Genomic DNA, 100,537 nt, shown 5'->3' on the forward strand with positions numbered 1-100,537 from the left:
CCTCTAAGGCCCAGCTTTCCTGACTGGTTCCGATTGTCTTTGATGTATCACTGGCCTGGTCCGCGTTCGCTCGCCACTACTAACGGAGTCTCTGTTGATGTCCTTTCCTCCAGGTACTTAGATGTTTCAGTTCCCTGGGTTTGCTTGAAACCTCCTATGTATTCAGAAGTCTCATACCTTCTTTTGATAACCGGAAATCCAAAACCTCTTCGATCGAAATCTAAAGGCTTAGGCATCTCACATTTCTGTTCGAACCCCACACCACAGTCTTTCGACTGAGGTCTTGGAGTTCCGGCTATCGAAGGTGGGTTTCCCCATTCGGAAATCCATGGATCAAAGCTTCTTCGCAGCTCCCCACGGCTTATCGCAGCGTAGCACGTCCTTCATCGCCTCTCAGCGCCAAGGCATCCACCGAACACCCTTAAGGCACTTGATTGCTCTCATTATCAATGTCCACACACTCGGCAGAATGTTGTCTGCAGAACTACCTTGCGGCACGCGCCCTCGATGAACGCTATCTGCAGCCGGACAATGATTAGAAAGACCAGCTTGCTTCGTAAGATCGTTCCGATAGCGAGGCGGTCAAGCTTCGCTAAAAGGATCATTTACAACTCGCTTGTCTTTCAGACGCAGCCTTGTGAGCTACTCCTGGAAGACGCACCAGCGCCGAAATGATCCGGAGATAATGAAGTATCGCGCAACAATTACTTGTTGCCCGATCCAACTCGGATCGATCTCCTCTTTACGATGTCAGAAATCACGCAGCTTACTGTCCATCCGGACTAGTAAGTGCGAAGTGATGTTTCGCGGACGACAATATGGGTAGTCGGTGATCAAACCATCTGGTGGAGCCAGACGGGATCGAACCGACGACCTCATGCTTGCAAAGCACGCGCTCTCCCAGCTGAGCTATGGCCCCGTAACCAGAAGACGAATGCTCACTCGATGAGTGTGGTGGGCCTGGGAAGACTTGAACTTCCGACCTCACGCTTATCAAGCGCGCGCTCTAACCAACTGAGCTACAAGCCCCTAACGCATATCCAGTCAAGGACCAGGGATTCTGCAAGGTTGCAGCCCCAGCGCGTGTTCGTCCGCGAAGAAAGAGAAACGAAGACGGCGAAATCCCGCCAATGCAGCTCAACGATCCTGACGACCGTTGGCCACTGATGTTTCTAAAACGGTTCGATAGAAGCAAGCTTCTGAAGAACCATCCTTAGAAAGGAGGTGATCCAGCCGCAGGTTCCCCTACGGCTACCTTGTTACGACTTCACCCCAGTCGCTGACCCTACCGTGGCCGGCTGCCTCCCTTGCGGGTTAGCGCACCGTCTTCAGGTAAAACCAACTCCCATGGTGTGACGGGCGGTGTGTACAAGGCCCGGGAACGTATTCACCGTGGCGTGCTGATCCACGATTACTAGCGATTCCAACTTCATGGGCTCGAGTTGCAGAGCCCAATCCGAACTGAGACGGCTTTTTGAGATTTGCGAAGGGTTGCCCCTTAGCGTCCCATTGTCACCGCCATTGTAGCACGTGTGTAGCCCAGCCCGTAAGGGCCATGAGGACTTGACGTCATCCCCACCTTCCTCGCGGCTTATCACCGGCAGTCTCCTTAGAGTGCTCAACTAAATGGTAGCAACTAAGGACGGGGGTTGCGCTCGTTGCGGGACTTAACCCAACATCTCACGACACGAGCTGACGACAGCCATGCAGCACCTGTGTTCCAGGCTCCGAAGAGAAGGTCACATCTCTGCGACCGGTCCTGGACATGTCAAGGGCTGGTAAGGTTCTGCGCGTTGCGTCGAATTAAACCACATGCTCCACCGCTTGTGCGGGCCCCCGTCAATTCCTTTGAGTTTTAATCTTGCGACCGTACTCCCCAGGCGGAATGCTTAAAGCGTTAGCTGCGCCACTAGTGAGTAAACCCACTAACGGCTGGCATTCATCGTTTACGGCGTGGACTACCAGGGTATCTAATCCTGTTTGCTCCCCACGCTTTCGTGCCTCAGCGTCAGTATCGGGCCAGTGAGCCGCCTTCGCCACTGGTGTTCTTGCGAATATCTACGAATTTCACCTCTACACTCGCAGTTCCACTCACCTCTCCCGAACTCAAGATCCTCAGTATCAAAGGCAGTTCTGGAGTTGAGCTCCAGGATTTCACCCCTGACTTAAAGACCCGCCTACGCACCCTTTACGCCCAGTGATTCCGAGCAACGCTAGCCCCCTTCGTATTACCGCGGCTGCTGGCACGAAGTTAGCCGGGGCTTATTCTTGCGGTACCGTCATTATCTTCCCGCACAAAAGAGCTTTACAACCCTAGGGCCTTCATCACTCACGCGGCATGGCTGGATCAGGCTTGCGCCCATTGTCCAATATTCCCCACTGCTGCCTCCCGTAGGAGTTTGGGCCGTGTCTCAGTCCCAATGTGGCTGATCATCCTCTCAGACCAGCTACTGATCGTCGCCTTGGTGAGCCATTACCTCACCAACTAGCTAATCAGACGCGGGCCAATCTTTCGGCGATAAATCTTTCCCCGTAAGGGCTTATCCGGTATTAGCACAAGTTTCCCTGTGTTGTTCCGAACCAAAAGGTATGTTCCCACGCGTTACTCACCCGTCTGCCGCTGACGTATTGCTACGCCCGCTCGACTTGCATGTGTTAAGCCTGCCGCCAGCGTTCGCTCTGAGCCAGGATCAAACTCTCAAGTTGGACTTGAACTTTGAACCGGCTGATCACAACGTTTTGACGAGGTCCCACCATTTTTCATCAACCGAAGTCGATGAGCTGCCCGCGATTCACATCGCTGGCAACGATGGTGTAACCTTAAAACGTGTACCGCCGAAGTCTTTCGTCCCCTCTCAGAACTCAAAAGCCGAAGCTCTTCAGTATCCGAGAGGCGCAAGGACTCCGCCGTCCACGTTTCTCTTTCTTCATCTTCACTTGTCAAACAGCCCGGGACCAGGAGGCCCCAACCTTCCAGAGAGGAAGGGTTCCGACACCCTTACCGACGATGGATGAACTCCAATCGACTTACGTCGACTGTTGTGTCACTCAACAAGGTGAGGAGCATCAGTGGCGCGTTCGCTCGCCTTGGTCAGTGACCCGGCGGCGCCGCGCTCAGTGGTCGGGTTATAGGCCCCACCCATCGGGGTTGTCAACGACCATTGTCAGAAAATCGTCGCACGGTGGATTGTTCGAAAAATCCACGCGTTTACAGCGGGTTAGAAAGTCGCCGAGCGGCTGGATCGGGCCAGTGCGGAGAAAAAACCCAAAAAAAGTTTGGGCCCGAGGGGGCTCCGGAGGCGGCATGGAGGCGCCTTGAACGCGGCCTGGACCTGACTTGGAGCGCCCGCCCCTGGAAGGCCCCTGGCGCCCGGCCGTTTCCGGAAACTTTTCCATATTAGGCGCCGTACTTGAGCCACAATCCCCCGGCGTTCTGGTACAGACAAAGCTTGAATCGCAGGGATGCCAGTGGGGCTGCCGGCGGTTCGTGTGGGGTCAGAGGAAGGCGATCATCCGATGAAGCGGCCTTCTTCAGACATTCGAGACACATCGAGAGATCTTTTTTCCGCTTAGCTGTTCGTAATTTCGGCCGGTCCGTCATCTGGGCCTTCTGACCGCGGACGCCTATGCGGCTTGCCTTTTCCGGAGACGCCCCAGAGAGGGCGGCGTAAGGAGGGGCTCGAAACAGGGCTGCTCAGAACGGGGCTGCTCGAAATCGGGCTCTCGGGTCGTTGATTGGGGGACTTGGGTTGAACCACAGGACGTCACGCGGCGCTTACGGGCGTGAGACCGGGATCATCGATCTCGGCCACGAGCCGCCGCTGTCCGTCGATGGTTCCGAAGCCGCGGTCATCGATCGCCGCCGCGTCTCGGTGCAATGGTTCAGCGGGACAATTCTGACCGGACTTTGCGGCGCAGCCCTGATCGGCGGCGCCGTTTTCGCTTCACTCGACGGCGAGATGACCTTCGCCAAGGTACCGGAGCGCGTCGAAGGCGCGCTGCGCGGCGCATTCGGCGCAGCCGACCGCGCCGCCACGCTGCACAAGAGCGACCGCCTACCGCCGCCGAACGAATCCACGGCCTCGCGCAACATCGTGCGCGTCTCGACTGTCGCCCGCGTCGGCAACCGCGACGTGATGCGGGTGCGTCCCTTCATCCGGATCGCCGGCAATCTGTCGATGACGACGAGCGACCTGTCGGCGAAGATCCCGCCGTTCAACGCCCAGCGCCTTCTCACCGATGTCGGCTCCGATCCGAAGACGGCATCCGAGGATCCGAACAATCCGGAAGCCGTCGAACCCGACGCCGAGGTCTCCTTCGTCACCAAGGACCTCTCCCAGGTGCTGCCGAAAGCCAAGATTACCGCAGTGGTGGCGCTCGACGACATCTTGATGCGGGTCCGCGATGCCGCCAACTGGCGCGGCAATGGCGGGGTGCGCTACGCCGCGCTCTCCAATGCTGCGGCCGACGTCTCCGGCGCGACCGGCCCGTCCGAGATCAGAAGCGCCTACGCCACCGAAGTGTCGCCGTCCGATCCCTATGCCGGCTTCGAGACGCGCGTGGTGCCGGAAAACGTCACGCTGCTGCCGAAGACCAAGGAACAGATCACCGGCGGCAATCCCAACGGCGAACGCGTCCACGTGGTCAAGAAGGGCGACAGCGTCGCCGGCGTGCTGCGCGATCTCGGCGCCACGGCCGAGGAGATCAAGGCAATCACCGCGACGCTCGGTCCGCGCGGCCGCGACGGGGGCCTGAAGGAAGGCGAGAAGCTGCGCATCCTGATGGCGCCCGCAAGCCCCGGCGCCCGTCTGCAGCCCTACCGCGTCGTCATCGCCAACGAGACCATGGTCGAGGCGATCGCGGCGCTGTCCGATCTCGGCAAATATGTCGCGGTCGACGTCTCCAGCATGAATACCGTCGCGGACGCGGCGGCGAACGCCAACAGCGACGACGATGACGACGATGACGGCACGGGCGTGCGGCTCTACCAGAGCATCTACGAGACCGCGATGCGCAACAAAGTGCCGATGCCTGTCATCGACGACATGATCAAGATCTATTCCTACGACGTCGATTTCCAGCGCAAGGTGGCGCCGGGCGATTCATTCGACGTGTTCTACGCCGGCGAAGACGAAGGCGTGACCGCGAGCGAAAAGAACGACGTGCTGTTCGCTTCGCTTACGCTCGGCGGCGAGACCAAGAAATACTACCGCTACCAGAGCCCCGACGACGGCGTCGTCGACTACTATGACGAGACCGGCAAGAGCGCGAAGAAGTTCCTGGTGCGCAAGCCCGTCAACAACGCCATCATGCGCTCCGGCTTCGGCGGCCGCCGTCACCCCATCCTCGGCTACGTGAAGATGCATACCGGCGTCGACTGGGCCACCTCCTACGGCACGCCGATCTTCGCCTCCGGCAACGGCGTGATCGAGAAGGCCGGCCCCGAGGGCGGCTACGGCAAATACATCCGCATCAAGCATAACAACGGCTACGAGACCGCCTATGGCCACATGTCGGCCTTCGCCAAGGGCATGGAGCCCGGCAAGAAGGTGCGGCAGGGCCAGGTGATCGGCTTCGTCGGTTCGACCGGCGCGTCGACCGGCCCGCACGTCCACTACGAAATCCTGGTCAACGGCCGCTTCGTCGATCCGCTGCGTGTGAAACTGCCGCGCGGCCGCTCGCTGGAAGGCCCGATGCTGGCCGGTTTCGAGAAGGAGCGCGACCGGCTCGACGGCATGATGAGCGGCCGCGCCGGCGCCATCGCCCGGATGTCGGACGCAACCGGCGGACCGTTGCAGGTCACCAATCGGTAAAGCCCGCGAACCGGCCGAGATCGGCCGGTCATCTTCAAACACGATCCGGATTTGACGTCGACGCGCGAGGCTCGCTTGGCGGCATCACAACGTCAAGTTTCGTTTGCCAAAGCGGCGTGAGGAGCGAATACTTTCCAAAAAACGGGAGGTCTCGCCATGAAGAACAGGCTCGCCTGCGCAGCCTTCGTCGCTGCGATTGTCTCCGTCACCAGCGTTTCGGCCGAAAACTGGGAGGTTACCCGGCTCGTACCGGGCTCGGCGTTCCACGGCGTGCACGGGCTTGCGATCGACAAGGCGGGCCATCTGTTTGCCGGCAGCGTCGCGGGCGCGGCGCTCTACGAGGTCGACATCGCCGGCGGTACCGCCAAGGTTGCAATCCCCGCCCCGGTCGGAATGGCCGACGACATCGCGTTCGCGCCTGACGGCACCATGGCCTGGACCGGCTTCCTGGCCGGCGATCTTTATTCGCGCAAGGGCGACGGCCCGATCAAGAAACTCGCTTCCGGCCTTCCCGGCATCAATTCGCTCGCCTTCCGCAAGGACGGCAGGCTGTACGCCACCACCGTCTTCCTCGGCGACACGCTCTACGAGATCGACGTCGAGGGCATCAAACCGCCGCGCCAGATTATGGAGAAGATGGGCGGCCTCAACGGCTTCGAGTTCGGTCCCGACGACAAGCTCTACGGTCCGCTCTGGTTCAAGGGACAGGTCGCAAAGGTCGACGTCGACAAGGCCGAGCTGACCGTCGTCGCCGATGGCTTCAAGGTCCCGGCCGCGGTGAACTTCGATTCCAAGGGTAATCTCTGGGTGGTCGACACCGCGCTCGGCCAGCTCGTTCGGGTCGATCCCAAATCGGGCGCCAAGACCATGGTCGCGCAATTGAAGCCGTCGCTGGACAATCTCGCGATCGACGACAAGGACCGAATCTATGTCTCCAACATGGCCGACAACGGCATCCAGGAGGTCGATCCGGCGACCGGCCAGGCGCGGCAGGTCATCATCGGCAAGCTCGCCTTGCCCGGCGGCATCGGCGTCACGTCGGAGAACGGCAAGGATACGATCCACGTCGCCGACGTGTTCGCCTATCGCACGGTGGACAGTGCGACCGGCGAGGTCACCGAGAAGGCCCGCATGCACGCCGCCGGCGTCACGCTCGAATATCCGATGAGCGCAACGGCGAAAGGCAACGACGTGGTCCTGTCGAGCTGGTTCACCGGCACGGTGCAGGTGATCGACGGCAAGACCGGGACCACCCGCGACATGCTGCACGGCTTCAAGGCGCCGCACGACGCGCTCGTGCTCGCGGACGGCAGCATCCTGGTGGCCGAGCTCGGCACCAAATCGCTGGTCCGCGTCAGCGGCGAGCACGGCAAGGACCGCACCCCGCTGATCGGCGGCCTCGAGGGCCCGGTCGGGCTCGTCGCCGGATCGCGTGGCGAGGTCTATGTCAGCGAGGCTTTTTCCGGCGTCGTCTCCATGATCGAGAGCAACGGCGAGAAGACCGCGGTCGCCAAGGACCTGAAAATGCCCGAGGGAATCGCACGCGCCAGCGACGGCAAGCTGATCGTCGCGGAGGTCGGCGCGAAGCGCTTGATCGAGATCGCGCCGGAGACCGGCAAGGTGACCGAGATCGCCGCCAATCTTCCAATCGGCCTGACCGGCGCGCCCGGAGGACTGCCAACCCACATCCCGACGGGCGTCGGCATCGGGGAATCTGGCACGATCTATTTCTCTTCTGACATCGAGAACGCGATCTACAAGGTCACGAAGAAATAAGTCGCCGCAGTAAGTTCGCCAACAACCCGCAAAACAAATCGCCCCGGAGAGATTGACCTCTCCGGGGCGGCTTGTTGTTCCAGGCTTCGAATGCCGGCGCTCAGTTCAGCTTCCGCTTCGACACCGGCGCCTCGAACTGGGCGATCTCCGCGGTCTGCGGCACCTTGCCGTTGAAGGTCAGCACGTTGCCTTCGGACGAGATCGCAACGCTGTCGCCGTCCTTGACGTCGCCGGCCAGGATCATCTCGGCGAGCGGATCCTGGACGTGACGCTGGATTACGCGCTTGAGCGGCCGCGCGCCGTAAGCGGGATCCCAGCCCTTGGCGGCGAGCCAGTCGCGGCCCGCAGCGTCGAGCGTCAGCACGATCTTGCGATCGGCCAAAAGCTTCTGCAGCCGCGCGAACTGGATTTCGACGATCCGGCCCATCTCGCTCCTCTGCAAGCGATGGAACAGGATGATCTCATCGACGCGGTTCAAGAACTCTGGCCTGAAATGCGCCCGCACCATGCCCATCACCTGCTCGCGCACGGCCGAGGTATCCTCGCCCTCCGGCTGGTTCACCAGAAACTCCGAACCGAGGTTCGAGGTCATGATGATCAGCGTGTTGCGGAAGTCGACGGTTCGGCCCTGGCCGTCGGTGAGGCGGCCGTCGTCGAGCACCTGCAACAGGACGTTGAAGACGTCGGGATGCGCCTTCTCGATCTCGTCGAACAGCACGACCTGGTAGGGCCGGCGCCGCACCGCTTCGGTCAGCGCACCGCCCTCGTCATAGCCGACATAGCCCGGAGGCGCGCCGATCAGCCGCGAGACCGAGTGCTTCTCCATGTATTCGGACATGTCGAGGCGGACCATCGCGGTCTCGTCGTTGAACAGATACTCGGCGAGTGCCTTCGTCAGTTCGGTCTTGCCGACGCCGGTGGGCCCCAGGAACATGAACGAGCCGGTCGGCCGGTTCGGGTCCTGCAGCCCCGCGCGCGAACGGCGCACGGCGGTCGCAACCGCACGCACGGCCTCGGCCTGGCCGACGACGCGCTTGCCGAGCGAGTCCTCCATCCTCAGCAGCTTGTCCTTCTCACCTTCGAGCATCTTGTCGACGGGCACGCCGGTCCAGCGCGAGACCACCTGCGCAATGTGGTTGGCGGTGACCGCCTCCTCCATCATCTCGCCGGACTTCTCCGTTGTATTTTCCTTGGCCTCGATGTCAGCGAGCTTCTTCTCAAGCTCGGGGATCCGGCCATAGGCCAGCTCGCCGGCCTTCTGGAATTCACCGCGCCGTTGCGCGTTGGCGAGTTCGACCCGTAAGCCGTCAAGCTCGGCCTTCAGCTTCTGGGCGTCGGAGAGCTTGTTCTTCTCCGCGCTCCAGCGTGCGGTGAGCGCCGCAGACTTCTCCTCAAGATCGGCCAGCTCCTTCTCCAGCGTCTGCAGGCGGCTCTTCGAACCGGCATCGCTTTCTTTCTTCAATGCTTCCTGTTCGATCTTCAGCCGGATGATTTCCCGATCCATCGAATCCAGCTCTTCCGGCTTGGAATCGACCTGCATCTTGAGCCGCGCGGCCGCCTCGTCCATGAGGTCGATGGCCTTGTCCGGCAGGAAACGGTCGGTGATGTAGCGGTTGGACAGCGTCGTGGCGGCGACCAGCGCGGAATCGGTGATCCGCACGCCATGGTGCTGCTCGTACTTGTCCTTCAGCCCGCGCAGGATCGAGATCGTGTCCTCGACCGAGGGCTCGCTGACGAAGATCGGCTGGAAACGCCGCGCCAGCGCCGCGTCCTTTTCGACGTGCTTCTGGTACTCGTCGAGCGTAGTGGCGCCGATGCAGTGCAGCTCGCCGCGGGCGAGAGCAGGCTTGAGCAAATTGGACGCGTCCATCGCGCCATCGCTCTTGCCGGCGCCGATCAGCGTGTGCATCTCGTCGATGAACAGGACGAATTGCCCCTCGCTCCCGGTCACCTCCTGGAGCACGGCCTTCAGCCGCTCCTCGAACTCGCCGCGATATTTTGCACCGGCGATCAGCGCACCGAGGTCGAGCGACAGCAGCTTCTTGTCCTTCAGGCTCTCCGGCACGTCGCCGTTGACGATGCGCAACGCCAAGCCCTCGGCGATGGCGGTCTTGCCGACGCCGGGTTCGCCGATCAGGACGGGATTGTTCTTGGTCCGGCGCGACAGCACCTGGATCGTGCGGCGGATCTCCTCGTCGCGGCCGATGACCGGATCGAGCTTGCCGTCGCGCGCCGCCTGAGTGAGGTCGCGGGCATATTTCTTCAGCGCGTCATACGCGTTCTCGGCCGTGGCGGAGTCCGCGGTCCGGCCCTTGCGCAGCGCTTCGATCGCCGCGTTGAGGTTTTGCGGGGTGACGCCGCCCTTGGCCAGGATCGTGCCCGCCTCACTGGTTTTTTCCAGCGCGAGCCCGAGCAGCAGCCGCTCGACCGTGACAAAGCTGTCGCCGGCCTTCTCGCCGGCCTTTTCGGCGGCGTCGAAGGTGCGCGCGAGCTCGGGCGCCAGGTAGATCTGGCCGGCACCGCCGCCAGAGACCTTCGGCACCTTGTTCAGGGCGTCCTCGGTCGCCTTCAGGATTGCACGGGAATTGCCGCCGGCGCGGTCGATCAGACCGGCAGCGAGGCCTTCTGTGTCGTCCAGCAGCACTTTCAGGACGTGCAGGGTCGAAAACTGCTGGTGCCCTTCGCGCACCGCAAGCGACTGCGCGGACTGGACGAAGCCCCTGGAGCGTTCGGTATATTTTTCGATGTTCATATCGTGGTCTTTCCCTCGGCCTGCCCCTGGAGCCCTCTAAGGCACTCCAAACGGCATCTTCATTGGGTTTGCGATGACCGCATTGACGTTTCTCAACCGGCAACGGTCGTTATCAGCCGGCGCTGGCGCCGGCCTGACCCAGATGTGGGAAGCGAGGCCTCGGACCGGAAGAGGCGAGTTCACAATTTCGTGCGCGGATCCGCCCGCTTGGCGCCGGTGGGCCGAATCCCCTAAGTAGCGGCATGACACCTAGCGCAATGACAGCCAGCCAGACCGCCGAGATCACCGGCCTCTACCGCTATCCGATCAAGGGCCTGACGCCGGAGCCCCTGCCCCGCGTCTCCCTGCGGACCGGCCAGACCCTGCCCGCGGACCGCCGCTACGCCATCGAGAACGGCCCCAGCGGTTTCGATCCGGAAGAGCCCCAGTGGAGGCCGAAGATCCAGTTCCTGATGCTGGCGCGGAATGAGCGGCTGGCTTCGCTCGACAGCCGGTTCGAGGACGCAACCAACCGCCTGACCATCCGCAAGGACGGCCAGATCGTCGCCAGCGGCGATCTCGAGACCGCCGCCGGGCGCGCCGCCATCGAGGACTATTTCAGGGAAAATTTTCAACCGGAGCTGAAGGGCCCGCCCAAGGTCCTGTCCGGCCGCGACCACAGCTTTTCCGATGTCGCCCGCAAGGTCGTGTCCATCATCAATGTCGACAGCGTCCGCGCACTCGAGACCATGCTCGGCGGCGCCGCCGTCCACCCGCTACGCTTCCGCGCCAATCTCTACGTGAAGGGCTGGCCGGCCTGGTCCGAGCTCGAGCTCGTCGGCCAGACGCTGGCGATCGGACAGGCCCGGCTGCAAGTGGTCAAGCGCATCAAGCGCTGCCCGGCCACCAATGTCGATCCTGAGACCGCCAGGCGCGATCTCGAAGTCCCGGCCACGCTTTCGAGCAATCTCGGCCACATGGACTGCGGCATCTATGCCGAGGTGATCGCCGACGGCGACATCGGCGTGGGCGACGCGGTTGCGTTGGAAGAGCCGAAGCTGGTGTGAACGAGCGCCGGCTCTACCCATCCCGTCATTGCGAGCGCAGCGAAGCAATCCGGGAATCCGCCCGCGGAGACAGTCTGGATTGCTTCGTCGCTTCTCGCAATGACGACCGTCAATTCGGCATCACGTAGGCATAGATCCGGCCGCGCGAGACCGGTGCTTCGCGAACCCGGTTGCCGTTATTGCCGGAAATCATGATCGGATTGCCCTGCGCGTCGACGCCGGTGATGATGCCGACATGACCGCCCCGGCCGCCGCGCGACATGACCGCGATGGCGCCGACCTGAGGACCGGAGACACGCGTGCCGTAATGCGCGAACGAGTTCGCCATGTCGGAGCCGGTGCCATGGTGGCCGGTTTTCTCAAGCACCATGTTCATGAAGCGCGCGCACCACAGGCTGCCGCGGCCGGTCGGATTGCCGCCGACATAGCGGCGTGCCTCGGACACGAGGCCCGACCCGCCGCCGAAGCCGCTGCTCGTCGCGCTATTGGCCACGCCGCCGTCATTCGCGTTCATGGCCATCCCACCGCCACGCCTCATGGTTCGACGGCTGGCGCGCGTGGTCATCTCACCGCTGGTAACCATTCCAGCGTTGCCGCTCATGGCCATTCCACCGATGCCGCCGCTATTGGCGTTCGGGTCATAGCTGGCGAAGGTGTTGCCGAAGCCGCTCGCCTGCAATTGCGCCGCGCCACGCTCGAAGCGCGAGCCGCGTGCATGCCGGTAATGATGATGTCTGCTGGCGTGATGCGCGTAAGCGTGCCGCTCTGCGCTATGACGATGAGGTCGTGCTGACGCCGGAGAAGTGAAGGCGGCGACCGCCGCGAAGAAAACAGCCAGCGCGACGACACAGCGCGACAGGCGAGACGCAAACAACTCGAACATTCTTCATCCTTCGTTGACACCCCACTTCCCAATCGGCCCGTGCGGTGGCCGACATCCGCGGGCTGTATCAGTATCCTGATGTGGCGAGAACAAGACGCGGCCGCGAAGAATTTGGACGATGATTAATAGGTGTTAGGATCGTATGCGCTGACCGCAGGACGCCATTCCACAGCCGCAGCCACCTCTGGGAGAAAACCGGATGCCTCACGCCCTCACGAAAGACAATTGCCGCCTCTATTTTGAACAAGCAGGCGCGGGCACGCCGATACTTTTTCTGCACGAGTTCGCGGCCGACTACACCAATTGGGAGCCGCAGATGCGCTACTTCTCGCGCGGCCATCGCTGCATCACCTATTCCGCGCGCGGCTACACGCCATCGGACGTGCCTGATGGCGAGGTCTACGGCTACACGCATTTCTATACCGATGCGCTCGCGGTACTCGATCATCTGAAGATCGATCGCGCGCACTTCGTCGGCCTCTCGATGGGCGCCTATTCGTCGCTCCAGATTGGGCTCAACGCGCCCCAACGTGCGTTGTCGATGACGCTCGCCGGCGTCGGCTCAGGCTCGGAGATCGAGAACCTCGACGCCTGGCGCCAGCAGTGCCGCGCCAACGCGGAGCAATTCGAGATGCTCGGCTCCGCAGAAGTCGCAAGAGTCACGCGCGAGGCGCCGAGCCGGATTCCCTTCCTGGTGAAGGACCCGCGCGGCCACGCCGATTTCTACGCAGCCCTGGCGCGGCATGACGCCAGGGGATCGGCGCGGACGATGCGCGGTTTCCAGGCCGGCCGGCCCTCGATCTTTACGATGACGGACGCGATCAGAGCGGCCACGACGCCGGCACTCGTCATCTGCGGCGACGAGGACGATCCGTGCGTGGGCGCAAGCCTGTTTCTGAAGAAGCACCTGCCTGCGGCAGGGCTCGCCATGTTTCCGAAGTCCGGCCACGTGCTCAATCTCGAAGAGCCGGCCCTGTTCAACGAAACGGTGGAACGGTTCGTCACGCTGGTGGAAGCGGGAAGATGGCCGGTGCGCGATGCGCGGTCGCTGGCGGCGCATTAGCGCGACGACGTCACCACACGCTCCGTCGCGTAGCCCGGATGGAGCGCAAGCGTAATCCGGGGCCTTCGCATCCGCGGATAGAATCCAGGATTGCGCTACGCTTCATCCAGGCTACAGGAATCCTACTTCCTGCCGCCCCGCGTCAGCAGAAACACGCCCTGCTCGCCGAACAGATTCCACACCCACCAGGGCATCCGCAGCCGCAGCGGGCGGCCGTAGAGGTCGAGCGCCTCGGCACGTTCCATCTTGACGTCGATCGCGTCGCAGAGCTCGACGAAATCCTTGATGGTGCAGAAATGGATGTTGGCGGTGTCATACCAGCTTGCCGGTAGATTCTCCGTGCGCGGCATGTGGCCTCCGATCAGGAGCTGGAGCCGCATCTTCCAGAATCCGAAATTCGGGAACGACACGATGGCGCGGCGGCCGATGCGTAGCAAATTCTCCAGCACCACTTTCGGCTGCCGCGTCGCCTGCAAGGTCTGCGACAGGATCACGTAGTCAAAGGCGTCATCCGGATAATTCACGAGATCTGTGTCGGCATCGCCCTGCACCACCGCAAGACCCTTGGCGACGCAACGGTTGACACCCTCGCGCGACAGCTCGATGCCGCGGCCGTCGATGCCGCGGGTTTCCAGCAGTTGGAGCAGGTCGCCCTCGCCACAGCCGACGTCGAGCACCTTCGAACCCGGCTTGACCATCTCGGCCACCAGCACATGGTCGGCGCGAAAATCACCGGGCTGCCCGGTCGCAAGGCCGCCCAGCGGCAACGCTTCCTGTACAGACATGACTAGCCGTCCTTAAGCATTATTGGCGGTGAGCCCGCGCGCCTTGCCAGCCGATTGCAGGAGGGCACGGGCGATGTCGAAGAATTCGGGCACGTCGAGCAGGAATGCGTCGTGACCGCGATCGGTCTCGATCTCGGCGAACGACACCCGCGCGCTCGATGCATTCAGCGCGTGCACCAGCGCGCGCGATTCCGAGGTCGGGAACAGCCAGTCGCTGGTGAAGGAGACCACGCAGAACCGGGTCTGGATTCCCGCGAACGCCTTCGCCAGCACGCCGCCATGGTCGCCGGCGATGTCGAAATAGTCCATCGCGCGGGTCAGATAGAGATAGGAGTTGGCGTCGAAGCGCTCGACAAAGGACGAGCCCTGGTAGCGCAGGTACGACTCGACCTGGAAGTCGGCGTCGAACGAGAAGGTCGGCAGCTCGCGGTCCTGCATGCGCCGACCGAATTTGCGATGCAGCGCGGCGTCGGAGAGATAGGTGATGTGCCCGGCCATGCGGGCTACGGCGAGGCCGCGATGCGGATGGGTGCCGTGATCAACGTAGCGTCCGCCATGCCATTCCGGATCGGCCATCACCGCCTGCCGGCCGAGTTCGTGGAAGGCGATATTCTGCGCCGAATGGCGCGTGCTGCATGCGGTCGGCAGCGCAGAGAAGACGCGATGCGGATAGGCCGCGGTCCATTGCAGCACCTGCATGCCGCCCATCGAGCCTCCGACGACGCAGAGCAGCGTATCGATGCCGAGGCGGTCGAGCAGCATGGCCTGGGCTCGCACCATGTCGGGGATGGTGATGATCGGAAAATCCAGGCCCCACACTTTGCCGGTCGCCGGATTGGTCGACGCGGGGCCGGTCGAGCCCATGCAGCCGCCGATCACGTTCGAGCAGATGATGAAATACTTGTTGGTGTCGAGCGGGCGGCCGGGCCCCACCATGATTTCCCACCAGCCCGGCTTGCCGGTCAGCGGGTGCACATTGGCGACGTGCTGATCGAGCGTCAGCGCATGGCAGATCAGGATGGCGTTGGAGCGCTCGGCGTTGAGCTCGCCATAGGTCTGGTATGCGATCTGGAACGGGGTGAGATCGACGCCGCAATCAAGCGGCAGCGGCTGGTCGGCACCGAAGCGCGCGACCTGGGAGCTCGGATGATCGACCTCGTGCGAGCGCTCATCGGCGCTGATCGCGGGACTGGGAATTGACTTGATGCCCATCTCTGACCACTGACTCGTTTGCGATCGGGGTCCGACCGCGACTGACATCAGGCCATGAAAAACCCGGCCTGAACGATAGGTTCGGCCGGGATCGAAAGGGTCCCCGGCCTGTTTAGCGAGTTTTTTAACGTGGCTGCAAGCCGGCCGGCTCAAATGACCACGGAACAGGTAAAAACTACCGTCTTGGACGGTTTTCGTCAAGTCGCGGCCCGGATCAGCCAAATTCGCCTGTCGCGCCACGGGCGAAAAGGGCCCGATTTCCCTTTGCATTTCTCTTTGCTTTCGCCGCCCCGACTGCCTAATCAGGATATCCATCACGGCGGTGACGGCTCGACTGATCCGCATTGGAACGCCTCGCAACAGCACCTGTCAGACATGTCCCAACGTCCGCCCGCGCCACCATCACTCCAGGAATTGCGCAAGGAGATCGACGCGATCGACGAGGGCATGCATCGCCTGCTGATGCAGCGCGGCGACATCATCGACCGTCTGATCCAGGTGAAGCAGACCCAGGAGGTCGGCTCGGCGTTTCGGCCTGCGCGCGAGGCCTCCATGATGCGTGACCTCGTCCAGCGCCATCGCGGTATCCTGCCGCTCGATACGGTCGAGAGCATCTGGCGCGTGATCATCGCGACGTTCACTTACGTTCAGGCGCCGTTCTCCGTGCATGCCGACATTTCGGCAAGCGAGCCCGCGATGCGCGATTCCGTACGCTTCCATTTCGGATTCACCGTGCCTTACGTCGCGCATTTCAGCGCGCAGGCGGCGGTCGAGGCGGTCGCGAAATCCAAGGGCGACCTTGCGCTGGTCTCGGCGACCTCGAGCCGCACGCCATGGTGGCTTTCGCTGGAAGAAGCCGGTGCGCCAAAGATCATCGCGCGGCTGCCCTTCGTCGAGCGCGCCGACCATCCGGCGGCGTTGCCCGTGTTCGCGGTCTCGCGTGTCGCGGACAGTGCGCTGGTGACGGAGGTCGAGACCTTCAGCGTGCGCGTATCAGGGTGGAACGCCGAGGTCGCGCGCGCCCTGTCACCGCTCGCCGAGATCGTGGCGGTGCCCGATACCGCCTTCGACGGCGCCGCGCTGCTGGTCTCGGTCACCGCGACGAGCAGCCTCGACAAAATCAAAGCTGCCCTGATCGAAGCGGGGGCCTCGGTGCGCTCCACGGCCCTCGTCGGCAGCCACGCAACGCGCTATACGGTGCCCCCGACCGGGTCGAAATCGTAAGTCGCGAACCGCTTAAGCCACTCCGGAGTTGAAGATGTCCCGCCCCGTGCCGAATCCCGGCATTCTCGATATTGCGCCCTACACGCCCGGCAAGACCCCGGTGGCAGAGCCCGGCCGCAAGGTGTTCAAGCTCTCGGCCAACGAGACCCCGTTCGGGCCCTCACCGAAGGCGATCGAGGCGTTCAAGCAGGTGGCGGATCATCTGGAAGACTATCCGGAAGGAACCTCGCGCGTGCTGCGCGAAGCGATCGGGCGCACCTTCGGGCTTGATCCCAACCGCATCATCTGCGGCGCCGGCTCGGACGAGATCCTCAACCTGCTCGCCCACACCTATCTCAGCCACGGCGACGAGGCGATCTCGACCACGCACGGCTTTCTGGTCTACCCGATCGCGACCATGGCGGTCGGCGCGAAGAACGTGGTTGCCGCCGAAAAGGACCTGACCGCGGATGTCGACACGATCCTGAAGGCCGTAACGCCGCGCACGAAACTGGTCTGGCTCGCCAACCCCAACAACCCGACCGGCACCTATCTGCCGTTCGACGAGGTCAAGCGCCTGCGCGCCGGCCTGCCCTCGCACGTGCTGCTGGTGCTGGACGCGGCCTATTGCGACTACGTCTCCCGCAACGACTATGAGATGGGAATCGAGCTGGTGGCGACCACCGAGAACACGGTGGTGACGCACACGTTCTCCAAGATCCATGGTCTCGCGGCGCTGCGCATCGGCTGGATGTTCGGCCCCGAGCACATCATCGACGCGGTCAACCGCATCCGGGGTCCCTTCAACGTATCGACGCCGGCGATGTACGCCGCCGTTGCCGCGATCGAGGACGCCGCGCATCAGGCCATGTCGAAGCAATTCACCGAGACCTGGCGCAACTGGCTCGCCGACGAGATCGGCAAGCTCGGATTGAAAGTGACGCCGAGCGTCGCCAATTTCGTGCTGATCCACTTCCCGACCGACAAGGGCAAGACCTCTGACGACGCCGATGCCTTCCTCACCAAGCGGGGCCTCGTGCTGCGCGGCCTGAAGAACTACGGCCTGCCGCATTCGCTGCGCATGACCATCGGCACCGAGGAGGCCAACCGCCTCGTCGTCGAGGGCCTGCGCGACTTCATGGCCGGACGATGAGCGCGACCCCGCACTTCCAGCGCGTCGCGCTGATCGGCTTCGGCCTGATTGGCGGCTCGATCGCGCGCGCTGCGAAGCTCCAGGGCCTGGCTTCCGAGATCGTCACCACCGCACGCTCGGAGAAGACGCGCGCACGCGTGATGGAGCTCGGCATCGTCGATCGGGTCGTCGCAACCAATGCGGAAGCCGTGCAGGACGCCGATCTCGTCATCCTCTGCATTCCCGTCGGCGCCTGCGGGCCGGTGGCGCAGGAAATCGCCCCCCATCTCAAGCGAGGGGCGATCATCTCAGACGTCGGCTCGGTCAAAGGCGCCATCGTCAGGGATATGGCGCCGCATCTGCCGAAGGGCATCCATTTCGTGCCGGCGCATCCCGTCGCAGGCACCGAGCACTCGGGTCCGGACTCCGGCTTCGCCGAGCTCTTCATCAACCGTTGGTGCATCCTCACCCCGCCGGAGGGCGTTGATGCGGCTGCCACCGATCGCCTGCGCGCGTTCTGGGCGGCGATGGGTGCCAAGGTCGAAATCATGACGCCGGATCATCATGATCTCGTGCTCGCGATCACCAGCCATCTTCCGCATCTGATCGCCTACACCATCGTCGGCACCGCCGACGAACTGGCGCAGGTGACGGAGTCCGAGGTCATCAAGTTTTCCGCCGGCGGCTTTCGCGACTTCACGCGCATCGCGGCGTCCGATCCGACGATGTGGCGCGACGTCTTCCTCGCCAACAAGGAAGCCGTGCTGGAGATGCTCGGCACTTTCACCGAGGATCTGGCAAAGCTCACCCGCGCGATCCGACGCGGCGACGGCGAGGCGCTGTTCGACCACTTCACCCGCACCCGCGCCATCCGCCGCGGCATCGTCGAAATCGGCCAGGACTCGGCCGCGCCCGACTTCGGCCGGCCGCATGCGGCGCTGAAAAAGCCGTAGCACTGAAGTAGCCCGGATGGAGCGCAAGCGTAATCCGGGACCTCCGTCGCTTGAGGCAAGATTCCCGGATTGCGCTTCGCTCCATCCAGGCTACGAGCCCGCATGGCTCCGTGACTAGAACGGATAATAGCGGATCTGCGTCATGACGACGTTGTCGTCCGTCTTCGGCGCACCACCGACGCCATGACCGGGCCCAGCTCGCGACGGGCAAGTGGTGGATGGCGGCTATTTGCCCTTGCTCGCGCGCATCACCGTTGGGCGCGGTGATTTCGGCGAGGGGACGAATGCCATCGTCTCCCGCGTCGTGGGATTCGAGATGTTGCGATCACCATTCGGATACATCGAGGCGTATGCGGCCGGCTCCTGCGACTGCCATTGCCATTGCGCGAACGCGGGCGTCGCAAGCGCGGTCGAGATGGCGATGGCGGCAACGAACAGCCTGGACTTGGTCATGGTATCTCTCCTGCCTGGGCGACCGCCTCAACATGCGGCCGACATGGGGAGAGAGCGGAGTTTGCGGCTCCGTATTCCCGGCGCGCAATCACGATCCGGCGAAGCGGCCGTGAGTTCAGCTCGTAACCCGCATGGAGGAAGTTACGACAGCTGAGGGCGATGAAGGCAGAGAGGTGACTCTGAATTCATCTTACTGCTTCGCGCTGCGACCAAACTTTCCCGGCTTGAACAGATCGAGGTCGATGGCCTGTCCCATCGCCAGATATCCGGTGCGGTTGGGATGAAGCTTGTCGCCGGCGCCGCCAGTCGTGCTTTCGGGAACGAACTCCGGCTTGAGGCCACCCGAGGCCGGGTCGAGCGTCGCGCGATCAAAATCTATCACACCGTCGAATGTCCCCGAGCTCCGGATGAATGTGTTGAGCGCCTTGCGCTTGTCATCCTGCTCGGGAAAACCATGTGCCGCGCTGGTGCTGCCCAGTGCTGAAACGACGGTGGCGCCAATGATCCGGGCTTGCGGCCATTTTGCGCGTAGCCTCGCGACGCCGTCCTTCATCGCGGCGATGACCTGGTCGGCGGTAAAATTGCCGTTCTTGCTGAAATCGTTGATGCCTTCCAGCCAGATCAGGCTCGATATGCCGGACAGCGACTGCACGTCGCGATCGAGCCGCTGGCCCGAAGCGGGGCCGCCCGCGTAGGGTTTGTCGGGACCATATTCGGCGGGGCCTGCGATTTGGTTGCCACCGATGCCGCCATTCACGACGGCGACCTTGTTGCCGTAGACCGCCTTCAGGCGACGCGACAGCACGTTGGGCCAGCGATCGTCGCCATTCATGGTTGAGGCGGTCCCGTCGGTAATCGAATCGCCAAACGCCATGATGGCGAAGGCATCGGCAGGCGCAGTCATCTCGATCGCATCTAGAAAGAACCACGACGCAGTCGCATAGGGGAAGGAAGCCTCGTCTTCGAGGGCGCCCTTCGCGCCGGCGCCGGGCGCACTGACATAGGAGGTGGTCAGCGCTTTGGCGTGCCAGGTCATCGGACCGCTCTGGCCGGCGACATGAAAACTGACCGCAAGCCGGCGGCCGGCGAGCTCATCAGGCCGCTTTGCAAACGGCGGCGCGATCGCATCACTCCAGACCGAATTCCCCGGCGACACCGTAACGGAAGCCGTGCCGGCGAACGTGACCGGAGTGTTGGAGCCGCGAATCAACGCGGCACTGCCCGACTGCAGGCCGACGTAAACGCCGTCAAACGTGACGGGTTTGGTGCCGAAGGCGTTGCTGAGCCGGATGCGGACCTGACGGCCCCAGATATCCGGTCGCACGATCAGGCGAAAGGTCTGGTCCCGCGCACCGGCCGCAGGCTCGGGAAACGCGAATTTCTGTTCGGGCTGGGCAGACGGATTGCCGACGGGGTATGGGCCCTGAACCGCGCCCGTCCAGGACACCACCCAATGTTCGTTATCCCTGGCGGTTGCGGTCTGAAGCGAGGCGACGAGCAGCGATCCTGCCACGAGACAATTCAACGCGTGCATTGTTTCCCCCGAACCCCAGATAATTTGGGCGCGACCTTAGAGCCGTCAGTTGGCCTTCAATAGGGCGGCAGAACGCTACCTGTCCAGACGCCGCTGACGCATTCCTCGCCCGACGCCGGAGACGATCTCGCAGGTTGGATCACTGGCGCTAACAAGAAGCTTTTCGGAAGCCATCTGTTCACAGCTCCGAACGCGTCAGGCGGACCAAGCCGTCCGCCCGGCAAATTTATGAATTCACGACCTAATACAACGGTGGGATCTGGCCGACCTTGACCGGGCCGAGCAGCACAGCGCCGTCGACGAACTTCAGCGGGAAGCTGCGAGCCTTCTTGCCTTCCAGCGTGCTCTCGGCGCCGATCGAATTGATGCCGGCGGCAACGCCGGCATTGGCGTTCTGCTTGATGACCTTGCCAAGGCCGGGAACGGCCCGGTCGAGCGCACCGAACAGATTGTTGAGGTCCTGCGACTTCACGCCGGGCGCGACGCGATCGAGGGTGGCCTGCGGCACCCCCTCCTCCAGCATCTTCTCGATGCCGAGCGCGGGGATCACGCGCTCGAGGCCCGTCACCGTCATCTGCAATTCGCCGTCGAGACGGCCGTTGGCCGAGAGCCCGAGCGTGCCGGCCGCAACCGCGATCATCTCGCCCTGCTGGATCCGGGACTGCACGATCTCGATATGGCCGCCGGCGGCCTGGATCTCGCGGAAGCGCTGCGGCCACGGCTTTGGCGTGAGGTCGGACAGTCCGGTGATCTTCGCCCGCGTGTCGGCCTCGAACGGCTCGGCGAGCAGCGGATGTACGCCCTGGATGCTGCCCTGCACGATCTGGAGCACGGTCTCGATCACGGGATGATCGGACGGCGATCCATCCGCGAGGCGTCCGTGCAGTTCGACCTGTTTCGCGCGTGCGAGCGGCACCTGCACGCTACCGTCGACACGATTGACGGTCGGCTCATCGAACACGATGGAGGCGCGCTCCGGCACGGCGGGCAGGCCGAACACACTGCTGCGACCCTTGCTCCAGTTCACGACGAAGGTGCTTTGCGTGACGCCGTCAGTGAGCGTCGCGGGTGCAGTGAATTCGGCGATGACACGCTTGGGGTCGTAGACTTGGGCGACAACCAGGATGTTGTCGAGCTTCGCCGTGAACGGCGTCTTGCTCGCGTTCTGCGACACCAGGGCGACGCTGGCGCCGGAACACTGGACCTCGAAACGGAAGGGGAAGCCCGCGATCGAGCGCTTGGCGCAATCGTAGACGCGGCCGGATTTGGCCTCCTGAGCGCGCCAGGCGTCGGCGGCGATTTCGGCCTGCGACGCCGCATAGAACCAGAAGCAGCTCCACGCCACCGCGAGGATCAGGAGGATGACAGGGGCAATGAAAAGGCCCCAACGGGAGCGCCGGCCTGCGGCAACGGTCATATCGGACATGCGGCGACCCTTTGACCCCTGATTTTGTCAAATGTAAGCGAGGTTGGCTTGCTCCGAAAGGCGGAGAATTCGCTTCGCTTGCGGGCGCGGTTCTGGTAGCCGTGCCCGAAATGTCGGAAATCACCCTCCCCTCCGTCACCACAGCCAAAGGCGACCTCTGGGTGTTCGGCTACGGCTCGCTGATGTGGCGGCCGGGCTTCGAATTCGAGGAGCGCGTCCCGGCGCGGCTGGTCGGCGAGCATCGTGCGCTCTGTGTCTATTCCTTCGTCCACCGTGGCACGCCGGAGAAGCCGGGTCTGGTGCTCGGCCTCGACCGCGGCGGCGCCTGCCGCGGCATCGCCTTCCGCGTCGCCGAAAAGAACCGCGCCGACGTCGTGGCCTATTTGCGCGCGCGCGAGCAGGTGACGTCGGTCTATCGCGAAGTCATGCGCTCGCTGTGGCTGGAGAACGAGGCGCGGCAGCGCGTCTCCGCGCTCGCCTATGTCGTCGACCGCGGCCATGTGCAATATGCCGGCCGGCTGTCGCTCATCGACCAGCATCGCCACGTGCTCCAGGGCCACGGCCAGTCCGGCGCCAACCGCGACTACGTGACCGCGACGGTGAAGGCGATCGAGGCTGAAGGCTTTCGCGATGCGCAGCTGCATCAGCTTGCCATGATGCTGCATGGGGATGCGCATTCTCCGCACGCGCCGGCTCCGATGCACGATCGGGAAAACCGCTAGCTCTCCGACGGCGCACAGCTCGGCGCCGAGCCGATCAGCTGCTCCTGCTCCTTGCGGCCCGCTTCGACGAGGCGGCCGGTCGCGTCTTCGATCACCGTCTGCACACGGGAGAGAAACTCGTCCTTGGGCAAGCCTGGTGGCAGCGGATCGAGGAATTCCACCACCAGCGTGCCGGGATAGCGCATAAAGGTGCGGCGCGGCCAGAACAGGCCGGAATTGAGCGCGATCGGCAGGCACTGTGCACCGCAGGACGAATAGATCTGCGCGAAGCCGCTTTTGTAGTCCGGTGGCGCGCCCGGAGCGCGGCGCGTGCCTTCGGGAAAGATCACGAGCTGCCCACCGCTGCGCACCGCCTCACGCGCCCGCCGCGTCATGTCCAGCAGCGCCTTGACGCCGGCATTGCGGTCAATCGCGATCATCCCGGTCTTGACCAGGAACTGGCCGAACACCGGGATCTGCATGAGCTGACGCTTGAGGATGAAAATCGGACGGTCGAAAAAACCCGGCAAGACGAACGTCTCCCAGAACGACTGGTGCTTCGCCACGACGACCAATGGTCCCGTCGGGATCTTTTCGAGGCCGCGGAATTCCACCTTGATGTTGCAGACCGTCCGCATCAGAAACAGCGTCGCCTTCGCCCACCATTGCGCGACCGTGAGCATGGCGCGCGGCGGCAATGCGAAGGTCGGCAGCGCCACGATCGCGAGGCACACCAGCACGGTATAGAACAGCACGTTGAACACGAGCGATCGCAGGAAAATCAAGAACATCGAGGATCCGATCAATTGCCGATCAGTTGCCGATCAATTGGCCTGTGCGGTGGCGGGCCGCTTCGACTGCAGCCCGGAAGGCTGCTCCGACATCTCGGGCGAAAGGTCAATCCCGAAATCCTCCAGCCGCACCCTGACCTCGGCCGCGATGTACTTGACATATTCCGACAGCAGCAGCCGCAAGGTGGACGCCGAGGTCCACCACGGCTCCTCGCGCCATTTGTCGCCGACCACCACGAACGGGATCAGTGTCGTCTCCGGCATCGCATGCGAGAATTCCACCAGCGCGCGCGGCATGTGATAGTTCGAGGTGACCACGATCAGCGACTTGAAGCCGCGCCCCGCGGCCCAGCGCCGCGCTTCCGCGGCATTGCCGCGGGTCGAGACCGCCGTGCGGTCGAGATCGACGCAGCAACGCATGAAGGACTGGTTCTCCGGCAGCGTCCGGGAGATGTCGCTCGCGGTCGAGGTCGGATGCACGCCGGAGATCAGGAGCCTCTTGCCGTAGCCGGCAGCGAGCAGCTCCATCGCATCCGACACCCGCGAGGAGCCGCCGGTCAGAACCACGATGCCGTCCGCCTTGCGGTCCGGCGCGATCTCGGCGCCGCGCAATTGCGACAGAAACGCGATGAAGCCCGCCGCCGCGCCGACGAAGGCGAGCGCAATCGTCGACATCACGGCCGCGCGCAGCCAGCCGCGCGGCAGTTTCGGCGATCGATCGTCGGTCGGCGCGCTCATGCGATGTCGGTGATCCCTTCCCAGAGGTGATTTTAGGACGTTTTGAGGCGAAGTGGAGTCCGGTTTGTCGGCCTCAATCGACATCATTCAGCGTCGCGAACAGCGTCTGGCGCGAGGCGACCGCGGTGATGGCGCCAATCAGCACGGCCTGCACCGCGAGCACGATGTAGCCGGACGGCCGCAGCGAGAAGGTGCCGAGCAGCGCGGCGAACTGATCGCCGACGGGAGTGCCGGAAAACCAGCCTGCAATCGACTCCGAGAAGCCGAATACCAGCATGGCGGCGCCGCCGCCGATCACGCCGCCCTCCAGTCCCAGCCTGAGGAAATGCCGCAGGAAGCGGTTGGCGATGTAGCGGTCGCCGGCGCCGACGAAATGCAGCACCTCGACGATCGGACGGTTCGCCGCCATGGCGCCGCGGGTCGCGAACGACACCGAGATGATGGTGGCGACGATGACGAGCGCGAGGATGCCGAGACCGGCGAGCACCGTGGCGTTGGTCATCGAGCGCATGCGCTCGATCCAGGCGCGGTGATCGTCGACGCTGGCGCTTGGTGCCACCTGGGTCACGCGGGCACGCAGAGCGCCGAGATCGAGCGCCGTGCCGGGCTGCACGCGCGCGATGATCATGCGCGGCACCGGCAGATCGTCCATCGACAGGCCGGTGCCGAGCCAGGGCTCGAGCAGCTTGCCGCTTTCGTCTTTCGTGAACGGCTTGACCTCGACGATGCCGGCTTGCGCGCGCATGGCCTCGGTCACCGCCGCGGTGTCGCGTTCGAGATCGCGGCCAGTCTGCGGGCGGACCTGGATGGTGATTTCGCTCGCGACATCCGACTGCCATTCGGCGGCGGAGGCGCTCACCAGCAGCACCGTGCCGGTCGTCATCGACGCCAGGAAGCTCATGATTGCGACGACGGCGACCAGCGCGCGGCCGTGGATCGAGGCGCGCGGCACGATCGGCGACATGTTGCGCGCCCGGGCCGGAAGCGGCGGCCCCTCCTGCCCGAGATCGACCAGCACGCCGCGCTCGTCGGGCCTACTCATAGACGTGCAGCCGTCCCTGGTGCAGCACGAAGCGTCGCGCCTCGTACTGGTCCATCAGGGCGATATCGTGGGTGGCGATGATGACGGCGGTGCCTGACTTGTTGAGCTCGATGAACAGCCGCAGCAGGCGACGACCGAGCGTCGGATCGACGCTGCCGGTCGGCTCGTCGGCCAGCAGCAGCTGCGGCCGCGAGATCACGGCGCGCGCGATCGCCGCGCGCTGCTTTTCGCCGCCGGACAGGATCGGCGGCAGCGCGTCCATGCGCTCGCCGAGCCCGACCCATTTCAGGAGATCGATGACCTCCTTGCGGTAGCTCGATTCGCTGCGGCCCATGACGCGGAACGGCAGCGCGACGTTTTCATAGGTGGTCATGTGGTCGAGCAGGCGGAAATCCTGGAGCACGATGCCGATGCGCTTGCGCAAGCCTGCGATCTCGTCCTTGCCGAGCTGCGAGATGTCGTGACCGAACAGATTGACGAGGCCCCGCGTCGGGCGATGCGACAGGAACAACAGGCGCAGCAACGAGGTCTTGCCGGCGCCGGACGGGCCGGTGAGAAACTGGAATGAATGCGCCGGGATCTGGAAGTTGAGGTCGCGCAGAACCTCAGGCCCCAAGCCGTAACGCAATCCGACATTTTCGAACCGAACCAAGCTCAGCTCCGTTCGAGAGAGGCCGCGGGCCGCACGGCTGTGCTCCGCCACACGCGATCAGCGGGTTTTGCGGCCGTTATGGTTTCCGGTTCGTTAACGGTCGTCCTGTAGCATAATTGGTAGCATCTTTCCCGCTCGGTTCTCCGCGACCGTGTCACCGTCAAGACTTGTCCGTGCATCAAGGCTCGTCCATGCATATCGTCTGCCCTCATTGTACGACATCCTACGCCATCAAGCCCGCGAGCCTTGGGGCGAACGGCCGGACCGTGCGCTGTTCCCGTTGCAAGGAAACCTGGGTCGCCCATGCCGAGGATGCCATCGAGGAGGCATCTGTCCCGGCCATGGCCGCGGCCAACCGGGCCGACGACCAGTCCGATCTCGCCGAGCAGTGGAACTCCTACGCGCAGGACGACAGCGCCACTGACGCGCCTGTCGTTGACAGCCCCTCGATCGCCAGCGACTGGCCGGACCAGGAAACCAGCGACACCGAGGACGAATGGTCGGCGGCCGCCCGGTCCGCCGAGGAGGAAGTCGTCGGCGATCAGCACCAATCCTGGTTCCGCGGCCTGTTCGGACGCCGCCGCGGCGCGCGGGTGCGCCGTCCGGTCGCCACGGCGGCCCCGCGAAAATCCCATTTCGGCCTGCCAACTGCCTGCGCCGCGATGGGCGCGCTGGTGCTGGCGCTGGTGATCTGGCGCGGCGACATGGTGCGGTTGCTGCCGCAGACGGCCGCCTTCTACAGGATCGTCGGCCTCGAAGTGAACCTGCGCGCACTGGCGTTCAAGGACGTCAAGCTCTCCAGCGAGACCGTGGACGGTAAGCAGGTGCTGGTGATCGAAGGCGTGATCGTGGGCCAAGGCAAGAAGCCGCTCGACATTCCCCGGTTGCGCTTCGCGGTGCGCGACGCGCAAGGCGCGGAAATCTACGCCTGGAACGCCGTTCTGGAACAGACTGTGCTACAGCCCGGCGAGCGCGCCTTTTTCCGCTCGCGCCTGGCCTCGCCGCCGCCGGAGGGCCGCAATATCGACGTTCGCTTCTTCAACCGGCGCGACATTGCCGGTGGCAGCGTATAAGCGATTTCGCAGGTCTCGCAGGCAAAATTTGTGGCGAGATTGATCCCAAGGTTGCTCTCATGTCCAAAATCTTGATCGCCGACGACGAGGATTCGATGCGCCAGCTCGTGGCGCGCGCCATCGCCATGGACGGGCACGAAATCGTCACCGCGCAGGACGGCGCCGAGGCGCTGGAGATCCTCACTCGCGCGGACGGCCAGTTCGACCTGCTGCTCACCGACATCCAGATGCCGGTGATGGACGGCATCGCGCTGGCGCTGTCCGTCGCACGCGATTTCCCCGATCTGACCATTCTGCTGATGACCGGCTTTGCCGACCAGCGCGAGCGCGCCTCGAACCTCAATGCACTGGTGCATGACGTCGTGACGAAGCCGTTCTCGGTCGCCGACATCCGCACGGCGGTGGCGGATGCGCTTGCGGCGAAGAAGGGGTAGCGAGTCGGGTTCGTAGTTTGTAGCCCGCATGAGCGCAGCGACATGCGGGACCGGCGGCCCCGGATATCGCTTCGCTCATCCGGGCTACGAGAGCTGCGTCAGCCTCAAAAATCCTTCAGCAGCCGCTCAATGTAGTCGAGTTCGATCTGCGGGCGCGAGCTGTCCCCCAAGCGGCGGCGGAGCTCCTCGAGGATGCGGCGTACGCGCTGGGCGTCGATCTCGCCGGGGATCTTGACCGTGTAGTCGTCGCTCAGATCGCGGCCGTGAAGCGGGCGGCCGAGCGGATCGGTCTGATTGCCGCCGCTCTGCTGGCGGCCGGGCCGGTTGCCGGGACCATCGCCCTGCCCGTCGCCATCGCCCTGCTGCATCGCCTCGGCCATCTTCTGCGCGCCCTTGCGCAAGGCCTCGAGCGCTTTCCCTTGGGCGTCCACGGCACCGTCCGAATTGCCTTCGCCGAGCTGCGAGCCGGCATCGCCCATGGCCCCGTCGGCGGCGTCCAGACTGCCGTCGTCATCGCCCTGGTCGCCGTCCTGATCGCCATCCTGGCCCGGCTGTCCCTGCTCGCCCTGCTGACCCTTTTGCCCCTTCTGGCCCTGGCTCTTCTGGCCTTTTTGCCCCTTCTGCGTGAGGCCGCGCTTGGCGAGTTCATCCTGCAGCTTCTTCAGGCGGTCGCGCAGCGACTGCTGATCCTGCTGGAGATCCGACATCGACTGGTCGCCCTGCTGCTTGCCGCGCGAGCGCTCACGCCGGGAATCCTGCCCCTGCTTGAAAGTCTTGTCGCGCAATTGCTGCTGCTTGCGGATCATGTCGCTGAGCTCGTTGAGCGCCTGCTCCATGTCGCTGTCGCCGGATTGCCCGGGCTGCGCCATCTGGAGGTTTTCCATGATCTGCGCGAGCTGCTCGAGCATGCGCTGGGCCGCTTCTTTGTTGCCTTCGCGCGCTGCCTTCTCGATTTGCTTCAGCAATTCGTCGAGGTCGCGCTGCGTGATGACGGAACGATCGCGGTTGGAGGATTGGCTCTTTTCCGTCGCGCGCTTGTAGTCCTCGAGCTTCTGAATCGCATCGGATTGATTGTTCAGGCTCTTGCCGGATTCCTTCTGCCTGAGGCTATCGCCAGAATCCTGCATCGCCTTTTCAGCGCCATCGAGCAGGGCATCGACATCCTGATCCTGCTGGGCAGCCACGGGCGAGACGCCTCCCAACAGGAAGGCGAGGCAGGCGATCGAGATCGCCTTCAATACTGGCACGCGTGCTAGCTTCCGCATTTACGGTCTCGCGTCGACTGGTTGGCACCGTCGTTGCCCGGCTTCGCCCGGTTGTTGGCCGACTTGCGATAGGCCTGAAGCTGCTCGCGCAACGCGTCCTGCTGCTTCGCCAGCTCTTCGAGCTGCTCGGGCGTGGCGTTCTGGGTCTTTTGTTTCAGCTCGACGGACTTGTCGAGGATGAGCTGAACCTCTGCCGGGAAAGGCTGCCGGGGCCCAAGCGGATTCTGCTCGGCGCGCCGGGCGAGATCGCGCACCTTGCCGGCCATCGCCTCGCGAAGCTTTTGCGTCAGCGCCTTGATCTCGTCCTCGCTGGCGCCGCGTTCCAGCGCCCGCTTGAGCGCATCCTGGGCCGAGCGCAGCGCGGCGTTGACGCTGCCGGCGACACCGTCGTCCTCGATGGTGACCGCGAACGCCCACATGCTTCCCACCACATCGCGCAGCGCGTCGTCGGTGCGGGCGGCTTCCAGCTGCAGCGCCAGGCTGCGCAGGCCGAGATAGCAGCCCGCATCCGGCGTGAACAATTCGGGTGCGATCATCAGCGCGTCCAGCGCGGCGTAGACATCCGAATTCTTGTTGGCGTCGAGCGCGAGGATGCGGCGCTGTTCGACCAGCGCGCGCGCGAGCGAATTGGTGAACAGCCGCTCGGGCAGGCGCATGTTGAACGGCTCGCTCCTGGCCTCGTTGCCGGCCTCGTCCTTTGCGCTGAGGGTCAGCGTGACGTCGGCGCCGGCATAGGGATCCTCGCTCAGGTCTTTCACCGTCTGGCCGACACCGTTGCGGGTGCGCGCATTCGGCAGCACGAGCGGGAATTGCGGAGGCTGGAATAGCGGCCGCGCGGCGGCCTTGGTGTCGGCCTCCTTGCGGCCATCTTTGGCATCGGCGGGACGCAGGCCGATTTGCGCGTCGGCGCCGGTGACGCCGTAATCGTCCTCGACCTTGTAGGTGAGCTGGAGTCCGCCACGGGCCTGGCGCTCGGGATCCTTGGCCAGCGCGATCGTCGGCGGGCGGTCCGGTGTTGCCGCAAACGCCCATTGCGGCTGGCCGGATGGCGCGCGGACATGCGCGGTGCCGTCGCCGCTGATGGAAAAATGCTTCTCGTTGGTGCCTTTGGGCGCGGCTTCGGTAGGCTCGACTTCCTTGAGGCCGCCGGAGACGACAACATCCAGGCTGCCGCCGGAGGAGCGAACGATCAGGGTCGAGCCTGCGGGAACGGCAAGCGGCCCGCTGGCCGGTAGCGCCGCGGCCTCCTTGTTCGCGGCCGACAGGATGACCGGCGGCTTGCCGGTGTAGAGCGGTGGCGTGACCCAGGCATCCACACGAACATTCGTCGGGGCCATCACGCCGTTCCAGTGGAAGGCAGCCACGAGCCGCATCGCACGCTCGTCGCCGGCGGCGAAGAAGGTCGCAACCAGCATCACCATGACCAGCGCGCGCAGCGCCCAGGGGTCATGCAGAGCGAGCCGGGGCTTCGGCAGACCGGCGCGGATGCGCTTGATCGAAGCCAGCGTGCGCTCGCGCTGCGCCCGCCACAATGCCTGCGCAACCGGGTCCTGCGAGCTCAGCGTGTCCGTCAGCGTGGTGGCCGGCCGATGACGGATGCCAGAGCCGCGGTCGAGCCGAGCCAGAGCCTCCTCGCGGCTCGGCCAGCGGAAACGACTCAATGGGAACAGGACGGCAATCGCAACGCCGGCGAAAACGACAAGACCGATGGCGCGGGCAATGGACGGCAGGGCCAGCCAGAGGCCGGCCCAGGACACCACCAGGAACAGACCGACGACGGTGAGAAGCCGCGCAAAATTTGGCCAGGCACGCTCCCACGCGATGGCATAAGTGGCCCGCTGCAGGGCTTGCGCCAGCTTCAGCCGCGACAGAGCGTCGCCATCGCGGATCGGGTCTGACGGGTCGGGGGTGACGCCGTTCAATCAACTCTCCAGGTTGCCCGGTAGAGAAGCGTACCACAACGGCAGCACTGAGGCATCCGTTCCTGTACGGGAGACACCCCTTTTCCCGCATAACACGAGGACGTGACTGGCAGGCCGCAACCCCGTAATTTCCGCGCCGCCAGCCAAGAAAAACGCAAGAGAAGCAAAGGAAACGCCATGGACAAGAAGATGCACGACAAGGGCCTGGAGGTCCGCAAAGCGGTGCTCGGCGAGGCCTATGTCAACAACGCCCTGAAGAGCGTCGACGATTTCAACCGCCCGTTCCAGGAGATGCTCAACGAATATTGCTGGGGCACGGTGTGGGGCCGCGAGGAGCTGCCGCGCAAGACCCGCAGCATGCTCAACATCGCGATGATCGCGATCCTCAATCGTCAGCACGAATTCCGCGCGCATCTGAAGGGCGCACTCACCAACGACGTCAGCCGCGACGAGATCCGCGAGATCCTGATGCAGGTCGCAATCTATGGTGGCATGCCGGCCGCGGTCGACAGCTTTCGGATCGCGCGCGAGGTGTTCGCGGAGATCGACGCAAAGGCGTGAGGGGGGGCCGGTGTGAGGGACGGGGCCGCGACGTCCCTCCTCCACGTCGTCCTGGCGAAAGCCAGGACCCATAGCCACCGGCAGGCGTGGTTACGGGGGACTGGGAGTTGCCACTTCGCGCCACAACCTCTCCCTGGGGTAAATGGGTCCTGGCTTTCGCCAGGACGACACCGAGGATGGATGCGCGCCGATCAACAACAACGAATATTCAACACAAGGAAACACCATGGACATCGGATTCATCGGCCTCGGAAACATGGGTTTCCCGATGGCGCGGCGGCTGATCGAGGCCGGCAACCGGCTCGTCGTGTTCGACACGCGCCAGGAGGTCGTCGACAAGCTGGTGGCGCGCGGCGCCACTGCGGCGACATCGCCAAAGGACGTCGCCGACCAGGTCGAGACGGTCATGGCGAGTCTGCCCTCGCTGCAGGCTTCGCTCGCGGTTGCGACGGGGCCGAACGGCGTGATCGAGGGGAGCCGCGTCAAACGCTTCATCGATCTCTCCACCGTCGGTTCGGCGATGGCGGTGAAGATTCACGGCCTGCTCGCCGAGCATGACATCGTGCAGATCGACTGCCCGGTCTCCGGCGGCGTCGGCGGCGCCGAGAAGGGCACGCTCGCGGTGATGGTCTCGGGGCCGAAGACCGAGTTCGAGCTGCTCAAGCCCGCGCTCGACATCATCGGAAAGGTGTTCTTCATCGGCGAGAAGCCCGGCGCGGCGCAGACCATGAAGCTCGCCAACAACTTCTTGTCCGCCACCGCGATCGTGGCGACCTCGGAAGCAGTGGTGATGGGCGTCAAGGCAGGGCTCGATCCTGCCGTGATGATCGACGTCATCAATGCGGGCTCGGGCATGAATACCGCGAGCCGCGACAAGTTTCCGCGCTCGGTGCTGCCGCGCAGCTTCGACTTCGGCTTCGCCACGGGACTGATGGTGAAGGACGTGCGGCTGGCGCTGGAGGAGATGAAGCAGCTCGGCCTGTCGATGGAAGTCGCGGATGCGGTCGGCCGGTTGTGGGAGACGGTCATCAGCGCGGAAGGCGCCGAGTCCGATTTCACCGCGGCGATCAAGCCGATCGAGAAGAAAGCGGGCGTTGTGGTTGGCGGCAGGCCACCCAGCTAGCGCCAACACGAGAACGCAGCGCCGATGACCGGCGCTGCGCTGTCCTCCTTGGATCGATCTGCTACGAGCGGCGTCTGCCAAGTTCCAGAAGGTCGATCGGCTGTTCCCGTTGAAGGGAGGCCGAGCCCCCGCTGCATTTGATATACTTCTCGTCGCACCTGCGCATGCACCGTCTCTCGCTCGAGCATTTCGCAGAGGTATTGTTGCAGCTGACCCACGTAATGTCGCACCGCGTGACCCGGGCCGACGCAACGCCGGAAAGTCCGAGCAGGAAGGCCACGCCGCAAGCTACGAAAAGCATGCGAAGCAGGCCGACGCCGGCGAGTGAACCGTTCATTCCAATCTCCTGTGTTGGCCGGGCACGTCTGCGCCTGCCGCCGAGTGTTTGACGAAGACGCAGTTCAAGCCTTGGCGAGATAGGGGATCGTGCCTGCCAAGTCCGTATCGTCGATCAACTGGAAGCGGCTCTCGCTGCCGCCCCTGCGCGCTGCCGCGAAGCGGCCGTAGGCGGGATCAGCGACGAAGGACTCCGCTGCCTTTGCGGTTGGAAAGGACATGATCGCGATCAGCGAGGTGTCGAGAGGGGCACCTTCAAGGGTTTTCACATTGCCGCTGCGGGAAAGATACTTGCCGCCATGCTTGTGCACCAGCTCGTGGACGGACGCTGCGTAGTCCGGCACCCACTTTCCGTCGGTCACTTTGATGTCCGCGATCAGATACGCTGTCATGTCGTGTCTCCTGGCTCGAGTTCAGCTCCGCGTTGATACAGGCGGGCATCACTTCGGTGCCAGAACACGGCCGGGGCTCGCCAGTACGGGAACTGTAGCGGGGCGATACAAATACTGAATTGCGCTGCCCTGGATCAGCTCGCCAGCTTGCGTTCCTTGGCGAACGGGCTGAGGCCCAGCCAGCTTTGCATGGCCGCGGCAAGCTGCCGGTCGCCCGTGAGGAGCATCCGCCGGCTTGCGACGGCCGCGCGCACGGTATCGAGTCCCATCCAGATCGCCGTCATCGTGCGCAGATCCACCGACACGTAAAGATCGACGTCGAAACCGGGATCAATCGAGCAGAGGTCGACGCTGTCGTCGGGATCGACGATCAGCCACCACGATCGCTGCGTCGAAGGCAATTCCGGATACGCGAACTGCAGAACACTGCGGCGGGTCGGCATCGGCGTCGTGTTCAAATTCCGCCGCATGTCCCACATCAACAGCTGGACATCGAGATGCTGAAGCGACAGATGCGACTCGATGCGGCGCTGGCCCCAGATGCCGAACGCCTCGACGATGGGGCCGAGTTCGCGTCCGGCGGCGGTCAGCTGATACTCGATCACGCCGCGCTCGGAAGCCGACGGCTGGCGGATGACGATGCCTGCGGCTTCGAGTTCCTTCAGGCGATGGGAAAGCAGCGCAGGCGACATGCGGGGAACGCCGCGGCGCAACTCGTTGAACCGGGTCGAGCCGGCGACGAGTTCACGTAGCAGTACGACGGTCCAGCGCGTGCATAATATCTCGGCCGCCATCGCGACCGGACAGAACTGCCTGTAGCTGCCGATGGTCATGCGGGCCTCCGTGACAAGCGAAGGTGCAACCTTAGGGCCGCGGCGCGCGGCTTCCTAGTTCAGTTTCTGTATCAGCAGCGATTCATTCCCTGAACTGGCCGCGGACCGTGGTGAGCGTCTATTCGACCTGCATTGGCAAGCCGGCCGCCGCGATCACGGCCCGCCGGACACAGGAGATTACCATGAAGAAATACGATTCAGCGGCTTCCAGATTGCTCGTTTCGGTTCGCAGCGCCGCGATTTGTGCCCTCGGCCTGGGCGTCAGCGTCATGCCGGCGTCTGCAGCCAATCTGACGAGGAGCATCGAGGTCAGCAGTGCTGCGGCCGAGGTGTGGTCCGTCATCGGCCCGTTCTGCGCGATCAAGGATTGGCTGCCGCCGGTGGGGCAGTGCATTGCAGACGGCAAGTCGCCGCCAACCCGGACGCTCGTCACCAGGGACGGCAAGGCCTCGTTCGTGGAGACGCAGACTGCGCGGAACGACAGAGACTACAGCTATTCCTACGCGTTCCTGTCGAGCCCACTGCCGGTGAGCCAGTACAAGTCGACCATCAAGGTCACGGCAAAGGGTGAAGGCGCGTCGGTGGTGACATGGACCGGAATCTACACGCCCGACCCCGGGCGGGAGAAGGAAGCGGTCGATGCCCTCGGCGGCGTCTATGATTCCGGTCTCGCCGCGATCAGGGACCGGTTCAAGAAGTAGGAGTCAATGCAGCGATGGGCGCAGCGGTAGCTGCGCTCATCGTGGACGGTCACAGCCTCACAACCAGGGCGCCGGCTCATCCATCGCGATCAGCTGCTCGACCTCGATGCGCGGTCGCACGACGGCGTACTGGTCGCCCTTCACCAGCACTTCGGGCACCAGCGGCCTCGTATTGTAGGTGCCGGCCTGCACTGCGCCATAGGCACCTGCGGTCATGATGGCGATGAGGTCACCGGGCTTTGGCATCGGCAGCGTGCGGTCGAGCGCGAGGTAATCGCCGGTCTCGCAGACCGGGCCGACGACGTCGGCCGTGATCGTGGCCGCGCCCTTCGCCGGCTGTCTCACCGGCAGAATATCGTGATGGGCCTCGTACAGCGTCGGCCGGATCAGATCGTTCATGGCGGCATCGATGATGACGAAATTCTTGCCGTCGCCGTGCTTCACGTAGATCACCTTGGCGACCAGGATGCCGGCATTGCCGACGATCATGCGGCCCGGCTCGAACATCAGCGTGCAGCCGAGATTGTGGCTGACGCGCTTGACCATGGCGGCATAAGCGTCGGGCGCCGGCGGCGCTTCGCGGTCCATGTAATAGGGAATGCCGAGGCCGCCACCGAAATCCACATGCGAGATGTTGTGGCCGTCCGCACGCAGCGTCTGCACGAATTCGGAGAGGATGCGGAACGCGATCTCCATCTTGGAGAGGTCGGTGATCTGGCTGCCGATATGCACGTCGGTGCCTGTGACCTCGATGCCCGGCAGCTTCGCGGCGCGGGCATAGACCTCGCGGGCATGCGCGATCGGGATGCCGAACTTGTTCTCGGACTTGCCAGTCGAGATCTTTGCGTGAGTGCCGGCATCGACGTCAGGATTGACGCGGATCGAGATCCGCGCGGTCTTGCCCGTCTCCGTCGCAAGGCGCGACAGCAGCTCGAGCTCCGGCTCGGATTCGACGTTGAGGCAGAGGATGTCGGCGGCCAGCGCGGCGCGCAGCTCGTCTTCCGTCTTGCCGACGCCGGAGAACAGGATCCTGTTTGCCGGAATGCCGGCGGCCAGCGCGCGCTTCAATTCGCCGCCGGAGACCACGTCCGCGCCGGCCCCGAGCCTGGCCAGCGTCCGCAACACCGACTGGTTTGAGTTCGCCTTCATGGCGTAGCAGACCAGCACCTTCTCGCCGGCGAAAGCGTCGGTGAAAACGCGATAGTGCCGCTCGAGCGTGGCGGTCGAATAGCAATAGAACGGCGTGCCGACGGCTGCGGCCAGCTCGGACAGGTTCACCGCCTCGGCGTGCAGCACGCCGTTGCGATAGTCAAAATGGTTCATGGCGTTGGCTCAGTTGCCCCAGCCTATCGGCTGGGTCTTTCGTCCAGGAGCGGGTCGAGGATAAACGGTTTCTTCCTGCCCTTGGTCGCCGCCGGTGCGGCGTCCGCGCCATAGGTGGGATTGAACACGCTCGGCGTCCTCTGGGCTTCGGTCTCGGTATCGGTCGGCGGCGCGATGTTGGCCGTTGACGCGCTGGAGGCGGTCGGCGGCAGATCCAGCGGGCCCTTGCGGCCACAGCCGGCAAGCGCGAGCGCCGTCAGGCTCAAGACAATGATGGCCCACCCCGAGCCGGCCGGGCGAAACTTTGACGTCACGACGAAATCCCCACTACGCGCGGCGCACCATACAGAGATTGGCGCGCTCTGGCGAGACCCGGATGACCATGAAACATAAGCGAAATTTTGCCCTCAGCCCAATTTTCGCTCTTTTTCCAGCCGCCTCAGCCAGGCCTTGGCCTGCGACGCCACGTTCTTCGGCGCGGTGCCGCCGAAGCTGGTCCGGCTCTTCACCGACGATTCGACCGAGAGCACGCCAAGCACGTCTTTCGTGATCTTCGCTTCGATTGCCTGCATCTCCCTCAGCGGCAGCTCGTGCAGCGCCACGCCACCCTCGGCGGCTTTCGCGACGATACGGCCGGTGACGTGATGGGCCTCGCGGAACGGCATCTTCAGCGTCCGCACCAGCCAGTCGGCAAGATCGGTCGCGGTGGCGTAGCCCTCGCCTGCGGCCGTCTTCATCTTCGCTTCATCAGGCACGAGATCCCGGACCATGCCGCTCATGGCGCGGATCGCGAGCGACAGCGCGGCGAAGCCTTCCATGGCGCCCTGCTTGTCCTCCTGCATGTCCTTTTGATAGGCGAGCGGCAGGCCCTTCATCACGATCAGCAGCCCATTGAGCGCGCCGATCACGCGGCCGGTCTTGGCGCGCACCAGTTCGGCGGCGTCAGGATTGCGCTTCTGCGGCATGATCGAGGATCCCGTGGTGAACTTGTCGCTCAGGCGGATCATGCCGACTAGCGGCGAGGTCCAGATCACGATCTCCTCGGCGAAGCGCGACATGTGCACGGCGCAGATCGAGGCCGCCGACAGCGTCTCCAGCACGAAGTCGCGATCGGAAACCGCATCGAGCGAGTTGGCCATCGGACGATCGAAACCGAGCGCCTTCGCCGTAGCGTGACGGTCGATCGGGAACGAGGTACCGGCGAGCGCCGCAGCTCCGAGCGGGGACTCGTTCAGCCGCTTGCGCGCGTCCTGGAACCGGCCGCGATCGCGCGCGGCCATCTCGACATAGGCGAGCAGATGGTGGCCGAAGGTCACCGGCTGCGCGGTCTGTAGATGCGTGAAGCCCGGCATGACCGTTCCGGCATGCTCCAGCGCGCGCTCGACCAGCGCCTGCTGGAACGCGGCGAGCGCGGCGTCGGTCTCATCGAGGACATCGCGGACATAGAGACGGAAATCGGTCGCGACCTGGTCGTTGCGCGAGCGCGCGGTGTGCAGGCGGCCGGCGGCAGGGCCGATCAGCTCGGACAGGCGGCTCTCGACATTCATGTGAATGTCCTCGAGCGCGCGCTTGAATTCGAAGCCGCCCTTGCCGATCTCTGACAAAATCGTGTCTAGACCCTTGCCGATATTTTTCGCATCAGAGGCCGTGATGATGCCCTGTGCGGCCAGCATCGCGGCGTGGGCCTTGGACGCGGCAATGTCCTGGGCAAAGAGGTGACGATCGACGTCGATGGAGACGTTGATCTCTTCCATGATCTCGTCGGGACGTTCCGAGAACCGGCCGCCCCACATCTTGTTGCTCATGATCCCCTGCTCACGCCTTGCCTGTCGCCGCCGCATGTTTGCTGACGGCTGCCAGCCGTATTAAGAGGCCTCTGATAGCCATATCTGCGACCGGATGACAAACGATATGCTCGACCCCAACGACAGGCTCGACCAAAGGAAAGCGCGGTCGGCCACGCGCCGCATCCCCGTCGTCATCGCCACCGTGGTGGTCGGGGGCCTGGCTGGCTTTGCAGCGCTGTACGGGCTGGGCCTGGGCCGGGCCCCATCCGGCGATCCCGCCTGCCGGGCGGCGGTGAACACCGCACAGAAGATCGCGCCGCTCGCCCATGGCGAGGTGGCGGCGCTGACCATGGCGACCGCACCGCTGAAGCTGCCGGACCTGGCCTTCGAGGACGCCGACGGCAAGCCGAAGAAGCTGTCGGATTTCCGCGGCAAGACGCTACTGGTGAACCTCTGGGCCACCTGGTGCGTGCCCTGCCGCAAGGAAATGCCGGCGCTCGACGAGCTCCAGGGCAAGCTTTCGGGCCCGAATTTCGAGGTGGTGGCGATCAATATCGACACCCGCGACCCCGAAAAGCCCAAGGCGTTCCTGAAAGAGGCCAATCTTATCCGGCTCGGCTATTTCAACGATCAGAAAGCCAAGGTTTTTCAGGATCTTAAAGTGATAGGCCGGGCTTTAGGCATGCCCACCTCGGTGCTGGTCGATCCCCAAGGCTGTGAGATCGCGACGATCGCGGGGCCGGCGGAATGGGCGAGCGAGGATGCGCTCAAGCTGATCCGTGCTGCGACGGGCAAAGCCGCCGCGTCGTTCTAGGCGATGATGTTTAGGCCGTGACGTTGAGGTTGCCGCCGACGCCGGCGCCGACATTGGCAAGCGAGGGCTGTCCGGCGCCGAGCAGCGTCAGGACGGTGGATTTCTCCGCATCCGCGTTCTGCTTCATCAGCGTCGCCGAGATATTCGACTGCAGCGCCCCTTGCTGAGCGGCCAGCATGCTGCTGACCATCGCCATCATGTCCATTACGCAAACCCTCGTACCGCGCGTAACCTAGACGCGACCGGTTAACGAGACCTGAATTGTCAGGAAGCGCCGTGGGGTGGGCTTTGTCCGTGTCCCGGACGCGGCGCGGCACGAAGTGACGCACCGCAGAGCCGGGACCCATGCTTCAGCATGCACGAGGCCTCTGGGCCCCGGCTCTGCAGCGCTTCGCGCTGCGTCCGGGGCACCGGACAGCTTTATCTCGTCGGAACCGGCTTGGCGCCGCGGTAGTCGTAGAAACCGCGCTGGGTCTTGCGACCGAGCCAGCCCGCCTCGACGTATTTCACCAGTAGCGGGCACGGGCGGTACTTGGAGTCGGCGAGGCCCTCATGCAGCACCTGCATGATCGACAGGCAGGTATCGAGGCCGATGAAATCGGCGAGCTCCAGCGGGCCCATCGGATGGTGCGCCCCGAGCTTCATCGCCGCGTCGATCGCCTCGACGTTGCCCACGCCTTCGTACAGCGTGTAAATCGCCTCGTTGATCATCGGCAGCAGGATGCGGTTGACGATGAAGGCCGGGAAATCCTCGGAGACCGCGACCTGCTTGCCGAGCTTGCCGACGAATTCCTTTGACGCCTCGAAGGTCTGGTCGTCGGTGGCGATGCCGCGGATCAGCTCCACCAGCTCCATCAGCGGCACCGGATTCATGAAGTGAATGCCGATGAAGCGTTCGGGCCGGTCGGTGGCGGCGGCGAGCCGGGTGATCGAGATCGAGGAGGTATCGGAGGCAACGATCGCCTCCGGCTTCAACACGGCGCAGAGATCGTGGAAAATCTTGCGCTTGACCTCTTCCTTCTCGACCGCGGTCTCGATCACGAGATCGCAGTCCGCGAGATCGTCCAACTTTTCGCCGGCCACGATACGCGCCATCGCCTTGGCTTTGTCGTCCTCGCTGACGGCCTTCTTGGAGACCTGCCGCGTCAGGTTGCCGTTGATCGTGGCCATGCCTGACTTGAGGCGGTCGGTCGAAATGTCGTTGAGCACCACGTCGAAGCCGGCCAGCGCAGCGACATGCGCGATGCCATTGCCCATCTGCCCCGCGCCGATCACGCCGACCTTCTTGATTACTGCCGCCATAATGTCATCCACCGGAACGGCGCGCTATCAACCGCGCCTGCCTATCCCCCGAGCCGGGAGGTCTGATTTAATCAGAACCCGGCCTCGAAACCTAGATTGGATCGCCTCGAAGGCGTGTCCCGCGCCAAAGAAAACGCCTCAAAAAGCAACACCAGCCGGAGTTTATAGCTCCAGCCGGTGTTTTAGCGCGTTTTACTTGCCGAGCTTGCCGAGTTCGGCAGTCAGCTCCGGAACCGCCTGGTAGAGGTCTGCGACCAAGCCGTAATCAGCGACCTGGAAGATCGGCGCGTCTTCGTCCTTGTTGATCGCGACGATTACCTTGGAGTCCTTCATGCCGGCCAGATGCTGGATCGCGCCGGAAATGCCGACCGCGACATAGAGCTCGGGGGCCACGACCTTGCCGGTTTGACCGACCTGCCAGTCGTTCGGCGCATAGCCCGCATCCACCGCCGCGCGCGAAGCGCCGACGCCGGCGCCGAGCTTGTCGGCGAGCGGCTCGATGTACTTTGCGAAATTCTCGCGGCTCTGCATGGCGCGGCCACCGGAGACGATGATCTTGGCCGAGGTCAGCTCGGGACGATCGCTCTTGGCGACTTCCTCGCCGACAAAGGACGACAGGCCCGGATCGGCCGCCGCCGCGACGCTCTCGACCGACGCGCTGCCGCCTTCACCTGCCGCGGCGAAGGTGGAGGTGCGCACGGTGATGACCTTCTTGGCGTCCTTCGACTTCACCGTCTGGATGGCGTTGCCGGCGTAGATCGGACGCTCATAGGTGTCGGGGGCGACCACCTTGGTGATCTCCGAGACCTGCATGACGTCGAGCAGGGCCGCGACGCGCGGCATCACGTTCTTGAAGCGCGAGGTCGCGGGCGCGACGATGGCGTCATAGGACGGCGCCAGCGAAACGATCAGCGCGGCCAGTGGCTCGGCCAGATCGTGCGCGTAAAGCGCGCCGTCGGCGAGCAGCACCTTCTTCACACCGGCAAGCTTGGCAGCGGCGTCCGCTGCGGCCTTGGCGTTCTCGCCGGCCACCAGAACCTCGATGTCGGCGCCGAGCGCGGCCGCTGCGGTCAGGGCCTTGTTGGTCGCATCCTTGAGCGACGCATTGTCGTGTTCGGCAATCAGAAGCGTCGTCATCAGAGCACCCCGGCTTCGTTCTTGAGTTTAGACACCAGCTCGGCGACGTCCTTGACCTTGACGCCCGCCTTGCGGCCCGCCGGCTCGGTCGTGTTGAGAACCTCTAGGCGGGGGGTGGGGTCGACGCCGTAATCGGCCACGGTCTTGTCCGCAATCGGCTTCTTTTTGGCCTTCATGATGTTCGGCAGCGAGGCGTAGCGCGGCTCGTTGAGACGGAGATCGGTGGTGACGATCGCCGGTCCCTTCAGCTTCACGGTCTGCAAGCCGCCGTCGACTTCGCGGGTGACCTTGAAGTCGCTGCCTTCAACCTCGAGCTTCGAGGCGAAGGTCGCCTGCGACCAGCCGAGCAGCGCGGCCAGCATCTGGCCGGTCTGATTGCTGTCGTCGTCGATCGCCTGCTTGCCGAGAATGATCAGGCCCGGCTGCTCTTCGTCCGCGATCTTCTTCAGGATCTTGGCGACGGCGAGCGGCTCGACCGCGCCCTCGGCCTTCACCAGGATGCCGCGATCGGCGCCCATGGCGAGACCGGTGCGGATCGTTTCCGACGCCTGCGCCGGTCCGATGGAGACCACCACGACTTCGGTCGCCTTGCCGGCTTCCTTCAGGCGCAGCGCTTCCTCGACCGCGATTTCGTCGAACGGGTTCATCGACATTTTGACGTTGGCGAGTTCAACGCCCGATCCATCGCTCTTGACGCGGACCTTGACGTTGTAATCGACCACCCGCTTTACCGGCACCAAGACCTTCATCGATCCTCTTTCACTCAATCTGGGAGGGGATTTATCAACTGGCGCGGAACCTAAAGGCCTGATCCGGCCCGGTCAACGCGCGAAGGGGTCTAATTTTGGCGCCCAGAAATGCGCCGCCTGATGGGTCAGCGATTCTGGCCCGGAACCCAAAGCACGTCGCCGGCGCCGTCGTCGTTACTGGCGCGGCTGGCCACGAACAGGAAGTCTGACAGGCGGTTCATATACTGGATGCCAGCGGCACCAACAGGCTCTTCCGGCCGGGCCGCCAGTTCCACCATCACGCGTTCCGCCCTGCGGCAAATCGTACGGGCGACATGGAGGTAGGCTGCGGCTGGCGTCCCGCCCGGCAGCACGAAGGAGGTCAGGGGTGCCAGCTTGTCGTTGAGCGCGTCGACGTCGCGCTCGAGCCGCTCGACCTGGCTCGCCACCACCCGCAGCCGCTCCGCCTTGCCCTCACGTTCGGGCACCGCGAGGTCCGCGCCGAGGTCGAACAGATCGTTCTGGATGCGGCCAAGCATCGCGTCGAGCTCGGGCGCATCCCTGGTGTGAAGCCGGACCACGCCGATCGCAGCATTGGTCTCGTCGACCGTGCCATAGGCCTCGATGCGCAGATCGTATTTCGGCCGGCGCTCGCCCGAGCCGAGCGCTGTCGTGCCGTCGTCACCGGTTTTCGTATAGATGCGGTTGAGCACGACCATGTTAACGCCCCATCGCCCACACGGCGACCATCGCGATGACGATCGCCACGAACTGAAGCAGCACGCGCCAGCGCATCAGCTTCTGCGAGGTGTTGGGCGAGCCGCCGCGCATCATGTTGATGAGACCGAGCAGCAGCACCAACGCCACGGCGCCGGCCGCGATCGGCAGGATGAAAGTACTCAGGAGAGATGCCATTCGAGGGTAGATAACACCCTGCGCGCCGGTCCGCCATGGCGTTCCCGATCTGGCTTTTAAGCCAATAATATCAGAAGCTAGCTGGATGAATCCGGATTTGCGCGAACTGCCCATCCTCTTCGCCTCTCCCGACTTGCGGGAAGAGGCCGGAATACGCTCCCCGCGCGCGGGAAGCGGCAGCGGCAACAGCAGTGCAGGTGGCGCGTGAAGGCAGTCCGCACCGTCTACCTTGTCGTAATGGACGCGTTCTACACGTTCCTTGCCGATGACGGCTGGGCGATCGCGAGCCATATCGCGCTGTCGACGCTGATGGCGCTATTCCCGTTCCTGATCGTCCTGACATCGCTCGCCGGCTTCTTCGGCTCCAAGGAACTCGCCGATCAGGCTGCGAGCCTCATGCTCCAGGTCTGGCCCAAGCAGGTCGCGGATTCGATCTCGGGGGAAGTCCACGACGTGCTGACCACGACCCGCACCGGCCTATTCACCATCGGTGCGGTGCTGTCGGTCTACTTCGCCTCCAACGGTGTCGAGGCGCTGCGGGTCGCGCTCAACCGCGCCTATGCGGTCGTGGAGATGCGCCCCTGGTACTGGCTACGGCTGGAATCGATCGCCTACACGCTTATTGCGGCCTTCACCGCGCTCGCCATGGCATTCCTGATCGTGCTCGGGCCGCTGCTGATCGAGGCCGCGCGTGCGCACATTCCGCTATTCGTTGAATCCAACGAGAGGATCCTCACCTGGCTGCGCTACGGCATCACCGTCGCCGCGTTGGTGGTGGCGCTGATGATCCTGCATACCTGGCTGCCGGCGGGACGGCGCCGGTTCCTCCAGATCCTGCCCGGCATCGTCTTCACCATCGTGGCGTCGCTGATCTCGGGCATCGTGTTCGGCCAGTACCTCGCGCGCTTCGCCAACAATTACGTGACGATGTATGCGGGGCTCGCCTCGGTGATCATCGCGCTGGTGTTCCTGTATTTCATCGCCGCGATCTTCGTTTTCGGCGGCGAGCTCAATGCCGCGATCATCAAGTCGCGGCTTCCTCACGGCGTGTCGCTGCAAGCAGCGCAGTCGCTAGCGCCCGCGGAGACACAGGCTTGACCAGAAATGCGTCGGCGCCGGCCTCGCGTGAAGCGACTTCGTCTTCGCCGCGACCGGACACCCCGATGATGGGGATCTGAGCCAGCGGCGTCGCCATGGTGCGGATCCGCCTGATCGCCTCGACGCCATTGATGCCCGGCAGCACCATATCCATTAGCACCGCGTCGAAGGCGCCCTGCGCGAGCCGGTTCACCGCGTCCTCGCCGCGCCCGATGAATTCGGCATGATGACCGAGCTCGGTCAGGATGGTGTTGAGCACGACGCGGCCGAACGGATTGTCCTCGACGCTGAGCAAGCGCAACGCCGGGACCGCATCCATCTCGGCTTCGCCCTTCGACTTGCGGGACTTGCCCGATCCCGTGGCACACACCGACACCGTCAACGTGAAGGTGGCGCCGCCGCCGGGCCGAGGGGCAACCGTGATGTCGCCGCCCATCGCGCGCGCCAGTTGCTTCACCGACGACAGGCCCAGGCCGGCGCCGCCGAAGCGCGAGGCAATGGTGACGTTGGCTTGGGTAAACGGCCGGAACAACCGCTTGATCTCGGCCATGGTGAGGCCAATGCCGCTGTCGGACACCGCGAAGGCGACACCGACGCTGCCTTTGCCCTTGGCTTTGCCTTTGCTCTTGGTCTTGCCCTTGGCGGAACGCCAAGGCGCGACCGTGAGCGCCACGCCGCCGTGCTCGGTGAATTTCACGGCGTTGTCGATCAGGTTCTCGAGTGCGGCGCGCAGGCGCACGGGATCACCGACCACCAGCCCGGGCAGATTCTCTGAGATATCGACCTCGGCTTGGAGACCCTTGGCTGCGGCGCGACCGGCCAGCGAATCGCCGGCGTTGCGGGCAAGGGTCCGCAGGTCGAACAAATCCTGCCGCAGCGTGCTTCCACCTCCGACGCCCTTGCCGGTCCCCTTGCCGGTTCTGGCGGCATCGACGAACAGGGTGGCAAGGTTCGCCAGATGCTCGGCACCGGCCTTGATCGTGTCGGCCCAGCGTCTTTCCCGCTCACCGAGATCCGAAGTCGCGAGCAGATCGCTGATCGCGAGAATGCCGGTCAGGGGGGTGCGGACCTCATGGGCAAAGGCGGCAAGCGCAGCCTGGACGACGTCCGGCTCGACCCGCTTGGTGCTGCGCTTGCGCAACCGGGCGGTCGGCCCGGAGCGCTTCCGAGCCACTCGCTTGGACGTCCCCGTAGTGCGCGCTGCGCGCGTTTTCGCCGCCATAACTCCCCTTCGAAGTATCCCCTTCGAACCCGGGCCGTCAGGTGAGCATGGCACGGCGGAACACCCGGAGTCACGGCGGCGTTTGGCTAACCCCCAGAGAAACTTAACCTAATCCCACCAGCTGGCGGATACCGGCCGGCGTGGCGCCGGCAGCACGCAATTCACGTAGGCCGGTCGAGCTGGTTGATTTCGACAGCTTCCGGCCGGCCTCGTCACGAAGTAGCCCATGGTGGCGGTAGACGGGTTCCGGCAGGCCGAGCAGAACCTGGAGCAGACGGTGGACCGAAGTGGCGTGGAACAGGTCCTGGCCCCGCACGATCTCGCTGATGTCCTGGAGCGCATCGTCGACAACGACGGACAGATGATAACTGGTCGGCGTCTCCTTGCGGGCCAGAATGACGTCGCCCCAGGCTTCTGGCCGCGCCGGGACGACGCCACGCTCACCATCGGGCCCCTCGCCCAGTTCGTTCCAGCTCAGGCCGGCGGCGCGGCGGCAGGCCGCCGCCATGTCGAGCCGAAGCGCATAAGGCGCGCCGGTGTCGATGAGGCGGTCGCGCTCGTCGGCGGACAGCGATCTGGCGGCGCCGCGATAGAGCGGCGCGCCGTCGGGATCGCGAGGCCACGGCCCATCCGCTTCACGCGCCGTAACCTGCCTTGCGATCTCGGCGCGGCTTTCGAAGGCGGGATAGACCAGGCTGAGCGCCGAGAGCCTGTCCAGTGCCGCCCGATACGCGTCGAGATGCTCCGACTGCCGCCGCACCGGCATCTCCCAGGCGATGCCGAGCCAGGCGAGGTCTTCGTCAATCGCTGTCTCATATTCCGGCCGGCAACGCGTCGCGTCGATGTCCTCGATCCGCAGCAAGAGCCGCCCACTGGTCTCGCGCGCGCGGTCGGAATTCAACAGCGCTGAATAGGCGTGGCCAAGGTGCAGGTAGCCGTTCGGACTGGGGGCAAATCGGAAAACGGGTGGCGACATATGCACAAATCTCGTCATGACCGGACTTACCCGATCATCCATCTTCCAACACTCTGTTACGATAGGAGATGGATGCGCGGGTCAAGTCCGCGCAGGACGAGTTGAGCAAGCAATGACCATCCACCTCGAGACCCAGTCCGACCTCGAAGAAGCCGTCCACGCGCTGGTCAAGCGCGATCCGCGCCTGAAGCCCGTGCTGGCGACTGCCGGCATGCCGACGTTGCGGCGGCGCGAGCCGGGCTTTGCGGGGATAGCGCACATTGTCTGCGGGCAACAGCTCTCGACCGCGAGCGCCGCGGCGATCTGGGGACGGCTGTCGGCTGCCTTCGATCCGTTCGACCATGACGCGGTGCGACGCGCGCGCACCGACCGATTGGGGCGGCTCGGCCTGTCCGCCGCCAAGATCAAGACGCTGAAACATCTCGCGCGCGAGATCACCGCACAGCGGCTGAACCTCGACGTGCTCGCCGAAGAAGACGCCGATGCCGCGCATCACACGCTGATCGCACTGCCCGGCATCGGCCCCTGGACCGCGGACGTCTATCTGCTGTTCTGCCTCGGCCATGGCGACGCCTGGCCGGCCGGTGACCTCGCCGTGCAGGAAGGCATTCGCATCGGGCTCGGCTTGCAGGCGCGGCCAACGGAGAAGCAGATGGCGCCGCTCGCCGAACCCTGGCGCCCCCTGCGCGGTGCGGCGGCGCATCTATGGTGGAGCTATTATCGCGCGGTGAAAAAACGCGAGGGCGTCATCGCGGGATCAGCTTAGCCCCGCAACCCAACGCGATCGGTCCGGGCGCAATCGGCGACGAAGTCGACCACGGCCCGCACCGCCGGCAGATCGACGAGGTCGGGATGGGCGAGCAGCCAAAGGTCCGCCACGCTGGCGAGCTTCTGCGGCGCGACGCGCACGAGATCGGGATAGCTTGCGGCGACAAAACACGACAGGGCGGAGATTCCGAGTCCGGCGCGGACCGCCGCCAGCATGTCGCCCTGCGACGAGCAGCGCATAACCACCCTGGCCTGACGCGTGACGACGTCGCTCCAGCGCGCAAGCTGGACGTTAGAGGTCTGATCGGCGAAACCGATGACGCTGTGCCCCTTCCACTCGCCGCGCCGTTCCGGCAAGGACCGCCCGCCGGCGTAGTCGCGTGAGGCGTAAAATCCCGTGCCGAGACGGCCGATCTTGCGGCCGACCAGATTTTCCTCGCCGCTGTCAAAGGGCCGCAGCACCACGTCCGCCTCGCGCCGGCGTACGCTGGCCGGAAACGGATGGGTGATGATCTCGAGCTGGACGTGATCATGCGCGCGCAGGAAAGCAGGCAGGCGCGGCATCAGCCAATGCGAGGCCAGCGTCGCGCCGATCGACAGCTTGACGGTACCACGCGCCTTGTGCCCTCCGGCCGAGACGGCCGTCTCCGCCCGCAGCGCGGCCGCCGCCATCGCCTCGGCGTGCTCGCGCAGTGTCCGTCCATCCGCGGTCAGTGCCAGACCGTCGGCGGCGCGTGCCACCAGCCTGGTGCCGAGCTGGGCTTCCAGCGCCGCGATCTTGCGGCTTACGGTGGGATGGCTGCTGTGCAGCCGGCGTGCCGCGCCGGTGAAGCTGCCGGTCTCGGCGACCGCGACGAAGGTCTTGCAAAGGTCCCAGTCCATGCGCGGCCTCTGTTCAAATCTGAATAGTCATGCGTTCAATATTGAACGATCGGAGGCCGCACTCCAACCCTATAATGGCGTCAAATGAACATGGGCGGCAACTCGCCCGCGACGATCAACAGGGAAACGCCTCGTGATCCGCCTGCCGGCGGGCTGCGTTTCCGGGAGGACATCATGGCGCTGCCGGCTCTCTTGAAGGATTCGCTCGAGCTGCCCGTGGTCGGCTCGCCGCTCTTCCTCGTCTCCGGCCCCGAGCTGGTGATCGCCCAGTGCAAGGCCGGTGTTGTCGGCTCGTTTCCGGCGCTCAATGCCCGTCCGGTGGAAAAGCTCGACGAGTGGCTGAGCCGCATCGAGGACGAACTCGGCGAATACAAATCGCGCAATCCCGGCAAGAAGGTCGCACCCTACGCCGTCAACCAGATCTGCCACGCCTCCAACGACCGGCTGATGAAGGACATGGAGACCTGTGTGAAGCACAGGGCGCCCATCATCATCACCTCGCTGCGGCCGCCCGCCGAACTCGTCGAGGCCGCACATTCCTACGGCGGCCTCGTGTTCCACGACGTCATCAACGTCAAGCACGCGCGCAAGGCCGCCGAGCAGGGCGTCGACGGCCTGATTCTGGTCTGCGCAGGCGCTGGAGGACATGCAGGAACGCTCTCGCCTTTCGCGCTGGTACGTGAGGTCAAGCAATGGTTCGACGGCGCGATCCTGCTGTCGGGCGCAATCAGCGACGGCTTCGCAATCGCCTCCGCGCTGACGCTGGGCGCCGACCTCGCCTATATCGGTACGCGCTTCATCGCGACGAAGGAAGCCAACGCTGACGAAGCCTACAAGTCCGCCCTGACACAGCACGCCGCGCACGACATCGTCTACACCAACCTCTTCACCGGCGTGCACGGCAACTATCTCGGCCCTTCGATTGCCGCGGCCGGGCTCGATCCGGACAATCTGCCGGCCGCCGACAAGACGAAGATGAATTTCGGCTCCGGCGGCAACATGAAGTCCAAGGCGTGGCGCGACATCTGGGGCTCGGGCCAGGGTATCGGCCAGATCGCCGACGCGCCGCCGGTCGCCGAGCTCGTCGACCGGATGAAACGGGAATTCGACCAGGCCCGACAGGATTTCCTGATGCGCGCCAGCGCCTAAAGGCTCGGACCGACAACAAAACGGGAGGACACCATGAAGCTGACAGCCGCACTGATCGGCATGTCGTTGCTGACGCTCGCTGGCGGTAGCGCCCATGCCGAAGGCAGCGACGAGATTCGCATCGGGCAGACCCTGCCCTATAGCGGTCCGGCCTCCGGCTTCGGCGCGATCGGACGGACGCAGGAAGCCTTCTTCGAGAAGGTCAATGCCGAAGGCGGCATCAACGGCCGCAAGGTCAAGTTCATCACGCTGGACGACGCCTATTCGCCGCCCAAGACCGTCGAGCAGACCCGCAAGCTGGTGGAGCAAGAGGAGGTGCTGATGATGTTCGGCTCGCTCGGCACCGCCACCAACAGCGCCGTGCAGCGCTATCTTAACGCCAAGAAGGTGCCGCAGCTGTTCGTGCTCTCGGGCGCCACCAAATGGGCGGATCCACAGAAGAACCCGTGGACGATGCCGGGCATGGCGGCCTACGAATCCGAAGGCGTGGTCTATGCCAAGTACATTTTGCAGACCAAGCCGGATGCCAAGATCGCGATCCTCTCGCAGAACGACGATTTCGGCCGCGACTATGTCGCGGGGTTCAAGCGCGCGCTCGGGACCAAGGCCGCAAACATGATCGTGGCGGAAGCAAGCTATGAGACCAGCGCGCCGACGATCAGTTCGCAGCTCTCGACCTTGAAGGCATCAGGCGCCAACGTGCTGTTCGGCGTCGTGGTCGGCAAGTTCACCTCGCAGATGGTCAAGGGCGTGGCCGAGATCGGCTGGAAGCCGGAGCTGTTCTTCGTGCCGACCTCGGCGTCGTCGATCTCTTTCCTGGAACCGGCAGGGCTCGACAACGCGGTCGGCCTGATCTCGTCGAGCAACCAGAAGGACACGATGGACCCGCAATGGGCCGACGATGCCGGCGTGAAGGAATATTTCGCCTTCATGAAGCGCTACATGCCGACCGCGGACCTCTCCAACTCCAACTACGCCGCGGGCTATCACTATGCCACGCTGCTGATGACGGTGCTGAAGGCGTGCAAGGATGATATCAGCCGCGACAACATCATGCGCCAGGCGGCCTCGCTGAAGGATGTGAAGCTACCGCTGCTGCTGCCGGGAATGACTGTTACGACCGGCCCCGACGACTATCTGCCGTTCCAGCAGCTTCAGCTCCGGCGCTTCAACGGCAAGAGCTGGGTCGGCTTCGGCGAGGTGCTGGATGATCGCTAGACGAGCGGGATGAGGAGACGCCATGATCATCAGCGGCGAACGCCAGATCAGCTATGACGACATCCGGGCCCGGATCAGGCGGGCGATGAGCGGCTTCCGCGCTCTGGGGCTTGCCGAGGCCGCGCCGGTCGCGATGATGCTGCGCAACGATTTCGCCCTGTTCGAGGTGGTTGCGGCCTCGGCCGCGCTGGGAAGTCCGGTGGTGCCGATCAACTGGCATTTGAAGGCCGAGGAGGTCCGTTACATCCTGGCCGACAGCGGGGCGAAGATCCTGGTCTGCCATGCCGATTTGCTGCCGCAGATCCGCGACGGCATACCGGCGGATGTCCTTCTCCTGGTCGTCGCGACCCCGCCCGAACTCGCAGCGACCTTCTCGATCCCTCGGGAGCTGACCGAGATCCCGGTGGGACTGACCGATTGGGACCGCTGGCGCGACGACCATCCGCAAGCGCAGGAGCCGCCGCGGCGGGCCGCAGCGATGATCTACACATCGGGCACCACGGGCATGCCGAAGGGCGTGCGGCGCATGCCGATGCAGCCCGAACAGGCGGCCGCCTCGGAACGTGTGGGCGGGATCGCCTACGGCATCAAGCCGCGGGACAACCAAATCGTGCTGATCAACGGGCCGATGTATCACTCGGCGCCGCATTCCTACGGCATGCTGGCGTTCCGCAGCGCTTGCACCATCGTCCTCCAGGCGCGGTTCGATGCCGAGGAGCTGCTGGCGCTGATCGAGCGCCACCGCGTCACGCACATTCACATGGTACCGACCATGTTCGTCCGGCTGCTGCGGTTGCCCGACGCGGTCAGGCAGCGTTACGACCTGTCGTCGCTGCGCTTCGTCGTGCACGGCGCCGCGCCCTGCCCGCCGGACGTCAAGCGCGCCATGATCGACTGGTGGGGACCGGTCATCAACGAGTATTTCGGCTCCACGGAGACCGGGATCCCGGTGTGGCACTCGGCCGAGGAAGCACTGAAGAAGCCCGGCACGGTCGGTCGCGCCATCGAAGGCGGCATCGTCAGGATCTTCCGCGACGACGGCAGCCCGTGCGGTGCCAACGAAGTCGGCGAAATCTACATGCGCCAGACGGCGGTGCCCGATTTCGACTATCACGGCAGGTCGCAGGCAAGGGCCGAGGCCGGCCGTGACGGCCTGGTCAGCGTCGGCGACGTCGGTTACCTCGACGCGGACGGCTATCTGTTCCTGTGCGATCGCAAGCGCGACATGGTGATCTCCGGCGGCGTCAACATCTATCCCGCCGAGATCGAGAACGCGCTGATCGGAATGCCCGGCGTGCGCGACTGTGCCGTGTTCGGCATCCCCGATGAAGAATTCGGCGAACGACTGTGCGCCTTTGTCGAGCCTGAGGCGGATGCCGAGCTCTCGGCCGACGCCGTCCGATCGTTCCTGCGCGGGCGGCTTGCCAACTTCAAGGTGCCGAAGAACGTCGAGTTCCGCGACGCGCTGCCGCGCGAGGCAACGGGAAAGATTTTCAAGCGCAAGCTGCGGGAGCCCTATTGGGCGACGTGAGCCGGGAGCTCACTTTCAGCTCACGACAAGAGCCAGTCTTCTCGGGCGAAGTGCAGACTGCATAAACGGGAAAGAGCGGCAATCGTTCCTGGATTCTTGAGAATTCGAGAACGTTGAAGCCACGCGCTTCGATTTCCGAGCTGCCGCAACCAATTCGAATCTCGTCTGTTGTCGACCGGCACAATCACTGCCGGAGGATAAACTATGTCACGTCTCATTTCGCTCGCTGCGGCTGTCCTGCTGCTCGGATCAATGCCCGTAAGCGCACAGTCGCAAAAGGCACAAAGCGGCCCGGGTAACAACGCCGTCAACAGCTCTGATCACAACAACTCCAACGCACCGGTTGCAGGCCGCAACAGCTTCACCGAGGGACAGGCGAAGTCGAAGATCGAGGGCGCGGGCTATTCCAATGTTTCTGGCCTGCAAAAGGACGACAACGGCGTCTGGCGCGGCAAGGCCGACAAGGCTGGGACCAAGGCGGACGTGAGCGTCGATTTCCAGGGCAACGTGAACCCCGCCAAGTAAGGAGGATAAAACATGACCACCACCATTTCTCGACTTTATGACACCTATTCGGATGCGGAACGTGCGGTCAGGCGTCTAGAGGCCGCGGGCGTGCCGCACTCCGACATCAGCATCGTCGCGAACAACTCCGATAATTGGTACGGCTCGTCCACCGGCAAGGTCGACCGCGACCGCGACGGCGTCGACGATCGCGCCGAAGGTGCCGGCACGGGCGCCGGCATCGGCGCAGGCCTCGGAAGCGCGGCGGGCCTGCTTGCAGGACTTGGCTTGTTGGCTATTCCGGGACTCGGCCCGGTGGTTGCTGCCGGATGGCTGGCTTCGACCGCAGTTGGTGCCGCAGCCGGCGCCGCGACAGGCGGCATCGTCGGCGCGCTGACCGAAGCCGGCGTCTCCAAGGACGATGCGTCGCGCTACGCGGAGGGCGTCCGGCGCGGCGGAACGCTGGTATCGGCGCGGGTACCCGACCAGGACCGTACGCGTCTCGATGCCCTTCTGCACGAGAAGGCCGTGAACCTGCAGGAACGCAGCACCGCCTGGCAAAAGTCCGGCTGGAACGGCTTCGATGCCGCAAGCCCGCCGTTGTCGCCCGACGATGTCGGCCGTGAGCGTGAGTTGTACGGCGCCGGCACGCGGGTGAGATAGGGATGTTCCGCTCGCCCCACGCGAGCGGCTGTGAATCCTAAGCGCGAGGAGGCTCCACCAAGGTGGAGCCTTTTTCGTGTGCCCCTCCTCGAACACCACGAGGGCGCCGCAGGTCTCTCTCAACGGGCGCATTCCGCTGAAGCAGGGGCACATGTTCTTACTGCTCGGGTAATCGGCTATTGGCCGTCTGCGAAACAGTATAGCCTTCGACCCTAGAGGAAACGCCGCGAAGACGGCACGAGGTCGCGCATGCTGGACAGGACGAAGGATATTGCGGCATCCGCGCAAGCCTGGCTCGACGAATTTGAGCGCACGCTTGACGCACCCCATGACGCTGGACTGGATCGTCTGCTCCTCGCCGACAGCTATTGGCGCGACGCGCTGGCACTCAGCTGGAACCTGCAAACCATCGCCGGCGGCGACTCGATCAAGCGGGAGCTGACAACGCTCGCGGCAAAGGTCGCGCCGGGCAGCTTCAAGATCGCGCCGAACCGGGCGCCACCGCGCTGGGTGACGCGTGCCGGGACCAACACGATCGAAGCGATCTTCAATTTCGAAACCGCACTGGGGCGCGGCAGCGGCATCGTCCGGCTCGTGCCCGACGCCGCCGACGGCGACCGCCTGAAAGCGTGGACGCTCCTCACCGCGCTCGACGAGCTCAAGGGCTTCGAGGAGCAGCTCGGCACCTCGCGGCCGCGCGGCCAGGCCTATTCGCGCGACTTCCGTGGACCGAACTGGCTCGACCTGCGCAACGCCGCGCGCGACTACGCCGGTCGCGATCCCGCCGTGCTGGTGGTCGGCGGCGGCCAGGCCGGGCTCGCGATTGCGGCGCGGCTGAAGCAGTTGAACATCGACACCCTGATCGTCGATCGCGAGGCCCGGATCGGGGACAATTGGCGCAAGCGCTATCACGCGCTGACCCTGCACAACCAGGTGCAGGTCAATCATTTGCCCTACATGCCGTTTCCGCCGAGCTGGCCGACCTATATCCCCAAGGACAAGCTCGCCAACTGGTTCGAAGCTTACGTCGACGCGATGGAGCTGAACTTCTGGACCGGCACCGAATTCGAAGGCGGCGCCTACGACGATGCCAAGGGCAATTGGACCGTCACGTTGCGACGCGCCGACGGCAGCAAACGGACCGTGCACCCGCGCCATGTGGTGATGGCAACCGGCGTCAGCGGCATCGCCAATGTGCCTGCTATTCCGACCCTCGATAACTTCAAGGGCACGCTGCTGCATTCGAGCCGCTACGAGGACGGCGAGACCTGGGCAGGCAAACGCGCCATCGTCATCGGCACCGGCAACAGCGGCCACGACATCGCGCAGGATCTTCACTCCAGCGGCGCCGAAGTGACGCTGGTGCAGCGTTCACCCACGCTCGTCACCAATATCGAGCCGTCGGCCCAACTCGCTTATGCCACCTACAACGAGGGCACGCTCGAGGACAATGATCTGATCGCCACCTCGATGCCGACGCCGCTGGCGAAGAAGACCCATGTGATGCTGACGGAGCAGTCGAAGCAGCTTGATAAGGAGCTGCTTGACGGCCTCTCCAGCGTCGGCTTCAAGCTCGATTTCGGCGAGGCCGGCACCGGTTGGCAGTTCAAATACCTCACCCGCGGCGGCGGCTATTATTTCAACGTCGGCTGCTCCAACCTCATCGTGGAGGGCGCGATCAAGCTCAGGCAGTTTTCTGAGATCGAGGGCTTCGTCGCCGAGGGCGTCCGGATGAAGGGCACGACCGTTCCAGCTGACCTGATCGTGCTTTCGACCGGTTACAAGACGCAGGAATATCTGGTGCGGAAACTGTTCGGCGAGGCCGTCGCCGACCGGGTCGGCCCGATCTGGGGCTTTGGCGACGGCCTCGAACTGCGCAACATGTATGTGCGCACTGGGCAGCCCGGCCTCTGGTTCATCGCCGGCAGCCTCGCGCAATGCCGGATCAACTCCAAATATCTCGCGCTCCAGATCAAGGCGATCGAGGAAGGGATTCTGGGGCGGACATGAACACAGCCGTCATTCCGGGGTGCGCGCAGCGTGAACCCGGGATCCATTCCTCCTCGAAAATGCCGTACGATGGATTCCGGGTTCACGCTTCGCGTGCCCCGGAATGACAACAAGAGAGGACATTCAATGCCAGCCATTCTCGGCACCGGCGAGCACCGCTACCGCGTCGTTGAGAACTTCGCAAAGCTGCCGGACGGATGGCAGCTCACCGACGTCGCCTCGGTCGCGGTCGACAGCAAGGACCGCGTCTACGTCTTCAACCGCGGGGCCCATCCGATGGTCGTGCTGGACCGCGAGGGCAATTTCTTGCGCAGTTGGGGCGAAGGCCTGTTCTCGCGCGCCCACGGCTTGCACATCGATGCCGACGACAACCTCTATTGCACCGATGACGGCGACCACACCGTGCGCAAGTGCACCACCGACGGCAAGGTGCTGCTGACGATCGGCATTCCCGAGAAACCGTCGCCGTTCATGAGCGGCGATCCCTTCCACCGCTGCACCCACACCGCGCTGTCGCCAAAGGGCGAAATCTACGTCTCCGACGGCTATGGCAATGCGCGCGTGCACAAATTCACACCCGATGGCAAGCTGATGACAAGCTGGGGCGAGCCCGGCACCGATCCCGGCCAGTTCAACATCGTGCACAACATCGCCACCGATGCCGACGGCTTTGTCTATGTCGCCGACCGCGAGAACCATCGCGTTCAGGTGTTCGACGGCAACGGCAAGTACGAGACACAGTGGAACAATCTGCACCGCCCTTGTGCGCTATGCTGCTGCGGCGGCGGCAAGAGCCCGACCTTCGTCATCGGGGAACTCGGCCCCGGCCTCGCGGTCAACCGCAAGGTGCCCAATCTCGGCCCGCGGTTGTCGATTGTGGATGCAAAAGGCAACCGCATCGCGCGGCTTGGCGGCGAGGAAGGCCCGGGCGTTGCGAACGGCAAGTTCCTGGCACCGCACGGCATCGCGCTGGATTCCAGGGGTGACATCTATGTCGGAGAGGTCGGAGTCACCGACTGGAAGACCAGCTTTCCGGACGAGGAGATGCCGGCCGCGGTGCGCGCGACGCGATGTTTGCAGAAGCTGGAGCGGGTGCGGGACTAGCTGCCTCGGCACATCCACGTCGCGCTGTCAGGACGACGCTGCCTCCGCGGCCTCGGACCTGGAAATCATGGCGTTTTGCGCGGTTTGCCACCCCCCGGCCGCATTGCTTGCGCCGGAATAAGTCGCTCAACGGGCTTCACAATCCCGTCACGCTGCATGTAGTATGTCAGTTACGTGCTGCTTCGCAGCGTACATTGGAGGCCAGGAGCGTTACTTGAACGCACATGTCTCGCAAGGCCATTGGCCGGTGTTGGTGCTGAATGCGGACTTCCGGCCGCTGAGTTACTACCCACTGTCTTTGTGGTCGTGGCAGGACGCGATCAAGGCGGTATTCCTCGACCGCGTCAACATCGTCGCGCATTACGATCAGGCGGTCCATAGTCCCACGCTGCAAATGCAGCTGCCGAGCGTCGTCTCGCTCAAATCCTTCGTCAAGCCGACCACGCACCCTGCGTTCACCCGATTCAACGTCTTCCTGCGCGATCGTTTCGCCTGCCAATATTGCGGTTCGCCCGAAGACCTCACCTTCGACCACATCATCCCGCGCAGCAAAGGCGGCCAGACCACCTGGGAGAACGTGGTCGCGGCGTGCTCGCCCTGCAATCTGCGCAAGGGCAATCTCACGCCGGTGCAGGCCAAGATGTTTCCACGCCAGCACGCGTTCGCGCCGACCGTGCACCAGCTCCACCGCAACGGCCGCCTGTTCCCACCGAACTATCTGCACGACAGCTGGCTGGACTACCTCTACTGGGATACGGAGCTGGATCCGTAAGGGAGCGCCGAACTGCGGCACCAATCTCGGCTCCGCGCGTCAGGCTGCGGTCCGCGGAGTTGAGCCTCTACACCCGCTGCAAGGCAAGCGTCTCCCGAGCCTGAGTGCAAGCGCTGCTCATTCTCGGGAGCCAAGCGGCTTGTCATGGATGATTGCGGCGGAGACCACGCTGATCACGAGAACGATCAGCATGCCTGTCGATGCAGACGGAGCGTCTCGAACCAGGTGAGCTGGCAGATCTCAAAGGACGGAACTTGAAGCGCCGGCGCCCGTTCAAAGCCGAGGCCAGACGTTTCCACAGGCGCCGATTGTCGGCGACACGCCACACTGCCACAGCACAAGAGGGGAGACTTGCGATGCCCACAGCCGAGCACGATCACGTCTACAAGATCCTGGAACTGGTCGGATCGTCCGAGACCTCGATCGAGGACGCGATCAAGAACGCGGTCAGCCGTGCCGCCAAGACCGTTCGCGAGATGAAATGGTTCGAGGTGGTGCAAACGCGCGGCCATATCGAGAACGGTGCCGTGCGCCACTACCAGGTTACGCTGCGCGTCGGCTTCACGCTGGATGAATGAGGCAGAAAGGCCAGGCGAAACCGACGCCCGAGGCCAGCCTGGTTAGCTCGACAATAGCCCGTCAATTCTCGAGGACTGTTCCGACCGGAAGCGCACAATCCGCGCGGATGTTGCAACAGGCCGTTAATGCCAAAGTGGGAGGTTTGCGCCGGAATGGGGCAAGCCTGATGGCCACGGGCCGCGAACTCGGAAAGACGCGCCTTCCGCTCTGGGCGGCGGGTTTCGTCGTACTGACCTGCTTCGCCATCCTCGGCTTGAGCGGCTGGCGCGAATGGGAAACCCGCAACGCCGAACTCAGGAACGCCGAGATCGACGTCGCCAATCTGGCGCATTCGCTGATCCAGCACGCGGACGACACGTTCGAACTCGTTGATACGATCCTCGTAGGCCTGGTCCATCGGCTCGAAATCGACGGGACGGGTCCGGACACGATTACCAAGCTTCAGGCCTATCTGCCGACACGGAAATCATCGGATCGCATCCGCGGGATCTTCGTTTATGACGCGACCGGGCAGTGGCTGGCCACGACCGAGCACCTCGACTTCTCCAAGCTCAACAACAGCGACCGCGAATATTTCCAGCGCCATCGCGACTCGCCGGAGACAGGCACGCTGATCGGACCGCCCGTCAAGAGCCGATCCGGTGGACAATGGATCATCACCGCATCTCGCCGGATCAACGATGCCGACGGCGGCTTTGCCGGCGTTGCCCTGCTCACGATCGACGTCGGCTATTTCGTCAAGTTCTACGAACGGTTCGACATCGGTCCAAACGGCTCGACATCGCTGCTCAACAATGGCGGCATTTTGCTGGCACGCAGCCGCGATGATGTTGCCGCCTTCGTCGGGCGTGACCTGTCCAACACGCCGTTGTTCAAGGATTGGGAAAGCCGTCCCGCCGCGGCGGTCTACTATTTCAAATCACCGCTCGATGGCGTGCAGCGGCTGAGCTATTACCAGCGCACGACGGACTGCAGCACGCTGGTCGTCGCCGCCGATCGCGCGCTCTACGCCGCCAAGGACAACGGCCGTGACCGGCTGGTGATGTCGGGGCAGGTCGTTCCCTGGCCCGCCAGGAGCGCGTGACGGATCGACCGTTGCCTCGGATTGTCGCCTGCGCTCCAGCGCGGTATGGCTTGGATCACGGCCGGATGTTCGGCCAATCCGAGAGTGCTGCTGTGGCTGGTAGAATAAAACTCGTCCTCTTCGACATGGACAATGTCCTCTGCGACTACGACAGGGCAAAGCGTGTCGCATCGCTGGCGAAGGTTGCGGGGACCACGAGCGAATCCGTCCACAAGGCGATCTGGGACAGCGGCTTCGAGCTGCTCGGCGATTCCGGCACTCTCGATGCCGCGGAGTATTTGCAGGGTTTCGGTGACCGCATCGGCTATCCGCTGTCATTGGACGAGTGGATCGAGGCGCGACGCCGTTCAATGCAGGCCGACCGTGCGATGCTGGAGATTGCCGGCAGCTTGCGTCAAACCGTCGACATTGCCGTCCTGACCAACAACACCACGCTGGTCGCCGACCATATCGCTGCGCTGCTGCCGGAATTGCCGCCACTGTTCGGCTCGCGAATCTACGCCTCGGCCCGGTTCAAGACGGCGAAGCCGGACCCGCGCTGCTTCCGGCTTTGTCTGTCGGAGCTCGACGTCAAACCCGAGAGCGTCCTGTTCGTCGACGATCTCATGGCCAATGTCGCCGGCGCGCGAGAGACGGGTCTGTTCGCGCATCACCATACCTCGGTTGAGGCCTTCAGGCGGGCCCTTTCGGAGCACGGCCTGCTTCACGCATGAATGCGCGCTCCGCATTTGTCGGCGTCAGGCGAGATGGCACGCCACAAAGTGCCCGCCCGCTCCTTCCTTCAGCTCCGGTGCGCTTTCCGCGCAACGCGGCTGGGCGATAGGACAACGGGTGTGGAAGTGGCAGCCCGACGGCGGCTTCATCGGGCTCGGAACGTCGCCCTTGAGGCGGATGCGCTCGCGCTTGAGCTTGGGATCGGGCACCGGCACCGCTGATAACAGCGCCCTCGTGTAGGGATGCTGCGGATTGCGGTAGAGGTCGCTGGCCTTGGCGAGCTCGACGATACGGCCAAGATACATCACCGCGACGCGGTCGGAGATGTGCTCGACCACCGACAAATCATGCGCGACAAAGAGATAGGTGAGGTTCAGCTCAGCCTGGAGATCTTCCAGCAAATTGATGACCTGCGCCTGGATCGAGACGTCGAGCGCGGACACCGGTTCGTCGCAGACGATCAGCTTCGGCTCGACCGCGAGCGCGCGCGCGATCACGATGCGCTGGCGCTGGCCGCCGGAAAACTCATGCGGATAGCGGCGCATGTGCTCGGCCTTGAGACCGACCTTCACCAGCAAGCTCGCGACGCGATCCTCGCGCTCCTTGGCCGATGAACCGAGCTTATGGATGACAAGCGCCTCGCCGAGGATGGCGCCGACCGTCATGCGCGGATTGAGGGAGGCGAACGGGTCCTGGAACACGAGCTGCATGTTCCGCCGCATCGCGCGCAAATCGGTGCCGCCGAGCTGGCCGACGTCCTGGCCGTCGAACACGACCTCGCCATCGGTCGGCTCGATCAGGCGCAGCACGCAGCGTCCGGTCGTCGACTTGCCGCAGCCGGATTCGCCGACGAGGCCGAGCGTCTCGCCGCGATTGACCGAGAACGAGACCCCGTCGACCGCGTAAACGCTGCCGACCTGGCGCGACAACAGCCCGCCATGCACGGGGAAATATTTCTTCAGGCCGCTGACGCGGAGCAAGGGCTCGGTCATGCTGCGCCTCCCAACTGCGTATCTCCCAGATGACAGGCCATGCGGTGGCCGGGCGCGATCTCGCGCAGCAGCGGCTCCCTCTCGGTGCAGACGCTCATGGCGTGGCGGCAGCGCGGAGCGAAGCGGCAGCCGACCGGCGGATTGATCAGGATCGGCACCGAGCCGCCGATCGCCTCCAGCCGTAGCTTGTGCTCGCTGGCGAGATCGATGCGCGGGATCGAGCGGATCAATCCCTGGGTATAGGGATGGCCGGGATTGCCGAAGAGGTCGTCGACAGGCGCCTCCTCCACGACCTTGCCGGCATACATCACGACGACGCGTTGCGCGGTCTCGGCGACGACGCCCATGGCATGGGTGATCAACATCACCGCCATGCCGAAGCGTTCCTTCATGTCCTGGAGCAGGTCGAGGATCTGCGCCTGAATGGTGACGTCGAGAGCCGTGGTGGGCTCGTCGGCGATGATCAGCTTCGGCTTGCACGCAAGCGCCATCGCGATCATCACGCGCTGGCGCATGCCGCCGGAGAACTGATGCGGATAGTTGTGAACGCGGCCTTCGGCGTTGGGAATCTGCACCAGCTTGAGCATCTCGATAGTGCGCTCGAGCGCCTGCTTCCTGGTGACGTTCTCATGGCGGCGCAGGCTTTCGGCGATCTGCTCGCCGATCGTCAGCACCGGATTGAGCGAGGTCATCGGCTCCTGGAAAATGAAGCCGATCTCCTTGGCGCGGATCTCGTCGAGCTGACTGCTCGTCAGCGGCACGAGATCGCGGCCCTCGAAGATGATCTCGCCCGCCGCGATGCGGCCCGGCGGCATCGCGATCAGCTTCAGGATCGACATCGCGGTGACGGTCTTGCCGCAGCCGGATTCGCCAACGACGCAGAGCGTCTCGCCGCGGTTGATAGAGATATCGACACCGTCGACGGCCTGGAGGATGCCGTCGTCGGTGGAGAAGTGGGTTTTCAGTCCCTTGATCTCGAGCAGCGGCGCCATCAGATCACCCGCCGCGCATCGAGCGCGTCGCGCAGGCCATCGCCGATGAAGTTGATGGCGACCACAGCGATGAAGATTGCGCCGCCCGGGAACAGCGCCCAATGCGGGCCTATGTCGAGAAAGTCCTTGGCATCATAGAGCAGCCGGCCCCAGGTTGGCGTATCCGGAGGGAAGCCGAGGCCGAGGAAGGACAGCGTCGATTCCGCGATGATGGCGGCGGCCACGTCGATGGTGCCGGCGATGATCACCGGACCGAGCGCATTGGGCAGGATATGGCGCACCACCTGCCGCACCGGGCTTGCCCCGAGCGCGCGCGCGGCTTCAACGAATTCCTTTTCGCGGATCGACAGGAACTGGGCGCGAACGAGGCGGGCGACCGGCATCCACCGCAAGCCACCGATCACGAGCACGATCAGGATGAAAATGCCGCCCTCGGGGCCGAAAGCGGCCTTCAGCCCGTCGCGGAAGAGATAGATCAGCAGCAGCAGCAGGGGCAATTGCGGCAGCGACAGGAATAGATCGGTGAGCCACATCAGCCCATGGCCGAGCGCGCCGCGCGACATGCCGGCGAGCGCGCCGATCAGCACGCCGACGAAGACCGAGACCAGCATCGCGGCGAGACCGACCGCGAGCGAGATGCGCCCACCATAGATCATCCGGGCGAGGATATCCTGCCCAAGATCGTCGGTGCCGAAGGGATGGGCCAGCGACGGCCCCTGCATGCCCGCCACGATATCGATGTCGTCGATCTTGACCCGCCAGACGAAGGGGCCGACCACCACCGCCAGGATCAGAACGAGGAGCAGGAACGCGCTGACCACGGCAAGCTTGTGCCGGCTATAGCGCCGCCACGTCTCGCGCCAGGGCGAGTAGACGCGCCGCTCAGCGGAGGGAGATGCGAGGGTCAAGCCAGCCATAAAGAACGTCCGCGATGAGATTGAACAGCACGACCAGGCACGCAAAGACGAAGGTGACGGCCATCACCACCGGCGTGTCGTTGGAAAGGATGGAGGAGATCAGCAGCGAGCCGATGCCGGGGATGCGAAAAATCTGCTCGGTGACGATGGCGCCGCCGAACACCGCCGGGATTTGCAACGCAATCAGCGTGACGACCGGAATCATCGCGTTGCGCATCACGTGCTTGATGATCACCCGCCGCTGGCCGATGCCCTTGGCGCGCGCGGTGGTGACGTAGTCGAGCCGGATGACGTCGAGCATCGCCGAGCGCACGAAACGCGTCATCGACGCAGCCTGGAACAGGCCGAGCACCGCCACCGGCATGATCGCCTGACGGATCATCTCCAGCACCCAGTGAATACCAGTGCCTTTGATGTCGGTCGTGTAGACGAAAGGCAGCCAGTCCAGCGTGACCGAGAAGATCAGGATGAACAGGATGCCGGTGAAGAAGGTCGGCAGCGAGAAGCCGACAAAGGCGAGCGTGTTGGCGACTTGGTCGAACAGCGAATAAGGTTTCGTCGCGGCATAGACCCCGACCGGGATCGCGATCAGGAGCGCCAGAATCTGCGCCGAGCCGATCACGTAGAGCGTCGTTGGCAGTCGCTGGAGAATGAGCGTGTCGACGTTCATTCGGCTGACGAAGGAGAAACCCCAGTCGCCGTGCAGCATGGCGTTGAGCCAGTGCAGGTAACGAAGGTAGATCGGATCGTCGAGGCCGAACTTCGCCCGAAGCGCGAGAGCGACTTCGGGCGGGACGTTCGGATTGGTCGCCAGCTCCGAGAAGGGATCGCCCGGGGCGAGTGCGAGCACGACGAACAGCACGAGCGAAATTCCGAGCAGGCTCGGAATCGCGATCAGGAGGCGACGCAGGACATACTGGCTCATGAAGAAGGACCGCTCTAGGCGTGCGTGATCATTCTTCGCGGTACCAGTCGAACAAATTGTCGGTCTCGTTGGCCCAGCCGGAAACCACCGGGCGCAGATTGTTGGCGGCCGCCTCGACCTTCAGGCGGTGCTGCACCGGGATGAAAACGATGTCCTGGTACATGAGGTCATTGGCCTTGATGTAGAGCGCCGCGCGCTTGACTGGATCCATCTCGCCGTCGGCGGCCAGGATGGTCGCGTCGTACTCCTTGTTGACCCAGCGCGGGAAGTTGGTGCCCTGCCACTTGTTCTCCTTGGTGGCGACGAGGTTCGAAAGGTAGCGACGCATGTGCTGCGACGGATCGGGCTGGCTCAGCGGGATCTGGAACATCTCCATGTCCGCGTAGAACTTGGAATAGGTGTCGGGATTGCCGACGTCGGAGGAGAAGAACACGGAGGCGACGACCGATTTCAGCTCGACGTCGATGCCCGCCTTCTGGCACGCCTGCTTGACGATCGCCTGCGTCTTCTGGCGCGGCCCGTTGATCGCGGTCTGGTAGAGGAGCTTCAGCTTCTTGCCGTCTTTCTCGCGGATGCCGTCGGCGCCCGGCTTCCAGCCGGCGTCGTCCAGGATCTTCGAGGCTTTCTCGACGCTGAACTCCCACGATGTGTTCTTGGACACGAACTTTTCGGGCCCGTTGAGGAAGTTGGCGGTGGTGCGCCCGGCGCGGCCGTAGATCGCCTTCTTGACCGACTCGCGATCGATCAGCAGCGAGAGCGCCTTGCGCACCGCCGGATCGGAAAACAGCGGGTGCTTGGTCTTTATCGAGGAGCGCTCGCCATCGACCTCCGTGTTGGGATCCGTGAAGTTCAGCGCGATGAATTCGGTGTCGCCGCCGACGGCGTAGACGGTCTTTCCCTTGCCGCCCTTCTCCAGGCGCAGCAGCACGTCGTCCTCGACCTGAATGTTCCAGCCGAAATCATATTCGCCGGTCTGGATCACCGCGCGCGCGGCAGAGACGGCGTCGCCGCCGCCCTTCATCTCGATCGAATCGAAATAGGGGCGGTTGGCCATGTGATAATCGGGATTGATCACGCCGCGGACGAGATCGCCCGGCTTGAACTCGACGAACTTGTAGGGGCCGGTGCCGACCGGCGAGAGGTTGGTCGGCGCCTCCCGCGATTTGGACCCCATATAGTCCTTGAACAGATGTTTCGGGATGATGGTATTGGGAGCCCCGACAAAAGCGTCGGCCCAAAACGGCGTCGGCTTGTTGAAGAGGATGCGGACCGTGAGGTCGTCTACCTTCTGGACCGTGATGTCGCGGAGCGTCGCGATCGTCAGTGCGGAGGTCGCCGGATCCTTGGCATATTCCCAGTTGAACACGACGTCGTCGGCTGTGAACGGCGTGCCGTCATGCCATTTGACGCCGGGCTTGAGCTTCCAGGTCACCGACTTGCCGTCGGCGGCGAGGCCGCCGTTCTGGATCGAGGGAATTTCGGCGGCCAGAACCAGCTTCATGTTGCCGTCGGGATCCCAACAGGCGAGCGGCTCGTAGAACAGACGCGCGCCGTCCTGATCCTTGGTGCCTGTGGCGAAATGCGGATTGAGCAGGGTCGGCCCCTGCCACCACAGCAGCTTGAGCGCACCACCGCCGCCGCGCTTGGTCGGCTTGTAGGTCGAGACGCCCTCAGCCATCGCGACGCCGCCAAGCGCGAGGATCTGGTTGGCCAAAGGTGCGGTGAGACCCACGGCAGCCAGGCGCTGAATGAAACCGCGGCGATCCATCCGCCCGTCCTTCACGTCACCGATCATCGAACGCAGTTGTTTATCCAGCATGGTTGTCCCCCGTCTGGTTCCCGTATGGATGCAGGCGGTCGCGCGAGACGACCACCGGGCTTGGCTGGCGGTAGATGGCACACCGAATGGGGTGCGCGTCAACTGCGACCGTGTGTATGCAAACGGTCTTCTGACTGTCTGTTGGGCAAAACCATATTCCGCAGCCCATCCGTTCGGCAATCCAGCATCAAAACACGCTGAATTCCGCGCTGCACTGCAGAAAATTTGATCGCCGCATCAGACGAAGTATCGAGGCGAAATTCTACGCCACGGACATGTCGAGCGGCGGCGCGACGTGGTCCGGCAGCGGACAGACGTAAGGCGTCTTGGCCGTCCGCTTCTCAAGGTCAGCCTTGGCGGCCTCGATCAGCTCCGGGTCCGTCAGCGCCTTGATGCCGATGCCGGCCATCGCCTTCGCGGCCTGCACCATGGCCTTGTGCGCATGCGCGCTCTTGCCCTGCGCGACCACCTGCCAGGTGTGGAAGGGGGTGCCGATTGCAACCGTGGGTGCGTGGACCTGCACGGTCGGCACCACCCAGCTCACGTCGCCGACGTCGGTCGAGCCGACCAGCGGATTGCGCTTGGCATCGAGCGGCACCAGGAAGTCAGCCAGCGGCCGGTCGGTCGGCTCCATGCCGATCGCGTAATAGACCGCCTCGATGTCCTTGTCGCTCAGCGTCGCGCGGATCTCCGTCGCAAAGCCCTTGTCCGCGTCGTCGAAATGCGGTGGTCCGAGCTCTTCCATGACCCGGTGCAGCGCCTGCTCCAGCGGCGTGTTCGGCAGGATATTGGAGACCGCGGAGATGATCTTCATCTCGACCTTGGTCTCGGTCATCAGCGCCGCGCCCTCCGCGATCTTGCTCACGCGTCCGACCAGCTCGTTCATGCCGGGCAGATCACGGGCACGGATCGAATAGCGCACGCGCGCATGCGCCTGCACCACGTTCGGGGCGATGCCGCCGGTGTCGAGCAGCGCGTAGTGCACGCGCGCGTCGCTCGGCATGTGCTCGCGCATATAGTTCACGCCGACATTCATCAGCTCCACGGCGTCGAGCGCGGAGCGGCCGAGATGCGGCGAGGCTGCCGCATGCGAGGTGCGGCCGGTGAAGATGAAATCGGCGCGGGTGTTGGCGAGTGACGGCGTCACCGCGACTTCCCAGAAGCTGTGCGGATGCCAGGTGATGGCGATGTCGGCGTCTTCGAATGCACCGGAGCGCACCATGAAGGCTTTTGCCGCGCCGCCTTCCTCGGCGGGGCAGCCGTAATAACGCACGCGGCCCGGCACCTTGTTCTCGGCAAGCCAGTCCTTCACCGCGGTCGCGGCGAGGAGAGCTGCGGAACCGAGCAGATTGTGGCCGCAGCCATGGCCGTGGCCGCCGGTCTCGACCGGACGATGCTCCGCGACGCCCGCCTCCTGGCTGAGGCCCGGCAGCGCGTCATATTCCCCCATGAAGGCAATGACCGGCCCGCCCTCGCCCCATTCGCCCGTCACCGCGGTCGGAATGCCCGCGACCTGCTCGGTGATGCGAAAACCCTGATGACGCAACTCGGCAAGATGCTCGGCGGCGGACCGCGCCTCGGTGTAGCAGACTTCGGGCATGCCCCAGACCTTGTCGCTGAGGTCGATGAAACGTGCCTTGATCGTGTCGATGCCACGCCAGATGTCGCTGCGGTTGTCCATGCTTTGGTCCGTGATCCCTGGGTCAAACGAAGCGGCAATGGTTAGCAGCTTCATTGTACGGCGCCTAGCACCTCGCCGGACAGCAGCCATGCGGCCAATGCCGGAGGCGCTCGACCGACCGTGCATCAAGCTTCCCGCGCCTTTCAAAGATTTCACCCGGTGCGTCGGGAATAGTTGGGGAACGAGGCTTTCAAGACGGCCTCCTCCATCCTAAATTATCCGTGCTTCGCGCGTCGTCCCGCTAATCGGCGGAGCGATGCTCTCAGCCAGGAGAACTCCATGCCCGCCCTGACCGAATGGAGAGTGCCGCCCGCCAATCAGCCGCGTGCGAGCGATTACGCTTTCGATCTCGACCACGCGCTCGCCTCTGTCGTCGGCCTGCATGCCATCATCCCGCCGGACGCCTTCAGCGCCGAGACACTGGGCACCGAACGCGCCGGCAACGGCGTCGTGATCGACGACGGGCTGGTGCTCACCATCGGATATCTCATCACCGAAGCAGAGTCGGTGTGGCTGCATGTCGGAGACGGGCGCGTGGTGGAGGGACATGTGCTCGGCTTCGATGCCGTCACCGGCTTTGGCCTGGTGCAGGCGCTCGGCCAGCTCGACGTCGATCCCTTGCCGCTCGGCATCTCGGCCGAGACCCGGCTCGGCGACCGCGTCGTGGTCGGCGGCGCCGGCGGACGCACGCGCTCGGTCGCGAGCCAGATCGTGGCCAAGCAGGAATTCGCGGGCTACTGGGAATATCTGCTGGACGAGGCCATCTTCACCCATCCCGCGCACCCGAACTGGGGCGGCACGGCGCTCCTCAATGATCGCGGCGAGTTGATCGGCATCGGCTCGCTCCAGCTCGAACGTGAGCGCGACGGCAAGGCCGAGCACGTCAACATGATCGTGCCGATCGACCTGCTGAAACCGATCCTGGACGACCTGCGCAAATTCGGCCGCGTCAACAAGCCGGCACGCCCGTGGCTCGGACTCTTTTCGACCGAGATCGACAACCGCGTGGTGGTGATCGGGATCTCCGCCAACGGCCCGGCCGCCCGTGCCGAGCTCAAGACCGGCGACGTCATCCTCGCGGTTGACGGCGAGAAGGTCACGAGTCAGACCGGCTTCTACAAGAAGCTGTGGGGCCTCGGCGCTGCCGGCGTCGACGTGCCGCTGACGGTACATCATGAAGGCGTGACCTTCGACGTTACGGTGACCTCGACCGATCGCTTCAAGCTCTTGAAGGCGCCGAAGCTGCACTGACAAGCCGAACTGAAGCAAGGAAACGACGATGAGCGAGGCCGTCGTTGACGACATCGTGGCCGTGCTGCCGCCGCTGCTCAATGCGCTGGAGGCGCTCGCCTTCTTTCAGCGCAACCTGCACCCGCCGGCCTTCGGCTCCGTGATGAACGCGATCGGCGCTCCCGACGAGACGCTGCAAACGGCGCGCGCGGCAATCGGAGAATGGCCGGAGCAGTTCACCGGACTGCGTGAGCGGCTCGACCGTGCCTGCGACGAGACGCTCGCCGCCTTTGCCGGCCTGCGCGAGGTCGAGCACGGCAATGGCGACCTCGTCGCGGTCTTCCGCGCGCTGCGTCATGTGCCGCGCGCGCAGGAGGCACTCTATCCGCTGGCCGTGCAGTTTCCGCCGGTCAGCAGCTTCTTCCTCAACGCCGCCCATCGCGAGAATGCCGACCTGTTGTCGCGACTCGAAGCCGGCGCGGACGCGCACACCGGCATCATCCACGATCACAACGAGCCCGGCAGCCGCGGCGGCTTTTCGGTCTACGTGCCCGAATATTACAGGCCCGACCGCGCCATGCCGCTGGTGATGGCACTGCATGGCGGCAGCGGCAACGGCCGCGGCTTTCTGTGGAGCTGGCTGCGCGACGCCCGCAGCCTCGGTGCGATCCTGGTGGCGCCGACCGCGACCGGCCCGACCTGGGCCCTGATGGGTGACGATTCCGACACGCCCAATCTCATGCGCATTCTCGATACGGTGCGCGGCCGCTGGACCATCGACGCCTCGCGCATGCTGCTGACAGGCATGAGCGACGGCGGCACCTTCTGCTACGTCACCGGCCTCGACGGCGCCTCGCCCTTCACGCATCTCGCGCCGGTGTCGGCAACCTTCCATCCGCTGATGGCGGAGATGGCCGACGCCACGCGCCTGCAGCGCCTTCCGATCTTCATCACGCACGGCAAGCTCGACTGGATGTTTCCGGTGCAGACCGCGCGGCAGACGCAGGCGGCCCTCGCCGCCGCCGGCGCAGACGTGACCTATCGCGAGATCGACGACCTCAGCCACACCTATCCTCGCGAGATCAACGCGGAGCTGGTGCAGTGGCTGAATGAAGCGTGAACGGATCGTCCTTACCTGCGCCGCACCGTCGCGGAACAATCGATCCGGGTCGACGTTATCGCCCGTCATTGGAGGTTTCGCGATGCGGATGTTTCTTGGAATGATTTTGGGCGCGCTGCTGCTTGGCTGCGGCGTGTATGTCTATGACTCCATGCAGACGTCGCCGGTCGCCAACGGCGAAGTCGCCACGACCAATCGCACCATCGTGAACTGGGATGTCGCCAAGGCCGATTGGGACGCGCTGCGCGATCGCGCGCACAAGGACTGGGTCCGCATCTCCTCGAAGTAACGACGTGGTATCATGAATGAAATGAGGCGCCGTCGCGGGTCCGCGGCGGCGCCTTCGTATTGCGCGGTAAATACCGCTCGGCTCAGTTCATCTTGGCCTTGCGGGCGTCGGCGATGACCTGCTCGAACTCGTTCATGCTCAGCACGCCCGGTACGCGGTACTTGCCGACGATGAAGGACGGCGTGCCGCGGAAACCGAAGGCTTCGGCCTGCTCGTTGTTGCGCTTGAGCACGGCGTCGATGTCCTTGGCGCGGTCGGCGAGATCGCGCTTCAACCGATCCATGTCGACACCGGCGGCCGCGAGCAACTCGTTGATGCGCGGCTCGGTCAGGCGCGAGCTGACGCCCATCATGGCGTCATGGGCCTGGTGGTACTTGTCCTGGAATTTCGCCGCGAGCGCCGTCCGCGCCGCCGTGACCGAGACCGGCCCGAGGATCGGCCAGTCCTTCATCACCAGCCTGACCTTGCCGTCGTCCTGGATGACCTGACGCAACTCGGGCTCGAGCTTGCGGCAATAGGGGCAGTTATAGTCGGACCATTCGATGATGCTGATATTCCCGTCGGCATTGCCGGCGACGGGAACATCGGGGTCGCGCAGCACCTTGGCTTCTGTGAGCACTTCGTCTTCGTCGGTCGCCGCGCGCGCCGAAGTGATCCCACCCGCTACAAGGGCGCCCGCCCCGATCAGCGTCAGCGCCGCGCGCCGCGTCGGCACAAGGCCCTTGTTCCTGAATCCAGCCATATCTCGTTCCATTTCGGTCCCATCTCCGTCGATACGGTTCGAGACTGGGAATTGTTACAGCTCATATAGAGTGTCGCAGAGCCGATGTCATCGCCACGCTATGCGGGTATCGGGGTCGGCTCGTGCGAAGCCGCAACGCGGGGCAGCATTGCCATCAGCGTCCCAGTCATCATGGCGATCAACGTGACCTTGCCCTCGTGCTCGGCAAACGCCTTTGCCTCGCAAAAGGTCAGCGTGCGGCCGGGCTTGACCACCTCTGCCTTGAAGACGAAACGCTCGCCCCGCGCCGGCGCGAGCAGCGTGGTCTTGAACTCGACGGTGAGGATATCGGCCTCGCGCGGCATCAGGGTGAAGGCGGCGACACCACAGGCATTGTCGAGGCCTGCGGTAACGATGCCGGCGTGGACAAAGCCGTTCTGCTGCGTGAGGCCGGCGAATGCAGCATGGCCAATTCGACCTCGCCCGGCGCAAGGCGGACGATCACGATGCCGAGCGTGTGCATCGCCGGCTGGCCGTCGAACATGGCGATGGCAGCCGCGCGATAGCCCGGGTTCTTCGGCTCATATGCAGCCATGGCTCAGGCCTCCGCCGGCTCGGCGAGATGCCTCAAAGCGATCTCGCGTATGGCATCCGTGAACGGCACCGATTTGCGCTGGCTACGGTCCATGTGCACGCCCGCGATCTCGCAGAACGCGGCGATCTCGCCGGTCTCGGCATTGGTCATGTCGTGCCGGAAGCGGATCGATTTGTCGCGTATCTCGAGCAGGCAACTGCGGATCTCGACGATGTCGCCGGCGAGCAGCTCGCGCTTGTAGGTGATGTTCTGCTGCACGGCGGCCATGCCGCGGCCGGAGGCACGCAGATAGCTCGGCGTCAGCCCTAGGCGGGCGAACATATTCCAGTTGGCCTCGTCGAATTTGCCGACATACCACATGATGTTCATGTGGCCGACGTGATCGCACTGCCACGGGTAGACCGTGCCGCGATAGGTCGCCTCCCGCTCCATCGCAATTCTCCCTGGCCTTTTCTGCCTTTGGTTATTGATACGGTAGCGTATCAACCTCCTCCCGCGTTAGCAATACGGCACCGTATCAAGAATCGGCGAGGCTTCCTGCATGAGTGACGGCAAAGGCGATATCTGGGTCGAGGCAGGGCTCACCGAGCTCGCCCGATCGGGGATCGAGGGGGTTCGGGTCGAGGTGCTCGCCAAGAACCTGGGCGTCACCAAGGGCGGCTTCTACCGCCGCTTCGCCGACCGTGCCGCGCTGCTCGGTGCCATGCTGGAACGGTGGCGCGAGGGGCGCTCAACGGCGATCGCGCAGCAGACGAGTCTCGATGGCCAGGAGCCCCGTGAACGGCTGAGGGCGGTGATCCAGCTCTATTCGGAGCGACTCAATCCGGACGGGATGGCAATCGAGCTTGCGATCCGGCAATGGGCCCGCTCGGACGAGGGCGCCGCGGCAGCGGTGGCGAACGTGGACGCGGCGCGGCTGAAGCACGTCGCCGAACTCTATCGCGCGACCGGCCTCGATACCGAGGCAGCCGAAGCGCAGGCCTTCCTGTTCTACTGCTTCATCTTCGGCCAGAGCCTGCTGTTCGTCGAGCGCGGCCCGCGCAAGCGATCGCAGCTCGTGGCGAAATCGGCCGAGAAGCTACTGGATTAAAGCAAGAGGCCGGAGCTTGGCTCCGGCCTCTGTGTCGTCTTGAAGCGTCAGGCGGCGCCCTTCAGCTTCTTGTTGCATTCGCTGTAATAGCCGCCGCCCTTCTCGATCCACTTCATGCCGCCATTGCCGTTGGTGGTCTTGTTGGCGTTGTACTGGTCGACGCAGGTGTGCAGGCGCCCCTTGCCGGGGGTCTCCTTGGCGTATTTCGGATCGACCGCGTTCGGGTAGATCGCGGGGCCGGCCGGCAGGGTCGGCGCAGCAGCCGGGGCGGCCTCCTTCTTCGCCTGCTTCGGCTCGGCGGGAGCGGCGGGCGCAGCAGGAGCGGCCGCGGTTGGTGCAGCCGCTGGCGTCGCATCCGCGCCGCACTGGGCCTTGCGGAAGTCATTCCACTTCGTGGTGCCGAGCGAGCCGTCCTTCTTGGCGGCCTGGTATTTCGCGCTGCACTCCTGCGAGGTCAGCGCCTGCGCCGGCGCACTTGCCACCAGCGCGGCAAAGCCCGACAGCACAACTGCACACAGCAACTTTGATTGAATGGTCATCCTTGGTCTCCTCCTTGATCTTCCCCCGAGGGAAGTGAACCGAGGATTGCTATCCTAGCGTGCCGCCCGCTCGCGACAAGGAAGCGATGGCTGCTGCCGCCAAAATATAGTGACCCTCCACGTTCGAATTATTCATGTCGCGTTCAGCAACGCCAGCCGACTTTCGCGCCCTTCGCAATTCCCGCAAGAAGAGTGCAGCACCATGACCTTCACATCTCGCCTCGCCGTCGTCGCTCTCGCCTCCCTGCTCGCCACCGGCAACGCCTACGCGCAGACCGCCGCGCCGGCAGCAAAGACCGACGCCAAGACCACAACCGCCGCCCCGCTGGACAAGAAGGCACCGAAGGAGCACTCGGCCGAGTCGCTCGAATGCTCCAAGCAGGCCGACGCCAAGGGCCTGCACGGCAAGGAGCGCAAGAAATTCCGCTCTGAATGCATCAAGACCGCCAAGGCCGGCATGACCGCGCCGGCTGCGGACAAGAAGTAAATCCTTCCCCCTGCTCGCGGCTTCGGCGAGAGGCGCGCGCATTGCGGCATGACGTGGCCGCAATTGTGCGTCTCTCGCTGATTTGCGATAAGGCGGTGTGAAGCAAATCACCGCCTCCCTGCCGTTCGAATGGCCGAGCCGTGCCAAGATCTTGAGCACGGTGGAAACGCTTGTCATCGGCACCGCCGGCGGCCTCGTGTTTCTGCTCGCGGGCCTTCCGGGGGGATTGATCTCGGGCTCCATGATCGCGGTCGGGATCGCCGCGATCGCCGGTCGCCAGCTGACGCTGCCGCCGATCCTGACCCAGACCGTGCTGGTGCTGCTCGGCATTTCGTTGGGATCAGTCGTCTCGCGCCACCTGCTTCAACAGGTCAGTGCCTATCCGCTCACCATCGGGCTGCTCGCGCTCGCGACCTTCTGCTCGACCTTCGGCTCCAGCTATTATCTCCAGCGCATCCACGGCTGGGACCGCACCTCGGCCTTCCTCGCCGGCAGCCCCGGCGCGCTGTCGCAGATCACGATTTTGGCGGTCGAGCGCGGCGCCGATTTGCCGGGCATCGCGGTGGTGCAGACCATGCGCGTCATCATCCTCACCGCGGCGCTGCCGATGGTGCTGGCGTTCGCCGGCGTCGCGCCCTCCGTCGCGCCGTCGCTGACGACGACGATTGCCTCGCCGCTTGACCTGGTCGAGCTGGTCGCGGCCTCGCTGGCCGCGGCGCTCGTCCTGCGGCTGATAAAGTTTCCGGCGAGCTGGATGTTCGGCGCGATGATCGGCTCAAGCGTGCTGCATGGCGCAGGCTGGGTCGAGGGCGGCCTGCCGGACTGGGTACGCGGCGTGGCGCTGGTCGGCATCGGCGCCCTGATCGGCAGCCGCTTCGCGCGGATGCGGATCAAGACGCTTGCCGGCCACATCAACGCGGCGCTGGGCTCGTTTGCAGTGGCCATCGCCGTCTCCGCGATCTTCGTCGGCATCGTGGCGCTCACCACGCAGGTGAAATTCTCTGACGTCGTGGTCGCCTACGCACCGGGCGCGATGGACGCCATGCTGGCGCTGGCCCTGACGCTGCACATCGACCCGATCTTCGTCGGCGCACATCACCTCTCGCGTTTCGTCTTCGTGACGATCGCGACGCCAGGCATCGTGCACCTGTTCGGCCGGACGCAGGACGATGTGGATGATTGAGCCTCAGCGCTTCGCCGTCGCAACGAATCCCCACGCGGCGATCGCAGCCATCAGGAGCGAGATCAGCACATTGTAGCCGGCAAGCGAGAGGCCGAGGAAGCGCCACTGCACCTCGTCGCAGCGGATCACCTTCACGGTATCGAGCCGCGACAGCAGGTCGGTGGCGCTGCCGAGATTGACCACGGGACCGGAGCAGTCGGTCGGTCCCTTCCAAAAACCCCATTCGACGCCGGCGTGATAGGTGCCGAGTCCGGCATTGGCGAGGCTCGCCAGCACAAGGATCGCAAGGCCCGCGAACAGCAGCGGCCTCGGCGCACCGCCCCGCGCCGCGAGTGCGATGAGCAGGCCGAGCGGGATCGCGAGGTAATAGGCGTAGCGCTGCTCCAGGCAGAGCGGACAGGGCACGATCCCGAGCACCAGCTGGAAGAACCAGGCGCCCGCGATGGTCGCGGCTGCCGTCAGTGCGACCGCGAGCGAAGCGGCCAGCGCGGGGCTCGTCGCCGCCGGTTTGAACGCAGGTATTGCGGCACTCTGGGTCGTCACGGCAGCCTCTTTTCGATGGGTCGCTTTCCAAGGCTGTAACCCCGGCTCATGCGGCTGTCGAGAACGGCCGGGATCACTTTGGCGCGGGTTGACCCCGCTTGGTCCATGGCTATAGTCCGCCGGCTTCGCGACGCCCGCTTAGGGCCGACCGAGGGCCCCTGTGGCGGAACTGGTAGACGCGCTCGACTCAAAATCGAGTTCCGCAAGGAGTGCTGGTTCGATTCCGGCCAGGGGCACCAAAACTAAAAGACGAAGCAATTACAATAACTTACAGAAGAAGTTAGAGTCCTGATTCTTCAGGAAAATTTTTAATCGCGCATTGAAAACACATGTAAAAGTTCGGCGTTGAAATTCCGGATGTGAGTACGATTCAAGCGAGCGCACTCACACATGCGGATCGTACTCACACAGCGCTCCGCCCATCGCGTCACGAAACGCATCGCGAGCCATCGCGCTCGCACGCCGCGCACGTTCAATATTTTTATCCGCCTAATCAAGCGAGGCCATTCGACAGGACTCGCAACAACATGCACGGAGATTTCCAACGACAGATCCGGTTTAGTCGTGAGTAGGCAATGCCGTCTCGATGGACATTCACCATCAAACCAATCGCCTCGCTGCTCGCAAGACACCTCGGCTCAGGATTTCTCAAGAACGGAAAATGTATCGATGCATTTGCAGGTACCAAATGATCTCGATCCCGCACGACCGACGATGCATCACCTGGCCGCCTTATGTTATTTGCGTTCTCAGCCGGATGGTCCTGGCGAGTGTGTTACCGGTGCTTACGGCCGATACCAGGCGCCCGGGTGTCGCCGGGCCCGATCCGGTGCGTTCAACGATCCGACCGCTCGACGACAACCTCGCTGAACTGGAGCACCGGCACGATGTCGGTGTAGTTGGCGAGGTCGCCCCGGATCTCGGCGGCGTGCTCCTCCACGGCGGCCTGATAGCCCTCGGCCGAAGTACAGATGAAAGCGCACATCGCCACGTAGGCGGGCGGCGCACCGGGCGCTCTGCCGGCCAGGCCCTTCTCGACGGTGTAGTAGGCGCAGACACTTCCCAGCTTGGCCTTTACCATCGGCATGTGCCGGTCGCGGTAGTAGGCGTGGTCAAAGCGCGCGCCTTCGGTGTATGGGTACATCAGGTTGATCTTGATCATGCGGTTCTCCTTGTCATCATTGCCGTCGTCGCCTAGGGATTCTCGTGACCGCCGACGATGTCAAACATGCAGATGCTTGCACGAGTTCGCAAGTGGGTGTCGAGCACGAGGAATTTGCCGACGTTGCGGAGCTGTTCCCGCCTGAAGCGGAAGAAAAAGCGGCGCGTTCTAAAGACAGCTACACCTACCTCATTTAGTGGGGAGAAATTTTCAAGACCGGTCGAGGGCAGGATCTGGAAAAGCGAGTGAGCAATTCACAAAGCGCTCAGCGTCAAGTGGAGTCGTGGCCGCTCAGAAACTGTGTCACGACCTCGATCTGTTCGTCAGCGATCAGGGCCGGCGCATGCCCGCAGTCTGCGACGGTGTGAACGCGGACATTGCGATTGCGCCGCATCATGTCCCTGAGGACGCCTTCGGAAAGCAAATCCGATTGCTGCCCGCGTATCACAAGAATGGGGACGTCGATCGCGTCCCAGTATTTCCAGAGATCGACGCTGTAGTGCCAAGGATTTCGAAAGGCATGGGCGATACTCGGATCGCACAGCGGCCTGAAACAGCGCCCCTCCGCGCTCCAGACCACACTATGCGTCGTCAGATGCCGCCAGTGCGCATCCTCCAATCGCCCGAAGGGCGCGAGAACCCGCCGGTAGTAGCCTTCGGCTTGTTCGATTGTCTCAAAGGATTTTGGAGCATCGTTGAGATTGGTGCCGAGGCGAAGCAATCCGGTCCAGGGCAGATAGGGTCCGATATCGTTGATGACGATGCGACGGATCGGACTGCCCGGAAGGGCAGCCAGCACCATCCCGATCAGGCCGCCCAGCGACGTTCCAACCCAATCGATCTCCGTTGCACCAAGAGCTGCCATCAACACGGTCATGTCGCTGCAATATTGCGGCAAGGCATAGTCGCTGCTGTCGTGCAGCCGTTCGCTTTGTCCGCGGCCCGGCAAGTCCGGGCAGACGACCTGCCGCCCTGCCATCGCGAGAACTGCGGCGAGGTGATCGAAGTCCCGACCGTTTCTGGTCAACCCATGGACGCAGAGCACCGGCCGCACCGCGGGCGTCGGCCCCCAATCCGTGAATGCGATGCGATGGAAACTGCGCCGGGTCAGCCCGCGCACCGATCCGGTGCGCTCGGGCGCCCTCTGCCGTCCTACAGGCCAGTCCGCGGGGCGCAACTCGGTGGATTTCAGCCCCATCGGTCTATTCGACAAACTGGTGGGCATCGGCCGACGTTTCGAAGATATGCGGTGCGACGTCGCGGCGGGACAGCGCGTCGCCGAGCTTCAGGCGCATGAATGCGCTGGTGGTGTAGCGCGAGGCATGATCGTAGCAGGTCCGCTCGATTTCGGCGGCCATCGAAAACCACTTGTCCGTCATGTGGGACGCGATATCGGACGAATCGTAGTTGATCACAGCGGAAAACCGATGTCCGACCCGGTTAAAGATTTCGAGGATGGCGGCCCGGATCACCTCGACATCGGCGTCGGAATGGACTCGATAGCCGTCGAGACCGAGAAACAGCGTGTTGCGATCGGCATCATATGACAGCCGCTCCGCCAGCGGGCGATTGAGCAGCCGGTCGTCGAGCTGCATCAGCGCTTCGCTGAACAGCGAAACATCCATGGATTTCGGCGAGCGGATGATGGGCGGAAAACCCATGAGCGCGAGAATGTCGCGCTCCATATCGATACCTGGTGCGATCTCGATCAGTTCGAGACCCTCGGAAGTGAGCCGGAACACGCATCTCTCCGTCACATAGAGAACGGGCTGCCTGTTGATTGCGGCAAGCTTGCCCGAAAACGTGATCTGATCCACCTTGTCGATGAATTTCGAGGACTTGCCTTCGCCGAGGATCTTGAGCTGACCATCCACGACCGACGTCTTGAGGCCGCCGGTGGTAAAGGTGCCTGCGAAGATCAGCCGCCGCGCATTCTGGGATATGTTGATGAAGCCCCCGGCGCCGGCCAGGCGGCCATTGAACAGGCTGACGTTGACGTCCCCGCGGCCATTGACCTGAGCCATGCCGAGACAGGCCAGATCGAGCCCGCCGCCGTCGTAGAAATCGAACATCTGGTTCTGGTCGATGATCGATTCTGCATTGATCGAAGCGCCGAAATCGAGGCCGCCTTGCGGAATGCCGCCGATGATGCCGGGCTCGGCGGTCAGCGTCACAAAGTCGAATAGCTTCTCTTCGGCGGCAACCGACGCAACGCCCTCGGGCATGCCGATGCCGAGATTGACCACGCCGCCCATCGGCAGTTCCAGGGCGCAGCGGCGCGCAATGATCTTGCGGTTATCCAGCGCCATCGGAACATTGCGATCGGCCGGCGCACGCAATTCACCCGAGAACGCGCCGTTGTAGCCGGTGGCATAGGTCTGGACATGGTTTTCGGGCTGCGCAACGACGACGCAGTCGATCAAGACGCTCGGAATTTTGACATGGCGCGGATTGAGCGAGCCGGAGGCGGCGATGCGCTCCACCTGCGCGATGACGAATCCCTTGCAGTTCTTGGCGGCCGTTGCCAGCGCCAGATTATCGAGGGTCAGCGCCTCCTTTTCCATCGAGATGTTGCCGTTGTGGTCGGCGGTGGTACCTCTGATGATCGCAACGTTGATCGGAAAAGCCTTGTAGAAGAGCCATTGCTCGCCGTCGATTTCGATCAACCGCACCAGCTCTTCGGTGGTGCGCGCATTCAGCTTTCCGCCGCCGTTGACTGGATCGACGAAGGTGCCGAGCCCGACCTTGGAGAGAAGCCCAGCCTTGCGCCCCGCAATTTCGCGAAACAGATGCGATACGCATCCGAGCGGCAAGTTATAAGCCTCGACGTGATTGTCGACCGCCATCCGGGCGAGCTTCGGAACCAGGCCGAAATGTCCGCCGACCAGGCGTTTGATCAGGCCGGGATGCGCCAGGCGATTGAGGCCGCGATCGGCGCCGTCCCCCGGCGCCGCCGCGAACACCAGCGAAAGGTCCCGCGGCTCTCCGGTCTGCACGAAGCGCCGCTCCAGCGCCTTGATGATCTCATCGGGCGTTCCCACGCCGACGAAGCCGGACGACGCGACGGTGTCACCGGAACGGATGATGGCCACCGCCTCGGCGGCGTCGACGATCTTGTTGCGCATCAGGCTTCACTTCCGGGATTGGCGTCGCGGGCGACCAACCAGTCGGCAATGCTCTGGCTCAGCTTGCCCTGTGATTTGCTGGAGACGAACAGGCCGACATGGCCGCCGGGCAGCGGAATTTCAGTGTAATCCGTGCTGCCGATCTTCGCTGCGAGCGCACGCGAGCAGTCCGGCGGAATGATATGGTCGTCCAGCGCGAAAACATTCAGCACCGGAGCCGTGATCGACTTCAGATCGACCCGACGGCCGGACAGTTCAAAGCTGCCATCGACCAAGCGGTTCTCCTGGTAGAGATCCTTCAGCCACTGCTTTGCCGCTTCGCCGGGATGATGCGGACGGTCCGCGAGCCACTTTTCCATGCGGAGGAAATTCATGAACTTCGCCTCGTCATCGACGACGTCGATGAGATCGACATTGTATTTCGTCAGCGAGCGCATCGGCGTCATCATCGAAAACACCGAGCTCATGAACTCGCCCGGCAGCACGCCATAGGTATCGACCAGCTTGTCGATGTCATCGGGATCGAGGCTCCGGGTCCAGATATTGAGGAAACCGTGGTGCGCGGCGTTGTCGTTGACGTCGGCATGGAAGTCGATCGGGGTGATGGTGATGACGAGATTTTTCACCTTCTCCGGATGCAGAGCGGCGTAGCACGTCGTAAAGACGCCGCCTTCGCAGATGCCGAGCAGCGTGATCTTGTCATGGCCGGTTTCCTGCGCGATGCGGTCGACCGCGGCATCGATGTAGTCATCGACGTAATCATCAATCTTCAGCCATCGCTCGGTTCGGCCCGGCTGGCCCCAGTCGATCAGCCAGAGATCGAGCCCTTTTGAGAGCAGGCTGCGCACCAGCGAACGGTCCGGCTGTAAATCAGCCATGGTATACCGCCCGATCAGGCCGTAGGCCAAAAGGACGGGCGTCTTCGCGGTCGCTTCCGCCAGCGGCTCGTAGTGGAACAGCTCGACCTTGTCGCGGCGCATCACGAGATGCTTCGGCGTCGTGCCGATGACGACGTCTTCGTCCCGCGTGTTGGCGATGAGCTGTGTCGCCTTGAACATTTTCTCGGCGTTGGCCGCCATGTCGCGGGCGAAGCGCGAGGTCTGATTCTCCTGGTCGCTCATCGTGCGCCTTCGCTCTTCTGATCGCGCATCTGGCGGGAGAGCGTACGGACTTCACGGCGGAGTTCGGTCAATTGCCGCGTCACATCGTCGAAATCCTTGCGAGTCGGCAGGCCCAACATGGCTGACGCCGCTTCAGCCACGTCATCCTGCCGGCTCCGTAATTTGAGTCCTGCCTGGAGTAGCTCTTTCTGAGCTTGCAAAAAGCCGTCGGTGCGCTGGTTACGGATAAGTTCCTCGTTGGAGATTTCGCTCCATTTGGCGAACGCCTCGCGCCAGTCCGGAGGTGGGGAGCCACCGCTACCGGTTGCGGACATCGTCTCGTAAAACCGCTTCGACGCTTCGGGCCAGGGCGCGGCGGCAACCGCATTGTAGCTCGCAAGCCGCTGGCGCATCTCGATCCAGGCGCCAAAGGCCAACGCCATTTTCCGGTCGATGTCCCAGACGTCGGCAAGCCGCGGCCCCTGCGCCATTCGCTCGATCGCCGCGGACAATTCGTTGCCGTCGCCAAATCCACCCGGCTTCTCGGACAGACGCGCCATCATGAACGGTGCCATCGACCCCGACCACGCCTCGACCATGCGGTTTGAGGATTCCGCCATCGTCTGCCAAAGCTTCGCCCATTCGAGGCCGGGATCGGAATCGGCGGAAGCCGATTTGTCGTTCTCACTCATGCTACTCACTCTTTGTGCCCGTTCAGGCTGCCGCGCGGTTGCCGAACGCCTCGGTGTAGATCGCCAGCGCATCGTCGAAGCTCAACTCCCTGGGATTGTTGACGAGAAGCCGCGTCTGCTTCATCGCGTCCTCGGCAAGCTTCTTCAGGTCGCCCCTCGCAATGCCGACGTCGGCCAGCGAGGCTGGCACGTTGCAGTCGCGGCAGATCGCTGCGATCGCGTCGACGAACAGCCGTGCCCGCTGGCTGACACTCATTCCTTCCGACTTGGGATCGACGATCGGCGCCAGTTCGGCGTAGAGGCCTTCTGCCTCCGGCAAATTGAACCGCAGCACCTGGGTCAGCACCAAGGCATTCGATAGGCCATGCGGCACGTGGAACAGCGCGCCGATCGGATAGGCCAGCGCGTGCACGGCGGCAACCGGGGAATTGGCGAACGCCATGCCGGCCAGCATCGAACCCAGCAGCATTTGCGACCGCGCTTCGAGATTTGATCCGTCCGCACAGACCGTCCGGACATTCGCCGACAGGAGCGCGAGAGCCTGCCGCGCCAACTGGTCCGACATCGGATTCTTCCGGTGCTTGCTGGTATAGGCTTCGATGGCATGGACCATGGCGTCGATGCCGGTCGCCGCGGTGACATGCGCGGGCAGGCCGAGCGTCAGCTCCGGATCAAGGATCGCCCAGTCCGGAAGCAGGCGGGGCGCAACGACGCCCTTTTTCTCAGTCGTCGGCGTGGTGACGATCGCGATCGGGGTCACCTCCGAGCCCGTTCCGGCCGTTGTCGGCACCAGCAGCAGCGGAAGGCGTTCGCCCTTGGCAAGACCGACGCCGTAGATATCTTCGAGGCGATCAGGCGTCTTGGCCAGATAGGCCACCAATTTCGCGGTATCGAGCGCGCTGCCGCCGCCGATCGAGGCAACCAGCTCGATGTCCTTGTCACGGCAAAGTGCGACCGCCCGCTCGATGATATGCGACGGCGGATCCGCCTCCACGTCCTCGAATATTGTCAGCTCGCAGCCGCCGGCAATCAGGCCAGCCTCGGCGTTCTTCGTCAGGCCGGCATTGCGTACACCCTTGTCGGTCACCAGCAGGACACGTTTTGCCGCGTATCCAGCGACCAACTCCGCCAGCTTTTTCGAGGCGCCTGCCTCGAACAGGATGTTGGGCGGCGCCTGGAAGGTAAACGCTTTCATCTGACATCACTCCTGATCTGATCGGACGTTACTGCCGCAAGCGCCGCGGCGAGCTGTTCGGTCACGGCGTCAATCGGCTGCAAACCGTCGACGATGTTGAGCAGTCCCTGAGACCGGTAGTATTGCGTGACCGGCGCGGTTTGCTCGCGATAAACGTCGAGCCGGGTCTTGAAGACCTCGGGATTATCGTCGCGGCGCACCGGCTCGCCTCGGCTTGCCGCCTCGTCGGCGCGCCCCTTGATGCGGTCGAGCAGCGCACCTTCGTCGACCTCGAGCTCGAGCACGGCATCGAGCTTGATGCCCCGGGTGGCGAGTTCCCGATCGAGCGCTTCGGCCTGGGCGACCGTGCGCGGGAAGCCGTCAAGGATAAAGCCGCTTGCCGCGTCGGAATGATCGATTCGGTTGGCGATCACGGACACCACGACATCGTCGGGCACGAGTTCACCGCGATCCATGATGTGCTTGACCCGCAATCCCGCAGCCGTGCCTTGCGCGACCGCTTCGCGCAGCATGTCGCCGGTCGACAATTGCGGGATCGCAAATCGAGTCACGATCCTCGTCGCCTGCGTGCCCTTGCCTGCGCCTGGCGGCCCCAACAGAACCAATCTCATATCGTTGCCCATATCTCGGTTTCAGCTCTTTGCTCGCGCGATGGCCTCGACGATCAGCCGGCGCGCTTCGGCACTGTCGCCCCATCCGATCACCTTCACCCACTTCCCAGGCTCCAGATCCTTGTAGTGCTCAAAGAAGTGCTGGATCTGCTCGATCGCGATCTGCGGCATGTCAGCGATCCCGTTGACGTGGGCATAGCGCATCGTCAGTTTCGGCATCGGCACGGCGATGATCTTCTCGTCGCCGCCGCCCTCGTCGTCCATCTTGAGCACGCCGATCGGCCGCACATTGATTACGGCGCCGGGAGCGATCGGCCGCGAATTGGCCACGAGGACGTCGATCGGATCGCCATCGTCTGAAAGCGTGTGCGGCACGAAGCCGTAATTTCCGGGATAGCGCATCGGCGTATACAGGAAGCGATCGACAAACAGCGCGCCGGCCGCCTTGTTCATTTCGTATTTGATCGGTTCACCGCCGATCGGAACCTCGATGATGACATTGACGTCTTCAGGAGGGTTGTCACCGATCGAAATCGCTTCAATATTCATGTCGACACCGGCTTTCGGCCGTGGCGATTCTTGATGAGATCGTCGACCACGGCGGGATCGGCCAGGGTCGAGGTATCGCCGAGCGCGCCGACTTCGTCCTCGGCGATCTTGCGCAAAATCCGACGCATGATCTTTCCAGAGCGGGTCTTGGGCAGGCCCGGCGCAAACTGAATGACGTCAGGTGCGGCGATCGGTCCGATCTCCTTGCGGACCCAGGCCACCAGCTCCTTGCGCAATTCCCCGGATGGCTCCGCATCGGACATCAACGTGACGTAGGCGTAGATGCCCTGCCCCTTGATGTCGTGCGGAAAGCCGACGACGGCGGCTTCGGAGACTTTCTGGTGGGCAACGAGCGCGCTTTCGACTTCGGCGGTCCCCATGCGATGACCGGAGACGTTGATGACGTCGTCGACGCGACCGGTGATCCAGTAGTACCCGTCGGCATCGCGGCGGCAGCCATCGCCGGTGAAATACTTGCCCGGATATGTCGCGAAATAGGTCTGCATGAAGCGTTCGTGATCACCATAGACCGTGCGCATCTGGCCCGGCCAGGAGTCCGCAATGACGAGATTGCCTTCGCACGCGCCGGTCAGCACGACGCCATTTGCGTCCACCACTTCCGGCATCACCCCGAAAAACGGCAGGGTTGCCGAACCGGGCTTCAAGGCCGTCGCGCCGGGAAGCGGCGAGATCAGGATGCCGCCGGTCTCGGTCTGCCACCAGGTGTCGACGATCGGACAACGTCCATCACCGACGACGCGGTGATACCATTCCCACGCTTCCGGATTGATCGGCTCGCCGACCGAGCCGAGCAACCGCAGCGATGCACGGCTGGTCTGTTTGACCGGCCCTTCGCCCGCCCCCATCAACGAACGGATCGCGGTCGGCGCGGTGTAGAAGATGTTGACCTTGTGTTTGTCGACGACCTGCCAAAAGCGCGATGTCGAGGGATAATTCGGTATCCCCTCGAACATCAGCGTGGTCGCGCCGTTGGCCAGCGGGCCGTAGACGATGTAGCTGTGGCCGGTGACCCAGCCGACATCGGCGGTGCACCAGTAGACATCGCCGTCGTGATAGTCGAACACATATTGGTGCGTCATCGACGCAAAAACGAGATAGCCACCCGTGCTGTGAACGACGCCCTTTGGAGCACCGGTTGAACCCGACGTGTAGAGAAGGAACAGCGGGTCCTCCGCATTCATTTCGACCGGCGCGCAATCGGTCGAAGCCTTTGCCACTTCGTCCGCGTACCAGACGTCGCGGCCGTCGACCCAGTCGATTGCACCGCCGGTGCGCTTGACCACGATCACCGTCTTGACGATGCCGGTCGCCTTCTTGACCGCGTCGTCGGCATTGACCTTCAGCGGTACCTTGCGGCCGCCGCGCAACCCCTCATCGGCGGTGATCACGACTTTGGACTGGCAGCCCTCGATGCGCCCGGCCAGCGCATCCGGCGAGAACCCGCCGAACACGATGGAATGGACCGCCCCGATCCGCGCGCAGGCGAGCATGGCATAGGCGGCTTCCGGAATCATGGGCAGGTAGATCGTGACGGTGTCGCCTTTCTTCACACCGTGACTTTTCAGGACATTGGCGAAACGACAGACCTGATCGTGCAACTCCGCGTAGGTGATGTGCCTGGATTCGGCGGGATCGTCGCCCTCCCAGATGATCGCGACCTGGCCGGCACGCCGGGCAAGATGCCGGTCGATGCAGTTCGTGGCGACATTCGTGGTGCCGTCCTCGAACCACTTGATCGAGACGTTGCCGGGCGCGAAGGACGTGTTCTTCACCTTCGTGAACGGCTTGATCCAGTCGATCCGCTTGCCGTGCTCCGCCCAGAAAGCATCCGGCGTCGATACCGACGAGGCATACATGCGGCTGTATTTCGCAGCGTCAGCATGAGCCCGCTGTGACCAGCCGGCCGGCACGTCATGGATCACTGTATCTGACTTTTCTGTGCCCACCCTGGAGCCTCCCCGACGCACCGCGATACGATTGTCTTGAGGATGATGCATCGTCCGCGCTCGGACCGCGTGCAGGCAACATCCAGTGATCAGGCGATTTGATCTCGGTTTGAGGCAACCGGCCTCACTTATTCAGGTCGACGGTCGACGGTGGGCTCATCGCACTTGCAAGCTCGCGAAACTGCGCGTTCATTTTTTCCATCTGCTCCTTGAGATGGCTTTGATAAACCGCACTCATTTCCTGCGGGTCCTTGGCATGCAACAGCCGTTGCGCAAGCTCGAAACCCGAAGCCACATTTTCCTCGGCGAACGCGACGGCTCTTTCGTTCATCTCCTTCGCAGCCGAATAGGTTGAGCGAACGCTGGAATCGGCCTTCTCTCTCAATTTCTGGGATTCGGTCATGTACTTCGACACGGCCTCTTTCGCCTTGTCGAGCGTGGTCTGCGCCATTTCCCGCATCTTCTCGGCCTGCTCGTTGATCTGCTCACTCATTGCACTCTCCATTGCCGGCGTTACGACCACGCCAATTTCAGCTCAGCTGCTCAATCGACCCTTGCCGACGGCTCACACGGCCGGCTCAACGACCTGTTTCAGCTTCTCGCGAAGTTCATCCACGAGCACGCGTGTATTTTCGCTGTAGTCGATCGGCACCACGACGAGGTGCACGCCGCCGCCCTTGAACGCGTTTTCGAGCGTCGGAATCAATGAATCCGTGCTTTCGACCCGCGAGCCTCTCGCGCCGTAGCTCTCGGCATATTTGACGAAATCCGGATTGCCGAACGTAAGGCCGAAGTCCGGGAAACTATCGACCGCCTGTTTCCAGCGGATCATGCCATAGGCCGAATCTTCCAGGATCAGCACGACGAGATTCAATTTGAGACGAACCGCGGTTTCCATCTCCTGCGAATTCATCATGAAGCCGCCGTCGCCGCAGACCGCGAGCACGCGACGTTCCGGATGCAACATCGCCGCCATCATGGCGGATGGCAGCCCGGCGCCCATTGTCGCGAGCGCGTTGTCCAGCAGCAGCGTGTTCGCCACATAGGTGCGGTAGTTGCGGGCGAACCAGATCTTGTACATCCCGTTATCCAGCGCGACGACGCCGTCTTCGGGAATGACCTTTCGCACATCGTGCACGATGCGTTGCGGTGTCGGCGGCCAGCGCTCCTCGGTGGCGCGATCGCCGATCCGGGCCAAGATGCCCTCGCGAAGGCTCAACAGCGCGCCGGCATGATGCAGTCGCCCCTCGAGACGGTCGGCCAGCAACTCCAGGCTCGGCCCGACATCGCCGACCACTTCGCATTGCGGAAAGTAGACCCGCTCCACGTTGGCCGGCGTGTAGCTGACGTGGATGACTTGAGGACCTTTCGGGCCCATGATGAATGGCGGCTTTTCGATCGTGTCGTGACCGATGGCAATAATCAGGTCGGCCCGGTCGACCGCTTCATGCACGTAATCGCGCTCGCTGAGCGCCGCCGTTCCCATGTAGAGATTGCTGCCGCCAGGTACCGTTCCTTTGCCCATTTGTGTGGTGAAGAACGGAATTTTCGTGCGGCGGACGAAGCCACCGATGCCAGCCGTGCTGCGCGGCCGGGACGCGGCGGCGCCGAGCATGATCAATGGCCGCTTGGCCTTGAGGATCATGTCGGCGGCGCGGTCCAGCGAGGCACGATGAGCGACCGGAATCTCGATCGGATGCGGCGCCACCATCGCGACGTCTTCGGCTTCCTCGCCCGCGATGTCCTCGGGCAGTTCCAGAAGAACCGGACCCGGACGCTCTTCCATGGCGATCCGGAAGGCATCGCGAACGATTGTCGGAATGCCGCTTGTGCTGACGATCTGGAGCGACAGCTTGGTCAACGGCTTGAAAGCGCTAACCACGTCGACGATCTGGAATTTGGCCTGCCGGCTGCTCATGATGCCCTTCTGACCCGTGAGCATGATCATGGGCATGGCGCCGAGCAGCGCGTAGGCGGCGCCAGTCGTCAGGTTCAATGCGCCAGGGCCAAGCGTGGTGATGCACACGCCGGGCTTGCCGGTCAGCCGTCCATAAGTCGCGGCCATGAAGGCCGCGCCCTGCTCGTGGCGTGTCAAGATCAGCTTGATCGACGAGTTGCGCAGGCTTTCCACGACATCGAGGTTCTCTTCACCGGGAACACCGAAAATCCGGTCGACGCCCTCGTTCTCGAGCGCGGCAACCAGTAGATCTGAACCCTTCGGCATTAGCGCGTCTCCTTTTCAATTCACTTCTCAGCAGACACCATCCCACGCATGGACGAGGCCCGTGGTGTTCGATCAGATCCGGCCATCGCCTTCGAGATAGCCTCGCGTCCTCGTGTCTGGCATCCAGAGCGAGGCAATGAAGGCAACGAAAGCCATCGCCGCGACGTACCAGAAGAATACCGTTTCGTATCCGGACGATTTCAGTGACAACGCAACATACTCGGCGGTTCCGCCGAACATCGCATTTGCAATAGCGTAAGGAAGCCCAACCCCAAGCGCGCGTACCTCGGGCGGAAACAGCTCGGCCTTCACGACGCCGCTAATCGACGTGTAGAAACATGCAATCATGAGGCCGACCATGATCAGGCCGAAAACGGCATAGACGCTGGTCGTGCTGGACAACATCATCAACAGCGGCACCGCGGCCAGCGTCGCGCATCCGCTGAACAGAAGCATGTTGTTGCGGCGACCAATCCGGTCCGAGAGCATCCCGAACGCCGGCTGCAGCAGCATGAAGGCGATCAGGGCAGCGGTCATGATCGAGCTGACCACCTTGGCATCCAGCTTCACGCTATTGACCAGGAACTTCTGCATGTAGGTCGTAAACGTATAGAAAAACAGCGATCCGCCGATCGTGAATGCGAGAACGATCAGCAGCGCGCGCTTGTGATGCCAGAGGCCGGCGAGAGAACCAGCCTCCTTGCGATGCATGGTCTCTGCCGACGCCGTTTCCTGCAACGAGCGGCGGAGATACAACGCCACAACGGCTGCGACGGCTCCGAACAGGAATGGAACCCGCCATCCCCATTCCTTCAACTCGTCGATCGACAAGGTCTGCTGCAGAACCACCACGACGAGGAGCGCGAGAAGTTGTCCGCCGATGAGCGTGACATACTGGAAGGACGAATAGAACCCGCGGTTGCCCTTGCCGGCAATCTCGCTCATATAAGTTGCCGCCGTTCCATATTCTCCGCCGACCGACAGGCCTTGCGCCATGCGCGCAAACAGCAGCAAAGCCGGCGCCGCCGCGCCGATTGTTTGGTACGTGGGCAGCATCCCGATCATCAGGGATCCGGCACACATCAGGAGCACCGACAGCACCATCGAATTCTTGCGGCCATGCGCGTCGGCGATCCAACCGAACAGCCAGCCACCGAGCGGCCGCATGAAGAACCCTACGGCGAAAATGCCCGCCGTCGCCAGCAACTGGCTGGTCTGGTCGCCCGACGGGAAGAACGCGGCCGCGAAATAGATCGAGGTAAATGCGTAAGCATAAAAGTCGTACCACTCGACCAGGTTTCCCGACGAGGCAGCCACGATCGCTTTGATACGCGAGAGCTTTTGCGCCGTGCTATCAACGGGGATTGCCGCGTGCGACGCAACAATAGCGGTCATTGCTTACCCTCCCAACCGACGGATGATGCTTCGCGTGAAGTCGCCAGTGGACGCCTTTCCGCCCAGATCGGGCGTGCGGACGCCGTCCTTGCGCAAGACCTGATCAATTGCCGCTCTAAGACGGATTGCGCGATCAGGCTGATCAATGTGCTCCAGCATCAGCCCGACTGCCAGCAGCAAAGCGAGCGGATTGGCGATTCCCTTACCAGCGATATCCGGCGCCGAGCCGTGCACGGCCTCGAAGATCGCCGCATCCGGTCCGATGTTGGCACCGGGCGCCATACCGAGGCCGCCGACCAGGCCGGCGAGCTGATCGGACAGGATGTCACCGAACAAATTGGTGGTGACGATGACGTCGAACTGCCAGGGATTCATGACGAGCTGCATGGCGGTCGCATCGACGATTCGATCGTCCATCTTGACCTTGCCTTCGTATTTCTTTGCAACCTCGTGACCGACCTCGAGAAAGATGCCGGTCAGCGCCTTCAGCACGTTGGCCTTGTGCACGACGGTCACCTTCTTGCGACCGTTCTTGAGCGCGTAGTCGAATGCGAATTCGATGATCTTGCGCGATCCTTCGCGGGTATTGACCCCGGTCGAAATGGCGACCGCGTGCGGATCGTCCCCGATCGGGATGTAGTGTTCGAAAGCGACATAGAGGCCGCCGAGGTTCTCTCGGACCAGCACGATATCGATTTCGTCGAATCGTCCTCCGGGAACCATGCTTCGAACCGGCCGCAGATTGGCGTAAAGGCCGAACTCCTCGCGCAGACGAACATTGATCGAGCGGAATCCTCCCCCCACCGGGGTCGTTAGCGGGCCCTTCAGGGCAAGCCGCGTGCGCCGGATGCTGTCCAGCGTCGCCTGCGGCAGCGGATCACGGCAATCCTCGATCGCGGCCAAGCCACCCTGCTGGATATCCCATTCGAATGGAGAGCCTAGCGCTTCGAGAATGTCGACGGCCGATTTCACGATCTCGGGGCCGATACCGTCGCCTGGAATGAGCGTGGCGGGCCGCTTCTGCAGTGATTTAGCTGTGGTCATCGCAAATCCCCATGAATGAAACGGCGTTCTCAGCCGGCGTCCTTCGAAACGTTGGCCCGGCGTTCAATGGACTGGCTCCTGCACGGCCACGGCGTCGCGTTGCGGATTTCGGCCGAGCGCCAGCACCATGATGCATCCCGCGCCGGACAGAGCGGCAAGCGGCAGCAGCCCCAGTGAGTAGCTGCCAGTGGCATCCTTGATCACGCCGAGCAGATAGCTCCCCAGGAATCCGCCGATATTTCCAATCGCGTTGACCTGCGCGATCGCGGCGGCGGCAACGCCAGCCGACATCCATTCCGTCGCAAGCGCCCAGAACGGCCCCTTGACGATGTAGGTGGCGGTGACGGAGACACACAGCAACAGGACCACCGGAAGCAGCGCACTGGTGAATGGAGCAAGCGAAAGGCTGACCGCCAAGAGCAGCAGCGGAATCGCGGTGTGCCAGGTTCGCTCGCGCGTGCGATCCGAATTCCGGCCCCAGAGCACCATCAGCACCGATGCAATTCCGAACGGGATGGAATTGACCAACCCGGTTTCCATGTTGCTCAGGCCGAACGACTTGATGATCTGGGGCTGCCACAGCGACAGAACCTGGCTCGAGCCGGACGCGCCGGCATAGATCAGCGACGCGGCGAGAACATATTTGTTGGACACGACCTGCCAAAGCGACAAATGCGCCGCGGCCTTTTTCGGCGAAGAAGTGTCGGCGGCCAATCTATTGGCCAGCCAGTTGCGCTGCGCATCGGTGAGCCATCGCGCATTGGCAGGACCGTTGGGCAGCACGAAGAACGAGGCGATGCCGAGAAGGACCGCAGGTACCGCCTCCAGCACGAACATCCACTGCCAGCCGTGATAGCCGAGATATCCCTCAAGCTGCAGCAACGAGGCGGAAATCGGCGAGCCGAGGAAACTCGAAATCGGAATGGCAACCATGAAGATCGCGACGATCCGGCCGCGGTATTCGGCGGGGAACCAGTAGGTCAAATAGAGAATGACGCCGGGAAAGAACCCTGCCTCGGCAGCCCCCAGCAACATTCGCACGAGATAAAACGAGTTGGGCCCCACCACCAGCGCCATGCATGCGGCGACGATGCCCCACGTAATCATGATCCGCGCGATCCAGAGCCGGGCTCCCACCTTCTCCATCGCCAGATTGCTCGGCACCTCGCAAAGGACATAGGTGATGTAGAACAACCCGCCACCAAGCCCGAACGCCGCCGACGAGAGGCCGATATCCTGGTTCATTTGCAGCGCGGCGAAACCGGCGTTGACGCGGTCGACGAACGCTATGAAGTAACAGACCATCAGGAAGGGAATGATGCGGAACGTCACCTTCCGCATCGTTTCCTTTTCAATGTGCGATGGCCGTGCAGCAGTTGAAGTCATGGCGTCCTCATGATCGGTGGCCGTCAGGCTGCCAGTTGGCGTAGGACGTATTGAAGAATTCCGCCGTTGCGGAAATACTCCAGCTCATCGAGCGTATCGATGCGGCAGGTCAGGGGAACGAGGATCTTGCTCGCGCCATCGGACTGGCGGATCTCGATCGCGAGCTTCTGGCGCGGCACCAGGCCGCTCTCGATTCCGCGCAGGGTCACGATCTCGTCGCCTTTCAGTCCGAGCGACCGCCAGGACGTACCCTCCTCGAACACCAGCGGCATCACGCCCATGCCGACGAGGTTGGACCGGTGAATGCGCTCAAAACTTTCGGCAATAACGGCGCGAATACCGAGAAGGTTGGTGCCCTTGGCCGCCCAATCGCGCGACGACCCCGTGCCGTATTCCTTGCCGGCGAAAACCACCAGCGGCACCTTGTCGGCCTGGTAACGCATGGCGGCGTCGTAAATCGACATCCGCTGGCCGCTCGGCTGATGAATGGCATAGCCGCCCTCGACCACCTTGCCGGCTTCGTCCCTCACCATCTGGTTCTTGATGCGGATGTTGGCGAACGTGCCCCGCATCATCACTTCATGATTGCCGCGGCGGGTGCCGTACTGATTGAAGTCGACGACGCGGATCTGGTGATCGCGCAGATAGCGCCCGGCAGGGCTGCTCTCCTTGATCGAACCCGCGGGCGAGATGTGATCGGTGGTGATCGAATCGAGGAACATGCCAAGAATATGCGCATTGATGATGTTGGTCGGCGGCGTCGCCTCCCTGGTCATCCCGACGAAGTATGGTGGGTTCTGGACATAGGTCGAAACCTGGTCCCACTCGTAGGTTTGCCCCTTGGTGACGCCGATATTCTTCCAGTTAGTATCGCCGCTGAAGACGTCCGAATAGCGCGTCTTGAACATCTCGCTGCCGATCGTACGATCGATGCAATCCTGCACATCCTTGCTCGATGGCCAAATATCCCGCAGATACACCGGCTTTCCGTCGCTGCCCAAGCCGAGCGGCTCCTTCACCAGATCCAATGCCATCGATCCGGCGAGCGCATAGGCGACGACCAGCGGCGGCGACGCCAGATAGTTCGCCCGCACGTCCGGATTGACCCGCCCCTCGAAGTTGCGATTGCCGGAGAGAACCGCGACCGCCACGAGGTCATTGCCCGAGATGGTGTCGGAGATTGCTTGCTGGAGCGGGCCGGAATTTCCGATGCAGGTCGTGCAGCCGAAACCGACCAGATTAAAGCCGAGCCTATCGAGATCGGTTTGAAGACCCGATTTCCTGAAGTACTCCTCGACGATCTGCGACCCCGGCGCAAGCGAGGTCTTGACCCATGGCCTTGTCCTCAGCCCTTTGGCGACGGCGTTGCGCGCCAGCAGTCCTGCCGCCAGCATGACGCTGGGATTCGACGTGTTCGTGCACGACGTGATGGCGGCGATCACCACGTCGCCGTGACCGAGATCGAAGTTTTCGCCTTCAACGCGATGCCGCGTGCCGGTCTGCGCGATTTGCCGGAACTCCTGATCCATGGCGCCGAGGAAGGCACTTTTCGCGGTGTCGAGCGTCACGCGATCCTGTGGCCGTTTTGGTCCGGCGATCGACGGCACGACATCGGTCATGTCGAGTTGCAGGGAATCCGTGAACACCGGGTCCGGGGTATCGGCGGAGCGCCACATGCCCTGGGCTTCGGCATAGGCCTTGACCAGCGCGACGCGGTCGGGATCGCGGCCGGTGGTGGTTAGATAATCGATTGTCCGCTGATCGATCGGAAAGAAGCCGCAGGTCGCGCCATATTCCGGCGCCATGTTCGCAATGGTCGCACGGTCCGCCACCGTCATGTCGTCGAGCCCCGGGCCATAGAACTCGACAAACTTGCCAACGACGCCGCGCTTGCGCAGCATCTGAGTCACGGTCAGCACGAGATCGGTCGCCGTGACGCCCTCCTTGAGCCGGCCGGTAAGCTTGAAACCGACGACTTGCGGCAGCAACATCGAAATTTGCTGACCGAGCATGACAGCCTCAGCCTCGATACCGCCGACCCCCCATCCGAGTACGGCCAGGCCGTTGACCATTGTGGTGTGCGAATCCGTGCCGACCAGCGTATCCGGGTAGGCCAGTTCATTGCCGCCGTCTTCGGCCGGGCCGGTCCAGATCGTCTGAGCCAGGAATTCCAGATTGACCTGGTGGCAGATACCGGTCCCCGGAGGGACCACCCGGAAATTCGAGAATGCGCCCTGCCCCCATTTCAGAAAGCGATATCGCTCGCCGTTGCGCTGGTATTCGAGCTCGACGTTCCTGGCCAGCGCCTGACCATTGCCGAAAGCGTCGACGATGACGGAGTGATCGATGACGAGATCCACGGGCACTAGCGGATTGATTTTTTGTGGATCTCCGCCGAGCGATTTCATGGCGTCGCGCATCGCGGCGAGATCGACGACGGCTGGAACGCCGGTGAAATCCTGCATCAGCACCCGGGCCGGCCTGAAAGCGATTTCCTTCTCGGCCGAGCCCTTGTCCTGGCTCCACAGCGCGGCGTGCTCGATGTCAGCCTTGCTCGTGCTGCGGCCGTCTTCGTTGCGCAGCATGTTCTCGATGATGACTTTCAGGGAAAATGGCAGCTGTGAGACGCTGGGAAGGCCGTTCTTTTCCGCGGCGGCAAGCGAATAATAGGCGTAGGTCTTTGTACCGACGACAAGTGTCTGGCGTGCGCCGAAGCTGTTGAGATACTGCTTCATTTTCAAGTCCCCCTTCGCTGGAATCGTCCGTCTCCCGCAGATCTGAAGCCGGTCTATTTCTCCGATGCAGCGAAGGGATCGAGACCCGCTTTTTTTAGGGCCGGAGCAGCTGAAGCTGAAGCGAGGAAGGCAATGAGAGCCCGTCCGGCTTCCGGCTGACTGGCACTGGATGCTATGCCTGCAGAAAAGATCGTGATTTTCTGGACGTCTGGCGGGAGCGGCCCGACGAGGTCGGCTCCAGCGATCGGCAGAAGTTCGCTGATCTGTTGAAAGCCGAGTTCGGCGTCACCGCGTGCAACAACACTCGCGACCGGCTCCGCCGGAATCATTTTGGCCTTCTCCTTCATCTCGGCGGCAATCCCGAGACGCTTGAACAGCTCAGTGCCGACATAGACGCCGCTGGCGCTATCGGAGTACGCAACCGACTTCGCGTTCAACAGTGCCTGTTTCAATGCGTCGGGCGTCCCGATGTCAGGCTTTGACGCCCCAGCGCGTACCGCGATCCCGATCGGCGAGCGTACCAGGTCGACGCGGCTGGTTCTGACCGCCTTGCCGTGCTCGATCATCTCGCCAAGCGCGTCGCCGACCATGATGAGCACGTCCGCTGCCTCCCCGCGTGCCAGTCGCACGGGGATGGCGTTCTCCGTCGTTCCCATCGAGGGGCCGTAAGCCGTGACGACCGTGTGTCCCGTCGCGCGTTCGAATTGCGGGACGAGTTCCTTGTAAGGTGTCGCCAAGCCTCCCGAGATCATGACCCTGACCTCGGACGCCCCGGCGATTCCTGCCGCAGCCGTCAAAACAATCAGCAAGCTCAGCGCAGTCAGCCTGCGCATGACGATCGTCACGCTCATCGGCAAATTCCTTCGATGCAATTATTCGGGGACTTTGCTTGTTCGATGACGGTCGACGTCATCGAGCACTTGGTGGTCACGTCCCTATCGCCGTCTCAACCGAACCAGCGCCGGACAGCGCGCGTCGTTGTTGCGGCCTGTAAACGAGGTACGTTCCGGCCAGACCGCAGAGCGCTGCCGCGCTCATCCAATATCCCGGCGACGCATTGTCACCAGTGGTAGCGATCAGCCAGGTGCAGATCGCTGCCGTAAACCCGCCGAACGTCGTTGCCAGACTATATGCGAGGGAGAATCCCGACGTTCGTACACCCACCGGCATGACTTCGGTCAATGCGACGATCATCGCACCGTTGTAGCTGGCGTAGATGAAAGACAACCAAAGTAGGACCGTCAGCATCTTCGGGAACGTCGGGCCTGCGGCCAACCAGGAAAGTGCGGGATATGCAGTCAGAAATGCCAAAGTCGAAAAGGCGATGAGGATCGGCCGACGACCAATCCGATCGGACAACGAGCCCATGATGGGAAGCCAGATGAAATTCGATATTCCCACGCAAATCGTCACGATCAGGCCATCGGCCGCGGTCAGCTTGAGGACCGATTTGCCGAATGTCGGCGTGTAGACGGTAATGAGGTAGAACGACACCGTGGTCATGATCACCATCATCATCCCGGCAAGAACAATGCTCCAGTTTGCGAGGATGGAGCGATAGATCTCGCGGGGTGTCGGATGATGCTTCCGCGCCAGGAATTCATCGGTTTCCTGCAGCGAGCGTCGAATGAAAAACACGAAAGGAACGATCAGGCAGCCGATGAAGAACGGAATGCGCCAGCCCCAATCGTCAAGTTGCGCCGGTGCAAGCCATGCATTGAGAGCAAAACCCAGCGAGGCCGAGACGATGATCGCGACCTGTTGACTTGCCGATTGCCAGCTGGCGTAAAAGCCCTTCTTTCCCGGTGTGGCCATTTCCGAGAGATAGACGGAAACACCACCAAGCTCGACGCCAGCCGAGAAGCCTTGCAGCAGGCGTCCAACCAACACGAGGATCGGGGCCAATATGCCAATGGTTGCGTAACTTGGCACGAACGCGATGAGCACCGTGCCGGCAGCCATGATCGATAATGTAACGATCAGGCCTTGGCGTCGGCCGATCCGATCCACGTAGGCGCCGAGGATGATGGCGCCGAGCGGACGCATCAGAAAGCCTGCGCCAAACGCGACAAAGGTCAGCAGCAATGACGCGTATTCATTTTCGAGCGGGAAGAATGCTTTGGCGATGTACGACGCGTAGACGCCCGACAGAAAGAAATCGAACATCTCAAGAAAGTTGCCACTGGTGACGCGGAGCACCATGCCAAGCTTCGACTGTCCGGTGGTAGCCGTCATGCCGTCCTCCCTTTTTATCGTTTGTGATTCTTTGTCTTGTTCACCCGTCAGGCGGGTGTTGCAAACTTGATCGCGGCCGGATTGACCGATACGCGAGGCGCTATCGTTCAAGCTAGGCTGCCTCACCGTATATCATCTGCCTGTCATCAACCTGTCGCTGATGCACCCTGCAGGAAAATCTGGTCGAGGCCGGCGCGAACACGGCGCGCCTGACGAGACCGGCAGATACGGGGGCTTCTCTCGATGTTGTTCCGTTTGAAATCCAGATCCGTGGATTTCTATCGGTCCTGCAATGCGCGGCGCCACTCTTTGAGAAAGCTCGCTCGTTTCGATTGATCGAGATAGGTGAGCAATTCTGCACCAATATGGATCGGCTTGACCACGCCGCTGCGATCCGCAGGTATCACGCCTTGTGCACCGAGACCGAGACGCACAGGACCGACCGATCGGGCCAGGAGAAATTTCTGGCCGCGCTCCGAAAGCAAGTAGTCAAGAAACAGTTTCGCGGATTCCGGGTGCGGCGCGGTGACCGGTATGAAGGCTATGCGCGACATCAAGGTGATGTAGTCGGCAGGAAACACGATTCCAATAGAGGCATCTTCCTTGGCCCGTTCGATCGCGTAAGACCCTATCATATTGTAGGCGATCAGATGTTCGCCGGATGAAATTCGATCAAGCACCGTTCCGGTGGTCGAGTAGAGCTTGATACCGGCGCCGCCAAAGGCACGGACCATATCCCACGTCGTCCTCGTGATTCCGGCATCGCGCGTGATGAACAGGAATCCGGTCCCGCTCTGCTCCGGGTCATAGGTTGCGATCTTGCCCCGATAGGTATCGCGCCTCCGGCTCAGAAGGCTCTTCAGATCTGCGCGGGTTCGAGGAACATCGGACTCCGCAACGAGGTTCTTGTTATAAACAATGACAATCGGCTCCGCCGTGATGGCATAGGCTTCGTCTTTCCAGATTGCCCAATCCGGGATATGCGCAATTTCCTTCGACACATAGGGTTGGGCATAGCCGTCATTGACGAGCTTGATCTGCAGATCCATCGCGGAGCTCCAGACAATGTCTCCGGGGGCTGCGCTCGAGGTCGAGGGATCCACGACTTGATTGTAGATGTCGTTGGAATTGATCTTTGTATGGACGATCTCGATGTCCGGATGACTTGCCCGGAAATCGGCAAGCAAGTCGGCGACGTCCGCGTCCTGGGTAGTCGATACGATGTTGAGTTGCTCTCGAGCTCCGGCGGTAGCGGATGCTTGCCCCTTGAGAGGGCCGAGCTGCGCCTGCTCCGACATGGCAGGCCACGCCAGCAAGATTCCAACGCACAAGGCCAAGGCTCTCGTAGCCGCCATCGTGACGTTTCCTATCGGCTTGCGAACTTCAGTTTGGTTCGGGACTGCGGCCACTTCTACAGCAGCGCACAATCCAGCCTCAACTTGAGCTTTCACGGTCACGCTTGGCAAGAGGAAAGCTCACGGAAACCCGCAGACCCCGGCCTTCCGGGCCAGGTGCAAGCACGATTTGAGCTCCGAGGCGGTCCGACAGCGCTTTCACGATGGCCAGTCCAAGGCCGCTGCCCTCAGGTCCGTTCGCCGTCGGAATCCGATAGAAACGCTCGAAGACACGGGCCAGATGGGCTTCCGGAATTCCCGGACCGGTATCCTCGACTTCAATTCGCGCGGTCGTGGCGTCAACAACCGCGCGAACTAGGACCAACCCGCCGGGTCGGTTGTAGCGGATGGCATTGTCGATCAGGTTTGCCAGCAATTCGCCAATCAGCACGGTATTGCCGGCGATGACCGCGGGACCGTCAAATCGATCGAACTGGACGTCGATGTCGCGCGCGAAAGCCTGTGGGGCACGCTCCGACAGGACATTGAAGGCGACCTCATTCAGGTCAACGTTCTCCGCGGCCGGTTGCGCAATGTTCTGCTCGTCGGCCCGAGCCAGTGTGACGAGTTGTCCGAGCAGCCGTTCAAGGCGGTTGATGGCGTTATCGACCTCGTCGAGGGCAGATTTGCCCGCCGGCGTCTCCGACCCCAGGCGTCGCACCAGATCGAGATGCGTCCGCAATATCGCCAATGGCGTTCGCATCTGATGCGAGGCATCGGCGGTGAATCGGCGTACCAGTCCAATGGCCAGATCCAGCCGCTGTAGCAGGGAATTTACCGCGAGCGCCGGTGCTAAAGCTTCCTGCGGCACCCGGGAAAGGTCGAGCGGATTGAGATTTGGACCGCCCTGAATACCGCGCGCGTCGATTTCTTGCTTGAGTTCGCCAAGCGGCCTCAGGCCTCGATCGACCGCGTACCAGCCGAGGCAAGCGATGAGGCCAATCAACCCGGCCTCGAGCATCACCAATCCAATCAGCATTTCACGTTCGACGACGCGGCGCGCCTGCACCGTTTCGGCAACTGCGACGACGACCAACCCTGGCCGGCCGTAGACCTGCCGCGCCTGCGCACCGATACGAACCGCTTTGCCGCGATACGCGCCATCGCCATGACCGGTTTCGCCGGCCTTCAATCGATCGAACCCGGCGAGCGGAAGATCCTTGTAACCGGTGATCAATTCGCCAAGATAAGTCACGCTGTAATAGATGCTGTCGTGCGACTGGCTTTCCAGCATGCCGAGCGCAACCTGCGGCAAGTCGACGGTCAGTTCGCCATCTTCCACGCCGACGCGTTCGGCGATGGCGAGAACCGACCCATCGAGCAACCGGTCATGAACTGTCTGCACAACGCGCTGGATCAGCAGCATACCGCCGAGTCCAAGCACCATCGCCAGTACGATGGCGGGCGCCACCAGATTGGTGAGGAGCGTTCGCCTCAACGACGGCCGCCAGGTGCCGATCACTATACCTCCAGCAGATAGCCCAGCCCGCGGACGGTTCGGATCCGCGGCCCGGCGGGACCGAGTTTCTGGCGAACGCGACCAACATAGAGTTCCGCCGCGTTCGGCGCTACCGCCTCGTCGAAGCCAAACACCTCCGCGATCAGGCGCTCCTTCGACACGACTTTTCCGGCGCGGGTCATCAGCACCTCCAGCACGGCAAACTCGCGCCGTCGCAATTCAAGCGGCCGGCCGCTCAATGTAATCGTGCCCGCGGCGCGGTCGAACGCGAGCGGGCCACAGATCAAGGTTGGATTGGGAAGCCCCTGTCCCCTCCTCACGAGCGCACGAACGCGGGCATCAAATTCGGCGATATCAAATGGCTTGGAGAGATAATCGTCGGCGCCGAGATCGAGCCCGCTGACCTTGTCGCCGGTCGCGTAACGGGCAGTCAGAATCATGACCGGAACGGTTGCCCCGGCTTGCCGTATCCTGTGCAGGACGCCGAAACCCGACACGTTCGGCAAGTTGATGTCCAGGATGATGAGGCTGTAGGGTTCCAGCAAAGCGGTCTGCGCCGCCGAAGCGCCATCGGACTCTATATCGACCGCGAACCCGGACAGCTTGAGCCGCTCGGCAAGGCCCCGCGCCATGGCGGCATCGTCCTCGACAATCAGAATCCTCACTGAACAAACCCTTGCGTTCGCACCACCCGTGCGAGGGAGACGTCAACGTGAGGCTAGAAGGACAGTATCGAAAGATCAAATCGGAGCTTCCTCGCGGATCCTAGCGGACTGGATCGACGAGAGCAGTCCCTCCCCTCCCCCGACGGTTCGACTTCGCCGGGCCAGTCCCTATATCGTGTGTAACAGGTAATGATACAGCGAGCAGCTTTGATGGCCAGGAGACGCGCGACGGAAAGGGAAACCGACGATCTCCCCCGCTATTTCGTCTGGGTGCGCGGTCTCGAGGGCCCCGAACCGCAGAAATGGATGGCGATGGATTTCGGCGTCGGTGACTGGAAACGGCCGCTCGTGCTCGCCTATCTGGAGCTGCCGGAGGGCGAGCGACACTTGCCGCTGTCGGCGCTGGCCCGGAGATATCCGCCGCCGCGGGGAGAGGCTTCGTAGAGGGAGCATCCTGGACGGACGCGAGGATCTCACCAGCCCCTCAACTCGGGGCGAGCAACGTTGCATCACTGGCAGTACTGCTTTCCGCCATAGGTATAACATTTGCCGCCCTCGCTGCTGGCCGGAGCAGACGGCGCGCGCGAGCTCGGTTCGTGGCGGGACACAGCCTTTGGCTTCTGCGGCGGCGGATCGGGACGCCGCTGGCACACGCCCTGGGCGTCCAGCACGAATTTGTTGTCACAGACGATCTGGACGCAGCGGTCGCCAACCGCCTTTTGCCCCCTCGCACAAACCAGCGGACAGATGCGATCGGGCCGGGCGCGCACCGCATCGAGCGCATCGAGGCTTGCGATCTTCACGTCGAATTTGGTGCCGGCATATCTGTTGAAGCTGTCGAGCGCCTTTTGCGACGGTGCAGTCCAGACGCCATCGGCCGCAACGGGATCGCAACCGACGCGCTTCAGATGCGCCTGGAGCAAGCGGGCGATGTCTGCAGGATCCATCGCCGGCGCAGTGGTCGGCGCCACGGCGAGAGCAGCAGGCGGCGCGGCGGGCGGGGTCAGAGCCGCAAGTGTGGCCTGTCGCTCCCGCTCGCGCTGTTCCTGTTCGCGCCTTGCGGCCTCGATCTGTTGCTGCGCTTCCAGCGCGGCCTGCTTCTTCGCCTGCTCGACCTGAAGGGCCGCGTCCTCGGCCTGCCGGCGCGCCTCCGCAACCTGCTGCCGGGCATCGTCGAGCTCGCGCCTGGCCTGGTCGGCGAGGCGTTGGCGCTCCTTCTCCAGATCGCGCCGGGCCTGCTCGGAGATCTGCTGCGTGGCCCGTTCGGTCTCGCGCGCCGCCTGCTCCTCGATCTGTTTCCTGAAATCGTCGCTCTTCTGCCGGACCTGCTGCTCGGCCTGCCGCTGTACGGCATCGGCGTTCTCACTTATTTTTTCTGCGGCCTCGAGCTTGTCGAGCGCCGCATGCGCAAAGCTGGCATAGATACCGCTGGCATGAACGGCGAGAAAGGATAGCCAAGCCTGCTTGGTGCCGGCCTGAGCTGCAAGCTCATAATCCCGCCGGGCTTCCGCGTTCGGATCGACCGGCGGCGCAACCTGCGGCACCAGCGCCACGGTGTCGCCACCGAGCGATCCGTAGACGAACGGCTCCTGCCGCCGTCC

General features: G+C 63.4%; 91 protein-coding genes, 3 tRNA genes, 2 rRNA genes, 3 pseudogenes and 1 riboswitch (1 of these 100 cut by a window edge). Of the genes and pseudogenes, 36 read left to right on the forward strand and 63 right to left on the reverse strand.

Annotated elements, in window-relative coordinates; all coding sequences use genetic code 11:
* The 4 genes from AC0L21_RS21300 to AC0L21_RS21315 form a co-directional block, all read right to left on the reverse strand.
* Positions 1-436, reverse strand: a 23S ribosomal RNA gene (locus AC0L21_RS21300); it reaches 2,437 nt to the left of the window's first position.
* A 407-nt stretch (positions 437-843) separates the two neighbouring features.
* Positions 844-919 (reverse strand) — tRNA-Ala (locus AC0L21_RS21305).
* 33 nt (positions 920-952) lie between these two features.
* Positions 953-1,029, reverse strand: a tRNA-Ile gene (locus AC0L21_RS21310).
* Between the two features lie 188 nt (positions 1,030-1,217).
* Positions 1,218-2,706: ribosomal RNA gene (locus AC0L21_RS21315) — 16S ribosomal RNA — on the reverse strand.
* Together the 16S and 23S rRNA genes with 2 tRNA genes alongside form the textbook arrangement of a ribosomal RNA operon.
* A 1,043-nt stretch (positions 2,707-3,749) precedes the next feature.
* On the opposite strand from AC0L21_RS21315, the gene AC0L21_RS21320 reads away from it, so the two are divergent.
* Positions 3,750-5,813: a peptidoglycan DD-metalloendopeptidase family protein gene (locus tag AC0L21_RS21320; protein ID WP_473263795.1), complete on the forward strand. Its 2,064-nt coding sequence runs from the start codon at positions 3,750-3,752 to the stop codon at positions 5,811-5,813.
* A gap of 156 nt (positions 5,814-5,969) precedes the next feature.
* Positions 5,970-7,589: a hypothetical protein gene (locus AC0L21_RS21325; RefSeq protein WP_473263796.1), complete on the forward strand. Its 1,620-nt coding sequence runs from the start codon at positions 5,970-5,972 to the stop codon at positions 7,587-7,589.
* A gap of 100 nt (positions 7,590-7,689) precedes the next feature.
* On the opposite strand, the gene clpB is transcribed toward AC0L21_RS21325, so the two are convergent.
* Entirely contained in the window at positions 7,690-10,341 is a 2,652-nt protein-coding gene (gene clpB, locus AC0L21_RS21330) for an ATP-dependent chaperone ClpB (protein WP_473263797.1), read from the reverse strand.
* A gap of 257 nt (positions 10,342-10,598) precedes the next feature.
* On the opposite strand from clpB, the gene AC0L21_RS21335 reads away from it, so the two are divergent.
* Positions 10,599-11,387, forward strand: a complete 789-nt coding sequence (locus tag AC0L21_RS21335; protein WP_473263798.1) for an MOSC domain-containing protein — start codon at positions 10,599-10,601, stop codon at positions 11,385-11,387.
* Positions 11,388-11,496: 109 nt separating this feature from the next.
* On the opposite strand, the gene AC0L21_RS21340 is transcribed toward AC0L21_RS21335, so the two are convergent.
* Positions 11,497-12,270 carry a TIGR02594 family protein gene (locus AC0L21_RS21340; protein ID WP_473263799.1) on the reverse strand — a complete coding sequence of 258 codons (774 nt, stop codon included), beginning with the start codon at positions 12,268-12,270 and terminating at the stop codon, positions 11,497-11,499.
* A gap of 199 nt (positions 12,271-12,469) precedes the next feature.
* Here AC0L21_RS21340 and AC0L21_RS21345 point away from each other — a divergent pair, with 199 nt between their 5' ends.
* Positions 12,470-13,333, forward strand: coding sequence for an alpha/beta fold hydrolase (locus AC0L21_RS21345; protein ID WP_473263800.1), 864 nt, complete (start codon positions 12,470-12,472; stop codon positions 13,331-13,333).
* 122 nt (positions 13,334-13,455) lie between these two features.
* Here AC0L21_RS21345 and metW read toward each other — a convergent pair whose 3' ends face one another.
* Together metW and metX are read right to left on the reverse strand one after the other, a co-directional pair.
* The gene (gene metW, locus AC0L21_RS21350) at positions 13,456-14,118 is read right to left on the reverse strand and encodes a methionine biosynthesis protein MetW (protein ID WP_007597293.1); all 663 of its coding nucleotides are present in this window, start codon (positions 14,116-14,118) and stop codon (positions 13,456-13,458) included.
* A 12-nt stretch (positions 14,119-14,130) separates the two neighbouring features.
* Positions 14,131-15,330, reverse strand: coding sequence for a homoserine O-acetyltransferase MetX (metX, locus tag AC0L21_RS21355; protein WP_473263801.1), 1,200 nt, complete (start codon positions 15,328-15,330; stop codon positions 14,131-14,133).
* A gap of 91 nt (positions 15,331-15,421) precedes the next feature.
* Positions 15,422-15,501, reverse strand: a riboswitch (SAM riboswitch).
* Between the two features lie 204 nt (positions 15,502-15,705).
* On the opposite strand from metX, the gene AC0L21_RS21360 reads away from it, so the two are divergent.
* Genes AC0L21_RS21360 through AC0L21_RS21370 form a run of 3 tightly spaced genes read left to right on the forward strand, consistent with a single transcriptional unit; the run spans position 15,706 to position 18,618 of the window.
* Positions 15,706-16,554 carry a chorismate mutase gene (locus AC0L21_RS21360; RefSeq protein ID WP_473263802.1) on the forward strand — a complete coding sequence of 283 codons (849 nt, stop codon included), beginning with the start codon at positions 15,706-15,708 and terminating at the stop codon, positions 16,552-16,554.
* Between the two features lie 34 nt (positions 16,555-16,588).
* Positions 16,589-17,686: a histidinol-phosphate transaminase gene (gene hisC / locus AC0L21_RS21365; RefSeq protein WP_473263803.1), complete on the forward strand. Its 1,098-nt coding sequence runs from the start codon at positions 16,589-16,591 to the stop codon at positions 17,684-17,686.
* Positions 17,683-18,618: a prephenate/arogenate dehydrogenase family protein gene (locus AC0L21_RS21370; protein ID WP_473263804.1), complete on the forward strand. Its 936-nt coding sequence runs from the start codon at positions 17,683-17,685 to the stop codon at positions 18,616-18,618. Before hisC ends, AC0L21_RS21370 begins: the two co-directional genes overlap by 4 nt.
* 225 nt (positions 18,619-18,843) lie before the next feature.
* Here the strand turns inward: AC0L21_RS21370 and AC0L21_RS21375 are convergent, their stop codons facing one another.
* The 3 genes from AC0L21_RS21375 to AC0L21_RS21385 form a co-directional block, all read right to left on the reverse strand.
* The gene (locus AC0L21_RS21375) at positions 18,844-19,071 is read right to left on the reverse strand and encodes a hypothetical protein (RefSeq protein WP_473263805.1); all 228 of its coding nucleotides are present in this window, start codon (positions 19,069-19,071) and stop codon (positions 18,844-18,846) included.
* A 190-nt stretch (positions 19,072-19,261) separates the two neighbouring features.
* Positions 19,262-20,605: a GDSL-type esterase/lipase family protein gene (locus AC0L21_RS21380; protein ID WP_473263806.1), complete on the reverse strand. Its 1,344-nt coding sequence runs from the start codon at positions 20,603-20,605 to the stop codon at positions 19,262-19,264.
* Between the two features lie 241 nt (positions 20,606-20,846).
* Positions 20,847-22,031 carry a DUF2125 domain-containing protein gene (locus tag AC0L21_RS21385; RefSeq protein ID WP_473263807.1) on the reverse strand — a complete coding sequence of 395 codons (1,185 nt, stop codon included), beginning with the start codon at positions 22,029-22,031 and terminating at the stop codon, positions 20,847-20,849.
* A gap of 110 nt (positions 22,032-22,141) precedes the next feature.
* Here AC0L21_RS21385 and AC0L21_RS21390 point away from each other — a divergent pair, with 110 nt between their 5' ends.
* Entirely contained in the window at positions 22,142-22,753 is a 612-nt protein-coding gene (locus tag AC0L21_RS21390) for a gamma-glutamylcyclotransferase (protein WP_473263808.1), read from the forward strand.
* On the opposite strand, the gene AC0L21_RS21395 is transcribed toward AC0L21_RS21390, so the two are convergent.
* The 4 genes from AC0L21_RS21395 to ftsE form a co-directional block, all read right to left on the reverse strand.
* Complete coding sequence (locus AC0L21_RS21395; RefSeq protein ID WP_473263809.1) at positions 22,750-23,523, reverse strand: lysophospholipid acyltransferase family protein; 774 nt, start codon at positions 23,521-23,523, stop codon at positions 22,750-22,752. The two genes, AC0L21_RS21390 and AC0L21_RS21395, sit on opposite strands and share 4 nt — an antisense overlap.
* Before the next feature lie 33 nt (positions 23,524-23,556).
* Positions 23,557-24,261: a YdcF family protein gene (locus tag AC0L21_RS21400; RefSeq protein WP_473263810.1), complete on the reverse strand. Its 705-nt coding sequence runs from the start codon at positions 24,259-24,261 to the stop codon at positions 23,557-23,559.
* Positions 24,262-24,334: 73 nt separating this feature from the next.
* Complete coding sequence (locus tag AC0L21_RS21405; protein WP_473263811.1) at positions 24,335-25,303, reverse strand: cell division protein FtsX; 969 nt, start codon at positions 25,301-25,303, stop codon at positions 24,335-24,337.
* Positions 25,296-25,955: a cell division ATP-binding protein FtsE gene (gene ftsE / locus AC0L21_RS21410; protein ID WP_275170936.1), complete on the reverse strand. Its 660-nt coding sequence runs from the start codon at positions 25,953-25,955 to the stop codon at positions 25,296-25,298. Before ftsE ends, AC0L21_RS21405 begins: the two co-directional genes overlap by 8 nt.
* A 191-nt stretch (positions 25,956-26,146) precedes the next feature.
* Here ftsE and AC0L21_RS21415 point away from each other — a divergent pair, with 191 nt between their 5' ends.
* Both AC0L21_RS21415 and AC0L21_RS21420 read left to right on the forward strand, forming a co-directional pair.
* On the forward strand, positions 26,147-27,028 hold the full coding sequence (locus AC0L21_RS21415; protein WP_473263812.1) for an MJ0042-type zinc finger domain-containing protein: 882 nt from the start codon (positions 26,147-26,149) through the stop codon (positions 27,026-27,028).
* Positions 27,029-27,087: 59 nt separating this feature from the next.
* Entirely contained in the window at positions 27,088-27,462 is a 375-nt protein-coding gene (locus AC0L21_RS21420) for a response regulator (protein ID WP_473263813.1), read from the forward strand.
* Between the two features lie 104 nt (positions 27,463-27,566).
* Here the strand turns inward: AC0L21_RS21420 and AC0L21_RS21425 are convergent, their stop codons facing one another.
* Both AC0L21_RS21425 and AC0L21_RS21430 read right to left on the reverse strand, forming a co-directional pair.
* On the reverse strand, positions 27,567-28,727 hold the full coding sequence (locus AC0L21_RS21425) for a DUF4175 family protein (RefSeq protein WP_007597314.1): 1,161 nt from the start codon (positions 28,725-28,727) through the stop codon (positions 27,567-27,569).
* Entirely contained in the window at positions 28,715-30,649 is a 1,935-nt protein-coding gene (locus AC0L21_RS21430) for a TIGR02302 family protein (protein ID WP_473263814.1), read from the reverse strand. Before AC0L21_RS21430 ends, AC0L21_RS21425 begins: the two co-directional genes overlap by 13 nt.
* Before the next feature lie 177 nt (positions 30,650-30,826).
* Between AC0L21_RS21430 and AC0L21_RS21435 the strand changes: the two genes are divergently transcribed.
* Complete coding sequence (locus AC0L21_RS21435; RefSeq protein WP_473263815.1) at positions 30,827-31,210, forward strand: carboxymuconolactone decarboxylase family protein; 384 nt, start codon at positions 30,827-30,829, stop codon at positions 31,208-31,210.
* Between the two features lie 226 nt (positions 31,211-31,436).
* Positions 31,437-32,333: an NAD(P)-dependent oxidoreductase gene (locus AC0L21_RS21440; protein WP_473263816.1), complete on the forward strand. Its 897-nt coding sequence runs from the start codon at positions 31,437-31,439 to the stop codon at positions 32,331-32,333.
* 401 nt (positions 32,334-32,734) lie between these two features.
* Here AC0L21_RS21440 and AC0L21_RS21445 read toward each other — a convergent pair whose 3' ends face one another.
* Both AC0L21_RS21445 and AC0L21_RS21450 read right to left on the reverse strand, forming a co-directional pair.
* Positions 32,735-33,061 carry a DUF1330 domain-containing protein gene (locus tag AC0L21_RS21445; RefSeq protein ID WP_219680482.1) on the reverse strand — a complete coding sequence of 109 codons (327 nt, stop codon included), beginning with the start codon at positions 33,059-33,061 and terminating at the stop codon, positions 32,735-32,737.
* A gap of 134 nt (positions 33,062-33,195) precedes the next feature.
* Positions 33,196-33,894 (reverse strand): winged helix-turn-helix transcriptional regulator, encoded by a 699-nt coding sequence (locus AC0L21_RS21450; RefSeq protein WP_473263817.1) that lies wholly within the window; start codon positions 33,892-33,894, stop codon positions 33,196-33,198.
* Positions 33,895-34,076: 182 nt separating this feature from the next.
* On the opposite strand from AC0L21_RS21450, the gene AC0L21_RS21455 reads away from it, so the two are divergent.
* A complete protein-coding gene (locus AC0L21_RS21455; RefSeq protein WP_473263818.1) occupies positions 34,077-34,595 on the forward strand; it encodes an SRPBCC family protein in 519 nt (172 codons plus the stop codon).
* A gap of 57 nt (positions 34,596-34,652) precedes the next feature.
* Here the strand turns inward: AC0L21_RS21455 and lysA are convergent, their stop codons facing one another.
* The 3 genes from lysA to argH form a co-directional block, all read right to left on the reverse strand.
* Positions 34,653-35,918 carry a diaminopimelate decarboxylase gene (lysA, locus tag AC0L21_RS21460; protein WP_473263819.1) on the reverse strand — a complete coding sequence of 422 codons (1,266 nt, stop codon included), beginning with the start codon at positions 35,916-35,918 and terminating at the stop codon, positions 34,653-34,655.
* A gap of 23 nt (positions 35,919-35,941) precedes the next feature.
* Positions 35,942-36,232 carry an LPS translocon maturation chaperone LptM gene (gene lptM / locus AC0L21_RS21465; protein WP_473263820.1) on the reverse strand — a complete coding sequence of 97 codons (291 nt, stop codon included), beginning with the start codon at positions 36,230-36,232 and terminating at the stop codon, positions 35,942-35,944.
* 93 nt (positions 36,233-36,325) lie between these two features.
* Complete coding sequence (argH, locus tag AC0L21_RS21470) at positions 36,326-37,723, reverse strand: argininosuccinate lyase (RefSeq protein ID WP_473263821.1); 1,398 nt, start codon at positions 37,721-37,723, stop codon at positions 36,326-36,328.
* A 106-nt stretch (positions 37,724-37,829) separates the two neighbouring features.
* Here argH and tlpA point away from each other — a divergent pair, with 106 nt between their 5' ends.
* Positions 37,830-38,519 carry a thiol:disulfide interchange protein TlpA gene (gene tlpA / locus AC0L21_RS21475; protein WP_473263822.1) on the forward strand — a complete coding sequence of 230 codons (690 nt, stop codon included), beginning with the start codon at positions 37,830-37,832 and terminating at the stop codon, positions 38,517-38,519.
* A 10-nt stretch (positions 38,520-38,529) separates the two neighbouring features.
* Here tlpA and AC0L21_RS21480 read toward each other — a convergent pair whose 3' ends face one another.
* The 6 genes from AC0L21_RS21480 to AC0L21_RS21505 form a co-directional block, all read right to left on the reverse strand.
* A complete protein-coding gene (locus tag AC0L21_RS21480) occupies positions 38,530-38,724 on the reverse strand; it encodes a hypothetical protein (RefSeq protein ID WP_473263823.1) in 195 nt (64 codons plus the stop codon).
* A 215-nt stretch (positions 38,725-38,939) separates the two neighbouring features.
* On the reverse strand, positions 38,940-39,821 hold the full coding sequence (locus AC0L21_RS21485; protein ID WP_007597339.1) for a 3-hydroxybutyryl-CoA dehydrogenase: 882 nt from the start codon (positions 39,819-39,821) through the stop codon (positions 38,940-38,942).
* Between the two features lie 192 nt (positions 39,822-40,013).
* A complete protein-coding gene (locus AC0L21_RS21490; RefSeq protein WP_473263824.1) occupies positions 40,014-40,958 on the reverse strand; it encodes an electron transfer flavoprotein subunit alpha/FixB family protein in 945 nt (314 codons plus the stop codon).
* Positions 40,958-41,707 carry an electron transfer flavoprotein subunit beta/FixA family protein gene (locus AC0L21_RS21495; RefSeq protein WP_473263825.1) on the reverse strand — a complete coding sequence of 250 codons (750 nt, stop codon included), beginning with the start codon at positions 41,705-41,707 and terminating at the stop codon, positions 40,958-40,960. The genes AC0L21_RS21490 and AC0L21_RS21495 overlap by 1 nt, the downstream gene beginning before the upstream one ends.
* 125 nt (positions 41,708-41,832) lie before the next feature.
* Positions 41,833-42,405, reverse strand: coding sequence for a cob(I)yrinic acid a,c-diamide adenosyltransferase (locus AC0L21_RS21500; RefSeq protein WP_473263826.1), 573 nt, complete (start codon positions 42,403-42,405; stop codon positions 41,833-41,835).
* Position 42,406: 1 nt separating this feature from the next.
* Positions 42,407-42,601, reverse strand: coding sequence for a twin transmembrane helix small protein (locus tag AC0L21_RS21505; protein ID WP_035974492.1), 195 nt, complete (start codon positions 42,599-42,601; stop codon positions 42,407-42,409).
* A 204-nt stretch (positions 42,602-42,805) separates the two neighbouring features.
* Between AC0L21_RS21505 and AC0L21_RS21510 the strand changes: the two genes are divergently transcribed.
* Positions 42,806-43,699 carry a YihY/virulence factor BrkB family protein gene (locus AC0L21_RS21510; protein WP_473263827.1) on the forward strand — a complete coding sequence of 298 codons (894 nt, stop codon included), beginning with the start codon at positions 42,806-42,808 and terminating at the stop codon, positions 43,697-43,699.
* Here the strand turns inward: AC0L21_RS21510 and AC0L21_RS21515 are convergent.
* Positions 43,626-44,921: an ATP-binding protein gene (locus AC0L21_RS21515; RefSeq protein ID WP_473263828.1), complete on the reverse strand. Its 1,296-nt coding sequence runs from the start codon at positions 44,919-44,921 to the stop codon at positions 43,626-43,628. The two genes, AC0L21_RS21510 and AC0L21_RS21515, sit on opposite strands and share 74 nt — an antisense overlap.
* 103 nt (positions 44,922-45,024) lie before the next feature.
* Complete coding sequence (gluQRS, locus tag AC0L21_RS21520) at positions 45,025-45,897, reverse strand: tRNA glutamyl-Q(34) synthetase GluQRS (RefSeq protein ID WP_473263829.1); 873 nt, start codon at positions 45,895-45,897, stop codon at positions 45,025-45,027.
* 112 nt (positions 45,898-46,009) lie between these two features.
* On the opposite strand from gluQRS, the gene AC0L21_RS21525 reads away from it, so the two are divergent.
* Positions 46,010-46,663: a DNA-3-methyladenine glycosylase family protein gene (locus AC0L21_RS21525; protein ID WP_473263830.1), complete on the forward strand. Its 654-nt coding sequence runs from the start codon at positions 46,010-46,012 to the stop codon at positions 46,661-46,663.
* Here the strand turns inward: AC0L21_RS21525 and AC0L21_RS21530 are convergent.
* A complete protein-coding gene (locus tag AC0L21_RS21530; protein ID WP_473263831.1) occupies positions 46,660-47,547 on the reverse strand; it encodes a LysR family transcriptional regulator in 888 nt (295 codons plus the stop codon). The genes AC0L21_RS21525 and AC0L21_RS21530 overlap by 4 nt on opposite strands.
* 174 nt (positions 47,548-47,721) lie before the next feature.
* Between AC0L21_RS21530 and AC0L21_RS21535 the strand changes: the two genes are divergently transcribed.
* From AC0L21_RS21535 to AC0L21_RS21585, 11 genes and pseudogenes are all read left to right on the forward strand, one after another.
* Positions 47,722-48,696, forward strand: coding sequence for an NAD(P)H-dependent flavin oxidoreductase (locus AC0L21_RS21535; protein WP_473263832.1), 975 nt, complete (start codon positions 47,722-47,724; stop codon positions 48,694-48,696).
* Positions 48,697-48,729: 33 nt separating this feature from the next.
* Complete coding sequence (locus AC0L21_RS21540) at positions 48,730-49,914, forward strand: ABC transporter substrate-binding protein (protein WP_473263833.1); 1,185 nt, start codon at positions 48,730-48,732, stop codon at positions 49,912-49,914.
* Between the two features lie 22 nt (positions 49,915-49,936).
* Complete coding sequence (locus AC0L21_RS21545; RefSeq protein WP_473263834.1) at positions 49,937-51,445, forward strand: acyl-CoA synthetase; 1,509 nt, start codon at positions 49,937-49,939, stop codon at positions 51,443-51,445.
* Between the two features lie 204 nt (positions 51,446-51,649).
* Entirely contained in the window at positions 51,650-51,970 is a 321-nt protein-coding gene (locus AC0L21_RS21550) for a PepSY domain-containing protein (RefSeq protein WP_027514171.1), read from the forward strand.
* Between the two features lie 12 nt (positions 51,971-51,982).
* Entirely contained in the window at positions 51,983-52,612 is a 630-nt protein-coding gene (locus tag AC0L21_RS21555) for a hypothetical protein (RefSeq protein WP_473263835.1), read from the forward strand.
* Between the two features lie 249 nt (positions 52,613-52,861).
* Positions 52,862-54,622, forward strand: coding sequence for an NAD(P)-binding domain-containing protein (locus AC0L21_RS21560; protein ID WP_473263836.1), 1,761 nt, complete (start codon positions 52,862-52,864; stop codon positions 54,620-54,622).
* 126 nt (positions 54,623-54,748) lie between these two features.
* Positions 54,749-55,726 (forward strand): peptidyl-alpha-hydroxyglycine alpha-amidating lyase family protein, encoded by a 978-nt coding sequence (locus AC0L21_RS21565; protein ID WP_473263837.1) that lies wholly within the window; start codon positions 54,749-54,751, stop codon positions 55,724-55,726.
* Between the two features lie 214 nt (positions 55,727-55,940).
* Positions 55,941-56,498, forward strand: a complete 558-nt coding sequence (locus tag AC0L21_RS21570; RefSeq protein WP_007597381.1) for an HNH endonuclease — start codon at positions 55,941-55,943, stop codon at positions 56,496-56,498.
* 356 nt (positions 56,499-56,854) lie between these two features.
* On the forward strand, positions 56,855-57,076 hold the full coding sequence (locus AC0L21_RS21575) for a dodecin (protein WP_473263838.1): 222 nt from the start codon (positions 56,855-56,857) through the stop codon (positions 57,074-57,076).
* A 167-nt stretch (positions 57,077-57,243) separates the two neighbouring features.
* Positions 57,244-58,071 (forward strand): annotated as a pseudogene (locus AC0L21_RS21580) (cache domain-containing protein); the annotation flags it as partial.
* Positions 58,072-58,226: 155 nt separating this feature from the next.
* The gene (locus AC0L21_RS21585) at positions 58,227-58,874 is read left to right on the forward strand and encodes an HAD family hydrolase (protein WP_473263839.1); all 648 of its coding nucleotides are present in this window, start codon (positions 58,227-58,229) and stop codon (positions 58,872-58,874) included.
* A gap of 24 nt (positions 58,875-58,898) precedes the next feature.
* On the opposite strand, the gene AC0L21_RS21590 is transcribed toward AC0L21_RS21585, so the two are convergent.
* From AC0L21_RS21590 to AC0L21_RS21615, 6 genes are all read right to left on the reverse strand, one after another.
* Complete coding sequence (locus tag AC0L21_RS21590) at positions 58,899-59,867, reverse strand: ABC transporter ATP-binding protein (RefSeq protein WP_027565638.1); 969 nt, start codon at positions 59,865-59,867, stop codon at positions 58,899-58,901.
* Positions 59,864-60,859, reverse strand: coding sequence for an ABC transporter ATP-binding protein (locus AC0L21_RS21595; RefSeq protein WP_473263840.1), 996 nt, complete (start codon positions 60,857-60,859; stop codon positions 59,864-59,866). Before AC0L21_RS21595 ends, AC0L21_RS21590 begins: the two co-directional genes overlap by 4 nt.
* Positions 60,859-61,776 carry an ABC transporter permease gene (locus tag AC0L21_RS21600; RefSeq protein ID WP_007615333.1) on the reverse strand — a complete coding sequence of 306 codons (918 nt, stop codon included), beginning with the start codon at positions 61,774-61,776 and terminating at the stop codon, positions 60,859-60,861. Before AC0L21_RS21600 ends, AC0L21_RS21595 begins: the two co-directional genes overlap by 1 nt.
* A complete protein-coding gene (locus AC0L21_RS21605; RefSeq protein WP_007597394.1) occupies positions 61,742-62,701 on the reverse strand; it encodes an ABC transporter permease in 960 nt (319 codons plus the stop codon). The genes AC0L21_RS21600 and AC0L21_RS21605 overlap by 35 nt, the downstream gene beginning before the upstream one ends.
* 28 nt (positions 62,702-62,729) lie before the next feature.
* Positions 62,730-64,520: a peptide ABC transporter substrate-binding protein gene (locus AC0L21_RS21610; RefSeq protein ID WP_473263841.1), complete on the reverse strand. Its 1,791-nt coding sequence runs from the start codon at positions 64,518-64,520 to the stop codon at positions 62,730-62,732.
* A gap of 262 nt (positions 64,521-64,782) precedes the next feature.
* Positions 64,783-66,201 (reverse strand): M20 family metallopeptidase, encoded by a 1,419-nt coding sequence (locus AC0L21_RS21615; RefSeq protein WP_473263842.1) that lies wholly within the window; start codon positions 66,199-66,201, stop codon positions 64,783-64,785.
* 279 nt (positions 66,202-66,480) lie between these two features.
* On the opposite strand from AC0L21_RS21615, the gene AC0L21_RS21620 reads away from it, so the two are divergent.
* From AC0L21_RS21620 to AC0L21_RS21630, 3 genes are all read left to right on the forward strand, one after another.
* The gene (locus AC0L21_RS21620; protein WP_473263843.1) at positions 66,481-67,452 is read left to right on the forward strand and encodes a S1C family serine protease; all 972 of its coding nucleotides are present in this window, start codon (positions 66,481-66,483) and stop codon (positions 67,450-67,452) included.
* A 28-nt stretch (positions 67,453-67,480) separates the two neighbouring features.
* Positions 67,481-68,551, forward strand: a complete 1,071-nt coding sequence (locus AC0L21_RS21625) for a phospholipase (RefSeq protein ID WP_473263844.1) — start codon at positions 67,481-67,483, stop codon at positions 68,549-68,551.
* A gap of 82 nt (positions 68,552-68,633) precedes the next feature.
* Entirely contained in the window at positions 68,634-68,840 is a 207-nt protein-coding gene (locus tag AC0L21_RS21630) for a hypothetical protein (RefSeq protein ID WP_473263845.1), read from the forward strand.
* Between the two features lie 82 nt (positions 68,841-68,922).
* Here the strand turns inward: AC0L21_RS21630 and AC0L21_RS21635 are convergent, their stop codons facing one another.
* The 3 genes and pseudogenes from AC0L21_RS21635 to AC0L21_RS21645 form a co-directional block, all read right to left on the reverse strand.
* Positions 68,923-69,582, reverse strand: a complete 660-nt coding sequence (locus tag AC0L21_RS21635; protein WP_473263846.1) for a DsbA family protein — start codon at positions 69,580-69,582, stop codon at positions 68,923-68,925.
* Between the two features lie 98 nt (positions 69,583-69,680).
* Positions 69,681-70,156 (reverse strand): annotated as a pseudogene (locus tag AC0L21_RS21640) (PaaI family thioesterase).
* Between the two features lie 3 nt (positions 70,157-70,159).
* Positions 70,160-70,588 (reverse strand): acyl-CoA thioesterase, encoded by a 429-nt coding sequence (locus AC0L21_RS21645; protein WP_473263847.1) that lies wholly within the window; start codon positions 70,586-70,588, stop codon positions 70,160-70,162.
* Positions 70,589-70,697: 109 nt separating this feature from the next.
* On the opposite strand from AC0L21_RS21645, the gene AC0L21_RS21650 reads away from it, so the two are divergent.
* Positions 70,698-71,246: a TetR/AcrR family transcriptional regulator gene (locus AC0L21_RS21650; RefSeq protein WP_473263848.1), complete on the forward strand. Its 549-nt coding sequence runs from the start codon at positions 70,698-70,700 to the stop codon at positions 71,244-71,246.
* Between the two features lie 47 nt (positions 71,247-71,293).
* Here the strand turns inward: AC0L21_RS21650 and AC0L21_RS21655 are convergent, their stop codons facing one another.
* A complete protein-coding gene (locus AC0L21_RS21655; RefSeq protein WP_473263849.1) occupies positions 71,294-71,785 on the reverse strand; it encodes a hypothetical protein in 492 nt (163 codons plus the stop codon).
* A gap of 202 nt (positions 71,786-71,987) precedes the next feature.
* On the opposite strand from AC0L21_RS21655, the gene AC0L21_RS21660 reads away from it, so the two are divergent.
* A complete protein-coding gene (locus AC0L21_RS21660; RefSeq protein WP_473263850.1) occupies positions 71,988-72,272 on the forward strand; it encodes a PsiF family protein in 285 nt (94 codons plus the stop codon).
* Between the two features lie 97 nt (positions 72,273-72,369).
* Positions 72,370-73,455: an AbrB family transcriptional regulator gene (locus AC0L21_RS21665; RefSeq protein ID WP_473263851.1), complete on the forward strand. Its 1,086-nt coding sequence runs from the start codon at positions 72,370-72,372 to the stop codon at positions 73,453-73,455.
* Positions 73,456-73,458: 3 nt separating this feature from the next.
* Here AC0L21_RS21665 and AC0L21_RS21670 read toward each other — a convergent pair whose 3' ends face one another.
* A complete protein-coding gene (locus AC0L21_RS21670) occupies positions 73,459-73,998 on the reverse strand; it encodes a disulfide bond formation protein B (RefSeq protein WP_473263852.1) in 540 nt (179 codons plus the stop codon).
* 154 nt (positions 73,999-74,152) lie between these two features.
* Here AC0L21_RS21670 and AC0L21_RS21675 point away from each other — a divergent pair.
* Positions 74,153-74,237, forward strand: a tRNA-Leu gene (locus AC0L21_RS21675).
* 596 nt (positions 74,238-74,833) lie between these two features.
* Here the strand turns inward: AC0L21_RS21675 and AC0L21_RS21680 are convergent.
* Positions 74,834-75,160 (reverse strand): EthD family reductase, encoded by a 327-nt coding sequence (locus AC0L21_RS21680; RefSeq protein WP_473263853.1) that lies wholly within the window; start codon positions 75,158-75,160, stop codon positions 74,834-74,836.
* Between the two features lie 44 nt (positions 75,161-75,204).
* On the opposite strand from AC0L21_RS21680, the gene AC0L21_RS21685 reads away from it, so the two are divergent.
* A complete protein-coding gene (locus tag AC0L21_RS21685) occupies positions 75,205-75,357 on the forward strand; it encodes a hypothetical protein (protein ID WP_473263854.1) in 153 nt (50 codons plus the stop codon).
* Between the two features lie 74 nt (positions 75,358-75,431).
* On the opposite strand, the gene AC0L21_RS21690 is transcribed toward AC0L21_RS21685, so the two are convergent.
* The 19 genes from AC0L21_RS21690 to AC0L21_RS21780 all read right to left on the reverse strand — a co-directional run bounded on the left by AC0L21_RS21690 (position 75,432) and on the right by AC0L21_RS21780 (position 98,936).
* Positions 75,432-76,358, reverse strand: coding sequence for an alpha/beta fold hydrolase (locus AC0L21_RS21690; RefSeq protein ID WP_473263855.1), 927 nt, complete (start codon positions 76,356-76,358; stop codon positions 75,432-75,434).
* Between the two features lie 4 nt (positions 76,359-76,362).
* Positions 76,363-78,285, reverse strand: a complete 1,923-nt coding sequence (locus AC0L21_RS21695; protein WP_473263856.1) for an acyl CoA:acetate/3-ketoacid CoA transferase — start codon at positions 78,283-78,285, stop codon at positions 76,363-76,365.
* Entirely contained in the window at positions 78,285-79,406 is a 1,122-nt protein-coding gene (phaC, locus tag AC0L21_RS21700; protein ID WP_473263857.1) for a class III poly(R)-hydroxyalkanoic acid synthase subunit PhaC, read from the reverse strand. The genes AC0L21_RS21695 and phaC overlap by 1 nt, the downstream gene beginning before the upstream one ends.
* Entirely contained in the window at positions 79,403-80,077 is a 675-nt protein-coding gene (locus tag AC0L21_RS21705; protein ID WP_473263858.1) for a poly(R)-hydroxyalkanoic acid synthase subunit PhaE, read from the reverse strand. The genes phaC and AC0L21_RS21705 overlap by 4 nt, the downstream gene beginning before the upstream one ends.
* Before the next feature lie 22 nt (positions 80,078-80,099).
* The gene (locus AC0L21_RS21710; protein WP_473263859.1) at positions 80,100-81,272 is read right to left on the reverse strand and encodes an iron-containing alcohol dehydrogenase; all 1,173 of its coding nucleotides are present in this window, start codon (positions 81,270-81,272) and stop codon (positions 80,100-80,102) included.
* Positions 81,269-81,883 carry an adenylate kinase gene (locus AC0L21_RS21715; protein WP_473263860.1) on the reverse strand — a complete coding sequence of 205 codons (615 nt, stop codon included), beginning with the start codon at positions 81,881-81,883 and terminating at the stop codon, positions 81,269-81,271. Before AC0L21_RS21715 ends, AC0L21_RS21710 begins: the two co-directional genes overlap by 4 nt.
* Positions 81,884-81,904: 21 nt before the next feature.
* Positions 81,905-82,432, reverse strand: a complete 528-nt coding sequence (ppa, locus tag AC0L21_RS21720) for an inorganic diphosphatase (RefSeq protein ID WP_354169193.1) — start codon at positions 82,430-82,432, stop codon at positions 81,905-81,907.
* Positions 82,429-84,399 (reverse strand): acetate--CoA ligase, encoded by a 1,971-nt coding sequence (acs, locus tag AC0L21_RS21725; protein WP_473263861.1) that lies wholly within the window; start codon positions 84,397-84,399, stop codon positions 82,429-82,431. Before acs ends, ppa begins: the two co-directional genes overlap by 4 nt.
* Positions 84,400-84,523: 124 nt before the next feature.
* Positions 84,524-84,892 (reverse strand): phasin family protein, encoded by a 369-nt coding sequence (locus AC0L21_RS21730; protein ID WP_473263862.1) that lies wholly within the window; start codon positions 84,890-84,892, stop codon positions 84,524-84,526.
* Between the two features lie 72 nt (positions 84,893-84,964).
* The gene (locus AC0L21_RS21735) at positions 84,965-86,623 is read right to left on the reverse strand and encodes an acetolactate synthase large subunit (RefSeq protein ID WP_473263863.1); all 1,659 of its coding nucleotides are present in this window, start codon (positions 86,621-86,623) and stop codon (positions 84,965-84,967) included.
* A gap of 72 nt (positions 86,624-86,695) precedes the next feature.
* Positions 86,696-88,018 (reverse strand): MFS family transporter, encoded by a 1,323-nt coding sequence (locus AC0L21_RS21740; RefSeq protein WP_473263864.1) that lies wholly within the window; start codon positions 88,016-88,018, stop codon positions 86,696-86,698.
* Between the two features lie 3 nt (positions 88,019-88,021).
* The gene (locus tag AC0L21_RS21745) at positions 88,022-89,062 is read right to left on the reverse strand and encodes an isocitrate/isopropylmalate dehydrogenase family protein (protein ID WP_473263865.1); all 1,041 of its coding nucleotides are present in this window, start codon (positions 89,060-89,062) and stop codon (positions 88,022-88,024) included.
* A 63-nt stretch (positions 89,063-89,125) separates the two neighbouring features.
* Positions 89,126-90,403 carry an MFS transporter gene (locus AC0L21_RS21750; RefSeq protein WP_473263866.1) on the reverse strand — a complete coding sequence of 426 codons (1,278 nt, stop codon included), beginning with the start codon at positions 90,401-90,403 and terminating at the stop codon, positions 89,126-89,128.
* A gap of 68 nt (positions 90,404-90,471) precedes the next feature.
* Positions 90,472-93,183, reverse strand: a complete 2,712-nt coding sequence (gene acnA / locus AC0L21_RS21755) for an aconitate hydratase AcnA (RefSeq protein WP_473263867.1) — start codon at positions 93,181-93,183, stop codon at positions 90,472-90,474.
* A 53-nt stretch (positions 93,184-93,236) separates the two neighbouring features.
* A complete protein-coding gene (locus AC0L21_RS21760) occupies positions 93,237-94,034 on the reverse strand; it encodes a substrate-binding domain-containing protein (RefSeq protein WP_473263868.1) in 798 nt (265 codons plus the stop codon).
* Positions 94,035-94,110: 76 nt separating this feature from the next.
* The gene (gene tcuC, locus AC0L21_RS21765) at positions 94,111-95,418 is read right to left on the reverse strand and encodes a tricarballylate/proton symporter TcuC (protein ID WP_473263874.1); all 1,308 of its coding nucleotides are present in this window, start codon (positions 95,416-95,418) and stop codon (positions 94,111-94,113) included.
* Positions 95,419-95,696: 278 nt separating this feature from the next.
* On the reverse strand, positions 95,697-96,716 hold the full coding sequence (locus AC0L21_RS21770; RefSeq protein WP_473263869.1) for an ABC transporter substrate-binding protein: 1,020 nt from the start codon (positions 96,714-96,716) through the stop codon (positions 95,697-95,699).
* Between the two features lie 136 nt (positions 96,717-96,852).
* Positions 96,853-98,274 carry a sensor histidine kinase gene (locus AC0L21_RS21775; RefSeq protein WP_473263870.1) on the reverse strand — a complete coding sequence of 474 codons (1,422 nt, stop codon included), beginning with the start codon at positions 98,272-98,274 and terminating at the stop codon, positions 96,853-96,855.
* Positions 98,274-98,936 carry a response regulator gene (locus AC0L21_RS21780; RefSeq protein ID WP_473263871.1) on the reverse strand — a complete coding sequence of 221 codons (663 nt, stop codon included), beginning with the start codon at positions 98,934-98,936 and terminating at the stop codon, positions 98,274-98,276. Before AC0L21_RS21780 ends, AC0L21_RS21775 begins: the two co-directional genes overlap by 1 nt.
* Before the next feature lie 210 nt (positions 98,937-99,146).
* On the opposite strand from AC0L21_RS21780, the gene AC0L21_RS21785 reads away from it, so the two are divergent.
* Positions 99,147-99,380 (forward strand): hypothetical protein, encoded by a 234-nt coding sequence (locus AC0L21_RS21785; protein WP_473263872.1) that lies wholly within the window; start codon positions 99,147-99,149, stop codon positions 99,378-99,380.
* Positions 99,381-99,445: 65 nt separating this feature from the next.
* Here AC0L21_RS21785 and AC0L21_RS21790 read toward each other — a convergent pair.
* A pseudogene (locus AC0L21_RS21790) lies at positions 99,446-100,537 on the reverse strand (caspase family protein); the annotation flags it as partial.

The sequence above is a fragment of the Bradyrhizobium sp. WSM4873 genome (assembly GCF_055811355.1).

Bases quoted from the DNA above. Each gene is read 5' to 3' on its own strand.
- AC0L21_RS21535 (WP_473263832.1), top strand. From the start codon at position 47,722: ATGGCGCTGCCGGCTCTCTTGAAGGATTCGCTCGAGCTGCCCGTGGTC.
- AC0L21_RS21715 (WP_473263860.1), bottom strand. From the start codon at position 81,883: ATGAGATTGGTTCTGTTGGGGCCGCCAGGCGCAGGCAAGGGCACGCAG.
- AC0L21_RS21595 (WP_473263840.1), bottom strand. From the start codon at position 60,859: ATGGCGCCGCTGCTCGAGATCAAGGGACTGAAAACCCACTTCTCCACC.
- lysA (WP_473263819.1), bottom strand. From the start codon at position 35,918: ATGAACCATTTTGACTATCGCAACGGCGTGCTGCACGCCGAGGCGGTG.
- AC0L21_RS21345 (WP_473263800.1), top strand. From the start codon at position 12,470: ATGCCTCACGCCCTCACGAAAGACAATTGCCGCCTCTATTTTGAACAA.
- AC0L21_RS21645 (WP_473263847.1), bottom strand. From the start codon at position 70,588: ATGGAGCGGGAGGCGACCTATCGCGGCACGGTCTACCCGTGGCAGTGC.
- acnA (WP_473263867.1), bottom strand. From the start codon at position 93,183: ATGAAGCAGTATCTCAACAGCTTCGGCGCACGCCAGACACTTGTCGTC.
- tcuC (WP_473263874.1), bottom strand. From the start codon at position 95,418: ATGACGGCTACCACCGGACAGTCGAAGCTTGGCATGGTGCTCCGCGTC.
- AC0L21_RS21440 (WP_473263816.1), top strand. From the start codon at position 31,437: ATGGACATCGGATTCATCGGCCTCGGAAACATGGGTTTCCCGATGGCG.
- AC0L21_RS21745 (WP_473263865.1), bottom strand. From the start codon at position 89,062: ATGACCACAGCTAAATCACTGCAGAAGCGGCCCGCCACGCTCATTCCA.
- clpB (WP_473263797.1), bottom strand. From the start codon at position 10,341: ATGAACATCGAAAAATATACCGAACGCTCCAGGGGCTTCGTCCAGTCC.
- AC0L21_RS21695 (WP_473263856.1), bottom strand. From the start codon at position 78,285: ATGCGCAACAAGATCGTCGACGCCGCCGAGGCGGTGGCCATCATCCGT.
- gluQRS (WP_473263829.1), bottom strand. From the start codon at position 45,897: ATGTCGCCACCCGTTTTCCGATTTGCCCCCAGTCCGAACGGCTACCTG.
- AC0L21_RS21630 (WP_473263845.1), top strand. From the start codon at position 68,634: ATGCGGATGTTTCTTGGAATGATTTTGGGCGCGCTGCTGCTTGGCTGC.
- AC0L21_RS21600 (WP_007615333.1), bottom strand. From the start codon at position 61,776: ATGGCTGGCTTGACCCTCGCATCTCCCTCCGCTGAGCGGCGCGTCTAC.
- AC0L21_RS21480 (WP_473263823.1), bottom strand. From the start codon at position 38,724: ATGGACATGATGGCGATGGTCAGCAGCATGCTGGCCGCTCAGCAAGGG.
- AC0L21_RS21500 (WP_473263826.1), bottom strand. From the start codon at position 42,405: ATGGTCGTGCTCAACCGCATCTATACGAAAACCGGTGACGACGGCACG.
- AC0L21_RS21605 (WP_007597394.1), bottom strand. From the start codon at position 62,701: ATGAGCCAGTATGTCCTGCGTCGCCTCCTGATCGCGATTCCGAGCCTG.
- AC0L21_RS21565 (WP_473263837.1), top strand. From the start codon at position 54,749: ATGCCAGCCATTCTCGGCACCGGCGAGCACCGCTACCGCGTCGTTGAG.
- AC0L21_RS21615 (WP_473263842.1), bottom strand. From the start codon at position 66,201: ATGGACAACCGCAGCGACATCTGGCGTGGCATCGACACGATCAAGGCA.
- AC0L21_RS21490 (WP_473263824.1), bottom strand. From the start codon at position 40,958: ATGACGACGCTTCTGATTGCCGAACACGACAATGCGTCGCTCAAGGAT.
- AC0L21_RS21545 (WP_473263834.1), top strand. From the start codon at position 49,937: ATGATCATCAGCGGCGAACGCCAGATCAGCTATGACGACATCCGGGCC.
- AC0L21_RS21400 (WP_473263810.1), bottom strand. From the start codon at position 24,261: ATGAGCGCGCCGACCGACGATCGATCGCCGAAACTGCCGCGCGGCTGG.
- AC0L21_RS21760 (WP_473263868.1), bottom strand. From the start codon at position 94,034: ATGAGCGTGACGATCGTCATGCGCAGGCTGACTGCGCTGAGCTTGCTG.
- AC0L21_RS21735 (WP_473263863.1), bottom strand. From the start codon at position 86,623: ATGCCGAAGGGTTCAGATCTACTGGTTGCCGCGCTCGAGAACGAGGGC.
- AC0L21_RS21445 (WP_219680482.1), bottom strand. From the start codon at position 33,061: ATGACAGCGTATCTGATCGCGGACATCAAAGTGACCGACGGAAAGTGG.
- AC0L21_RS21550 (WP_027514171.1), top strand. From the start codon at position 51,650: ATGTCACGTCTCATTTCGCTCGCTGCGGCTGTCCTGCTGCTCGGATCA.
- AC0L21_RS21710 (WP_473263859.1), bottom strand. From the start codon at position 81,272: ATGAAAGCGTTTACCTTCCAGGCGCCGCCCAACATCCTGTTCGAGGCA.
- AC0L21_RS21380 (WP_473263806.1), bottom strand. From the start codon at position 20,605: ATGCACGCGTTGAATTGTCTCGTGGCAGGATCGCTGCTCGTCGCCTCG.
- AC0L21_RS21450 (WP_473263817.1), bottom strand. From the start codon at position 33,894: ATGACCATCGGCAGCTACAGGCAGTTCTGTCCGGTCGCGATGGCGGCC.
- ppa (WP_354169193.1), bottom strand. From the start codon at position 82,432: ATGAATATTGAAGCGATTTCGATCGGTGACAACCCTCCTGAAGACGTC.
- argH (WP_473263821.1), bottom strand. From the start codon at position 37,723: ATGAGCAACAAGATGTGGGGCGGCCGGTTCTCGGAACGTCCCGACGAG.
- hisC (WP_473263803.1), top strand. From the start codon at position 16,589: ATGTCCCGCCCCGTGCCGAATCCCGGCATTCTCGATATTGCGCCCTAC.
- AC0L21_RS21455 (WP_473263818.1), top strand. From the start codon at position 34,077: ATGAAGAAATACGATTCAGCGGCTTCCAGATTGCTCGTTTCGGTTCGC.
- AC0L21_RS21370 (WP_473263804.1), top strand. From the start codon at position 17,683: ATGAGCGCGACCCCGCACTTCCAGCGCGTCGCGCTGATCGGCTTCGGC.
- metX (WP_473263801.1), bottom strand. From the start codon at position 15,330: ATGGGCATCAAGTCAATTCCCAGTCCCGCGATCAGCGCCGATGAGCGC.
- AC0L21_RS21750 (WP_473263866.1), bottom strand. From the start codon at position 90,403: ATGCGGAAGGTGACGTTCCGCATCATTCCCTTCCTGATGGTCTGTTAC.
- AC0L21_RS21655 (WP_473263849.1), bottom strand. From the start codon at position 71,785: ATGACCATTCAATCAAAGTTGCTGTGTGCAGTTGTGCTGTCGGGCTTT.
- AC0L21_RS21785 (WP_473263872.1), top strand. From the start codon at position 99,147: ATGGCCAGGAGACGCGCGACGGAAAGGGAAACCGACGATCTCCCCCGC.
- AC0L21_RS21325 (WP_473263796.1), top strand. From the start codon at position 5,970: ATGAAGAACAGGCTCGCCTGCGCAGCCTTCGTCGCTGCGATTGTCTCC.
- metW (WP_007597293.1), bottom strand. From the start codon at position 14,118: ATGTCTGTACAGGAAGCGTTGCCGCTGGGCGGCCTTGCGACCGGGCAG.
- AC0L21_RS21680 (WP_473263853.1), bottom strand. From the start codon at position 75,160: ATGATCAAGATCAACCTGATGTACCCATACACCGAAGGCGCGCGCTTT.
- AC0L21_RS21530 (WP_473263831.1), bottom strand. From the start codon at position 47,547: ATGGACTGGGACCTTTGCAAGACCTTCGTCGCGGTCGCCGAGACCGGC.
- phaC (WP_473263857.1), bottom strand. From the start codon at position 79,406: ATGAGCGACCAGGAGAATCAGACCTCGCGCTTCGCCCGCGACATGGCG.
- AC0L21_RS21505 (WP_035974492.1), bottom strand. From the start codon at position 42,601: ATGGCATCTCTCCTGAGTACTTTCATCCTGCCGATCGCGGCCGGCGCC.
- AC0L21_RS21650 (WP_473263848.1), top strand. From the start codon at position 70,698: ATGAGTGACGGCAAAGGCGATATCTGGGTCGAGGCAGGGCTCACCGAG.
- AC0L21_RS21660 (WP_473263850.1), top strand. From the start codon at position 71,988: ATGACCTTCACATCTCGCCTCGCCGTCGTCGCTCTCGCCTCCCTGCTC.
- AC0L21_RS21340 (WP_473263799.1), bottom strand. From the start codon at position 12,270: ATGTTCGAGTTGTTTGCGTCTCGCCTGTCGCGCTGTGTCGTCGCGCTG.
- AC0L21_RS21485 (WP_007597339.1), bottom strand. From the start codon at position 39,821: ATGGCGGCAGTAATCAAGAAGGTCGGCGTGATCGGCGCGGGGCAGATG.
- AC0L21_RS21730 (WP_473263862.1), bottom strand. From the start codon at position 84,892: ATGAGTGAGCAGATCAACGAGCAGGCCGAGAAGATGCGGGAAATGGCG.
- AC0L21_RS21435 (WP_473263815.1), top strand. From the start codon at position 30,827: ATGGACAAGAAGATGCACGACAAGGGCCTGGAGGTCCGCAAAGCGGTG.
- AC0L21_RS21405 (WP_473263811.1), bottom strand. From the start codon at position 25,303: ATGAGTAGGCCCGACGAGCGCGGCGTGCTGGTCGATCTCGGGCAGGAG.
- AC0L21_RS21690 (WP_473263855.1), bottom strand. From the start codon at position 76,358: ATGGGGCTGAAATCCACCGAGTTGCGCCCCGCGGACTGGCCTGTAGGA.
- AC0L21_RS21590 (WP_027565638.1), bottom strand. From the start codon at position 59,867: ATGACCGAGCCCTTGCTCCGCGTCAGCGGCCTGAAGAAATATTTCCCC.
- AC0L21_RS21335 (WP_473263798.1), top strand. From the start codon at position 10,599: ATGACAGCCAGCCAGACCGCCGAGATCACCGGCCTCTACCGCTATCCG.
- AC0L21_RS21420 (WP_473263813.1), top strand. From the start codon at position 27,088: ATGTCCAAAATCTTGATCGCCGACGACGAGGATTCGATGCGCCAGCTC.
- AC0L21_RS21555 (WP_473263835.1), top strand. From the start codon at position 51,983: ATGACCACCACCATTTCTCGACTTTATGACACCTATTCGGATGCGGAA.
- AC0L21_RS21610 (WP_473263841.1), bottom strand. From the start codon at position 64,520: ATGCTGGATAAACAACTGCGTTCGATGATCGGTGACGTGAAGGACGGG.
- AC0L21_RS21415 (WP_473263812.1), top strand. From the start codon at position 26,147: ATGCATATCGTCTGCCCTCATTGTACGACATCCTACGCCATCAAGCCC.
- AC0L21_RS21390 (WP_473263808.1), top strand. From the start codon at position 22,142: ATGTCGGAAATCACCCTCCCCTCCGTCACCACAGCCAAAGGCGACCTC.
- AC0L21_RS21395 (WP_473263809.1), bottom strand. From the start codon at position 23,523: ATGTTCTTGATTTTCCTGCGATCGCTCGTGTTCAACGTGCTGTTCTAT.
- AC0L21_RS21385 (WP_473263807.1), bottom strand. From the start codon at position 22,031: ATGTCCGATATGACCGTTGCCGCAGGCCGGCGCTCCCGTTGGGGCCTT.
- AC0L21_RS21770 (WP_473263869.1), bottom strand. From the start codon at position 96,716: ATGTCGGAGCAGGCGCAGCTCGGCCCTCTCAAGGGGCAAGCATCCGCT.
- AC0L21_RS21375 (WP_473263805.1), bottom strand. From the start codon at position 19,071: ATGACCAAGTCCAGGCTGTTCGTTGCCGCCATCGCCATCTCGACCGCG.
- AC0L21_RS21635 (WP_473263846.1), bottom strand. From the start codon at position 69,582: ATGGCTGGATTCAGGAACAAGGGCCTTGTGCCGACGCGGCGCGCGGCG.
- AC0L21_RS21620 (WP_473263843.1), top strand. From the start codon at position 66,481: ATGCCCGCCCTGACCGAATGGAGAGTGCCGCCCGCCAATCAGCCGCGT.
- AC0L21_RS21495 (WP_473263825.1), bottom strand. From the start codon at position 41,707: ATGAAGGTCTTGGTGCCGGTAAAGCGGGTGGTCGATTACAACGTCAAG.
- AC0L21_RS21705 (WP_473263858.1), bottom strand. From the start codon at position 80,077: ATGAGTGAGAACGACAAATCGGCTTCCGCCGATTCCGATCCCGGCCTC.
- tlpA (WP_473263822.1), top strand. From the start codon at position 37,830: ATGCTCGACCCCAACGACAGGCTCGACCAAAGGAAAGCGCGGTCGGCC.
- AC0L21_RS21425 (WP_007597314.1), bottom strand. From the start codon at position 28,727: ATGCGGAAGCTAGCACGCGTGCCAGTATTGAAGGCGATCTCGATCGCC.
- AC0L21_RS21540 (WP_473263833.1), top strand. From the start codon at position 48,730: ATGAAGCTGACAGCCGCACTGATCGGCATGTCGTTGCTGACGCTCGCT.
- AC0L21_RS21525 (WP_473263830.1), top strand. From the start codon at position 46,010: ATGACCATCCACCTCGAGACCCAGTCCGACCTCGAAGAAGCCGTCCAC.
- AC0L21_RS21575 (WP_473263838.1), top strand. From the start codon at position 56,855: ATGCCCACAGCCGAGCACGATCACGTCTACAAGATCCTGGAACTGGTC.
- AC0L21_RS21625 (WP_473263844.1), top strand. From the start codon at position 67,481: ATGAGCGAGGCCGTCGTTGACGACATCGTGGCCGTGCTGCCGCCGCTG.
- AC0L21_RS21515 (WP_473263828.1), bottom strand. From the start codon at position 44,921: ATGGCGGCGAAAACGCGCGCAGCGCGCACTACGGGGACGTCCAAGCGA.
- AC0L21_RS21585 (WP_473263839.1), top strand. From the start codon at position 58,227: ATGTTCGGCCAATCCGAGAGTGCTGCTGTGGCTGGTAGAATAAAACTC.
- AC0L21_RS21560 (WP_473263836.1), top strand. From the start codon at position 52,862: ATGCTGGACAGGACGAAGGATATTGCGGCATCCGCGCAAGCCTGGCTC.
- AC0L21_RS21360 (WP_473263802.1), top strand. From the start codon at position 15,706: ATGTCCCAACGTCCGCCCGCGCCACCATCACTCCAGGAATTGCGCAAG.
- AC0L21_RS21740 (WP_473263864.1), bottom strand. From the start codon at position 88,018: ATGACCGCTATTGTTGCGTCGCACGCGGCAATCCCCGTTGATAGCACG.